This is a genomic window from Segatella paludivivens DSM 17968 = JCM 13650 (assembly GCF_000373185.1).
Classification (GTDB): Bacteria; Bacteroidota; Bacteroidia; order Bacteroidales; family Bacteroidaceae; genus Prevotella; species Prevotella paludivivens.
The window spans coordinates 115343-206762 of sequence record NZ_KB890627.1; the positions used below are offsets into that span (position 1 = coordinate 115343).

A 91420-nucleotide genomic window follows, 5' to 3' on the forward strand; every position below is an offset into this window, starting at 1 on the left:
TCTATCTGAGGACGGCGCATATCCAAATTGGAATGACACATAGGACAAGCCACTATAATAGCTTCTGCACCACGGTCGGCAGCATCCTTAACAATATTGCCTGAAAGCTTTGCCACTAGGTCAGTACGGGCAATAGACAGACTGGCTCCGCAACATTCGGTCTTGAATCCCCAATCAATAGGAGTGGCACCAATAAGTTGCATAAGTTCATCTAAAGAAGTAGGGTCTTCTACACGGTCGAAATCTATTATTTTGTTAGGGCGAACCAACAGGCAACCGTAATAGCAGGCAACCTGATGTTCAAACTTATGCGATATTTTTTCTAATATCTTATCCTTAATATATTTATCGATAAACTGTACGACATTCAGAATCTTTATATCATTATTGAATGTCATATCAATGCTCTTCTCTACTGATTTCTTAAGCATCTCATCTTTGTTAAGCTCATATTGGGCAACAGCAAGACGATTGAAACAAGCAGCGCAAGGTACGACAATTTCATCGAACCCCTGTTTCTCGGCAAGCGCAAGTGTTCTTGCGGGAAGAGCAAGTGAAAGATCTCTGTTTACGGCATGTGCGGCAGAAGCACCACAACAGTTCCAATCATCGATATCTATAAGTTCTATACCGAAAACAGGAGCCAATGCCTTAACAGATTCATTGTATTCCCTAGCCGTTCCATTGAGAGAACAACCGGGATAAAAACCTAATTTCATAGTAATTTCTATTTGTTATTAGTAGATTTGAAGATGTTCTTTAAGTTTCTCTTGCCTTTAATAGATTCAGGGATAAACTTCAATTTGCCTTTTGCCAGCATTGATGGAACGAGATTGATATCTTGCCAAAGGCGCAGTGTACGTAGTTTGAATCCAATAGTCATGAAGACTTCGCTCAGGCGTCCTGATGTTTTTACGGCACCAAGAAAAGATTGATAAAAAGAAAGAATGGGCTTTGCTTTAGGCGAAACACATTTGTTCTTCACAGAATCGGCACGTAAATAGTCCATTACTTTAGGAATATCGACCTCCTTAGGACATCTTCCGATGCAATTTTCACAATTCTGGCAAAGCCATATTGCTTCAGAAGAGATAATCTTGCGATAGTTCTCTTCATCATTGGTTTGCAGCATACGCATAATCATTGACGAAGGATAATCCATATCGCCAGCAAGAACGCAACCTGCTGTACATTTGCCGCATTGATAGCACATAGCAATATCAACACCAGTAGCTGCCTTTATACGGGTAGAAATTTGATGATTAGTAGCCATTATTTCGTATAATATATTTTCCAGTTTAAGATTTATTAATTGCCTCTTATTACAATAAGGTTTCAGCCCCTTCTAGGCTGTTTTGTCGTTGTAGTAGTTTGTACTTAATCGTGCAAAGATACATATTTATTTTTCTATTGCAAAAAAATTAACGATTATTTTATGCTATCGCAAACAGCAGCAGATACTACCCTTATTTGAATGGTATTTCTTTCAGATTCAGACTAAAAACGATGAGTCAAAACGTATCTAGTTAAAGTGAGTTCGACAAATTATAATCTTTTAATCATATACGCTGTAGAACAGCAATAGCCGAGTAAACTTATACTCGGCTATTGTTACTGTCTATTATTTATAGTGCTATTATATTTGTCTTATTTTAGGATTTCTGCTAATTTAGTCATTAACTCATCTCCACGAAGATCTTTAGCTATAATTTCACCTTTTTGGTTAATAATTACTGTTGCTGGTATTGCTTGCACATTGTATGCGGCAGCGCCTTTACTACTCCAGCCTTTTAAGTCAGACATCTGTTTCCATGGAATACCAAGTTTTTTAACTGCACTGCTCCATGCTTTTTTATCAGTGTCTAGAGAAACGCCTACTATTTCTAATCCTTTTGAGTGATATTGATTGTATGCTTTTATCACATTTGGCATTTCTGCACGACATGGTCCACACCAAGAAGCCCAAAAATCTATAATCGTAAGTTTGTTTTTCTTTACTAGATCTGAAACCTTTATAATTTTACCGTCTAAACCCGGTAAGGCAATATCGGTAAATTGTTTACCAGTAGATGTTTTTGCATCAGCTTCGTGTTGAGCAACTATTTTTTTATAGTATGGGTATTCACTATTATTAGATTTCATCAGATCTAAAATCTTCTTCTGGTTTTCAGTTCCAAGTTCCTCGTAATAGTATCCAAGGAGCATATCACTAATTGTAGATGGAACATGTTCACAGATAAATTTAGTTCTTAAGGCTTGTTGCAGATTATTTATAGAGTCTAATTCAGACTTTGCGGCTTTTTTTGCAGCTTCACTTGCTGTACTATCATTTACAATCTTCCAAGAATCTTCAGCTTTAGCAGAACTGTTATTACCAATGTTACAGAATTCTCTCCATAGTTCTGTGCTTTTGCTACCTTGTACATCTGCAAGTTTTTTTGTCGAGTCATTGAAAATTTCAACTTGCATATCATTGTTTTCAAGGATAATATCATTTATTGATACAGGCTTTTTGTCTTGAACCAAAACAATAAATTTAAGAGCAGCAGCATCTAGTTTGCCACTAAAGAAAAAATTCTTATCCTTAATAACTGTTGAGTCTGTTGGGATAAGGTCAAAATATTGCATATCTGCAATATATACCTTATCTCCGTCTTTTGCAAAATCAGCTTTTCCGGAAATTTTATAACTTGTACTTTGTGCAAAAGCATTACATAGTGAAAATGCAGCTGCAGCGATTAGAAATAATTTTTTCATTTTTTGTTATCAATTTGTGTAAAATAATCATCTATTTCTGAAACATATTGTGGAACTCTTACAATTTTTCCCTGTGGGTCTACAATAATATAAAATGGAACTCCTGTAATTAGATATTTTTCTAATAGCTGTTTGCCACCATCAATAGTGAGGCAATATTGTTTCCATTCCATTTTCTCTTTTTTTATTGCATTTATCCATTGGTTATATTTGCTATCAGCACTAACCCCAACAATGGTGATATTTGGATGTTTTTTTGCGACTGATTTTATGTCGGGTATAGAACTACGACAAATGCCACACCATGACGCCCAAAAGTCAATAAGGGTGTATCTTCCTTTTGGTATAATATTAATAAGTCTATTTGCTGTTTTTTTTGTGTCGAATAGAGGTAAATCAAGAATTGGCTCACCTACAGCAGTTCTTTTTGCAAATTCACAGTTGCGTCTGAATTCTGATAATCGATTTGGGTCATCAGGTACAGAACTGATCAAATTTGCAATATTTTGAATTTCAAGTTTTCTAAGTCCAGACCCTCCTTTTATTAAATCGTTTGCAAGTTTAACAGATAGAACAGAATGAGGGTGATTCTTTATCCAGTCTAAAGGTTTGCTTCCAGATAAGTTGTATTCGTTGAAATCAGCTTGAGGGGCTCCACCTGTAATTTTAAAGTATCTTCCTATTGGAGCATCATTTGTTATACTATCATAGGCTGTAGCTGCAAATGTCATATTTGTATTACTTACGAAAATAGTTGTATATGTCCATCGTATTTTCCCTGTATCTTGGTCATTGCCTAGTAAATTCAAATTATTAGTAGTAAGCGTACAAAGTGTTGGATGATCTAGCTTACCCCTTAATGTAAATTTCCCATTTTTTACAGTGTCAACGGCGATTTCCTTATTTTCAGAATCCTCTGCTGTCATTAGGCCTACAACAATGCCATCTTTAATACTAGGTATTTCACTTTTAATTATAAATTCCTTTTGAGCTATAGAAGTCGTAGAAATAAATGAAATTAAAATTCCTATTATATATTTTTTCATCTTTTTGTTATTTAGCGTCTCTTACAAATCTTACACTCATCATATTATTTGTTGCTGATAGATGGCGGTATACTTTTCCTGAATTATATACTATCTTTCTATAATAAGCAGTTGATGTACTTTTATCATATGTATCTGTCCAATAATATCCAAAAGCTTCAATATAATAGAACTTCAACGCAAAGGTAGTACTGTTGCCATCCATAAAACCTCCATATTTGAGATTTAATTGTGTGCCATCTTTCTCATGCATAAGTGTAGCTTGGTAGCTTCCTCTCCATCCATCTGAATTTGCATTACTTTCACTCATGTTTAGTGATATTTCAAGGCTTTTCCAGTCTTCGTCTGTTGGAAGTCTCCAACCTTCAGGGACAGCCTGTTTTGCTCCTTCATACGAATATAAATATCCATATTTTGCTACAGTTAATGAGTCATTTATAGAATTATCATCTCCTAAGATTTGTTGGGTTACATAGATACTTCTAGTGTAGTCATCTTTTGTATCATATTTTGCATTATCTGTAGTCCATTCCAGTTTTCCAATTCTTACATAGTTATATTCTTTTCCATCTCTTGAATCTGTGAATTTACCTGCATAACTTGGAAGTATGGTGGGTATGGCATTGTTGTCATCACTGCTACAGCTTGTTATGAACAACAATGTTATTATTATTAATGATGTTATTTTATCTATTTTCATATGCATATAGTTTGTTAGAATTTATAGCCAAGAGAAAGAATGATATTTTTCATTACCATGTATTTCTGAAGTATAATTTCATTATTGTATGTATCTCTTACGTACTGTTCGTCGTTTTCTACAACAAGTTTTGCAAAGGCTTTTATGTCTTCGACTTTACTTGGGTAATAGCCATAAAATACAATTCCACTTATAGTGTATGGGCATATAAAACCACTTTCTTGCATTAGTTCCATATTTGATTCATTATCAGATGGTGTTGTTTGTGACGTTGTTTCATAAAAACTGTCCGAAAATTTAGTAAATGGTGCTATTATGCTAGCTTCTAGACTTGACACTTTGTCTGCTACAATAGAAGCGCATAAATCTTTTGCAAACAGTTGTATATCAGATTCGTCCATATCGAAAATGTCTTGAATGCCAATAGCAGTGGCTCTATTTCCGACTACAGATGTCTGTTCTGAATCATAACTATACGAGTTATCATTGGCAGCATATTTTGTGATACTATTTACAAGAAGCCAAGAATAAGGTCTTAGCTTTGCACTTAAATGTGGTAGAATATTATTCTCAATAAAGTTAGCTGCAGCCTTTTGCTTTTCTATATCTTTAATGTATGTATATTTATATGCAAAATATGCCTGTGATGACATGATGTAAGGAACATCTATTGTTTCTGTCTGATACGTGATTTCACCATTGGGCTTTACTCCGATAGAATCATGTCTCAAAGTATCATTAAAAAGTAAGTAACATCCATTGTTCTTATAGAATTCTTTTCTCAACAAAGATTCATCATCTGTAGCGTTGGCATATGCTGCAAAATAGTTTTTTGCTGGTGCTTCTGGTGTGATGTAGTCTTCCTTGTCTCCACATGAAAAGAGAGATAAGGAGATAAAACAACAGTACACTAATATTTCTAATGTTTTATATTTTTTCATTTCGTCCAGTTTTTATTCTACATTAAACGTTCTCTCGCCCCTTGCATTATTCTTCATGCCTGTATTCATTATTAATGTTTCATGAGGTATAGGAAGTATATATCCCCAATCATTAGGTTCGAGAGTGAATACATGGCATGATGTCTTTTCATATGAATCGCGATTTACATAATAATAGTAATGATGTATAATGCTCTTTGATTCTGGATATTTTTCGCATACTGCATAACGGCGTAAATCAAACCATCTTTGTCCCTCAAGGCACAACTCTCTTTCGCGTTCACAACGTATAATTTTTATTAAGTCATAGCCACTGGCTGCAACTTTGTAATCTGTTCCTGTTTTGTAGCGGTATTGACGTAATGTGTTTAACATTTTATTTGCCTCTTCATCATGTCCCATATACGCTTCTGCTTCTGCTTTTATAAGGTATGCCTCAGCTGATCTAAATAAAAATTTGTCAGACACTTCGGTTCTAATTTTAGAATATGGATTAGTGTAGGCATTAAAGTAGTACTCAGGCATATTTTCTGTCTGTGTAAGTGCAGTACTTATCATGTCCATCTTTTTATATCCATGAAATGTTCCGTAAGTCCATATATATTTAGTTTTTCTAAGGTCATCGTCCGAGTAGAGATTGTATATGCTATCCGAAATCGTAAAGCTTTTGTATTCGCAGGTAGTTATATTACACAATGCATTACTTCCCATAGAGAATATATTCTCTACAGAAGTTGGCGATACAATTCCCTTATTTTGTTGAAGCGTATTCAACTGTGTTAAAGACGGATGGTTGTCAATAACCTTTTGAGCATATTCAGATGCTTTATCCCATTTTTGCATATATAGATAAACTCGGCTAAAAAGAAAATTAACAGCAGTAGAATCAGCTCTATATATTGTTTTCTGATTTCCATATTCAGTTAGTTCTTTTTCGGCGATTTGTAGATCGCTAAGTATTAAATCGTAACATTCTTGTACGGTGTTGCGATCAAATATTTTATCTTCTACAGTTTCTGATGTCTTTATTGGTACTCCTAGATCTGTCGATGCAGTGCTAGGTGTATAGGCTTTACCATATAGGTTTACTAACAAGAAATAATAATATGCTCTTAAGAATCTAGCTTCACCATCAACTTTAGATTTTCCAATTCTTTCACTTTGCGTTGTTTCTGGTAATTTTGTTGCACTATATATAATATTATTTACAACATTAATATGTTTGTACATCTCCTCCCAACATTCATTTTCTTTATGAAATCCTGTGTAAGAATCATTTTGTCCTGATCTTGCTTGCCATGTATAATATCCAAAAACCTTTTCTTTACCATCGTATTGCATAGCATTTCCATCATAACTAATGGTATTTTCATCTAATTCATCGCCTAGAAAATGCAAAAAATATTCATTATCACTGACGATTGCAAGGTTATCACTCTGAAACTGAGGTAAGTAACCATCTCCAATAAGTAACTCATTAAGATCTTCCCATGACCGTACATAATCTGTATCTTGTGAATACTCTTTAAGAAAATTAGAACAACTAGATATCATAACAGTTGTCAAAATTGTAAATAACAATATTTTAAATCTCATGATCGTCTGTTTTAGAATTGAACATTTATACTAATTGTATAGTAAGGATTGTCAGAAAGCTGGACTTCTGAGAATCCTGATTGAGTTGGAGTTTGACCTTTTAGTTTACTATTACATAATGTATATAAATTATTACCTGCAGCAGTAATCGCAAGTCTTTGTAACCCTAATTTAGGTAATAGCTTTTCTGCCAATTCATATGTAAGACTTAAACTAGCTAGGCGTATATAGTCTGCACTGACTACTCTAATGTCAGAATAGTCGTACATCGTATATGAGTCTGTTGCTATTTGTACACCTTGATATTGATTTCCAGAAGACCAATGCTGGTCATATTTATAATAGTTTATACTTGTCTTGCTCAATATTGATGGAATATTTGTCCAAGCTTCATCTCCAGGCTTTATCCATCTATTTAATAAAGCTCTATTTAGATTATATTCAGGATAGATATTTCCTGGTCCTGATTGATTGATAGTAGCGCCTTGTCCAAAAACTTTGAATAATCTTACTTTGTTACCCATGGCATAATCCATTAGTACTCCTAGTCTGAAATTTTTGTAACTCAAAGTACTGCTTATGCTACCTGTGATATCTGGATCTCTCTTTCCTGATTTTGAAAGAACTTTCATAAATGTTTGATACTTACTTAACCCTAGTAATTCGTTTGATCTATCTTGATAGTCGTCAAACAAAGGACCACCATCTTCAGGATTTAGTCCAATGAATTTATAAGAGTAAAATGTACCAAGTGATTGTCCATTGATAACAGCTGTGCCATTGAGATAATCGTTTAGTGAGTAAGAATCTTCTCCAGGTGATGTTTTCATCTTATTTATAACTTTGGATAAAGATGCAGACACAAGCCAATTCCAATCCTTATTTTGAATTGGTACAGCAGTTATTGAGAAATTATAACCCTTATTTATGATTTCACCAGAGTTAACAACATATGATGTATAGCCATTTATGTCAGAAATGGTTTTATTCATAAATGCATCTGTTGTCTTTTTATAGTAGTATTCGAGTTCTAACATTAATCTGTTGTTGAATAATGAGGTCTCAAATCCTGTACTAAAAGAATGGGTCTTTTCCCATTTTAAATCAGGATTGGCATTGCTTGCCGTTGTAGAAGTCATTTCAGTATAATGCGTGTCATAAGAACCTTTTGTCAGTGTTAGTACAGGACTTTGTCCGTCTAGCATATTTCCTTGTTCTCCATAAGATACCTTCCAGTTAATCGCGTCTAGCCATTTGAGTTTTATATGTCCTATTTCTTTTAAGTTTGCTAGTCCAGATGTAGACCATACAGGAAGTATTTTTTCATTAGACCTATCACCAAATTTATTTGAGCCATCGTATCTCGTATTTGCGTTAACCGTAAAATATTGCTTGTAACTATATGACAGCGTTCCATAAACAGATAACAGGTTCGTTTTTGAATCTGTTATGGTAGGCACATTTGTACCTAACCACGTAAGATATGTTTTATACTTATCGGGTATACTTGTTACAAACTTTTTGCCGCGATCTAAGTAATATCCTCGTTGCGTATATTGGTCACCATTATAATGCGTCGAATTTGCTTCAAATCCAACAGCTAGATTAATATTATGCTGTGAGTCTGATCCAAAATATTTATTTACATTGCCCTGAATACGAGCAGTCCAGTTATTTTGTGCTACATTATTGTTAGATAGTTCTCCGCCAAAAGGCATCTGGCTATCTTCATTAGGCTCAACTCCAAGTGACGTTTTTCTCAAATTTCCTGCATACCAGCTTTTTTCGCCATACCAACCTTCGATATTTGTATTTGTTGTATTATAAGACATTATACCATTAAAAAACAACCAGTCTGTAGGATTGTAACGTAGGTTTACTGTAGCTTTCATACCGTTTTCTGTCTGTTTCTTATAACTATTGTCCAGCTCATTAAGTATATTGTAGCTCATTATGCCTTGAAGTCCAGAAGCAATTTTATTGTAAAAGAAATAAGATCCATCGTCATTGTATGCAGGTAAAACCCTACTTGTGCGGTAAGCATAATCAATAGGAGAGATATCATCTTGATCATACTGCTTATTAGTGTGATATATATTCAACTGCATTGAAGCTTTGACCTTTTCAGTTATTGTAAAGTCTAGATTTGTTGAGGCTGTATATCTTTTATTTGTATTATTGTTTATGACATCATTATCGTCTGTATATCCCAATGATGCGTAATATCTAAATTTGTCTGATCCACCAGAGATGTTGGCAGAGTGATCAGCTGAAAAAGAATCATTTGTCAATAGTTTAAACCAATCAGTGTTTTGTGTTTCTGATTTCGCGACCGCTGTATTAAACTGATCTTGAGAATATGTTCCATTGTAGTATTTGTTGACTGCATCTTCATATCCAATATACGTCATATCATTAGGGTATGAGTAATGCATACCTACAAGATATTTGGAAATGTCAGTGCGTTCTTGAGAATTCATAAGATCTATTTTTCGGTCAGAATATCTAGGTCTTCTTCGGTAAGTTCCATTAAAGTTGTAAGATATAACCGGCTTTCCTGCACGTCCTTTTTTTGTTGTAACAACAATTACTCCATTAGCAGCTCGGGTTCCATAGAGAGCTGTAGCTGCAGCATCCTTTAATACATCAATACGGTCAATATCTTGAGGATTAATTCCTGATATGGCATTACCAATTCTATTTACATAGTCAGGATCGTTTATCACATCTGCTGATAAGTTTACAGGATCGCTTACGATTATACCGTCAACAACCCATAAAGGTTCACGATTTCCGATGAGGGTTGATGTTCCACGAATACGTATTTTAGGTACAGCATTAACCTCAGAACTAGAACTTGTTACTACAAGATCAGGTATACGGCCTTGTAACATTTTGTCAAGGCTTGAAATACCAGGTCTATCAATTTGATTCATGTTTAAAGAGGTAACTGAACTTGTAAGATTTCTCTTGTCAATTTGTTGGTATCCTGTCACTACTACTTCTGCTGTCGTATGACTATCGTCATCGTTCATTATAATTAGTGGTACTGATCCGTCTTTACCCACATTTTCTGTTACTGATTTACATCCTATGAATGAGCATATTACTTGCATGTGATTTGATCTTTTAACATGAAGTTCATAATGTCCCGTTTCATCTACAGATGTTCCTAATTTGGTGCCTGCAATTCTAATAGTAGCACCTACTAAGGGCTCTCCATTACTATAATTAACCCTGCCGCTTATTACAATATTTTCTTCTTTTGTCGTTTCTTGTGCATTAACATTGTTAGTTAGTAATGCAACAAAGAACATAATCAGTAATAACGGAAACAATCTTTTTTTTCTCATACTAAATATGTTAGTGATAAATTCATAATTATGTATAATATTTGTATGGAGTGCAAAATTAATCTTTTTTTTGTAATTATATCTTTTTCCTCGTTTTTTTGCATTAAATGTTTGAAAATATACGGTTTTTAGTGTTATTGTGTAACTTATATTATGGTTTTTAATTACATTGTGTATATTCTATATGTGAAAACTAAATATCATAGTCGTTTATTATTTGTTTCAATTTAATGATGCTAATTATTATAATTTTGCATATCATTTTGCAAATTAGTTTGTCTCAATTTTTGATAAAACTATAAATTGCTACATGATTAATTGTCTCATTATTAATGGAATATGATAAGATTTAGTGCGTGAAGTTTAATATAGTTACTGAATTTCGGTAACTATTCCATGATGTATATTCACAAGTCAAACATGGAACTATTTAGTATTAATGCACGAACTATCATTTGTATATTCCGTTGTGTAATTGTTAGTTTTTTCAGTTATGCTAATATTAGTAATTGCGTGGAAAAAAATATTTTATTCATAACCAGCCAAATATAATAAGATAAATTCTAGTGAAATATAGGAATATATAATTATAGTTTGAATTTAGGGTATTAATATACCCCGTCTGGATTGTACTGTCTCCATCCACTATGTGCTTTAGGCTTTCCCACACCAAAGCAATATATTAGGGCTGACTTACTATCACGGTTGTTTGGATTAGAAACTATAACACCATATTCACCAACAGGTAGAGAGGACATTTCAATATCGTAAGAGCTTTTACCATATTTCGACGCATGGAACGTCAAACTATTAAATTTGTTATTAGAACTTCCAAATACATCAGCTGTTGCAATCAATGCTTTACGTGAGGAATGATGGACTTCAAACTGGAATACACGTATTACCGACATTGGATCTGATAAATTATCTGATGCCTTAGCTATAATATGAAGTTCTGTACTTTCAGGGACACGTGTTTTTGCACTTTTTCTAGGAACAACAATTTCGGTATTAATGGATCCAATACCAAACAGTACAAGACTGGCGCCTGCTTTTGAAGACATTGCCATATATTCTTTATCTAGTAGTTTTATATTATCGTTATACATAATATTAACTTCACCGATAAATTCGGGCTCTTGCGCAAGCATATAATTTGGATAGAGCAATGTAAGCATTAATAATATCTTTTTCATATTTTCTTTGAACATAAGTCCTTTTAAAGTGGCCGAATTTTTCATGTGTTTATTTTAAATGTCAATATAACAAAAAAGGACTATTTGTAAAAAATAGTCCTTTGCTTTTTGTGATCCGCATGGGGCTCGAACCCATGACCCCAACATTAAAAGTGTTGTGCTCTACCAGCTGAGCTAGCGGATCAATCATCTTCCTGTTTGAAAGCGAGTGCAAAGGTAAATAAATTTATTGAAACAGAAAAAATATTGATGAATAATATTCTCTATTTAACTTATTTAAACAATTGAGCTACTCTTCTGATTCCGTATTAGGGGATATTTCTTTCGCCTTATGTTCTTTAGTTACATATCTCTGCCAGTAGGCTATTAATAATGTTGTAAGAGGTAGGGCGATGATTAGACCGATGAATCCTAACAATGCACCCCATATTGATAATGAAAGTAATAGTATCGCTGGGTTTAATCCCATAGCCTTACCCATTATCCTAGGAGTTATTATCATATCTGTTATAGCCTGAATTACTACAAACAGTCCTAAAGCCATACCAAAGATAACCCAGAAGTTCTGTCCGGTGTCAGCAGCTTTGAGCATTGCAAGGAATGCTGTAGGGATTAAGGCAAAGGTATGAAGATAAGGTACTAAATCCAAAATGCCTATAAGAATTCCTAAACCTATTGCCATAGGGAAGTCTATGATTGAGAAACCAATACAGAACATAATTCCCATGCATAAAGCTACTGTTCCCTGACCACGTATGTAATTGTTAAGTTCGCGCTTAACATCTTGCATAAGCTCTTTCCAGAATGGGCGATTCTTGTTTGGGAAGATACGTATCCAGTTGGTTGTGAGATATTCGTAGTCATGAAGTATGAAAAACATATATAATAAGGTAATCAAAGAAGCAATGATGCTTATTATGATATTTGCTGTTTGACCAACAAAGGCAAATACTTTAGGCATAGCTGTTTTCACAGCATCGCCGAAGTCCTTGCTATTGAATATCTTTTTAAGTTGTGTTTGGTTGTCTTCTATCCAACGTGAAATGAGCGCAGTGATGTTATTGGTATGTGTCGTGTCGTGTACCCAACGTGTTATGACGCCTCCAAGTTTATCAAATTGCTCAATCATTGGCGGAATTATGAGATAAATGATTCCACCGATGACGCAACATAGAATCAACATTGTGATGATGATGCTTATTGCGCGTACACGTATGTGCAGTCTTTTTTCTATAAACTGCACCGTTGGATAAATAAGGTATGCCAGAAGCCATGCCACGAAAAATGGCAGTAGAACTCCACTAAGGTAGTTTACTAGCAGTAATACTGCAATTATCAGCAGACCAGTTCCTGTCCATCGGATGAAACGGTCAAAAGTAATTTCTTTACCCATGATTTATTTTTTCTTCTTTTATAGCCTTTTGATAGCAATCTCTACATAAAGGCTCATATTCTTCCTTTTCACCTAACATGACACGATGGTCATTGTTTACCAGTCGATGGCTGACGTATGCCAATGAACCGCATTTTACACATATTGCATGTACTTTTGTAACTTCGTCGGCTATAGCGCAAAGGGCAGGGATAGGACCGAATGGAGCACCTTTGTAGTCCATGTCCAAACCAGCTATGATAACTCTAACGCCACGATTAGCAAGTTGATTGCATACATCAACAAGTCCGTCGTCAAGGAATTGCGCTTCATCTATACCAACAACGTCTATGTCTGAAGCCAATAGAAGTATTGAGCCTGATGAATCGATAGGTGTAGAATGGATGACATTTTGATCGTGACTCACTACGTCTTCTTCTGAAAAACGTGTGTCAATTGCCGGTTTGAAGATTTCAACCTTCTGTTTGGCAAATTTTGCTCGCTTCATTCTACGAATCAGTTCTTCTGTTTTCCCAGAGAACATTGAACCACACACCACCTCAATTCGTCCTGGGCGATGTGATTCTCCTGTTAAATTTTCAGTCATAATACTGCAAAGATAGTGCAAATCTTGTAGAGAACAAAATGAATTTATTCATTTTTTATCTCAAGATGCCGCCTATTTTATCAAAAGATAGTGCAAATCTTGTAGAGAACAAAATGAATTTATTCATTTTTTATCTCAAGACGCCGCCTATTTTATTTAAAGATAGTGCAAATCTAGTAGAGAACAAAATGAATTTATTCATTTTTTATCTCAAGACACCACCTATTTTATTTAAAGATAGTGCAAAAAGCCACTATAATGCAATGGATGATGCAATTACTTGTTAATTCAGAGTGCTCTATGATTGTAAATACTGTAATATAATTAATGTAGCTCAAATATATATAATTATGTAACTCAGATTTGTAGCTTTTGGCTATATTTCGTTGTGGTTTCACTTTTTTTTAGTGCAAACGTTTTAAAAATTGCAAAGAAATGACAAGTTATTTTGCATTTGGGCTTTTATTGTATATATTTGTGATTGATTATGGGAATACTATATATTGTACCTACTCCGGTGGGAAATATGGAAGACATGACCTTGAGGGCCATGCGCATATTAAAAGAGGCAGATTTAGTGCTTGCGGAGGATACGAGAACATCGGGTCTTCTTTTAAAGCATTTTGAGATAAAAAATCACCTAATGTCACACCATAAGTTTAACGAACATGGTACTGCATCGGGAATTGTTGAGCGTTTGAAAGCTGGACAAATCATTGCTTTGGTCAGTGATGCCGGCACACCAGGGATAAGCGATCCTGGTTTTTTTCTCGCGCGTGAGGCTGCAAACGCAGGTATTACCGTACAGACTTTGCCTGGTGCTACGGCATGTATTCCGGCAATAGTTTCATCGGGACTACCATGTGATAGATTCTGTTTTGAAGGGTTCCTACCACAAAAGAAAGGCCGTCAAACTCATTTGTTGTCTTTGCAGACAGAGAGCAGAACGATGATTTTCTATGAATCGCCATATCGTTTAGTAAAAACATTGACGCAGTTTGCTGAAGTTTTCGGAGAAGACAGACAGGTGAGTGTGGCAAGAGAAATATCAAAACTACATGAGGAACATGTAAGAGGAACCTTGAAAGAGGTGATTGGACATTTTACCGAAACAGAACCACGAGGTGAAATCGTGATTGTGCTTGCCGGTTTAAATGAGAAAAAAGATAAGAAACTTAAAAGGGAGATTAAATCATGAAAAAGTTATTGTTTGTAACTGTTGGTGCGTTGTTGCTGACTTTTACTAGTTGTAAACAAGATAAGACGAAGGTTAATCTTGAAAAGGTTGAGCAAAGTGACTCTCTACAGAGTATCATTTCTCAAAAGGATAGTGACATCAATGATATGATGGGCACAATGAATGAAATCCAAGAGGGTTTCAGACAGATTAACGAGGCTGAGAACCGAGTTGATATTGTGAAGGATGGTGAAGGTGCTGACAAAAAGAGCCAGTTGAGACAGAATATAAAGTTTATTTCTGCAACTATGCAGAAGAATCGCGAGCTTATTGGTAAGTTGCGTCAGCGTCTAGCTAACAGTAGTTTGAAGGGTACACAGCTCAAGGCTACTATTGATAATCTTGTCAAGCAGCTTGATGAGAAAGATCAGCAGTTGCAGCAGTTGAGAGCAGAACTTGATGCAAAGGATATTCATATTTCTGAACTTGACGAAACTATTAACAATTTGAATACCAATGTAAGCAATCTCACTACTGCTAATACTCAGAATACTCAGACTATTAACAGTCAGGATGCTCAGTTGAATACTGCTTGGTATGTATTCGGAACAAAGAATGAGTTGAAGGAGCAGAGAATCGTTGAAGGAGGTAAAGTTCTTCAGGCAAACTTCAATAAGAATTATTTTACGAAGATTGATATTCGTGTAGACAAGAGTATAAAACTGTATTCTAAGTCTGTTAAGATTATGACATTGCATCCGTCAAGCAGTTACACGCTTACACGTGACGCAAATAAGCAATATGAGTTAACAATTACTAATCCTCAGATTTTCTGGAGTACAAGTAAATATCTTGTCATTCAGGTTAAGTAAAGGTGACGATGGATAAAAAATAAAAAGCAGGAATGGAGTTGTAACTCTGTTCCTGCTTTTTTTATCTTACTTTCTTAAAAAAGTTCTGCATTATTTCTCTGCATTCATCTTCAATAACTCCAGATGTAACAGTTGCCTTTGGATGAAGTGCTTTTGGTGCAATCCTTGTATATCCGCGTTTTTCATCTGGAGCACCATATACCACTCTGCTAATCTGTGCCCAACCAATGGCACCGGCACACATTGTACATGGTTCTACCGTCACATAGAGTGTGCAGTCACAAAGGTATTTGCCTCCTAACATGTCAGCAGCTGATGTTATTGCCTGCATCTCAGCATGTGCCGTAACATCGTGAAGTGTTTCTGTTAGATTGTGAGCACGGCTTATGATACGGTCGTTGCAAACTATCACAGCTCCGATAGGAATTTCGTTGGCTGCTGCTGCAAGTTGTGCTTCAGCCAAAGCCTTGCGCATATAGAATTCGTCTTTCTTTATTTGATCTTCATTCATGCTTGCAAAGTTATTAAATTTATAATAAATAATTTGATGTGTGGAATAAAAATTGTACTTTTGTGTCTGTAAAGACTACGTTTGTCTTACATAGAAAATATAATAAATGGCAGTTCATAATGATTTAGGTAAATGGGGGGAGGACTATGCCGCCGAATACTTGCTGAAAAGAGGTTATGAAGTTATCAGCAGAGATTGGCGACTTGGTAAACGTGATATTGATATCGTGGCCCGCACGGAAGACGGAATGACTGTGGTGTTTGTAGAGGTTAAAACTCGTGCAACAGATGTCATCGTGAGTCCAGAAGATGCCGTAGACGAAAAGAAAATAAGAAGTATCGGCTGGGCTGCCAACGCTTACGTTAAGGAGTTTCAAATATATGATGATATTAGATTTGACATCATCACAATAGTTGGGACAAAGCCGCAAGATGCAAGCTTAGAACATATTATCGATGCGTTTAATCCTGTGTTAGCGATGAACGGTAATCATTAGAATTTATTCATTATTATATATGTGGTGCTTTAATAGAAATAAAAAGAAAACAGTTAAACCTAATATCATTTGGCTTGACGAAACTGATTCTACAAATAACTATCTGAAGAATTATGTTCCTGCTTCTGATGAAAAAATAAGTGTTGTTGTTGCCGATTATCAGAAATCTGGTAGGGGACAAGGTGACAATACATGGGAGAGTGAAGGTGGTAAAAACCTCTTATTCAGTATTTTGGTTCATCCAGTTATGGTTCCAGTACATTGTCAATTTCTGCTTTCAATGGCAGAAGCTCTAGCAGTGAAAGAAACTTTGGATAAATACACTGATGGAATAACTTTGAAGTGGCCTAATGACATATATTGGAATGATAAGAAGATTGGTGGCACACTTATAGAAACTACTCTAGGTGGTGGACATATAAAGAACTGTATTTTCGGTACAGGTATTGATGTTAATCAGACGGAGTTTAAAAGTAGTGCGCCTAATCCTGTTTCATTGAAAAACATTTTAGGTAATGATATAGACAGGAAAAAACTTATGGATGAAATAGTTGATTCATTCACAAAGTATTATGCAATGATAGAGAATGGACAGTATGGTGACATCTCTGCTTTATATCATTTGGCATTATATCGTAGGCATGGTTTCTTTAAGTATCGTGATAAGAGTACTGATGAAGTTTTTGATGCAGCGATAATTGAAGTGGGAGATGATGGAACTTTAGTTGTTAGAGACAGAAATGGCATGATCAGTGAATATCGTTTCAAGGAGATTGAAACGGTGTTGTAAGCAAGTATACAAAATAAACAAATAATATATTATGGCAAGATTTAAGAGAATTCTTCTTAAACTAAGTGGTGAGAGTCTTATGGGCAAACAAGGATTCGGTATTGATCCTGATCGTCTTTCAGACTATGCCAAGCAGATTAAGGAAGTGCACGAGATGGGTGTGCAGATAGGAATCGTTATCGGCGGAGGAAATATCTTCCGTGGATTGAGTGGTAGTCAGAAAGGTTTTGACCGTGTTAAGGGAGACCAAATGGGAATGTGTGCTACCGTCATAAACTCTTTGGCGTTGAGCAGTGCCTTGGGAGCGATAGATGTAAAGACTAAAGTTCTTACAGCAATTCGCATGGAACCTATTGGTGAGTTCTATAGCAAATGGAAGGCTATAGAGGCTATGGAAGCTGGATATGTTTGTATATTCTCTGCTGGTACAGGTAGTCCTTATTTCACTACAGATACAGGTAGCTCTTTGCGTGGTATTGAGATTGAGGCAGATGTAATGCTGAAAGGTACACGTGTTGATGGTGTTTATACAGCTGATCCAGAGAAAGATCCTACAGCTACTAAGTTCAGCGATATTACTTTTGATGATATCTACACTCGTGGACTTAAAGTTATGGACCTTACTGCAACAACAATGTGCAAGGAAAACAATCTTCCAATCTATGTGTTCAATATGGATGTTGTCGGTAATCTTAAAAAGGTTATGGCTGGTGAGGAGATTGGTACTTTGGTACATAATTGATGAATTTCCCAAAAAGTATATACGAAAAATGCGGAGAATATCTTATTCTCCGCATTTTCTATATTTGAAGTTTTTTTACTTATCTTCTTCAGTATAATCAACATATTCACCTTCATCCTTAGTGAATATCTTTTTATTTGCATCTTCCGGATTACGTGTGTCTATCACCTTTTCGTCATCACCGTAAGAGCTATTTCTGCCATGTCTTCCTCTTCCTTCATTGTTCCCATTTTGCTTGTTGAACTGGTTCATTCCGTTTCTGAAGTAATTCAGTATGCGGAAAGCAAAAATCAAAATAAAGAGGAAAAGTGCTATGAAAAGCAGTAATATAAACTTGAAAATAAACATAATCATACGTTATTTCTCCTTATTATTTAAATTTATTATCACTGAAATTATGAAATATAATGAGATGATTATCCACCATGCTTCTAAAATTCCAAAAACAGCTACGCAGAATACAGATAAAGCCATGAAGCAATACTTAACCTTATTGTGCTTCCAACCCCATTGCTTAAATTTAAGCGCAAACATAGGAATTTCTGATATCAACAAGTAGCAACTTATTAAAATCAATACTATGACAATTAATACAGACCAATTATTTCCTTCAAGCCATGTAGGATTTGCTACCACAAGTGAACCCCAAAACAAAGCGTTAGCTGGAGTAGGTAGTCCGATGAATGATGTTGTCTGTCGCTCATCAAGATTGAACTTTGCAAGACGTAGTGCTGAAAATGCAGCCATTACAAATGCAATATAAGGAATAAATTGGCGCAAAGGTTCCATAAAAGATGGATATTCCAAAACGCCAAGTTCTGCAAATACTATTGTAGCTGGTGCCACGCCGAATGTTACATCATCAGCAAGTGAATCAAGTTCCTTGCCAATAGGTGATGATACATGTAGTAAGCGTGCGCTCATTCCATCAAAAAAATCAAATACAGCACCTATGATAATCCATAGAAGAGCCATTTGGGGATTTCCGCTGAAAGCATAAGTTGTAGCAATACAGCCAGAAATAAGATTACAGCATGTGATACTGTTAGGAATGTGTTTCTTGAAGTTCATTTTTCTTTCAACCTTTTAACTTTGCGATAACGGTCTGGTCACCAGTAGTGGCTTGACCCATCTTTACGCAAACCTCAGTGCCGATAGGCAAGAACACGTCAACACGACTTCCAAGTTTGATGAATCCTAGATGCTCGTCAATGTAGCAGTCTTCACCTTCTTTTGCGTATGTTATAATACGGCGTGCCATAGCTCCGGCTATCTGACGGCACAGCACTTCCTGTCCGTCTGGAGTCTCGATCATTATATCTGCATGTTCATTTTCTTCACTAGCTTTAGGAAGCCACGCTTTATGGTAGTTTCCGTCCTTATGATTTACAAATTTAACTTTTCCATCAACAGGGAACCAGTTGGCATGAACATTGAAAAGACTCATGAAGATACTTATCATGAGTCGGCGATCGTGAAAATATTCGTTTTCTTCTACCTCTTCAATAACTACAATCTTACCATCAGCAGGTGCGACAACTATATCTTCAGTATCGTCATCTTCTGAAAATCTGCGTATTGGGCAGCGATAGAAGTTTAATACTATACTATATATAACTCCGAAAATTACGATGAAACTCCAAAAAAAGAGTTTGTTGTCTAAACGGTTTAGCAACAAAGCAATTGCGGCCAATATAATAAAGCCGTAGAGTAGTGTATCAGTACCCTCACGGTGAATGCGTATCTTCTTAAATTTCTTAATTCTTTTTATCATAGGTAAATTAGGATAGTACTAATCGATTGCAAAGATAATTATTTTTTATCGTTTCCGCAAATATAAGAATAAAAAACGACTTTTTATTTTGTGTTTTGCTCGATTTGCAGTAACTTAGCAACTCAAAACGAAAAATATTATATGGAAGACTTCATCCACTTACACGTTCATACCAATTATTCTATCCTTGACGGACAGTCAAAGATACCAAAACTTGTAGACAAGGCTATCAAAGACGGCATGAAGGGCATGGCGATTACTGATCACGGTGTGATGTTCGGCATAAAAGAGCTATCTGATTATTGTGCTGGAGTTAACAAGAAACGCAAGGCAGAAGGTCTTGAACCATTCAAGCCTATTCTTGGTTGTGAGATGTATGTTGCCCATCATAGATTGGAAGATAAAGTTAAGGAAAATGGTGACAATTCTGGTTATCACCTTATTGTATTAGCGAAGAACTATAATGGTTACAAAAATCTTATAAAACTAGTCAGTAGGTCTTGGGTAGACGGTTATTATTATCGTCCACGTACAGACAGATTTGAACTTGAAAAATATCATGAAGATCTTATCGTTTGTTCTGCTTGTATAGCAGGTGAGGTTCCTGCAAAGGTCCTTCACGGTGATTTGGCTGGAGCTCGTGAAGCTTGCGAGTGGTATCATCGAGTGTTTGGTGATGACTATTATTTGGAGTTGCAGCGTCATGAGGTGAAAGACCCTTCCTTACTGGCAAACAGGGAAGCATTTCCGCTTCAACAGAAAGCTAATAAAGTCTTGATTGAGTTTGCTAAAGAATATGGTATAAAGCTTATTTGTACCAATGATGTCCATTTTGAGGATAAGGAAACTGCTGAAGCTCATGACCATTTGCTTTGTCTTGCAACAGGTAGGGATCTGGATGATCCTAACCGTATGAGATATAGTAAGCAGGAATGGTTTAAGACCAAGGCAGAGATGAACGAGATATTCTCTGACGTTCCTGAAGCGATGGCTAATACGTTGGAGGTTCTTGATAAAGTTGAAATATACAGTATTGAGCATGGACCTATCATGCCATTTTTCCCGATACCAGAGGAATTTGGTACTGAAGAGGAATGGAGACATAAGATAACAGAGGAACAACTTTATAAGGAGTTTACTTCTGACGAGAACGGAGAGAATCAGTTGTCAGAAGAAGAAGGACAAAAGGTTATTAAGCGATTGGGCGGATATGATAAAATATATCGTATCAAGTTTGAAGCTGACTATCTAGATAAATTGGCTTATGATGGTGCTAAGTTACTCTATGGTGATCCTTTACCTGATAATGTCGTTGAGCATATCAATTTTGAGCTTCATGTGATGAAGACAATGGGTTTCCCAGGATACTTCCTCATTGTGCAGGACTTTATCAAAGCTGCACGTACAGAATTGGGCGTTATGGTAGGACCTGGACGTGGATCAGCAGCCGGATCTGTTGTAGCTTATTGCTTGGGAATAACCAAGATAGATCCATTGAAATATGACTTGCTGTTTGAACGTTTCTTGAATCCAGACCGTGTGAACCTTCCTGATATTGATACCGACTTTGATGATGACGGTCGTGGAAAGGTGCTTCGCTGGGTTATGGATAAGTATGGTCACGAGAATTGTGCGCATATCATTACCTATGCAAGCATGGCGACAAAGAACTCTATTAAGGATGTCGCACGTGTGGAAAAGTTACCACTGGAGAAGTCGAATATGCTTTGTAAGGCTATTCCTGACCGTTTGCCAGATGGCTTGAAAATGAATCTTACGAACGCCATTAAATGTACCCCAGAATTGAGGGAGGCTGAAGTGTCTACTGATACACGTGAGCGTAATACGATTAAATATGCCAAGATGCTTGAGGGTACGGTGCGTGGAACTGGTATTCATGCCTGTGGTTTCATTATATGCCGTGACCCTATAAGTGACTGGGTTCCTGTTTCTACAGCTGATGACCCTGATTTCCCAGGATTGAAAACGGCCGTAACACAATATGATGGACACGTAATAGAGTCAACCGGTCTTATCAAGATGGACTTCTTGGGATTGAAGACTCTTTCGGAGTTGAAGGAAGCTTGCAAGGTTATTAAAAAGACTGTTGGTGACGATATCGATCTGGACACAATTCCTATTGATGACGAACTTACCTATAAACTATATCAGGAAGGACGTACAATCGGAACATTCCAGTTTGAGTCTCCTGGTATGCAGAAGTATCTACGTGAACTTCATCCTACAGTATTCGAGGATCTTATTGCCATGAATGCTTTGTATCGTCCAGGACCAATGGATTATATACCAGACTTTATTAAGAGAAAGCATGATCCGTCTCTTGTTACTTATGATATTCCATGTATGGAGAAGTATCTTAAGGATACTTACGGTATCACGGTATATCAGGAGCAAGTGATGCTTCTTTCCCGTCAGTTGGCTAGTTTTACTCGTGGTGAAAGTGATGCATTGCGTAAGGCGATGGGTAAAAAGAAGAAGGCTATTGTTGACGCAATGAAACCTAAGTTTATTAAGCAAGGACAAGAGAATGGTCACAATCCCAAGGTTTTGGAAAAGATATGGACCGACTGGGAGAAGTTTGCTTCTTACGCTTTCAATAAGTCTCATGCAACATGTTATTCTTGGGTAGCTTATCAGACTGCATATATCAAGGCTCATTATCCAGCTGAATACATGGCTGCGCTGATGACTCGCCGATTTAGTCAGATTACCGAAATCACAAAGTTGATGGAGGAGTGTCAGAATATGAAGATAGCCACTCTTGGACCAGATGTTAACGAGAGCTACTCTAAGTTTGGTGTAAACAAGAAAGGTGAAATTCGTTTCGGTCTATCAGCCATTAAAGGAATGGGTGAGGGTGCTGCTCTAGCAATCGTGAAGGAACGAGAGGATCATGGACCTTACAAAGATATATATGATTTTGCTGAACGTGTGGATTACAGCAATGTAAACAGAAAGGCATTTGAATCTCTTGCATTAAGTGGTGGTTTTGATAGTTTTGCATTTCAACGTGAGCAGTATTTGGCAGCTAATTCAAAAGGAGAAGTATTCCTTGATGTGCTAGTTCGTTATGGTCAGTTGTATCAGACAGAACAGCGTGAAGCACAAAATTCACTCTTTGGTGGAGAGCAAGCTGTTGAGATAGCGCGCCCACAGCCTGTTGAAGCAGAAGGATGGAGTAATATTGAAAAATTGAATCGTGAGCGAGACCTTGTTGGAATATATATAAGTGCTCATCCGCTAGATGAATTCAGTATCATATTAAATACAATGTGCAACACTCATTGTTCAGAACTAGACAATAAGCAAGAGTTGGCAAAGAAAGAGGAAATAACTTTGGGCGGTATTGTTACTGGAGTTAAATCAAAGTTTACTAAGACAGGTAAACCATGTGGCTTTGTCACGATAGAAGATTTTGAAGGCAGTGGTGAGCTAGCATTCTTCGGTGAGGATTGGGGTAAATGGCGAGGATTGCTTACTGAGGGCTGCATCGTGTATATCAAAGCTAAGTGCCAGCAGAAGTATCGTGATAGTGATTACTATGATTTCCGCATTTCTGATATTCAGTATATGCAGACCGTTAAGGCAAATCGTCTTGAGAAGTTTACTATAACAATCAATAGTGATGCGATAGATGAGACTGTGGTTACAGATATTTCTACAATGGTTGAAAAGGCAGTTGGCAATACTCAGTTGTATATTCAGGTTCTTGATCAGGAGCATAATGTGAGTATGATGTTACGTTCAAATAATCATTCAATAGAGATAAAAAAGGACTTGCTGAATTATATAGATAGTAATCCAGACATGTCTTATCATGTAAACTAGTAGGGAATTCCCTTCATGATATATTAATGTACGTGCTCGCACATCTACTAAAAAGTTTTCTGAAATCTAAGTGGCTGCATGTTGGCTATCAATATGTAGCCACTTAGATACTTGTTTTCTTCGTGTTATTTAGCTACGAAGCTACGACATCTTTGAAAATGCCTATAAACATTGGGTAAATGAAACGTAGTTTGCTGGATTTAGCTACGCAAGCTATGTAAACTTATGCCATTTTTAGGGAGAAAATGTATTTTATTATTGAATTTGTCAAAGACCCGTTGGCTGTATCTGAGGAACTGGAGGAAGTGAAAATAGATTCAGTAAACGAGAACAGAATTCCCAAGCTTGTTTAAATATTCTGCCTAATTCCTCTGAATTCTCTGCAAAGATACAGCAAAATTTTTGTCCATGCAATCAGATTTAGCTTAGACCGTTAGCCAAAGTTTCAATTACTGGTGCTACACAGTATAATACACGCGCATACGCACACTTTCGACTTTTCAAAAATACTAGTGTCGAAATGTCTATCCATTGAATATCAACTTATTAGACTTCTTTTCGAGAATAATCAAGTGACGAAAATGTGTCAAGTAAAAATGTAATAGCATAATTTTCTAATGCAATTTTGCAAGCAAACTAGGTTCCATTTCGTGTTACTTTACCGAGTGATAAGGCCCTTATCACTCCCCAAAACAAAGTAAATCACAATGCATTTCTTCGTAAAACGCATGATGAAATTTGAGGTTTCTTCGTCATATCACCGTCACCATATATTATTAAAAATGACAGATAACATATTGATATTCATCATGTTGACACTTCGACACTAGTATTTTTAAAAACTCCTAAGTGCGCGCGTGTCGGCACGTACATTATATAAGTAGAAATGGATGCCGTAGCTGAAACGTAGTTCATTGAAGCTATATTGACCTTGCTACGTGTTATTTTCTCCAGTGTTTATGGGCTTTCCCAAAGATGCCGTAGCTTTGTAGCTAAAAAACACAAAAAACGCATGAAAGACAGCCTAAATGTACAAAATTGAAATCGTCATTGAGAAATTTAGGCTCTAAACATTTTAAGTAGACCGTTGTGTTAATATTATAAGACACCCATTTTTATCATGGTTCATTTTTAACGGCACACTAATGATTTAATTTTATAATTGCTATTTTGATGTTTAAAAATATGAACGTGTACTATAATATTATATGCCAAAAAACAAAATTGTGCAAAAAAGTTTTCTGTTTTAACTTATAATGTGTACTTTTGCTACGTTTTTAGTAGCTACAAAAAAATATTTAGATGAATTATGCAATTATTGCAGCAGGTGAAGGGTCACGCTTGGCACAAGAAGGCGTTAATGAACCTAAACCACTGGTAAAAGTTCAAAATGAGTATCTTATAGACCGTTTAATACGTGTTTTCATGGATAACGATGCTGAAAAGATAACAATTATATGTAATAACCTTACGACAAAGGTTAGTCAGCATCTCTTGAAACTGGAGGAAGATGGACTAAATGGTAGACCAGTTCCTTTGAACTTCATTGTGAAGACAACACCCAGTTCTATGCACAGCTTTTTTGAATTAAGTAAACTTCTTGATGAAAAACCTTTTGTGATGACTACTGTTGATACAATATTCAAGGCAGAAGAGTTTAAAGAGTATATATCTGACTTCCGTGAATGTATTAATTCAGGTTATGACGGATTGATGGGAGTTACGGATTATATAGATGATGAAAAGCCTCTTTATGTAGGCACAGATAATGAATTAAACGTAACCGGATTTTTTGATAAGAATGAAAACGGTTGCAAATATATATCAGGTGGAATATACGGATTGAATGCTAAATCACTCGATACTCTCAATGACTGCATGGAACGTGGTGAGAGTAGAATGAGAAATTTCCAACGTGGACTTATCAGAGACGGAAGAAAACTGAAAGCTTTTTCTTTTTCAAAAGTCATGGATATAGACCACGCTGAAGATATTGTGAAAGCAGAGCAGTTCTTGGGTCAATATGCACAAGTTTTGAAATAATATTCTGAACTTTACAAGTTATGAAGATAATAGCAGTTAGGCGAGATGACAGATTCTCTCCAAACTCAGTGGAGAAGGACAAGGCTATATTGCAAGCTGTATGCGACAGATTGCCGTATGACATATCAATGATAGATGAAGGTAAATTGTCTGTTTTTGATGAAGCTGACGTATATCTGTCTATGGCAAGGCTTCCTGAAACATTGACTTTGCTGAAAACCAAGGAAGATGAAGGAGCTATTGTCGTTAATTCTGCTTATGGCGTAGAAACATGCGGACGTAGAAAGCTAGATAATATAATGCGTGACAATGATATACCAGTTCCTCCATCAAAAGGAAATTCTGGGTATTGGCTCAAGCGTGGTGACGCGGCAGCTCAGTCTAAAAGTGACGTGGTTTATTGTAAGGATAGAGAAACGCTTGCCAATAAAGAGGCTGAATTTGTGATACGAGGGATAACAAACTGGATTGTTCAGGCGCATGTGCCAGGGGATTTGGTGAAATTTTATGCTGTTAAAGGTGGTTTCTTCAAATATTTCTATCCAAGTGACGATGGTGAGTCTAAGTTTGGTGATGAAAAACTTAATGGTGATGCATGTCATTATGCTTTTGATGAAAAGCTTTTGAAGACTATGGCAGATAAAGTAGCACAGATTACAGGCATAGACGTCTATGGTGGCGACGCTATAATAACCGAAGATGGAGATTTTTATATAATAGACTTTAACGACTGGCCTAGTTTTTCTCGTTGCAGAGACATTGCTGCGGATACTATTGCAAAGTTGGCGACAAAGAAAAATAGTTTAAACATAATAAAAATATAAAAGGAATAATGAGTAGTTTTAAGGAATTGTTACAGGCATCTTTTAAGTCAAATGATACAGAAGAGTGGTTGGATGTGCATTTTACACGTCCAATAGGATTGGTATTTGCATTGTTTTGGAATAAGCTCAACGTGCATCCAAATACGATCACTATATTATCTATATTCTTAGGCGTTGCTGCTGGATACATGTTCTATTATCCTGATACTCAACATAATATAATGGGAGTTGTGCTTCTTATGTTTGCCAATTTCTGTGATTCTACAGACGGACAGATGGCAAGACTTACAGGTAAGAAGACATTGATAGGAAGAATGCTGGATGGATTTTCTGGCGACGTATGGTTTGCCTGCATATATTTGGCTATAGCATTAAGATTGATGAATGATAACATTCCAAACACGGATATGAAATGGGGTTTATGGATTTGGGCAGTGATAGTTGTTGCAGGCATTCTGTGCCATTCTCCACAAAGTTCTTTATCAGATTATTACCGTCAGATACATTTGTTCTTCTTGAAAGGAAAAAGTGGAAGCGAACTGGATAGTTATGAAGGACAGAAAAAGGTGTTGGCGGAATTGCCTGCAAAAGGATCATTTTGGGCACGCATCTTTTATTCAAATTATGCAAAGTATTGTCATAGTCAGGAAAAGCGTACACCTGAATTCCAAAAGTTCTTTAAACAATGGAATGAAATGGCAGACAAAGAGGAATATAAAGAAAAGAGAGAACAAGTTAAGAATGAGTTCCTTGCTGGTTCACGTCCTCTAATGCCATACACAAATTTACTGACATTCAATCTCAGAGCTATTGTATGCTATGTTTCATGTCTTATAAATCATCCTTGGATTTATCCGATGTTTGAGATTGTTGTAATGAGTTTTATGTATATTTACATGCACAGTAAGCACGAAAAAATGTGCGCATCACTTACCGAAAAATTGAAATAAACATGATAAAAGGATACATATTTGACTACGGAGGTACTCTAGATACAGAGGGACACCATTGGGGAAAGGTGTTGTGGCACTCATACCAAAGGCAGCACGTACCTGTTACAGAGGAACAGTTTCGTGAAGCTTACGTGTATGGTGAACGCACTTTGGGTAATGTGCCTATAATAAAGCCAGACTATACTTTTTACAAGACATTGGACACAAAGCTTAGGCTGGAGATGGAATATATCTGCAGTGCTGGCTTTTGGGATGCAGACGAAGACGAGTTAAATCGTATGCACAAGGCTGTACTTGATGATGTATATTCAGATGTGAAGAAGGTTACCGATCACAGCCGTGATGTGCTTGAAAAACTTAATGCCAATTATCCAATGGTACTTGTAAGTAATTTCTACGGAAATGTTGGTGTGGTACTTAAAGAGTTTAAGTTAGATCATCTGTTTCTTGCCATCGTAGAAAGTGCTGTTGTGGGAATTCGCAAGCCAGATCCACGTATCTATAAATTGGGTGTTGAAAAACTTGGTATGCAACCTGAAGAAGTAGCTGTAGTAGGTGACAGTTTTTATAAAGATATTCAACCAGCCAACAAGATAGGATGTAAAACTATTTGGTTTAAGGGTGAAGGATGGACAGATAAAGTATATGATGAAACATTGCCAGATAGGATAATAACAGATATTGCCCAAATATTACAATAGGAAATATATTAAGTATGAAAGGACTATACAGGACATATGCAACTATTCTGCTTTTGCTTATAACATCATTTGCAAAAGCGCAGATTGTAGGCTTTGTCACCGATGCATTAACCGGTGATACTATATCGTATCCAAGTGCTTCGTATAAAGGACAACATATTGCAGTCAGCGGTGATGTATTCGGAAAGTTTGTTATCGAATACCACAATGGCTGGCCACTAACTATAAGCGCTGTGGGATATCAGTCAAAAATTTATAACCTGAAAGCTGATCAGCATGATGTGCTGCATGTAAAGTTGAAACCTGACACAAAAACATTAAAGGAAGTCGTAGTTAAAACAAAGAAAAGACGATACACCAGAAAGGATAACCCTGCTGTAGAGTTGATGAAACGTGTGATAGCTGCAAAGCATAAAAGCGACTTGAGTAATCATGATTATTATCAGTATAATAAATATCAGAAGATAACTTTGGCGGTAAACGATATCCAAAAAGCTGATATTGACAGTGGATTCTTTGCAAAGAAGCAATGGCTTGTAGACCAGATCGAGACAAGTCCGTATAATCATAAGCTGATATTGCCTTTGTCTGTTGATGAGACCGTTACACAACATATTTACAGAAAGGATCCGAAGAATGAGAAAGATATTATTATTGGTCAGCAAAGTAACGGAATAAACCAGTTGTTTGAGACAGGTGACATCCTAAATACAACATTGAAAGACGTGTTCACTGATGTCAACTTGTATGATGACCAAATACGTCTGCTTCAATATCCGTTTACAAGTCCTATTGGTAAAAATGCCATAGAATTCTATAGATATTATATTGAAGACACTGTATATGTGGATCACGACTTATGTTATCATCTGCAATTCATACCAAACAACCAGCAGGATTTCGGATTTCGTGGTGAACTGTATGTATTGGCTGATTCGTCATTACATGTGAAAAGATGCGAACTAACCATACCAAAGCGCAGCGATGTGAATTTTGTGGAAAATCTTAATGTGACACAGGAATACACAAAACTGCCAAACGGGGAATGGGCTTTGAGTGTTGATGACATGATTGTTGAAATGAAGGTCGCAAGCTTTTTGTCTAAAATGTTAGTAACACGAACGACACGACTCAGTGACTATGCATTTGATCCTTTGCCGAAACAGTTGTTTAAGGGTAAAGCTGCAATTAAGCGTGAGTCAAACGCAATGATGCGTGATGAGACTTTCTGGAATCAATATCGTACAGTTGGGCTTACGAAAGGTGAGAGTAGCATGGATGCTTTCATACACCGTATAGAGCAGCAGAAAGGATTTAAGTATATCATATTCGGTATTAAGGCATTGGCTGAGAACTTTGTAGAAACTGGTGATCTCAATCATCCTAGCAAAGTAGATATTGGTCCAGTAAACACAATGATTACATCAAATTTCATTGACGGACTGCGTACACGTTTAAGTGCACAGACAACAGCTAATCTGAATAAGAATCTATTCTTCTCTGGATATTTTGCACGTGGTTGGGACAGTAAAAAGGACTATTATGAAGGAACTGTCACATATTCTTTCAACAAGAAGGATTATTTGCCGAGAGAATTTCCAAAGAGAACTATAACTCTGTCTTCAACGTATGATATAATGGCACCGTCAGACAAGTTTGTTCAAACAGATAAGGATAATGTGTTTACTGCATTCAAATGGGCTACGGTAGATAAAATGATGTTCTACAATACTCAGCGACTTGATTTTGAATGGGAGTCTGAATGGGGCTTTAAAACAACTTTAGGCTTGAAAACAGAAGATAATGAGGCCGCTGGTCGTCTGTTCTTTATACCGTTAAGCGGTATGAATGATGCTAATCAGACTCTGGTAGAACATCTAAGAGATCTTGATGACAGTCAGGTGGGCAAGTATATCCATAACGGAAAAATACGAACGACTGAACTTAATTTGGGATTCCAACTTTCACCGGGACGTACATATATCAATACAAAACAACGTCGTATCCCTATAAATCTAGATGCACCTGTATTCTCTTTAAACCATACGATGGGAGTCAAGGGACTGCTTGGGGGCGACTATACTTACAACTTTACAGAAGCAGCTATCTATAAGCGCTTTTGGATGAACAGTTGGGGAAAGATTGATATGCATGTAAAAGCAGGAGCACAATGGAACAAAGTTCCTTATCCTTTGCTTATTATGCCGGCTGCCAACTTGAGTTATATTGTTGAAGATGAAACCTTCAATTTGATAAACAATATGGAATTCCTTAATGACCGTTATGCGAGTCTTGACGTGAGTTGGGACCTTAATGGAAAGATATTCAACAGAATTCCTCTATTTAAGAAATTGAAATGGCGCGAGTATATTGGTGTAAAGACTCTGTGGGGAAAACTTACAGATAAGAATAACCCTATGTTGCCACAGAATGCAATGGACAATACACTGATGGCTTTCCCTGAAGGATGTTATGTAATGGATCCTAATAGACCATACGTGGAACTTGTTGCCGGAATACATAATATCTTTAAGATAATGCATATAGAATATGTGCATAGATGCAATTACACCGGACTTCCTACTGCACAGAAAGATGGAATAAGGTTTATGCTAAGAATGACATTCTAACAATAGGAAAAATGACAAATATCAATTGAATATTTGTCATTTTTCGTTTATTTTACTTACATTTGCACTAAAATGTAAGCAAATATGAGAATTCTGTTAGCTGACAAGCAAGATATTACACGTGCAGGACTGATGTATATTATTGATTCCATTGATAATGTGGAATATAAATATACAGAAGATAAGGCAGAACTTTTAGTAGCGTTGAATGAAGATCAGGATTGTGTAGTGATTTTGGACTATACGATGTTTGATATCAATGATGCTGCTGAATTGGGAATTATCAATCAGCGTTTCACAAAGACACGTTGGATTATATTCAGTGAAGATCTAAGTCTTGATTTCACAAAACTTATTATTGCGACATCAACAAAATTTAGTATATTGCTTAAGGAAAGTAGTATGCAGGAAATAAATGAAGCGATAACATTTGCTATTAATGGTAATCGCTTTATCTGCCAGCGAATGACCGAGATGCTGCTTGCTCCAAATAAATTGGAAGAGGAGGTAAACCTCACGAAGACTGAAACTGAAATTCTGAAAGAGATTGCTTTGGGAATGACTACAAGAGAAATAGCCGAAAAGCGTATCTCTAGTTTTCATACAATTAATACCCATAGAAAAAATATATTCAGAAAATTAGGGGTGAATAATGTGCATGAAGCAACAAAGTATGCATTGAGAGCTGGACTAGTAGATTCTGCCGAATACTATATATAATATAATTAGAATAGTATATAAATAAAAAGGTTTAAAATTGTCTCACGACAATTATAAACCGTACATTTTCTAACTAACTTATTATCAACTATTCATTACTCATTAAAATTATGATACAAATTTAATACTTTTTTTGTCTAGTTGTTATTAATTAGCCCTAAAAAATAACGTAAACGTTTGCGCATCTGCATTAAATTTGTACTTTTGCATTTGGCAGAAATAATAAAATAGAAATAACCTTCAAATATAATAATGAAACAGCGTAGAACTTCTTTAAAGGATCTTGCGGACGAACTTGGCGTTAGTATTGCAACGGTATCTCGTGCATTGAGGAATAGCCACGAGGTAGGAGACGATATGAAACAGAAAGTAAAGGATTTAGCTAAGAAATTAAATTATCGCCCAAATCCTTTTGCGCAGAGTTTACGAAAAGAGGCTCCAAGAGTTATTGGGGTTATTGTGCCTAATCTGGTTACTCATTATTATGCAGCTGTGCTTGATGGAATTGAAGACTTTGCAACAAGAGCGGGATATTCTGTAATCAGTGCAAATAGTCATGAAAGTTGTGAAATGGAGAAGAGAGCAATTGATAATTTCATTTCAATGCATGTTGAAGGTATAATTGCATGTCTAGCACAAGACACTATAGACTATACACATTTTGAACAATTGTATGAAATGGGAATACCTGTTGTATTCTTTGCACGTACATGTCTTCCTGAAAAATTCTCTCAGGTTGTAGGCAACGGTGATGAGGCTGCTCAGATTGCAACTTGTCATCTCATAGAAACAGGCTCGAAGAGAATAGCTTTTGTTGGTGGACCTAATCATCTCGATATGGTGCGCAGACGTAAACATGGGTATCTTGAGGCGCTTCGTGAAAAAGGATTGCCGATAGAAAGAGATTTAGTGATATGTGATAAAATTGATTTTGATGTAGCTAGACAAGCTACAATAAAACTTTTGCAGAGTGAAAACCGCCCTGATGCTATACTTGCTTTTAATGACATTGTAACTTATGCTGCTTTTGATGCAATAAAGGAATGTGGACTTTCAATTCCAGACGATGTCGCAATTATAGGGTTTACGGATGGTGACTCGGCAGCTTTTGTTACTCCAAAACTCAGTGCTATTATGGATCAGGCTCATGTGCAAGGCAATAAAAGTTGCGAACTGCTAATGAGAAATATCAATGGTGATCAAACAATATATAAAGAAATTGTACCAATGATATTGAAAATACGTGAAAGTTCAGAAAAACATTGATTTTTGGTATTGTATTAGTTTAATGCCATGCTATTCTCTTATGCAGAATCGATGAAAGCAAAATAAATACTTTCGTGACTTAAAAGGTAATATTGATATGAGAAAAGCTTAGTTTGATTTGGAACTAAACAAAAAACTATATATCTTTGCAAACTAAAGTATATACACATGAAACGCTTACTAACTGTTTTAGTAATACTTATATCTAGCATCTCCTGTTTTAACCTTAAAGCACAAAATAATGTTAGTTTTCATCGTTTAGGGACTCATCAAGGCTTATCAAATAGTCAAGTCAATTGTGTTTTTAAGGATTCAAAAGGTTATATCTGGTTTGGAACCCAATCTGGATTAGATCGTTTTGATGGTTTCAGATTCAAAAATTTCTTTTATAAATATGGGGATGATCTTTCATTGCCTAACAATGCAGTAGACCGTATTCAGGAAGATATCAAAGGAAATCTTTGGATCCATACAGCTGTAGGATTTTGTGTTTATATGAGCGATACCGAAAATTTCAATCAGAGTTCCAATCAACTTATGCAAGCTTTGGGAATGAGTGGAACTGCTGACTGGGTGGAAATTGATTCACATAAAAATATGTGGGTTGCAGTCAATGGGCGAGGAGTGTATTATAATGAGGCTGGCAAAAATAAATCTTTTTTGTTCAAACAGAATGGCAATGGATCGTCTGTTTTGCCCTCTGGAATGGTGTCGTGTATAACAGCATGTAAAGGTGGTGTTATTATCACTTACAATAATGGTATATTGGCTAAATTGTCAGGTAAGACTCGTAAGGTTGAATGGGTGAATAGAAGCCTTTTAAATTTGCATAAAGGTGCTTTGATGGCACATAATACTTATGTTGATTTATATGGTAATATTTGGGTTTCATATTTAGGACACACTGTTGTATGGAGCTTTAAATACAAAAAGTGGTATGCTTCTGTTTCGCAGTTAATAAATGAATTTGGTATTCAGGGAGTTAATTGCAATAATATCTTAGTTAAAGATCTTGTAACAGATCATATTGGTAGGATATGGATAGCTACAGACCATGACGGAATATTAATGCTGGATATACGTAATCATACTTGTGAGTCATATAAATATGACAAAACTAATCCTGAGAGCATTCCTGATAATACAATACAAAATCTGTTTCTTGATAATAATGGTGCGTTATGGGTAGGCACATATAAGAATGGAGTCGCATTTTATTCAGCTGAAGATTCAAAATTTTCTACTATATATTTAGGTGATGTCTGTACTATTGTGGAAGATAATTCTGGTAATCTTTGGTGTGGAACAAATAATGAAGGACTTGTCGTATATAATCCTTTTACAGGTGCAACGCATCGTTATAGAAGTGGAGAAACAGGACTAGGCTCTAATGCAGTGATAAGCAGTACTATCGCTAAGGATGGCTCATTATGGTTTGGAACATTCAATGGAGGAATGACTCATTATAAGGATGGTCATTTCACTTCTTATCGTGCTACGGGAAATCCTAATTCTCTTGCTAATGATAATGTTTGGGCTTTGGAAACTGATACTGATGGCAATATCGTTATAGCAACCCTTGGTGGCGGTTTGCAGTTTTTGAATACTCTTTCCGGTAAGTTTACTACTTATAATAGCCATAATTCAGGTTTGCCTTCTGATTTTATATCATCTATTTCTTTTGACGGAGAGGGTAATGTCGTAATAGGAAATGCACAAAGCTTCTCGGTGTTTAATGTAAAAAGTCGAAAGATAACTAAATACAACACGACACGTTCTGGACATGTATTTTCAACTTCATCAATCAATCAGATATTAGTTGATTCGCGTGGAATAGTTTGGAATGCGTCGGCTTCAGGTTTTTCCTCTTATGAGCCAAAGAGCGATTCTCTGAATGAAATATCCTTGTTTCCTGGTTCACAGAGTTTTGTAGCTTCTTCTGTAATAGAGGATTTAGCCAATACAATATGGGTGGCTACGGATAAGGGTGTTTCTCATATTGTATTGACAAACGAAGATGATAAATGGAATTATTTTGTCACAAATTATAATGAAATAGATGGTTTGCAAAATAGACAATTTAATAGTCGTGCTATTTTTCTGTGTCATAATGGTAACGTTGTGGTTGGCGGGCAGGATGGTATAAACATAATTCCACCACAAAAAACTAAAAGAAGTTCTAGGCAGTCACATGCATTGTTTGCTGGCTTTGTACTTTATGACAAACCGGTTGATGTAGGAGTGGAAAGTAACGGAAGAGTAATTTTACATAGAGCATTGCATGACGGAGGTTCCTTGGCGCTAAATCATTCTGATGATGCCTTTACAATATTACTTGCATCAGACAATGTTTCTATACCAGAAAAGAGTAAATTCCTTTATCGATTAAAGGGATTCAGTGACAAATGGATGCTTACCGCTGACGGACAACCAGCAGTGTCGTTTACCAATCTTTCTTCGGGCGATTATAAACTTGAGGTTAAAGTTGTAAACCGTGACGGAACACAAAGTGATATAGTCAGCACACTTGATATTCATGTAAATCCTCCTTTCTATCTTTCAATCTGGGCTATCATGCTTTATGTAGCGTTAGTAGCCGTATTATTGTATTACGCTAAGATTATATTTCTTAGAAGACAAAAGGAAAAATTCATGATAGAGCAGGTAAAGAGAGATGCTAAACAAAGTAAGCACCTTGATGAGATGAAACTTAATTTCTTTACCAATGTAAGCCATGAGTTGCGTACTCCTATTACTCTCATTATTTCACCATTGAATAACATGATAAAAAATGAAACCGACGGTGATAATAAGAATATGTTGGAACTTATTCAGCGAAATGCCACAAGGCTGCTTAATATGGTAAATCAGATATTGGATTTCCGCAAGATGGATGAAAACCAGCAACAACTGAATTTACTAACAGGTGATATCGTGGAATTCGTTAAAAACATTTGTAATACTTTTAACAAACTAGTAAGTAAGGATATTACGCTTACATTCTATTCTTCTGTTGGTTATCTATTCATGTCTTTTGATGATGACAAGATAGGAAAGATTATAAATAATCTTCTGTCTAATGCTTATAAGTTCACGCCGGCTGGAGGACGTATTGATGTTTCAATGCGTGTTATGTATAATAAAGATTTTGAAGGCAGGAAAGAAAATATGCTTGAAATCAAGGTCAGTGACACGGGTGATGGTATTAACGATGAAGAGAAGAAGCATGTCTTTGACCGTTTCTATCAGGTTCATTCTGAGAAAGGACAAACCTATGGTGGTAGTGGTATTGGTTTGAGTCTTGTTAAGACATTTGTTGATATGCATGGCGGTACTGTGTCTGTTTCAGACAATCCTGGTGGGGGTGCTGTCTTTGTTATTTATCTTCCAATACATTATGATTCTACGCAGACGGCTGTTAGGACAGAAGAACTTTCTGAAAAAAGCAACGAAGAAGTTAGATTGGTTTTGAATCATGATGAAAAGAATGTCAACAAAAAGGATATTCCTGCAATACCTGTATATGCGAATCTTGCTAAATCTGATGTTCTTGTCGTCGATGATTCTGATGATTTCTTGTCATTTATGACGGAGGTTTTATCGGCTGATTATAATGTCAGAGTGGCTCATAATGGTATAGAGGCACTTAAACTCGTGGCAGAAAAGAAACCAGACATAATTTTATCGGATGTAATGATGCCAGAAATGGATGGTAATCAACTTTGCCGAGAACTGAAGTCTGACATAAATACTAGTGGAATTCCATTTGTTATCCTTACTGCTAGAATGGCGCAGGAACATAAGATAGAAGGTTTAGAAAATGGTGCTGATGATTATATCACCAAACCGTTTAATATGGACTTGTTGAATCTTAAAATACAGAATTTGATTAAATGGCATAAGGGACCAAGACAGAAACTTATCAAACCTAAAATAAAGCAGCTGGAGATTACTTCTGTCGATCAGCAAATGGTTAACGATGCTACAAAGTATGTTGAGGATAACCTTGATAATACCGATATAAGTGTAGAGACGTTAAGTGCTGACCTAAATATGTCACGCGTGCAGTTATATAAACGATTACTGTCAGTAACTGGTACAACCCCTTCAGAGTTTATTCGTACCATCAGATTACAGCATGCAGAACAGTTGTTAAGGCAAAGTCAGCAAGGTGTGAGTGAAATAGCTTATCAGGTAGGATTTAATAATCCACGCTATTTTTCAAAGTACTTCACAGAGATGTATGGAGTCACTCCTTCTCTGTATAAACATAAGTTTGAAAAGGATAGATAACATTATATATACGCTTTTGAAACATTTAAACCGGGTCGTGATAATATAGTATCGGGTTTTATTAACATTATATTATCTGTTTGATTGATTTTTACAGTATCTTTGCCGTAGAATCAATAAACCTGAAATGAAAATGAAAATCGCAAAAACTTTATTATCTGTTGCCTTGTTTCTATGTACCACTTCTGTATATTCAGCAGGATATACGCAACATGGTAACTTCATTACGATTAATGTAAAAAAACAAACTGCACATGGTGCAAAGGTTGTTCGTCTGCAAGTTGTTGACGACAAAATTATACGTGTTGAGTCTACAAACGAATCGTTATTCAAACCTAAGCAAAGTTTGATTATTGTGCCTCAGAATGCAAAAACAAATTTTAAGGTGACTGAAAATGGTGGTAATGTTATCGTTGCCACTTCTGATATCAAAGCTTTTGTTGATGAGAATACTGGCCGTGTTACTTTTAAAGATCCAAAGGGTAAAACTATTCTTGCAGAAAGTAATATTGGCGGAAAAACGTTTTCACCGTTTATTGTTCCGGAACGTGAAATTGGTGTTGACAGTCATCTCTCTGAATCTCAAAAGCATGGTGTTTCATGGCATGCTCTTTTTGACAGTCCTACCGATGAGGCTTTCTATGGATTGGGTCAACATCAGTCCGAGGAACTTAATATGAAAAGTAAGAATGAAGATTTGTTCCAATATAATACTAAAGTTAGTGTGCCGTTTGTGGTAAGTAACCATAATTATGGATTGCTTTGGGATAGTTACAGCTATTGCCGTTTTGGTAATCCTGATGGTTACAAACAACTCAACAACCTCTTTACACTTTATGACAAAGATGGAAATAAAGGCTCTTTAACTGGTACATATACCCAGAAAGATGGTTATCAAATAGTTCGTGGCGAAGATAGCATATACTATGAGTTCGCACTCCCTGATTTGGCTAAAGTTAAAGCAGGGAAAGATTTAGGTGTAGGATGTCTGCCTAAAGGATTTAAGCTTAATGGTTCTCATGTTACTTATGAGGGATACATTGAATCTCCTGTAGATAATCTATATCGTTTTATTTTGTATTATGCTGGATATATGAAGGTATATGTAGACGGGAAGGAAGTTGTACCTCAACGTTGGCGTACTGCATGGAATCCCAATTCATATAAATTCACAGTGCCTCTTCGCAAAGGTGTTAAAGCAAAGTTGCTCGTTGATTGGTATCCTGACGGAGACGTGAGTTATTGTGGACTTCGTGCCGCCTCTCCACGTAGCGAGGCTGAACAGGGAAAGCTAAGTATATGGAGCGAGATGACTCCTGATATGGATTATTATTTTATTGCAGGTAAAAATCTCGATGATGTTATTTCTGGATACCGTACTCTTACTGGTAAGGCACAGATTTATCCTAAATGGGCACTTGGATTCTGGCAAAGTCGTGAGCGTTATAAGAGTAGTGCCGATATTGAATCTACTTTGAGTGAATTCCGCAAGCGTCATATTCCTATTGATAATATCGTTCAGGACTGGAATTATTGGAAGACTGATTCTTGGGGAGATCATACATTTGAGTCTTCTCGCTATCCTAATCCACAGGCAATGCTTGATAGTGTGCATGCTCTTAACGGCCGTTTCATGATATCTGTTTGGCCTAAATTCTATAGCAGTGTTAAGAACTATAAGGAGTTGGATGCCAATGGTTGGATGTATCATCAGGCAGTGAAAGATTCTATCTATGACTGGTTAGGATATTTAGGTTCATTCTATGATGCTTATGCACCAGGTGCCCGTAAGATGTTCTGGCGTCAGATGGACGAGAATCTATATAGTAAATATAAATTTGGTATAGATGCATGGTGGATGGATGCAAGTGAACCAAATGTACGAGACTGTACTCCAATGTGGTATCGCAAGGCTCTCAGCGGTTCTACCGCTTTAGGTTCTACTACTGAGTATTTCAATGCTTATTCTCTTGTAAATGCCGACGCTATATATAATGGTCAGCGCAGTGTGAATCCAAATCAGCGTGTATTTCTTCTGACACGTAGTGGATTTGCAGGTGAACAGCGTTACAGCACAGCAACATGGAGTGGGGATATAGGTACTCGCTGGGAGGATATGCGTGCACAGATGACAGCGGGAATGAACTATAGTATCAGTGGACTGCCTTTCTGGGGTATGGATCAAGGAGGTTTCTGTGTAGAAAATCGTTATGTTGCAGCACAACAGTTGTATGATAAAACTGGTGAGGAAAATGAGGATTTGAAAGAATGGAGAGAGTTGCAGACAAGATGGAATGAATTTGGATGCTTCATACCTTTATATCGTACTCACGGACAATGGCCTTTGCGTGAAGTTTGGAATATAGCACCTGAGAGTCATCCTGCTTACAAGACCATTGTAGCTTATGACAAACTACGCTATCGTATGATGCCATATATGTATAGTCTGGCTGGTGCTGTTCATTTTAATGATTATACCATTATGCGTCCGCTTGTGATGGACTTTAATGGTGATGCCAATGTTTATGATATTAAAAATCAGTGGATGTTTGGTCCTTCTCTGATGGCTTGCCCAGTGGGTGAGTATAAAGCTCGCAGCCGTAAGATATATCTTCCAAAACAGAGAGGATGGTATGACCTATACACAAATAAATATTACGTAGGTGGGCAGACGATTGATGCGGATGCTCCTTACGACAAAATTCCGGTATTCGTGCCCGAAGGTTCAATAATTCCATTTGGTCCTGACATGGAATGGAGCGATGAAAAGCCTGCAGAATTTGTTAATCTGTATGTATATCAAGGTCATGATGGTGAGTTCACTCTCTATGAGGATGAAGGTACTAATTATAATTATGAGAAAGGTCACTATTCTACCATTAAGTTTATATATAATGACAAGACGAATACTTTAGTAATAGGTGACCTTAATGGCAGTTATAACGGTATGGTTAAGAATCGCCGTTTTAATATAGTATATCATTGTAAGGGACAGACTGTTGCTAATGCATTGGACTTTGACAATATATCTGGTACAATCGTTAAATATACAGGAAAATCTTTGTCTGTAAAATTGAAATAAATGAAAAATAAGTCTGCTTTATTATTATTGGCATTATTGTTTACTGTCACGGCTTCTGCTGTAGACAGTAAACGATTTGTTGATAACTGGTTGTTTACGTTGGGTGATTCTGCAAAGATGTCATTGCATGATTATAATGATTCTTCTTGGCGAAAACTTACTTTGCCGCACGATTGGGCTATTGAGGGTGATTTTCTTGCTACAAATCCATCTGGAGCGAGTGGCGGTGCATTACCTGGTGGCATAGGTTGGTATCGCAAGCATTTTGATATAAACGATTACTCAAAAGCCAAAAGATATTATATTGATTTTGATGGCGTGTATATGAATTCAACCGTATATGTGAATGGCATAGAATTGGGTACACGACCTTATGGATATAGTAGTTTTAGATATGATATTACGCAGTATGTAAAGAAGAATGGAAATGTTGTCGCGGTGCGTGTTGACAATTCAGATCAACCTAACAGTAGATGGTATAGCGGATGTGGCATTTATCGTAATGTATATTTAGTTGAAACTGGTAACATCCATGTTGCCCATTGGGGAACTTTCGTCACGGCTTCACAGAGTGGTGATATGAATATTGATATCAGTATTGATAACAAAACAAATTCAAAAGACAAAATAACAGTGCGCAATAGCATTGTTGATTTTCATGGGCGAATTGTAGCCGTTTCATCTTCTGCCTCATTAGCTAATGAAAATGCGATAACAGTTAATAAACAGCATATTTCTGTTCAGAATCCAATTCTTTGGTCGGTAGATAATCCTACTATATATATCTTGCGAACAGAACTTTTACGTGGAAAGAAAGTTGTTGATACTTATACCACTAAGTTTGGTTTCCGTTCTTTTAAGTTTGATGCCGTTACCGGCTTTTGGCTTAACGGAAAGAATATGAAAATAAATGGCGTATGCGATCATCATGATTTAGGATGTCTTGGTACAGCAATACATAAGGATGCTATCATTCGTAAATTGTCCCTTTTAAAGGAAATGGGTTGTAATGCCATAAGGTGTTCACATAATCCTCCTGCACCAGAGTTACTTGATGCATGTGATTCTCTTGGTTTCATGGTTTTGGATGAGAGCTTTGATATGTGGCATCAAAAAAAGACAAAGAATGATTATGCTCGTTTCTTTGATAAATGGTTTGAACGTGACTTGACTGATTTGGTTGTTCGTGATCGCAATCATCCTTCTGTAATCATGTGGAGCATCGGAAACGAAGTTCTTGAGCAATGGAATTCTGCTTCGGCAGATAAGCTTACTCCTGAGCAGGCAAACCTGATACTTAATGCAGGGCACGATGCTTCTTCTCTTGGAGGAAAGGAACTTAACGTCAATGCAAAACTTACACGTAGATTGGCTGAGATTGTGAAGATTTTGGATTCTACACGTCCTGTCACTGCTGGATGCAACGAACCTTCTCCAGAAAACAATCTGTTTAAGAGTGAAGCTTTAGATATAATAGGATATAATTATCACATTAATAATATAAAGGATGTACCACATAACTTCCATAGCAAACCTTTTATAATGACAGAGTCGGTGTCTGCATTGCAGACTCGCGGAAACTATATAATGCCAAGCGATACAATTTATATGGCACCAAAAGAGTGGTGGCTTCCATATACAGATCCGTCTTTCATGTGCAGTGCATACGATAATATGCACGCCTCATGGAGCAGCACACATGAGCAGACATGGGATGTGGTGAAAAATAATCCATTTGTGAGTGGGCAGTTCATTTGGACAGGATGGGATTATATCGGAGAGCCAACTCCTTATGGTTTCCCAGCACGAAGTAGTTATTTTGGAATCATAGATCTGGCAGGTTTCCCAAAGGATATATATTATATGTATCAGAGTGAATGGACATCCAAGCCAGTATTGCATTTGTTTCCTCATTGGAATTGGCTACCGGGACAGACGATAGATATGTGGTGCTATTATAATAATGCTGACGAAGTAGAATTGTTTGTAAACAATGTCAGTCAAGGAGTGAGACGCAAGCTACCTCATGAATATCATGTTATGTGGAGAGTGAAGTTTGAACCAGGTGAAGTGAGAGTTGTTGCAAAAAAGGATGGAAACATTGTGCGTGAACAAACAATACATACTGCAGGCATGCCAGATCATATAAGACTTACTGCAGATCGTAGTTCAAATAGGCATGGCGGATTGATTTTTGTTACAGCAGAGATTGTTGATAAAGACGATAATCTTTGCCCGTGGGCTGATAATCAGATATTCTTTAATGTAGATGGCGAGGCTTCTATTGCTGGTGTAGATAATGGATGTCAAACATCAATGGAGCGTTTTAAGGCCAACAACCGTAAAGTCTTTTTCGGACGTTGCCTTGTTGTTTTAAAGACATCTGATACTTCTGGAAAGATAGAGCTAACAGGAAGAGCAATTGATTTGAAAAATGGACATATATGGATTAACAACATTAGTTATTAATTGATTGGGTTTTTTGAATTTGGTCTTGCATACATGTGAATGTATGCAAGATTTCATTTTCAGATATTAAATATGTTGCAATCTTGCTGGCATGAATTCTGCCACAATCCAATATGTTTTTTTTAAGTGTTGATTTCGATTTGTATGTAAAGCCTATTTTTTACAAATTGGTGTTATTTGAGATAATTATATAAATTGAGTTCTATTTTGTTGGCAGCAACGTCCCCTTTGTGGCTTTTGCATCTTTTGCGATATTCTTTTGGTGATATTCCAACATATTGTTTAAAGTACTTGCCGAAAAAAGTTTGCGTTGGAAAATTAAGCTTATCAGCAATTTCTTTTATACTGATGTTGGTAAATCCCAACATTTGTTTTGAATCAAGGATAACTCTGCTTATAATCCATTTCAGAGCAGTTACACCAGTCTTTGCTTTTATTATCTCAGAGAAGTAACTATATGAGAGACATTGCTCTGCTGCATAAAAAGCAACATTTCTTTCAGTTCTATAATGTAAGTCGAGTGAAACAATAAACTTTTGCATGATTTCGTCATTCCTATCTGGTGCAGTCAATTCTATGGGTTGATTGATAAGATATTGATTTAATATCTCATAAAACAAAGTGCTGGCTTGGGATTTGATAAGTTCCGTTAGGACACTACGCCTACGTTCATCCATTTCACAAGACATCTCATAATTAATGCGTTCTTCAATAGAGGACATTAAACCTATAATATATTCATATTGTTGATCAGTCATTGTAAGTTTTGGATTATTTCTGATATACATCTGACTTCTTACATTCAGAAGATTAGAAATCAATGGTAGTATAAAATCCAATTTTGGTTTAATGATCAGTCCTTCAAAGTCTTTGCTGACATTGTGAACTGTTAAGAACCCTGCAGGAGAATAAAAAAACATTTCTTTCTCTTTAATACAGTAATAGTTTAGCCCAGATTCAATATCTATACTACCTTTCGTGCATAGACAAATTACTAATCCAATGGATGCATCTGCTGAGACAATTTCACCAGACTTTATAAGATCTTCTGCGAAATCTGGCAGATGGTGATATTCAAATGGGAGCTGAAGAGCATTTTGGTTATTACTATCAAACATAATTATTTCTTATTTAGTGAAACATTTACTCGACAAATATACTAATTTATTGGCATTGTTTTAGCGTTTTTGTGCTACTTTTATTGCCGAGTTGGCAAATAGGACAATCTACTAATGTTATCAACCTTGCTACTGAATACTATTAATACTAATTTTGTAGCGTTTTATAACAAATTTATATATAGAGAAATGAAAGTAAAAGGATTGATTGTGTTTTTGATGGTAACGATTGTTTTATCAAGTTGTTCCAACGGAAAAAAAACAAATGGCTTGAAAGCTATTAATGTAAGTGTTTTAACGGTAAGCGGTACAGATGAAGCTACTACCAAGACTTATGTCGGTACGGTAGAAGAATCGTATGGTTCGCAGTTAAGTTTTGCTACAATGGGCACCGTTTCTCAAGTTTTTGCAGACGAAGGCAAGTTTGTTAAGAAAGGTGATGTGCTGGCAGTCCTTGATAAGCAGACCTTAAATAATACATATGATATTGCGAAGTCTACATTGGCACAGACGCAAGATGCATATCGTCGTATGAACCTACTATATAAGAAAGGTAGTCTACCTGAAATCAAGTTTATCGAGATACAGACACAACTTGCTCAGGCACAAGCTGCAGCGCGTATTGCAAGAAAAAATCTTGGAGATTGTGTATTGCGTGCACCGTTTGGTGGTTACATTTCTCAGCGCAGTGTTGATATGGGTAATAATGTTATTCCAGGACAAAGTTGCTTTAAGCTTGTGAAATTAGACAATATAAAGGTGAAAGTTTCTATCCCTGAAAAAGAGATTGCAACTATCCATGTAGGACAGCCAGTTCATTTTAATGTTGCTGCTTTGAACAACCGTATGTTTACTGCCAATGTAAAGGAAAAGGGAGTACAGGCAAATCCATTGAGTCATACTTATGATATTAAATTAGAAATGACGAATAGCGATAGAGCTTTATTGCCTGGTATGGTATGTAATGTTGCTATCAATCAGTCAGGTGAAAGCAATTGTATCGTAGTGCCACAGAATGCTGTTCTTGTTGATGGTCAAGGCACATACGTTTGGGTAGCTGATGGAAATAAGAGCATGCGCCGCAATGTAACAGCTGGTGATGTTAGTAGTCAGGGTACTGTAATAACGATGGGATTGAATGTTGGTGACAGAATAATTGTGAGCGGACAGGATAATATAAGTGAGGGTTCTAAAATAAAGATTCAATGATGAAACGATCTAAATTTGATCCCGTAGAGGGAGTTATGCGCAAAAGCAGCATCATGCTGCTGATTGTGTCTGTATTCATTGTCTTTGGCATATATTCACTTATTAATATGCCTAAAAATGAATTTCCTACTTTCACTGTTCGTACAGGTGTGGTTGCCGCTGTTTATCCCGGTGCTACTTCTGCTGAAGTAGAGGAACAAGTGACAAAACCTTTAGAGAAGTTTCTTTGGGGATTTAAGGAAATAAAGAAGTCAAAGACATATTCACAAAGCAAAGACGGTGTTTGTTATGTCTTTCTGGAACTGAATGATAATATAAAGAATAAGGATGAGTTTTGGAGTAAATTTAAAATTAAACTTCAACAGTTTAAGGGTGAATTGCCTACTGGGGTATTAGCTTTAATAGCAAATGATGACTTCGGCGATACGTCTGCAATGTTGCTTACATTGGAGAGTAAAGACAAAACTTATAGGCAATTGCATGATTATATGACGAATCTGCAGGATAGTCTACGTACGATTCCTGAGGTTGCCAATATGAGACTATGTGGTGAACAGAAAGAGCAGATCGGTATTTATATTGATCGTGACCGTCTTTCTACATACGGTTTGAATACTGCAACTTTGCTGGCTAGTCTGAAATCTCAAGGTATGACTATCATTAGTGGATCGGTTGACGATAAGAATACGGTGAGACCAATACACGTGGTATCAAGTCTTAGCACGGAAAATGATGTGGCGCAGCAGATTGTTTTTTCAGATCCTGCTGGCAATGTGATACGTTTGCGTGATATTGCAACAATAAAACGTGAATATCCTGATGCCGATTCTTATGTGAAGAATAATGGCAAGAAATGTATTGTCTTATCATTAGAGATGAACGAAGGTAAAAATATTGTTCAGTTTGGTGATAAGGTAAAAGAAATCATGAACAGATATCAGGCTAGTTTGCCTTCTGATGTTCACATTTATACGATAACGGATCAGAGTCAAGTTGTAAATTCATCTGTCGTAGATTTCCTTAAAGAATTGTGTATAGCGATAGTTTCAGTAATCATAGTCATCATGCTTCTGCTGCCAATGCGAGTGGCTAGTGTGGCGGCTGGTACAATTCCGATAACGATATTTATTGCGTTGGGAATCTTCTATGCTTTTGGAATAGAATTGAATACGGTAACGCTGGCGGCATTGATTGTGACTCTTGGTATGATAGTGGATAATAGTATTGTCATTATTGACTGCTATATAGAGAAGATTGATCAGGGAATGAGTCGATGGCATGCAGCCTCCTTGTCAGCCAAAGAGTTCTTCTCTTCAATATTCAGTGCTACATTAGCTATTTCAATCACTTTCTTCCCATTGTTGATAACGATGAGGGGTATGTTGCTAGACTTCGTGAAATGGTTCCCGTTTGGTGTCTCTATTGTTTTGGGTGTGTCTTTATTGATAGCGGTATTCATGGTGCCATGGATGCAATATACATTTATAAAGAAAGGATTAAAAGAAGATAGTGGTAAAAAGAAACATAAGACTTTCTTGGAAGTTATACAGCATTATTATAATATATTGATTAATGCTTGCTTCAGACATCCTTTTATCACATTGGGTTTTGGAGTGTTTACTATCATCATAGGAGGATATCTTTTTTCAAGAGCTCCGCAGAAATTGATGCCAAGGGCTGAACGTAACCAATTTGCGGTAGAAATTTATATGCCTTCTGGCACAGCGATTGAACGCACCGCGCAAGTTGCTGATAGTTTGGAGCATTTAATGAAAAAAGATAAACGTGTACTTAATGTCACTACATTCTATGGTAGTGGTTCTCCTCGTTTCCAAACCAGCTATGCTCCACAGATTGGTGGTACTAATTTCGCACAGTTTATTGTCAATACTAAGGATGATGAGGATACCCAAGCTTTGCTTGATAAGTTCACTCCGATGTATTCTCGCTATTTTAGTGATGCTCAGGTGCGTATAAAGCAACTAGACTATTCTGAAGCTACATCACCTGTTGAGATTAGATTTAGTGGCAGTGACCTTTCTCAGTTGCATAAGACTGTAGATACAGCTATGGAAATTATGCGCCGTGACAGCAATTTGTTGTTGGTAAGAAGTAATTTTGATGGAACTACCAGTGGACTAAACGTTATAATGAATAGTGATGAGGCTAATAGGTTAGGAATAAACAAGGCGATGTTGTCTATGAATCTTGCTACAAGATTCGGTGATGGTATTCCACTTACAACAGTCTGGGAGGGTGATTATCCGGTAAACGTGATGCTTAAAGATACAAAATCAGGGAATCATACTCCTGATGATTTGAGTAATACAATGGTTAGTGGTTTGGTCCCTGGAGTGAATGTACATCTTAACCAGATAGCTAATGTTAAGCCTGATTGGCATGAAGGCATGATTGTAAGACGTAATGGAGTGAGAACGATATCAGTCTTTGCAGATGTACGTAGAGGCGTAAATCTGAATACGGCTACGGATAAAACATTAGCTTCATTAAAATCTGTTCCTGGTAAGGGCGTTTCTATGAAAGCTGGTGGTCAACGTGAGTTCGATAATGAAAACGGACCACAGATTTATGGAGGTTTGTCTATATCAATTATCATCATATTCGTGATATTGATTTTCCATTTCAAAGACATACGAATGTCTGTATTGATAATGTTTTCACTTCTATTTTCTTTGTTGGGAGCGGCTATTGGTATCTATGTCATGCATCAGGACGTGAGTTTGACTGGTGTGCTGGGTATGATATCGCTTATGGGAATCATAGTGAGGAACGGTATCATAATGATAGACTATGCTGAAGAACTGCGCAAGAAAAATAGAATCAGCGCTAAGCATGCGGCTATTCAGGCTGCTGAAAGACGTATGCGCCCTATATTCCTTACTAGTGCAGCTGCATCAATGGGTGTTGTGCCTATGGTTATACAAAACTCACCGATGTGGGGACCAATGGGAGTTGTTGTTTGTTTTGGTACTATCGTCGCAATGTTCTTTATTCTCACAATGATACCTATTGGATATTGGATAATATTCCGTATCGAAGACAAGAAGCGTCATTTGAAGAATGAGAAAGATCGTGCAAAGATGATACAGAAGATTGTAAGTGAAGAAACTGAATAGACTGAATAGACAACAAATATATATAATAATTATGATGAAAAGACTATCAATAATAATATTATCAGTTGGTATGTTTTTGCCAATAAGCGCACAAAAGATATATACATTGAAAGAGTGTCGTGAATTGGCAATGCACAACAATATAAGGATAAGAGATGCTCGACTTGGAGTGAGTCAAGCACTGGAAACTGAAAAAAATGCATTCTCTAAATATCTACCTACTGTAACGGCTAGTGCTCTCGGTTTTCAATCTAATGACTATTTGATGAAAAAAGACTTTAGTCTATCAGCAGCTGATCAAAGTAAGTTGGGTAGTGTAGTCTCGCAGCTAGGATTAAATCCTGCTGCGTTAGCTTCATTACCATCTTCATACTCTTTTAATATGTTGAAGCATGGAACGATGGCGCAACTCATGGCTATGGAACCAATATATGCAGGTGGACAGATAACGAATGGAAACAAATTGGCTAAGTTGCAGACTGAAGTAAAGAAGCTGCAGATCAGACAGTCTGAAGATGAAGTGGTTTCATCTACAGAGACATATTATAATCAATTGTTAACGCTTTTTGGAAAGCTTAGAACTATTAATATGGCTGATAATCAATTAAAACGTATTCATAATGATGCCGAAAATGCTTATAAAGCTGGTATCTCTACAAAAAAGGATATGTTGACAGTTGAACTGAAGCAGAATGAATTGGTTGGAAACAGATTGAAGGTTGAAAACGGAATCAAACTGTGCAAAATGGCTCTTGCTCAATATATAGGTAAGAATGGCGATGAAATAATGATTGATACAACGTTGACAGATGAAATTCTTGAACCTTCTGTCTATCTTGTTGACCATGTTTCTGCACTCAACAATAAAGTAGAGGCTCAACTTCTTGATAAAAATGTTGAGGCTAACAAACTTCAGACTAAACTGAAAAAAGGAGTATTGTTGCCTACTTTGTCTGTTGGCGCAGTTGGAGTGTATCAAAATATGATGGGAAGTGGCCAAGCTAATGTGATAGGACTTGCAACTCTTAGTGTTCCTATCAGTGGCTTGTGGAGTGATAATCATGTGGTGAAGCATCAGAAGATAGCTGAACAGATTGCATGTCAGGATAGAGAGGATAATCGTCAACTGCTCATCATACAGATGCAAAGTTCATATAATGATTTTGATAATTCATACAAACAGATTCTTGTGGCACGCAAGAGTATAGAACAATCAGCTGAAAATCTTCGTCTGAATGAGGATTATTATAAAGCAGGCACTGCAACAATGAGCGATCTGCTCGATGCACAGACAAGTAATCAGCAGTCATTAGACAAGTATACTGAAACAGTTTGCAACTATCTTGATTGCAAGACTGCTTACTTTATAGCAACAGGCAGGAATGTTGAATAAAAACTAACACATTAAAACTGTGCAATCGTTTGCTCAACGATTTGCGCTAATATTGACAATTATCAGAACAACGGGGGAAATTTAGTTTTATCTTTGCATTGTTGTTGGAGTTCGCATAAATCATTAGATTGTGGTTATGTACTTCCTCCAAGCGATTATAAAAAAAGTAGGTTCAATGTTTTTAGGTACACGTTAAGGAATAAAATGTTTAGAGAGTTTTGAGTATTGTGTTTTGATAGATTAGATTTCCCTCATAGCGAGGATGGGTTAAATGGTTTTTGTTGATTTAGTGAGAAAGGGACCCGCTAGCAGATTTGCTGGCGGGTCCTTTATTTATTGTCACTTGTCAAATCGTATTTTTACATATTCAAATCCCATTGAGTGCAATATATTGTTAAACTGTATAGTTGCGTTATTCTTAGCTTTGGTAATATTGTCAGCTGCCATGCAACGTGCCTTCATCGCGTTGTATGCTTTGTTGTATAGTGCTTTGCGGTCTTTGTCTGTCCATGTTCCTGTCTCAGAGAAAGGCTTTGTTCTTGCCTCATCAATGAATTCATTGTCAAGCAATTTTATGGGTGGTAATATAGCCTTTATTGTGTCGTGGTCTACTTTTATCCAGTCTTTGTTTGTCTCATGCAGATTTATTCCCAGTCGAAGTGTTCCATAATATATCCTCACAAGTTTATCGTCACCAAAGAAACTATGTCTTGTTGTATCAGTCAGTTCTTCATCATTTACCTGTAGAAATTCCCATTCACCAATGTTTTCAATTGATTTTATCATTGTAGGCGTAATGTCAATCTTCTTGTTCTCTTCAATACTTATGCTGTTATCCTTGTTTAGCCAATATAGTCCGGCTAGTATAATGATAGCGGCAATAGCTATTATCGCAACTTGCAGTAATGGATTTACAGCAACGTTGCTGATAAGAGACTTAATGCTGAGTCTTGATTTATTCTTATTTTTCATGTTCTATTGTAGTTTTGTCAATTAGGTTATTAATGTTGTTGTTTAAGCCCTTTCTGAAACTTATTGTAATATCTTTTTCGTCATACCCCATGAGCTTTATCATCGGAATGATATTATTGGCTGCATTCATCTTGGCTCTTTCAAGAATATCCGTTTGAGGAATAGATTTTATGATTTGATCTCGTCCCTGTTTTTCATAGCTTAAAAGTTCCTCATCGCTGAAGTTTGAACGAACCAAACTAACATCTTTCTTAATTCCCTCGTGGTCTATTCTTGAACTTGTCATTATGATTCGTGGGTCGGGTAGTGTTACTTCAATCTTGTTGCCAAACTTAGTTATGTTCTTTTCAGAAAAGTTTGAGAAGTCGATATATGCTTTCACAGTTGCGTCCATAGGGATAGCAATCTTTCGCTGACTCATAGGGATGTCAAAACTCATGTCTGTTTTGAACAGAGAAGCTTTGATAGTTTTTTTATCCAGATGAGTTATAATCTTGTGAAATTTATATTCAGCGGTATATAATCGTGAGCATTTTTGTATGTGCATCACTATTTCTGGTATCGTATCTATCTGTTTAGCTGTTTCATCGGTCTTGTTTCTGTTGCAAGAAGCAAGCAATGTAATAGCCATAATAACGATTAATGTAGCTTTATGTTTCATATTTTTATTTTTTCAATAATACAAATATAGATATTTTTTCTGATATTAGTTATGTATTTGTTGAAATTAATAACTTCGCCATGCAAGTTTCATTTCTGTATCACCTATCCATATTATAAAAAGTTTATTGTATTTTAGTATAAAATACTTCTTTATGAGGATTTGTATAAAGCCTTCAAACATTCTTATTTAAATCTATAGAATGCTTTGTATTGGTGATTTTTTCTTGTTTTAATCCATATTATTTTTAGTGAATAACTAAAGCTTTTATAAATGAATATTCATTCTTCAAACGAAAATTCTGTGATTATCATTCATTATAAATCATGATTCCCTTTTATATTTCAAAAATTAATACTACCTTTGCGCCGAATTTAAAATCAAAAATAAATATGAACGACGACCCTTATCCGATTACAAATAAAATAATGTTTAACTGCATTCGTTAGGAAGTCGTGTCTCATGATTTATACTTCCTGATATGCTTAATAACGGAGGTATAACTCATGATAAAAATAATGAGAAACACCATTGGAGCAGCAATGCACAATGGTAAAGGAGTGATGCTGTCAACTCCAACTGAAAATCTTTTTAAAACAGCTACTTTTCCAAAAAAAGAAATATTCGAACGCTTGCAATGCTTGCCTACTGGACTGAATGAAGATGAAGTTTCAGAAAGGCAAGAGCAATTTGGATACAATAGAGTGAAAAGGGAAGAGACACCCTCATGGTTTAGACAACTTGTCTCGGCCTTTATCAATCCATTTATCGGTATCCTTGTCCTGATAGCAATAGTATCTTCTATTATCGATGTGGTACTGGCCGCTCCAGCAGATAGAGACTACAAAACGCTTGTAGTCGTTTCTGTAATGGTAATTATCAGTGTTGTGCTTCGTTTTGTACAAGAATATCGAAGCAACCTTGCTGCAGAAAAATTAAAGGACTTAGTAACTACAACTGCGACTGTTATTCGTCAAGAAACTGGTAAAGATGAAATTGACTTTGAAGAAATTGTACCTGGTGATATAATTTTGTTATCAGCTGGTGACATGATACCCGCTGATTGTCGGGTGATTCAATCAAAAGACTTATTTGTCAACCAATCGGCTCTAACAGGAGAATCAATACCCGTTGAGAAAAATGACCAACCGATTGCTGATGCTAAAAAGCTATCACCTTTTGAGTTGCCAAATATCTGCCTTATGGGTTCTGATGTGGTCAGTGGTTCGGCAACAGTTGTTGCTATCAATACAGGTGAAAGTACTTATTTCGGAGCTATAAGTAAGTCTGTTACTGGGAAGCGAGTTGAAACCAGCTTTGATAAAGGAATAAACAAGATAAGTTGGTTGCTTATCCGGTTTATGTTTGTCATGGTTCCTCTCATTTTCCTGATAAATGGATTTATGAAAGGCAATTGGTACGATTCTTTACTATTTGCTATTGCTGTGGCCGTAGGACTCACTCCTGAAATGTTACCTATGATAGTAACGGCTAATCTTGCTAAAGGAGCTGTTAGTATGAGCAAACATAATGTGATTATTAAACGCTTGAATGCAATTCAGAATCTGGGAGCCATGGATATTCTATGTACAGACAAAACAGGAACATTAACTCTTGATAAAGTCGTACTAGAAAAGCATGTAAATATTTACGGTATTGATGATGAGGAGGTGTTGAGTTGGGCATACCTCAATAGCTTTCACCAAACAGGCGTTAAAAGTCTACTCGACAATGCAATCCTAACTCATGCAGAACTTAATGAAGAACTAAATGTAGAAAGAGACTTCGAAAAAATAGATGAAATTCCCTTTGATTTTCAGCGCCGTAGATTATCGGTTATTCTACAAAAAAAAGATGGAAAGCATTTGCTTATCTGTAAAGGTGCTGTAGAAGAATTACTTTCCATTTCTTCTTATGCTTTTGATCCAGGAGAAGACAAAAAATTGCAGATCTTTACTGATGAGGTTATTCCACTCGATGATAGTACCCGTGAATTAATTCTTCGTGAGACTAAGAAAATGAATGAAGATGGCATGCGAGTATTGCTGGTTGCAGTCAAAGAATTTGATCAACGAGAATTAAACTATTCTGTAGCTGACGAAAATAATCTAATGATTGTTGGACTCATTGGTTTCCTTGATCCAGCTAAACCTTCGGCAAAAGAAGCAATAGAGCGATTACGCAAATTAGGAGTTAATGTAAAAGTATTAACTGGCGACAATGAGATTGTAACTAAAAAGATATGTAATGACATTGGCATTGAAGTCAACAACCTTATCACAGGAAATGAACTTGATGAAATAACCGATGAAGAACTTGCTTCAAAAATCGGTGATATTAGTATTTTTTCCAAACTAAATCCGTTGCAAAAAACAAGAGTAGTGAAGGTATTACAGAGCAAAGGAAATACCGTTGGCTTTCTTGGAGATGGTATAAATGATGCAGGAGCTTTAAAACAAGCTGATGTTGGTATCTCTGTGGATACAGCTACAGATATTGCTAAAGAAAGTGCAGATATTATTTTGCTTGAGAACGATTTGAATGTTCTAAGGAAGGGAGTAGTATATGGTCGCCGTACTTTTGGAAATATCCTGAAATATATCAAAATGACCACAAGTAGTAACTTTGGAAATATGTTCAGTATGCTTGGTGCAAGTGCATTCTTACCATTTTTGCCGATGCTACCTGTTCAATTATTATTGCAAAATCTACTTTACGATATATCACAAGTATCTATTCCATGGGATAGAGTGGATGAAGAGTATATTAATAAACCGCAACAGTGGAATGCGAAGTTCTTATCTAAATTCATAGTTTTTATTGGACCAATAAGTTCCATATTTGATTATGCTACATTTGCGTTGATGTATTTCGTCTTCAAAGCTAATTCTCCTGAACACCAAAGCTTATTCCAAAGTGGATGGTTTATTGAAGGTTTATTATCGCAAACATTAATTGTGCACTTGATTAGAACCCGTAAAATACCATTTATTCAAAGCTGGGCTACAGCCCCAGTTGTTGCGTTGACTTCTTTAATCATGGCGATCGGTATTTTTATACCTTTTTCTCCAGTTGCTCATTTGCTGGGTTTGCAAGCACTTCCAATAACGTATTTCCCATTTTTGATTATAATATTGGTCGCTTATGCGATTCTTACTCAGATTGTGAAAAGTTGGTTTATTAAACGATTCCATAATTTCTGATATTTGAGAATTTTGATGAAAGAAATCAAAATGGAGTAGATAAAAACAAGCATAGAAATGAAAAAATATATATTACTTTACATAGCTGTTATGGTGGCTATGCAAATTTATGCACAGACTGACACAATCGCAAACGAGCGATTTACGATTCATGCACAAACGACAGTAATAAATCAATATAAGCCTGGGTTTAACGCTAAATATTCTGGCATAAATAGTTTGAAAACTGCGACCGAAAGCCAAACCTCTATTACTGCTACACTTTTTGCGGGTGTTAGAATGTGGAAAGGTGCAAGCTTTTATATTAATCCTGAGATCGCTGGTGGTTCTGGCATTAGCGGAGCATTAGGTATTGCGGCAGCTACAAATGGAGAAACTTTTCGTATTGGTGATCCTGCACCACACATTTATGTAGCTCGCGTATTCTTTAGACAGGTTTTGCCGTTGACTCAAGAAACCGTTTCTCAAACAAGTGATAGTAACCAATTAGCTGGAGATTTACCAACTAAGTATTTGGCATTTACTATAGGTAAAATTGGTATTGCTGATTTTTTTGATGATAATAAGTTTAGTCATGATCCCCGTACTCAATTTATGAGTTGGGCTTTAATGGATAGTGGCGCATGGGACTATCCTGCTAACACAAGAGGTTATACACCGAGTCTTGTCTTAGAATTGGTAACACCCAAGCATGAATTGAGATACGGAATGTCGTTAGTCCCCTTAACTGCAAATGGAAATAAAATGAACTGGAATATTTCAAAATCATGTTCATACACGCTTGAATATACACATCGTTATAACCTGAACGAGTTAGCTGGAGCAATACGATTACTTACATTCTTTACAACAACCAAGATGGGAAATTACAGACAAAGCATTAATCAACAACCTGTCAATCCTAATATTGAGGATACCCGAAAATATGGTAATACAAAATTTGGCTTTGCTTTAAATGCAGAACAGAATATAACAAACGATTTAGGCAGTTTTCTCAGAGCAAGTTGGAATAATGGACGTAATGAAACATGGGCTTTTACCGAAATAGACCATTCTGTTAGTGGAGGCTTTTCTCTAACAGGAAAGAAATGGAAAAGAGAAAATGACAATGTAGGATTAGCTTATGTCGTATCAGGTCTATCAAAAGATCATAGAGAATATCTAAAAGCAGGCGGTACAGGCTTTATGCTTGGCGATGGCAATCTTAATTATACCAATGAACATTTGGTAGAGCTTTATTACTCTGCAGAGTTGAGAAAAAATCTTTATTTAACTGGTGCTTATCAATTCTTAGTTAATCCCGGATACAATAAAGATCGCACAGGTCCTGTCAACATTCTCTCTGTTCGTCTCCATGCTATATTGTAATTTTTAATTATGAAGGTTGTATTTATCATAAATTCAACCTTCATAATTAACTGTTGTTATGTCTAGAGTTTGAGTCTAGATATATTGGTGATGATTTGAATTTTGTCTACTTAAGATGGCTTCCCTGCGTGTTTTCAAAGCTACGGTATATCTGACAAAGCCTTTATGGGGATAACGAAACGTAGCTTGCAAGATTCAGCTACATCTACTTGTGTCATTTTAGGGATGGAATGTATTCTATGAGTGAATTTGTCAAAGAACCGTTGGCTGTATCTGAGGAACTGAGGATGTGAAAGTAGATTCAGTAAACGAGAACAGAATTTTCAAGCTTGTTTAAATGTTCTGCCGAATTCCGCTGAATTCTCGGCAAAGATACTGTAAGATTTTTATTCATACAATGAAATCAAGTTTGAGCTGTTAGCCAAAGTTTCAATTACTGGTGCTACACATAATAATACACGCGCATACGCACACTTTCGACTTTTCAAAAATACTAGTGTCGAAATGTCTATCCGTTGAATGTCAACTTGTTAGACTTCTTTTCGAGAATAATCAAGTGACGAAAATGTGTCAAGCAAAAATCTAATTGCATAATTTTCTAATGCAATTTTGCAAGCAAACTAGGTTCCATTTCGTGTTACTTTACCGAGTGATAAGGCCCTTATCACTCCCCAAAACAACATAAATCACAATGCATTTCTTCGTAAAACGCATGATAAAATTTGAGGCTTCTTCGTCATATCACCGTCACCATATATTATTAAAAATGACAGATAACATATTGATATTCATCATGTTGACATTTCGACACTAGTATTTTTAAAAACTCCTAAGTGCGCGTGTGCATGCACGTACATTATATATATAGAAATAAATAACGTAGCTAAAACGTAGCTCACGAAGCTAAAATGACCTAGCTACGTATCTTCAATCCCTCTGTTTATAGGCTTTGAGAGTGATAATGTAGCTCCGTAGCTAAATAATACAAAAAACGCAGGGGATATACTTAATGTCACTCGCTCATCTCTTATAAACAAAGGCTTTATGACATTAGTGGCATTCAATAAACTTTTTCTTGTAGATGTATCTTTATGATTTATATAGTAGGATGGGAGAGAATATAAAAATAGGAGAATACATTTTGTATTCTCCTACTTGATTTATTGTTTAATAAGAATATCTTTATTTAATCCAACGAGGGTCACCTGTCTTTGAAGATTTCAAATCATCAGTCTTTACTGTAAAATCATGATTTGCATAGTCTGCATAGCTAGGATTGTAACTAGTACCAGTATTGTCATAGACGGTTATACCTGTGTTTGTTTTATCATCAGTCGCTTGAACAAAGTTTGGTGAGTTATAGTAGTTGTTACCACTGAAACTCGGAATGATTGTTGTTGCAAATTTACAGAACAAACCAGTTGAATTACTTACGATATTATTTGTAAAGGCTATGGAAGTTCCAGTGAATCTTACATAGAAAATACCCTTATTTACAGAGCCCAGACCATCAAGTGTGTTGTGGTCAACGCTGATGTATGGAGCAACTCCAGGGAAACTGCTAGCCTTGTTATCGTATCTAAAGAAGTCACGACAAGAGATAGCGTAAACTGTGTTGTTTGTGAATGTCAAATTGTGGATTGCACCTGCTCTGCAATCAAGGAAATCACTTGCTGTGCTAATGTTGTGGATGATATTGTTGTTAATTTTTAAATTTGTAATATCAGATGCTACATTCACATAATAAACACCACCTGTATATCCTTTGACTTCACAACCTTCGATAGTTAAATCGCCAAATTTGCCTGCTGTCTTGTAGTCTGCAACATACTTGATTGTAACATTGTTGTTTCCGTCAAGAACAAGTTGTGTTAAGCTAAGTGCTGCACCATCGCTGAGTTGGAAACCTCCTTGTATTATAGCCTTGTCGTAAGAGCGTACAGACTTGATAGCGATGCTCTTGTTAAGAGGCATGTTTCCATCTATTGTGTTTATTGGATATGTACCTGGCATCAATGCTAAAACGTCACCATCTTTTGCATTGTCAATACAGGTTTTAAGATCACTACCTGCTTTAACAAGGGTTGCGCCACCTAAATCAATTGCAGTCTTTACACTTACGGTACCTCTTGTCTTTGTGTTATTATACAGTTTGATTGTGTAGCTTGTTTCTGGAGAAAGTCCACTGATAGTAGCCTTTCCTGAAGCAATCTCATCTGCTGTTACAGTGTGTGAGATTACATTTGATGCGAAAGAACCATCAGCCGTAGCCACGATAGAAGTTGCAGTTTGTCCTGCCGGCCATTTCAAAGTTACAGTAGTTGCTGTAATGTCAGTCTCTTCATTTACGGCACTGAGAATATTTTCAGGATCAGTTTCAGCATAAGCCGTACTCCATTTAGAGTCTCTTGAAGAATCATCCTTTGTTATGGCTTTAATTCTGAACGAGTATTTAGTCTCACCTTGAAGACTGCTTACTGTGTAAGGAATGGCGCTGGCTAGAACGCCAGTAATTGTTTTCACAGGAGTTCCCGCAAAAGTAAGACTGTCATCTTGGAACACCTCTATGGTATAGCTGTCTGCATTAGACTTGTTCCAAGTAAGTTTTACGTTTGTCTTGTTGACGACCTTTGCGGTCAATTCAACTGGAGCGTAGTTTCGGTCGAGAATCAAACTTGTTATCTCGTCCATTTGATCACTGCAAGAACTCACTGCAACGATGGTCGCAAGTCCAAGCAGGTATTTTGATATATTATTTATAATCTTCATAATCTTAGGAATTTTATATATTAAAATCCGAGCCATGTATTGTTTAGCTTACCATTACTGTTATCTATGAAAGTTTGCCAGATAGGCCAGATAGCATGTGTACTTGGTTTGTTGATATATAGACCGTTTACAAGGTCGTCATCAATCTTTAAAATACCAGTTTTTGAGTCTGGTTCAAGCCATGAAGTCTTTTCGTATCCATTCAAGCTAACAAGGTTTGCACCTTCATCATCTGTATCACCATGATTAAGACCATAGATAAGAAGGGTTTCACCATCTGTGGCAGTCTTGGTATATACACTTCCTGGTAAGTCTGCGTAAGCACCAGTGCGAGTTCTTAATGCCTGCATCTTTGTCTTTGCTTCAGCAAGTTTGTCATCAATAAGGTTCCAACGTATAAGGTCAGCTTTTCTAAGTTGTTCACCAGCAAATTCAAGTCCGCGCTGTTCAACAATACCATTGAAGAATGCGTCTTTGTTTGCAGTATATTTATTCTTAAGAGTAGCAACCTTCTCTGCTGGTAATACACGTGACAACACCGGTTCCATATATCCCCATGCATCGCTAGGACCACTAAGTTGGTTAATGGCTTCTGCTGCCATCAGATAAATATCAGCCATTCGCATATACTGGAAGTTTAAACCGTCATCATTTGTTGATGTTACGATACGATTCATCCATTCATAACGAAGTTTACCGAAACACCATTTGTTTACTTTGCGCAGTTGCTGCTTTGCTTGTGATTCGTTACTCCAGTCGTAAGGTACACATGTGATATCACGACGAACATCCTCATTGTCATAATCATAATACAAATAAGGTAAAGGACCGTTTACACCGCCTTGTGCTTGCTTTGTATACTGGTCTTTGGCATTATGCTTAACACCCCAAGTATATAGTACACGTCCACGACCGTCAGAGAAAGGAATTTCCCAAAGGCTTTCATTTCCAGCATCGGTATTATCCTTGCAAAGGTTCGTGAAGTTTGTTTTGAAGTCACCTAACTTATTCTTTCCACTGTTGATGACATCTTCGCATTCATCACGTGCAATCTTATACATATTGTCTACTGAAAGGGCAGGATCGTTACTTCTTCTTACAGTTCCGTCTGCACGGTAACTATATCCCGCTGCATAAAGTGCGATGCGTGCACGGAGTCCCTTTACGAAAGACTTGCTGACACGCTCAACGTTCTTAGTCTTATCATTGTCGTTAGGCCATGGCATCATATCTTCAGCTTCCTTGAGATCAGAAAGCAGTCTTATGTAGATCGAATCACGATCAGTGCGTTCCTGATACATAGTACTTGTAGAAATAGGCTGAAAGCGTGCAGGAACATCTCCCCATCCCTTTATCAAGTCAAGATAAAGTACGGCACGAAGAGTCATACCCTCACCGAGCAATTGTGCCATTTCTGGACGACTTGCAGGGGTTCCATATTGCTTTATAGCGTCTATTACCATGTTGGCACGTTCAATACCTTCATAAAACTTTGCATACGCATTGTTTGATGTATTCATAAGAGTATTGTTTGGTGTAGCGTTGTAAGCACATAGGTCATTCTTTCCACCGTCTGGTGTTTGTGCCAAAGTTGGGACATTCATCATCTCTACATCGGTGTTCATTCCGTAATATGGAATGAAACGACCACGATAGGAGTTAGTCTCTCCAAATGACTGGTGAATACCCATTATGGCAGATTCTGCCATTTTCTCTGTATATCCAACAACACTTGGGTCAAGCGAAGATTGGTTTGGTGCATCCATGTCGCAAGAACTTAGTCCGGCTAATGATAATGCAAGTATTGATAGCTTTATATATTTTTTCATTTTTAAATCCTCCTACGTATTAGAAATTCAAGTTCAAACCAATAACAAACTGACGACTCTTTGGATATCCAGAGTAGTCAACTCCTGGTGTAAGGTTTGTTCTGCGCATTGTTGACACTTCAGGATCATAGCCTGAATAACTTGTGATGCAGAACACATTGTAAGCAGTAACATAGAAACGAAGGCTGTTTATGCCCATTCTGTTTGTAACGAGCTGTGGCAGTGTATAGCCAAGTGTCAATGTGTTAAGACGAAGGAAAGATCCGTCTTCTACTGACCAATCAGAGAATACCATTCTGTCAGTGTATGGAGAGAACTCTGTTGTAGTAGCATTAAGTTCTTTCAATCTTGCAGGATCGTTCGAAATCAAACCTGTTGCTGGATCAAGGTTTGTCCAACGGTTACCAGCAGCCATTGTGCTTAACATGTTACGGTATTGGTACTTACCTGTTGTAGAGAATTCTATCTTGTTGGCATTGTATATGTCGTTGCCAACACTGAAATTAAAGTTTGCACTCAAGTCAAATCCATAAGCATGGGCGTTGATGCCGAAACCACCTGTGAAATCAGGGTTAGCATTACCGATGATAGTTTTATCGCTTGTGTCAATTTTACCGTCACCTGCATCTGCTTTACCATCACCGTTGGTATCTACTGTTAGTTGGTCTACCAACTTCATTGAACCTGGACGAATCTGACCTACAACATTAGTGGCATCAGCTACACCACTCTTGAGTATCCATTTCTTTTTTGTAGCGTCATAACCTGTGAAGTCATCAACTTCATAGCGACCAGCTGACTTATAACCATACATCTGACCTACAGAACCACCAACAGCAATCCAATAGTCGTTTCCTATTTCAGATGAAGCCCAGTAGCTTTCTGCACCAAAGTCGTTCATCATACCAAGACTCTTGATTTTAGACTTATTGAAACCAATGTTTCCATTTAAATCAATTCCCCAGTTCTTCGCATTTATAGCGTGCCAAGTGAAAGAAGCTTCAAGGCCTTTGTTCTCTGTCTTACCCATGTTTCTGTATTGGTAGTCATAGCCAGTTCCTGATACAGGGAAGGCGATAAGTAAGTCTTTTGTCGTGTTAATGTATGCCTCAACAGAACCAGTTAGTTTACCACCCCAAAGGGTAAAGTCAAGACCAAGGTTACGTGTAATTGTTGTTTCCCATTTCAAGTCAGGATTTGACATGTATGTAGAAGGTGCCCAATAGTTGCTGATACCGTTAATCCAAGATGTAGTATTGTTTTCATACACCTGTGTCAACTGTCCTGAAGGAATATTATTGTTACCAGCAGTACCGTAACTGAAACGAAGTTTCAAGTCATCAAGCCACTTTGATGTACCCTTCATGAAAGGTTCTGAAGATATACGCCAAGCAGCAGCTGCAGATGGGAAATATCCCCAACGGTTTTCTTTAGAAAACTTAGAAGAAGCATCTGCACGGAATGTCGCGCTTAAAAGATACTTATCCTTGAAATTATAGTTAGCACGTCCAAAGAAAGACAACAACTTGTCGTCAGGATAGTAATAGTCCTTAATCATATAAGGAGTACCCTGTGTTGAGAGTCTCCATGCGTCTTCAGCCATGTAGTTTACAGGGAAGCCGTGAATAATGTTTGTGTTTACTCTTTCTTTTGTTACGATATACTCATGACCCAACATTACGTTAAGACTGTGGTCTTTGCTGTTCAATAGTTTTTTAAAGTCATAACTTATAGTGTTTGTATTGCGGAAACTATGACGATCTGTCTGCTGAAGCTGTGTAGCAGGCATATTCTGATTTTCGCTTGCAGGTACGTTCTTTACATAATATGTAGTAGTACCCCAGAATCTCTTGTCATAGTTTGATGTGAGGTCGTAGCCGAATTCTGTCTTTGCAGTAAAGTTATCGAATATTTCCCAACCGAAATCGCCGGCTAAGTTAAGATTCTTTCTGTTTTGAAGACGGTCGTTGTCATAAACAGACTGTACTGGATTATATAGGTTACCAAGGTCGTCGTCGCCAGAACCGGAATCTGAAGTTAGGTTATTTATAGGGAATGGTGTATAGATTACAGAATATTTCAAACGTTTATCTGAATCGTATGTACTTGTAGCGTCGTTGGCACCACCACCACGAACATTAGTCATAGAATATCTAGCTTGTAAATCAAAAGTAGTATTCTTTGTTGGTTTTGAATTTAACTTCAAAGAGAAGTTGTCGCGCTTGTAGTTACTTCCAAGCATGATTGCCTTATCGTTCATGTGGGCATAGCTGAAAGCATACTTTAATGCTTCTGTACCACCGTTGATATTGATGTTGTGGTTGAATGTGTGACCAGTACGACCGAATGTTATATCCTGCCAATCGTTGGTTGCGACATCATCATATAAATCAAGATCTTGATATGAACCAAAGAAATTTTCATAGTTAGATATTGATTCTCCACTCTTCAACTGTGCAAGTTCATATTGCCATGTAGCATAATCTCTAGCGTTAAGAACATCTAGCTTTTTAGCGATTTTTTTAAAACTGTAATAAGCGTTATAGCTAACTTTAACTTTACCGCTTGTACCGCTCTTTGTTGTTACGAGGATAACACCGTTGGCACCACGAGAACCATAGATGGCTGTTGAAGATGCATCTTTTAATACAGTGATGTCTTCAATGTCATTTGCTGGAATATCGCTGATGCTTTCAACAGGGAAACCGTCTACGATGAATAATGGTTCGTTGCTCTGTGTGATAGAACCACCACCACGCACGCGAATCCTCATTTCAGCATCAGGCGAACCTTCTGTTGTCATGATTTGCACACCTGCCATCTTTCCAGTTAATGCTTCTGTAGCGTTGGCTACAGGAACAGCTTGCAGAGCCTCACTGTTTACTGTGGCAACAGATCCGGTCAAGTCTTTCTTCTTGACAGAACCGTAACCGATTACGACAACATCGTTAAGGCTTGTTGCCTCATCGTCAAGAGTTACTTTGATAGAGTTTTTTCCTGCAACATTTACGACTTGTGGTTTCATACCAACATATGAAACTTTAACTTTCTTAGTGTTACCTTTTAGGTTTAGTGTAAAGTTACCGTCAACGTCAGTTACACCGCCATTACCTTGTACACCCTGTTCCATAACAGTTGCACCGATAACTGGTTCACCGGAGTTGTCCTTTACTGTACCTTTGATAGTTTGTGCTGACAAACTTCCGACGAATAACGACAGAAGGCAGACTAGCACAATTCGAAAATTTTTCAAGTTACCAGACATACGTTTTTTATTTTATTAGATTAGTAAAAATTTACATTCACAAAAGTAATAAAAATATATTAACTATCAAACTAATAAATTGACAATAATATATGAAAAATTGTCAAGTTATTGATTATCAGTGATATAGTGATAACTGTTGTTGCTGATTAATTATATTTGCAACAAAAAAAGAACTAACCTTTATGGCTAGTTCTTATATGTGTAAAATGTTTGTATTGGTAAAAACTCACTATTTTAACATTTCCTATTTTGTTATGTTTACTTTGGTGGCGTCACAATTTTCAATTCTGTGTTAATTTTCTACAGGTAGATTGCTTTGTTCCATTTCAAGACTTGCCCAAACAAAAGGTCCTACACCTTTTGCGTCATTATCACGTATAGGTTCTGAAATGTAGTATTCAAAGCTACCGTCACGTTTGTAGTTAGGTGTTTGTACATATTTGCCAGGACCAGGACCTAGGCCGCTTACGGAACAACATTTTGTCAGACTTATTGTCTTGTCGGCATTTATGCGTACAAATTGTTTTAGTATGCCGTTGTATGCCGTTATACCTGCTTTTTGAAATTCAGCAGGAAGGTAGCCTTTGCGTACTCCTTTTAGAAGAACGTATGTGAACATAGATGATGCTGTGCTCTCAAGATAATTCTTGTCGCTATTCACATCCATGACGTCATACCATACACCGGTATTCTTATCTTGATATTTCACAACTGCTTTCATAGCCTTATTTAGCAGTTCTATAACTTCACCGCGTCGTGCGTAGTTCTCTGGAAGAACATCAAGAACTTCTGTCATAGCCATAACATACCAACCAAGAGCTCTAGCCCATGTGTGTTGACTTTGTCCGTTGTCTTTGTTTGCCCAGAATTGTGAATGAGTTTCATCCCATGCGTGTTTCCACAAACCTGTAGATTCGTCATAGGTGCGCTTGTCGGTCTTTATGATCTGATCTACTGCGTCATCAAAATATTTGTTAGCTTTCTTTGTGCTCATGTTTTGTGCTGCATAAGCTGTGTAGTATGGTAATCCCATGAATATGCCGTCTAGCCAAACTTGATTTGCATAAATTGCTTTGTGCCACCAAACTCCCTCTTTTGTACGTGGTTGGTTTTCTAATTGTTTGAACAGAGTCTTTAAAGCCTTATCTACATTCTTTTCTGGTTGTAAATTGTTCATTCTAAGTATGAACTTGGCTGTACGAACGTTATCAAGATTGAAGTCTTTATATTCATATCCAGTGATATTGCCTTCTGAGTCTATCATCTTTGCAGGATACTCTTTCAGATAATTCAATATTTCTGGGTTCTTGTATTTCTCATAAGTATCAAGCATACTTTCTTGCTCTATTCCCATTACATAACTCCATTTGGGTTTGGTAGAGAAATCAAGAAGATATGGATAAGCTGCCCTTTTCATTTCTGATGCAACCAGCCATTCGCTATAGTTCTTGAAAGGTTTATCAAGCAATACCAATGAACCGTTGATAAAAGTGTTCTCAATATTTATATCATGACTTTTACCAGTACGCATGATATCTTGGTCTTGTACACCATTAAATGTGCAGTTCTTTACATTTATATTATATATATTGTCTGCGTCATCAAGTCCGTTGAGTAATATGCCATATTTGCTTTTTTGACATGTTACATTTTCCATATATACATTCCTTACTGTAGGATTGAAACCGCGCTTTGCAGCTTCTTTTGGCTCGTAATTCAGATTGATTCGCAATACGGCTTCACGGCATTGTCCAACTTCTACATTACGCATATATATGTTTTCGGTCAATCCTCCACGACATGAATTTGTCTTTATGCGCAATACGCGTTCCAAGTTTGGTGAGTCCATTTTGCAGTTTTCAACAAACACGTTGTTGCAACCGCCAGAGATTTCAGATCCTATAACAACACCTCCGTGTCCGTCTTCCATCACGCAGTTTCTTACAATAATATTCTTACTTGGAATATTCCATTTTCTTCCGTCAGCATTTCTTCCGCTCTTTATGGCAATACAGTCGTCACCAGTATGGAAATTGCAACCCTCTATTATTACGTCTTCGCAGCTTTCTGGGTCACAACCGTCACCATTAGGACCGTTGTTCCAAACTTTAACACCCTTTACCGTGATGTTTTTTGAAAGTAATGGATGCATAACCCAGAATGGAGAGTTCAGTAGTGTAACATTCTCTATAAGAATACCTTCACATTTATATAAGTTGATGAGTTGTGGGCGCATTCCCAAGCCCTTCATGTTGCGTTTCTCAATAGGAGTTCCGTTTTCTACAAACTCAAATAATTTTGGTCTACCAACATTTTGATTTTCGGTGATTTTCTCTTTTGCTTTGAACCAATCTTTTCCGCACATCTTCCACCATGTATTCACGCTTCCATTGCCATCAATGGTACCTTCACCTGTAATAGCGATGTTCTTTTCTCCATAAGCATATATGCATGGTTGATAGTTCATGCAGTCCATACCTTCCCAACGTGTTTTTACAATAGGGTAGAGGCTTGTGTCAAAAGCGAATATTATATGTGCGCCTTTCTCTACAACAAGATTCACATTGCTTTTTAGCGTAATCGCACCTGTGTTCCATGTTCCGGAAGGTATTATTACTTTACCTCCGCCAGCTTTAGAACATGCAAGAATTGCTTTGTTAATTGCAATCTGATTCTTTGCAGCAGAAAGTTTAGATTCTGCTCCATACTTTGTGATTACAAAATTCTGGTTTGGAAACTCAGGTTGTTTCACTCTTTGTTCAATCTGTTTGTATGTATTGTCATTCCATCCTTGCGCAGCAATAGCGATAGGACATAGTAGCAGTGCAAACAGAATCGTTTTAAAACATCTCATGATATAAATTTTTTATTCTATTATTTTTTTGATTTAAATTTTTAAGTAGTGAAGACATTTTTAAAAACAGATTGTATGTCTTCACAGACATAACCTGTTATAATCGAAATGCCTTTTTTACATTTTCACAATGCAAATATAAAAAAAATATATTTATTTAATGCTGAATATTCGTTTAAAATATATCATTTTTTATCAAGTCGTTGATTTATAATGGATTATGAGGGAAATAAAAAAGAAATAAATAAGTCTTGTATGATAGAAAATAGAAGTGAAAAATAATTCATTATATTCAATATTGTGTTAAATCCTGAATTTATATGTTACAAAATTTGTTTTTTCAATTTATATAATTTATATTTGCCACAAGTTTTTAAGATTTAGTTTTTTACTAAATCGCCCTCGAGGTTGGATGCATCCTGCGCCAACCTCTTTTTTTATCGTTAAAAATTTGCCCGTACCGAAAAAATATTTTATCTTTGTAGCAATTAATACTTTAAAAGCAATAAAAATCAATTCGCCTATAGAAGCAATTTTACTTGGAATTTAAAACATTTACAAGATGAAAAATCTAGCCGTTATGACTGATGAAGAGTTGGCATTGTCTTATGTCAATGGAGATAATAGGGCGTTTGACGAATTGTTATTGCGCAATCAGTCTAAAATATTTTCTTATATACTGTTCGTGGTCCGTGATCGCGATATGGCTAATGATATTTTCCAGGAGACTTTTGTTAAAGTGGTTGTTAAGCTTCAACAAGGTAAGTATGTTCCAAGTGGAAAATTCTCAGCATGGGTGTTGCGTATAGCACATAACGTGATAATGGATCTTTATCGCGGGCAGAAGTCACAAAAGATTATAGATGCTGTTGATGACAACGATCTTTCAAATATTGCTGGAAATGATATGATTATCGGCAATGTAGAAAGTCAGTTTGTGAATACTCAGGTTTTGAGTGATGTTAGGAAAATGATGAATCTGCTTCCTACCACTCAACGTGAGGTTGTCTATATGCGCTATTTTCAGCAAATGTCATTCAAAGAGATTGCTGATACCACCAACGTTAGTATAAATACAAGTTTGGGACGCATGCGTTATGCCATTATAAATTTGAGAAGAATGGCAAGAGAGCATGACGTTGTCCTTCAACTTGTTTAAATATTCTTCAGTGACTTTATCGTTGCTATCGGATCCGAACTTTTGAATACGTAACTTCCGCTTACCAACACGTCAACTCCTGCTTTTACTAGTATAGGAGCAGTTTCTGCGTTTACGCCTCCATCAACTTCGATAAGAGTATCTGTTCCTGCTTCGTCTATCATCTTGCGAAGTCTTTTGACCTTATTAATTGTATTCTCAATAAACGTCTGTCCGCCGAAACCTGGATTTACGCTCATCAGCAACACCATGTCTACGTCGCTGATAATATCTTCAAGCATACTTACTGGAGTTGCTGGATTTAAAGTTACAGCAGCCTTCATACCAGCATTGTGAATTTGTTGTATCGTACGATGTAGATGCGTGCAAGCCTCATAGTGCACATTCATCATCATTGCACCAAGTTTTGCTGTTCGCTCGATATATTTTTCCGGATGCTTAATCATGCAATGTACGTCAAGCGGTTTCTTGCATATCTTGCTTACGGCTTCGATAATAGGGAAACCGAAAGATATGTTTGGAACAAACTCGCCGTCCATAACGTCCAAATGCAACCAGTCTGCCTCACTTTTGTTAATCATTTCTATATCTTCCTTTAAGTTCAGGAAGTTTGCCGACAACAATGAGGGCGATACCAATGTATTCATCTTCAAATGGTTTTAAAATATTAGTTAAGACAGAATACCTCTTGTTTGCCATTTACCGTTATCACCCGATAGGTATAGGCTATCTGCCTTATAATATTCAAAGTCTTTTCAGATGGTTGGGCTTCTTTTTGAGTAAAATACTTCATAGGCACTCTGCTTTTGTTATTAATATATTATTGAAACGCACCGTATCTTGTATTATTGTGCTATTAATGATAAAATATCGCCTATAATGTGACATATCTATATACATTATTACATATAATAGCTTTTACGTTTCGTTTATTAGTTCCTTTACAGAAATAGCATTTCCGCATATATTATGTTATAAGTATATTTACGGCTTTGTTCATATTGCAAAATAAGCTAATAAATATTTTTATTGCATTTTTTGTTTCGATTTGTTTGCAGAATAAAAAAATATCAGTATATTTGCAAGCGAAACAATTAAATAAAAGTAAAATGAATAATATGGTATCTACATCATGGTGGTGGCGTTGCTCAAGATTAAATAAGTCGTGAGTTACGAAGCCGTGTAGATATATATATAATGATATACAAAGAGGCCTGTCGTTCTTACGACAGGTCTTTTTTGTTTTAACAACATGTAATGACAATATAAAAAATATACGATTATGGCAATGAAGGACATTTTAAACCGCATGCTCAATCATGAAGAGTTGACGCGCGAAGAGACTAAAAACATCATTCTGGGTATCACGAAGAGTGAATTTCCTGAAGAACAGATAACAGCTCTTCTTACAGGATTGCAGATGAGAGGTGTTACTGTAGACGAATTATTAGGTTTCCGTGATGGTATTCTTGAAACAGGAGTTCCTGCTATTCTTGATTGTGACCGATATATTGATGTAGTTGGTACTGGTGGTGACCGTAAGAACACATTCAATATTTCAACCACTTCATGCTTTGTTATTGCCGGAGCTGGATATAAGGTAGCTAAACATGGTAACTTTGCAGCAACTTCAGTGAGTGGTGCATCTAATGTTATTAAGAATCATGGTGTTGAGTTTACTGATGATTTGGATAAACTTAATCGATCAATGGACGAAGCTAACATCGTTTACTTGCATGCTCAACTTTTTGCAAAGGCAATGAAGTTTGTTGGTCCTATCCGCAAAGCATTACAATTTCCTACCGTGTTCAATCTTTTAGGTCCTTTGGTAAATCCTTCACAGCCACAATGCCAACTTCTTGGTGTTGCCAATCTTGACCAGATGAGGTTATATAATCAGGTCTATCAGAAGATAGGTATTGATTACGCAATCGTTAACAGTATAGATGGTTATGATGAAATTTCGCTAACAGGAGATTTTAAGGTGTCTACAAATGATTATGAAAAAATATTCTCACCTTCTGATTTAGGCTTTAGAATAGCTAAGCCTGATGAACTTAAAGGTGGTGCCACAGAGTTGGAAGCTAAGGAAATATTCGATGCAGTGATTGAAAACAGAGCACTTGATGCCCAGAAGAATATTGTACTTGCAAATGCTGCATTTGGTATTCAGGTAATGGAAAAGGGCAAGAAGAGTATTGAGGAATGTATTGATATTGCCCGTGAAAGTATAGACAGTGGTGCTGCTCTTTCTACATTTAAGAAGTTTGTTGCACTTAATTCTTAACGAAATAGTATATATAGTAATATGGATATTCTTGAAGAAATAGTAGCTCATAAGCGCATTGAGATAGATCAGCGTAAGCAGTTTATCGCTCCACGTCAATTATATGGAATGGTAGCCGCGAAGTTACAAGATGCACCAGCTACAACAGTAAAGTTTGCTACATCATTAATGGAATCAGAAACTGGTATAATTGCCGAGTTTAAGCGTATGTCTCCAAGTAAGGGATGGATAAACAAGGAAGCAAAATCTTCAATTGTTCCATTATCTTATCAGAAGAATGGCGCGACAGCACTTAGCATATTAACTGATACAGATTATTTCGGAGGTTATGACGAATTCATTCAGGATGCAAGGGCTACCGGTGTAACAATACCTATATTATATAAGAACTTTGTTATCGACGAATATCAACTTTTTCAGGCGAGTTTCTGTGGAGCTTCAGCAGTATTATTAATTGCTGCATGCCTTAGTAAAGCAGAATGTAAATCCTTCATGTCGTTGGCGCATGAACTTGGACTTGAAGTGCTTTTGGAAATGCACGATCGTCATGATCTAGAATATGCAGAATTGCAACCAGATATGTATGGCATAAACAATCGTAATCTCGGTAGTTTTGTTACAGATGTCAACAATAGCTTTAAAATGGCTGAACAGTTGCCAACTGATGTATGCAAAGTGAGCGAAAGCGGAATTGATAATCCAGAGACATTGAAGTCATTAAGAGAAGCAGGATATAATGGTTTCTTAATGGGTGAGTGCTTTATGAAAACGTCTGATCCAGGAGAAGCATTGAATAAATTTATTTGTAATCTATAATTACTAGTATATGATAATAAAGGTTTGTGGAATGCGCAATATTGGCAATATACGTCAGGTGGCTGAATTAGATATAGACATGATGGGCTTTATATTTTGGCAGAAATCAAGTCGATATGTGCGTATGATTTCTAGTCAAGTTGGTACAATGCCAGATTACAGTTCAGAGCGTTTTCATCAACTTTCAGACGGGAAAGCTATTGTAAACGCAGGGAATAATCCAAAGCGTGTAGGCGTTTTTGTTGATGATATGCCTCAGAACATCGTTACTCGCATCTATAATTACAATCTTGATTATGTGCAGTTGCATGGTAATGAGAGTGTGGATATGATAGATAATCTAGTAAAGACTGTTGATCCGGATATCCACAAGAATATAAAAATAATAAAGGCATTGAGTATAATCACTCCTGAAGATATTGATAAATATAAGGAATATGAGGGACATGTAGATATGTTTCTATTCGATACCAAATGTGATACAGTCGGTGGAAGTGGCAAACATTTTGATTGGTCGTTGCTTGAGCGTTATGATGGAGAAACTCCTTTCCTGCTTAGTGGCGGAATAGGTCCTGATGATGTAGAACGAGTAAAGAACTTTCATCATCCAAAGTGTGTAGGTATAGATATTAATAGCAGATTTGAGACTGAACCGGGAATGAAAGATGTAGATCTTTTGCGCTCATTCGTCTCACAGGTAAAAGGCGTATGAATAAAATTAATAAACTTTTCAGTGAAGTAAAAGACCGCAAGTTGCTCTCTCTTTACTTTTGTGCAGGTTGCCCAACTCTTGATGGTACCGCTGATGTGATAATAACTTTGCAGAAGCGAGGTATTGACATGATTGAAGTTGGTATTCCTTTTAGCGACCCTCTTGCTGACGGTCCGGTAATTCAGTCGGCTGCAACAAAAGCACTAAAAAATGGAATGACTCTTAGTAAGTTATTTGCTCAACTAGGAGAAATCAAGAATCAGGTGACGATTCCATTAGTTATGATGGGCTATCTTAATGTCATCATGTACTATGGTATAGAAAAATTCTTTCAGAGTTGTGCTGAGAATGGTGCAAGTGGTTGTATTATCCCTGATCTTCCATTCAAGGACTATCTTGAAGTTGTGAAGCCTATCGCTGATAAATATGACATACGTGTAATCATGATGATTACTCCTGAAACAAGTGAGGAGCGCATTCGCTTTATAGATGATAATACTGATGGATTTATTTATATGGTAAGTTCTGCAAGTATCACTGGAGCTCAGAGTAATTTCAATGATGATAAGGTAGCATATTTCGAGCGCATTAATGCCATGAATTTAAAGACTCCACGCATGATAGGATTTGGAATAAGTAATAAACAGACTTTGGAGAGTGCGCAGAATAATGCTTCGGGTGCTATTATCGGAAGTAAGTTTGTTACTTTACTTAATGAGACGGGCAGCCCAGATGTTGCAATCGATAAATTGTATGACGCTTTAAAGAAATAAGTTATGAATAAACCAGATAAACAAGGATTCTATGGACAGTTTGGTGGTGCCTATGTTCCAGAGATATTATATAAATGTGTACACGATCTTCAGGATGCGTATATTCCTATTATAGAGAGTAAGGAGTTTCAAGACGAATACAACCAGTTGCTCAAAGACTATGTTGGTCGTCCTTCTCCTTTGTATTATGCAAAGCGCATGAGCGAGAAATATGGTTGTCAGCTCTATCTTAAACGTGAGGACCTTAATCATACGGGTGCTCATAAGATAAACAATACAGTCGGTCAGATTTTGATGGCAAAGAAGATGGGTAAAAGTCGTATCATTGCCGAAACAGGAGCTGGACAACATGGTGTAGCCACTGCTACCGTGTGCGCACTGATGAATATGGAATGTGAGATATTCATGGGCAAGACAGATGTTGAACGACAACATACCAATGTAGAACGTATGCGTATGTTGGGTGCAAAAGTGCATCCTGTCACAACTGGAAACATGACTCTTAGTGATGCATGTTCTGAGGCTATACGTGACTGGTGTTGTCATCCTCAAGACACATTCTATATTGTCGGTTCTACGATGGGACCACATCCTTATCCTGATATCGTTGCAAGAATGCAGAGTGTGATATCAAAGGAAATTAAATGGCAGCTTCAAGAGAAGATAGGTCGTGATTATCCTGATTATCTTATCGCTTGTGTTGGTGGAGGTTCTAACGCTGCGGGTACAATATATCATTATATTGATGACTCACGTGTGAAGATGGTTCTTGCTGAAGCTGGTGGACATGGAATAGATACTGATTACACTGCTGCCACAATGCATTGCGGTACAGAGGGTATTATTCATGGAGCTCGCACACTTGTTATGCAGACTGATGACGGACAGATTAAAGAGGCGTTCACCATTAGTGCTGGTCTCGATTATCCTGGCATAGGACCAATGCATGCACAACTTGCTAAAAGCGGTCGTACAAAGGTGTTTGCTATTAATGATGATGAGGCTATATATGCAGGATATGAACTTACTCGCATGGAAGGTATCATACCAGCCATAGAGAGTGCACATGCTGTGGCTACATTGAAGAAACTTACATTTAACCCTGATGATATCGTTGTGTTAACTGTTAGTGGTCGTGGTGATAAGGATGTAGAGACATATCTAAGTAATAAGAAAATGGCTAAAGAATATGGAGATTTTTAATTATACCACACATACTGAGAAGATTCTTGCCGATCTTTATACACCTGTTGCTGTGTATATGAGGTTGCGCGACATCTATCCTCAAAGTGCATTGATGGAAAGTTCTGATTATCATGGAAATGATAATTCCAGAAGTTTCATCGGCATTCATCCAATGGCTAATATTCAGGTTAGTCATGGTGTCATCCGCAGCACTTACCCAGATGGAACAGTTGATGAAACTGTTATCGACACATCTGTAAAGGGTAGGGCGAAGGAAGCCGTTGCCGATGCGATAAATAATTTCATCGGTCATTTTAAAGTTGAAGGCGAAGGGAAAGACTTTTGTGGTCTATATGGCTATACCACTTTCAATGCCGTACGCTATTTTGAAGACATTGATGTAAAGGATGCGACAATGGAAAAGAACGATGCTCCCGACATCTATTATATAATGTATAGGGATGTTATCGTCTTTGACCATTTCAATAACAGTATGCAGATTATAAGTCTTTCAGATGATTCTTCTGCTATTGCTGACATCTTGCGTGCTATTAATAAGCAGAATATCAAACCTTATAGTTTCAAACCTGTTGGTGATACAACTTCAACTCTTACCGATGAAGAGCATAAGGCTAATGTGCGCCGTTGTGTGAAGCATTGCTTACGAGGAGATGTATTCCAAATTGTTATTTCTCGCCGTTTCATACAGAAATACGAGGGTGATGATTTCAAACTCTATCGTGCTCTGCGTTCTATCAACCCAAGTCCATATTTGTTTTATTTTGATTTCGGAGGCTTCCGTATTTTCGGTTCTTCACCAGAAACTCATAATCGCATAGTTGGTGACAAGGCTTATATCGACCCTATTGCTGGAACAACAAAGCGTACTGGTGATACAGAACAGGACAGAAAGAATGCTGATTTTTTGCGGAACGATCCAAAAGAGAATGCCGAACATGTAATGTTGGTTGATTTGGCACGTAACGATTTAAGCCGTAATTGCCATGACGTGAAAGTTGATTTCTATAAGGATATGCAGTTTTATAGTCATGTGATTCATCTTGTAAGCCGTGTTAGCGGAACGCTTAATGAAGGTGCAAATAGCATCAGAGAGTTTATTGATACATTCCCTGCCGGAACATTAAGCGGTGCTCCAAAGGTGCGTGCCATGCAGATTATTTCAGACTTGGAACCGCATAATAGGGGAGCTTATGGTGGCTGTATTGGTTTCATTGGACTTACTGGTGAACTTAATCAGGCAATCGTCATCCGCACTTTCATTAGCCGTAACGGTGAGTTATGGTTTCAAGCAGGAAGTGGCATCGTTGCCAAGAGTAATGATAATTATGAGTTAGAAGAGAGCAGCAATAAGTTGGGTGCATTGGTAAAGGCAATTCATATTGCCGAAAACCTTTAGTTGATACTTTATTGTTGAATCCCTATTTATATTAATTTTTATGAGTGAATATTATAATGGAATAGAAACTTCTGCTGATACTATAAAGGTTGATGGCATGAAGGTTGTTATCATTGATAACTATGATTCATTTACATATAATCTTGCGCACCTAGTAAAAGAGTTGGGCGCTGAAGTTACAGTATATCGTAATGATAGGTTTCAGTTGAATCAACTTGAGACGTTCGATAAGATTATTCTCAGTCCAGGACCTGGTATTCCTTCTGAGGCAGGTTTACTTCTTGATGTTATCAAGCATTATGCAGGACGCAAGTCTATATTAGGAGTATGTCTTGGTCATCAGGCTATTGGTGAGGCTTTTGGAGCCAAACTGGTTAATCTTGATGAAGTTTATCATGGTGTAGCAACTCCGATAACACAGTTTGGTAATGATAAAATCTTTGCAGGACTTCCAAAGCGTTTTGATGTAGGTCGCTATCATAGTTGGGCTGTAGATAAAACAGGATTCCCTGATAGTCTTGAGGTTACGGCTGTGAGTGATGATGGCTGCATCATGGGATTGAAACATAAGCACTATGACATTCATGGCATCCAGTTTCATCCAGAGAGCGTGCTTACTCCAGAAGGCAAGAAGATAGTAGGTAATTGGCTTGATATGTGATATAAAAAAAATGGCAAACCTGTTAATCGCTGATAAGCGTTAGCAAGTTTGCCATTTTTAATATGTTTACTGTTTTATTTAAACAGTTTCATCACGTTTTCCACTACAGGTGCCATGTCATAATATTTATATTCGGCAAGTCTTCCACCAAATATCACGTTGTTTTCCTTTGCAGCCAGCGTGCGATATTTCTCAGCGAGTTCATTGTTTATCTTGTCGTTTACAGGATAATATGGTTCCATTCCATCTTTCCATTCCGTAGAATATTCTTTTGATACAACCGTTTTTGGACAGTCATTTATCTTTTGTCCGAACATCTCAAAATGCTTGTGCTCAATCACGCGTGTGTAAGGCACTTCTGCTTCTGTATAGTTTATCACTGCATTTCCCTGATAGTTAGGCTTGTCAATGATTTCCTGTTCAAATCTTACAGTACGGAAGTTTAGTTTTCCGTATTTGTAATCATAGAATTCATCAATCTGTCCTGTGAAAACCACTTTGCCGAAGCAGTAAGTCTTGTTTCCAAGAGCTGTATTCTTTGATGCGTCAAGAGTGAAACTGCCGTTTTCGTTTTTATTGATATCGTTTCTAAAATCAAAGAAATCTATGTTTTTATGACATTCCACGCCATCTAGTAATCCGTCAATAAGTTTATTATATCCACCGATAGGAATACCCTGATAGGTGTCATTGAAATAATTATTGTCGAAAACCATGCGTACAGGCAGTCTTTTAATGATGAAAGCCGGCAACTCTGTGCATTTTCTTCCCCATTGCTTCTCGGTATATCCCTTGATAAGTTTCTCATATATATCTTTACCGATAAGAGTTTGAGCCTGTTCTTCAAGGTTTCTTGGTTCTGTTGCACCCTCAGCCTTCATCTTAGCCACAGCTTCCGCTTTCTGCTCATCAATTTTTGCCTGAGCTTCATCTGGGGTTGTTACTCCCCACATCTGGTAAAATGTGTTCATGTTGAAAGGCAAGTTATAAAGTTTACCCTTATAATTTGCTACCGGAGAATTTGTGTATCTGTTGAACTCCACAATAGAGTTCACAAAATCCCATATATCTTTGTTGCTTGTATGGAATATATGTGCACCATATTTGTGTACATTAATACCTTCAATCTTCTCGCAATATATATTTCCTCCAAGTTGAGTACGCTTGTCAATCACTAGACATTTCTTGCCTTGTTTTTTTGCCATGTAGGCGAATGTGGCTCCAAAGAGTCCGGAACCAACTATAAGGTAATCATATTTTTCCATTACAGATTATTGTTTATCTTGCAAAGGTAGTGCAAGTCGAAGACAATACAAAATAAAAAGCATTTTTATTTTTATTGTTTCGGCGTAGCCTACCTTATTTAAAGGTAGTGCAAACGAGCGGAAATTCAAAATAAAAAGCATTTTTATTTTTATTGTTTCGGCGTAGTCTACCTTTAGCTAAGTACTACCCTTATTTGATTATATCTTGTCTGATTGTGTCGGAAACACATAGAAATGGCGATCCTTGATGAAATCTATCATCCATTGATCCACTTCCACGTGATTGTCAAGAGCCTTGATAGAAAGAGAGTGATGTCCTTTCGAAATATTTATAGGGAATAGTAATACAGCCTGTCCTCTAAGCACATTCTGTTTCCATTGTTCCGAACGATCTTCCTCTTTATATGATTTCACGGCATAATCCTTTCCGTCAATGCTTATAGCAATACGAATATCTCCGTCGTCATTAGGATGTGTCGGTATAACAGCCACACGTAGCATTGCGTCAGCATCTCTGTCAGAGTCGAATTCATATTCCAAACAGCCTTCTTTAGGCAAAGCCACAGCGTTCATGCTATGTCCCAATGCCTGAATAGTATATGCGCTAGTCGTAGCCGATGAGTATTGGCATGCATCCATCACTATGGCATCGTTTATCTTTATAGTGTGTGTGTTCGCAACCTCCGATTCCCTTATCGTCTCTCTTGCTATACTGTCAGAGAGCATTATCGGTAGCATAGGAGGGTAGAATGCGAATAAATCTCTTGGCATATATGTCATTGAGTATTTCCACTTACCACCAGCCATTTTGTTATTGTAGTAATCAGTGATGTCCTGAATGTCATGATATGCCTCTATGCTTTTGGCACTGGCCAATGTCATAACGGAGTCGCGTGACCAAAGTGTTGCGTTTACCTGTCCTGTTGCAAATGAGCGTGCACGCTGTGCCTCAAGCATCTTTGTCGCCATATCAGCAGAAGCACATACTTCATATTCTATATGTGAAAAATAAGCATCTCTCTTTTCTTTTGCAATAGTTCCCTTTATGTCTGCAACAGCTTTCTTTATGTCAGCATAATGTTCAAGATAACGGTCCATTTCACCACCAAACTCATTGCTGAATTCCGTGTCCTTCATCCACGACATTCCCCTCATGTTGGTTGCTTTGTCAAGTTCTACTTGAGTCCATCCCATGTGCTCAGGTTTACGTATTCCGCAAAGTCTATAATATTCCAACATAACAGGCAGCAATTTCTTTCCTGCATTCTCACCAAACTCTCTTGTCAGCCAGTTACCTAGATGACTGTTTATTGTTGATGGCGAAACGCTGTTTATGTTCCAAGCCATATCCATGAATAGTTCCAGCTGATAAGCTGCTGGCTTTGGATTATGAATGTTTACGATCCATTCCTTTCTGGCGTTATTGTCGTAAGCCTGTTTCATCTCGCTATACACCAGTCCTGGTTGGGTTGTGCATAACCATAAGTAGTCATGCGGTCTGCCCCAGTAGCTTAGGTGATAATACACACCTGCGCCACCGCTGCGTTGCTTTGCGTTTTTCTCTTTCAGACGTGACATGTAACCGTAGTTGTCGTCACACCATAACAGTGTTACGTCTTCAGGCACCTTTAAACCGTTTTCCATTATTTGCAACACCTCTTTGTAAGGAACGAATACCTGTGGAATACTTGTCACGTCTTTATTTACGTATTTTTTCAGCAGTTCTCTTTGGTCGTCAATAGCATTTTGCAACCATGTCGTTTTTTCCTGCATTGTTTTTACGCCTTCCATACTTCCGTCATGTATTCCTCTCATGCCGATAGTGTATAGATTGTCGTATCGTGCCACCTCTTTTAGTCGTTCAGCCCAGTAGTCACGTACATTCTTTCCGTTTGTTACATAGTTAAAGTTGCCTCGTTTTGTCACATCCCATTCGCCAACATTGTTTCTCATCAAAGGTTCGCAGTGAGATGTTCCAATGATGATGCCGCAGCTATCAGCCGTCTCTTTATTGCCATTTACAAAGTAAAACGGAACAGTTCCCCTGTGCATAGCTGGCCACATTGTGTTTGCACGCAGTCTCAGCAGCAGCTTGAATATCTGCTTGTATGTCTTTGCGCCGATACATCCTGTTTTATTTTCCTTTTCGTAAGTCTTCCAACTCCATGGTTGTAGACTCCAGTCTTCATCGTTCATGAATATGCCTCTGTATTTTACAGAAGGACTTTGTGTCGTGTTGAAATTATCGTTAATAGTGAGAATATCTTTATGCTGTGGCTTAGAGTCCGCCCACCATGTCCATGGTGATACTCCCGCCATTCTTGATAGTTCAAGTATTCCATAAGCAGTGCCTCTTCCGTCAGAACCAGTAATAAGAATCGTTCCGCTTTTATTCGTTCTTATGTCGAAGCATTCAGTTTTACTCGCAATCTCATCAATAGGAACGTTCATGCTTTTCAGACTTTTCTTAGTGCTTTTAGAAGCAATATCTAGTTGTGTAATCTGTATCTTTGCTGTTGTTGGTGATGATTGCATAGCCTTCATCCCAGTAACATCTTTCATGTCATCCGAAAACATGTCGAGTGCAGTCCTCACCACAAGTTTGCATTTCTTGTGTACAGTATATGTAACCGGATGATGTCCGTCATACCATACGATGTCCCCAGCCATAATGGTCAACGACAATATAATAAAAGCTGTTGCTAGCAAAAGTCTTTTCATTTTAGATTTATCTTTAAGTAATTAGTAGTTTATTTTGCGAAGGTACATCAAATGAGTGAAAAATCAAAGAAAAATCTAATCCTTTTTTTAACACAACTGACAGCATTGTCAGAAAATGACATGTAAATAGTTAATTTAGTTTACATTTAATGACGATTTGTCAGCACCTTTCTAGTGGCATATTTGTTGCATTTCTGTTATCAGATACAGAAGCCGAAAGGCAGAGAATCCAAACGAATATATGTTTAACAAAATAATAATTAGGAGGTTTTATTATGTGGTTACCAGTATTACGTACAAACAACAATTGGTTAGACAATGCATTCAATGATTTCTTTGATGACAGTGCAATGAGACGAATGAATTCTACAGCACCTGCAGTTAACGTTAGGGAGGATGAAACAGCTTATATAATGGAGGTTGCAGTGCCTGGAATCAAAAAGGAATTCTGTCGTGTAGACATCAACAACGATGGTGATCTTAATATTGCCATTGAGAACAAAATGGAGCACAAGGAAGATAACAAGAAAGAGCGTTATCTGCGTCGAGAATTTTCATATACGAACTATCAGCAGACATACTCTCTTCCTGACAATGTCAACAAGGAAGGCATCAGTGCAAAGGTCACAGATGGAGTCTTGACAATTCAGTTGCCAAAGATTGAAAAAGTAGAACAAAAAGTTCAGCGCAAGATTGAAGTTGTTTAATTCATATTCATGATTGTAATATTAATGGGCCGAAGCAAATATGCTTCGGCTTTTTTTTATGTATATGTCAAAGAAAGCTATAACATCTGTTTCTTTCATATTTGAATTACGTTATTATAGAATTTCTATGTTCGCTGCCCTTTATATTCTTTTAGCAATCTCTTCCATGTGTCTGCCGTCTGTACCACAGCACCCACCAAAAATTCTAAGTGGGTTTATACCCTGAAGTCTTGAAATAGCCTCTGCTAATTCTGTTGGCTCTGATGTTTTTAGATCTTCAGAATGATCAAGTTCACTAAAAGACAGTGTTGAGGTATTCGCTTGAATACCTAAGAATCTTGTTTTGACAATTTCATTGCGATTAAATGGCTGCATCAAAGCTGCGTATACGATATTCGGGTGCACACAATTAGCCATATAGCATGTTGGGCGAAATGTGGTTATACCATCAATATAGCCAATAGCGTCAGAGATTGGTGTCCCATCAACAAGGCATCCATCCTTCTTAATCGTAAAACTGATGATATAAGGCACTTTGTATTTTTCCATTGCTAATGCGATACCTGCCGCTTCCCCCAAAGTTGGCATTAAGGCTGCATACATGAAATCGACTTCTGCATCTGCAAATAGTTTTGCTTCCCATGTGTGGAACATCTGAGCTTCCTTCATGTCCAACGAGCCTTCACCCGTATAAGCATCTCCTTTGCATCCAAGCAGTCCGCCAACATACATTTTCCCCATCTGTTGTGTTTGTACAAGACGAAGAAAATTCATATTGGCTTGAACGATAGAAGAATCATAAATTGATTTTTCAATTCTTTCCTTATTCACTCTTCTTGTTGGAGTTGTTGCTAGAAACGGTAAATTGTATTTTAATGCAATCCCTGCATATTCACTCCATAACTTGTCCAATGCATTTCTTCCATCCTCAGAATAGACCAGACTAGCTAAACACACATTTTCATCAGGTACCAAGTTGAACTCTCTTTTCAAGCGTTCTCCCAAAGCTCCTTCCATTAGGATGCTTTTCTGCTGTTTCATACATTCTCTGAAATCCATGAGTTTGTTATGTTTTATAGTTCTCTCCATTTTTAGACAGAGTTTAACTTTGATTTATTAAAAGTAAAGGAGTAGGGCAGTAGCCCTGTCCTAGCGTTACTCAAACCTTTTACTTAAAAGGTTTTTTTCGTTCATTGCAAAGATAAACAATATAATCAAACTATCAAAAATTCTAATATATAGATTATCTAAACTTCAAAATCTGTTATTTTAGTTTAAGCTTCTAGCGTATGTTTTCTTGCTGCATTCCTCTGCGTCATCTGCATTATCAGCGAGAAAATATTAACGTAAGAGGACTCTATCAATCAGCAAAGAAGAAACCACAATGTCTCCCGCAGATCTCGCAGATTTACGTAGACGAACCCCCAAGAAACATATCTTCAGCAGATTTGCACAGACACCAATCAACAAGCCCCAACGCATTCAAGCTATCTTTAACACCCATCCTCGCGCGCGCGCATAGGGTTTTTCAAAAATACCAGTGTCGAAGTGTCTATACTCTGACTATCAGCATGTTGCATCTCCAATCTGAATTAATCAAGTGTCACCACAGTGTCATTTGTATCTATGTTATGAAGGCGAAGAAACATCTCGAAGAATATGTCGAAAAGACTCATCATTTTATTATTTGACTTTTTTTGCCTTATACAAGACATAATTTTTGATAGTTCAATTCTATTTTATATCGAAAATACGTTTTCACGACGTAACGTTTGCGTTATTACGTGGAAACGTTTCTGTTGCTACGACACAAAGTTTGCGTTTCTACGATGTAAAGTTTGCATTTCTATATAGAAACGGAAATGCAAATTGACGTTTTCGCGACACTTTGTTTTTGAAAAAAGTGCATCTAACGTACTGATAGACAGCGGATAGACGTTTCGACGCTAGTTTATTTGCAAAACCTATGTACGAATTTCCAAATCCCAGAGTATTCGTCTTATCCTAGCAGGTTTGATGTAGTACTCGTATTTGCATTGATTGCACACTTGTCGATATGTGCCAGAGCGCATGCGTTCTAATTTCTGTTTAGGCAGCGTGCGTCCGCACTTCTGACATTTGATTGTTTGCGGGAGAGTCTCCCGATTGATAAATTTGATATCATCGTTTTGTTTTAATTGTTAATACTTATATTTGATATTGCTCACTCGTTTTATTTGCTCGTTTTCTTGTTTTTATTATTATTTTATTCCTTGCTTGCTCGTTCCTTGTTTCTTTCCTTGTTCTTTCCTTGCTCTTTCCTTATGTGATTTAACGGCCTATTCTCTCGCAGATCACGCAGATAATCGCAGACGAAAGACAGTTAGAACAAATGTATCTGCTAAAGCAGATGACGCTGAGAACGCTGAGAAAGACAGTTGCGGAACAGTGGAACAATGTGGTTTCATGCTGTTGTATTTTGTCTGCGTGATCTGCGCTATCTGCGGGAGAACAGTCCGTTTACGTTGATACAATAAATCTGCTTTAGCAGATACTACGAAAAAAATATCTGCGGGAGATTAAACTAAAGAACCTCCACACTCACGTGTGAAGGCTCTCAAATACATCCCCACTGGGATGTACTCTTCTTAGACGAAGTTGCCTTAGAAGAAAATGAATAGAACTAACTATTCATTAAATTATAGTGATAATTATTAGACGCCTTCGGTTCTCACGAATCTTTTTCTTCATGATGCAGCGATTGCTGCATCATTGACAGGCATCCGAATTGAGTTATATCTTTTTTATCTAATGCGATTACGCATCATTGTTATATTTAATTAGAAGTTCAATCATCATACTTATTCCTTAATAACTATAGATACATTATCAAACAAATATTTAAAAAGCGAGAACGGCTCTAACATAACAACCCATATCGTTCTTATGGTTGGTTTCGAAGTAGACGTTCGATAGATTGAAAATAACTATCGGAGCGTTGTAGATACTATACTCTGACGCAGACCAATAGTAATAGCTTGGAGTTAGTGCTGTGCCACCAGCATCTGTTATGGCTTTATTGACATTAGTTGTTGCTGTAGAACCGCTATAAACATAGCCAGTTGCTGAACTAGAACTCTGCTGACTAGACAGATCAACCTTACCAAGATTGGCACAAATATCCCACCATTGACCTACGCTTGGAAGATACCAACCACTTGTACCTGCTGGAAGAGCAACATTATTATTACTTTTATCCTTTGCAATATAACTATTGGCTATCTGCCATGCAGGATAACTACCATTGCTTTTATTGTAGCCTCTCGTAAAAGTTCCATAATAGCCAGATATAATATCATTATAATAACCCACAAAGGTGTTAGCTTTTGTAAGACCAGCATCACTTGCATAAGGCCCCCAAGTCGGTCCATTAACACTGGCATCTGTCAGCGCAAGTGCATAACCATGTTTATAACCTGCATTATATTCGGCAGAACTCAGTTGGTTAGAGAATACTATGCCTACTATTGTTTTACCAGATGTGGTAGTTCCTGTTGTACCATCACTGTATAAATAGTTTCCTACTGTTGCATCACCAAAATAAACATTTGTTCTTGTACTGGTTGTTGGAGAATATGTCACTCTCACATCATTAGCCCCACTACCAGAGATTGCAATATTGCATTGATAATTAAAATCTCTATTTATATTGAAGTTCGTATAATCTACAACAGGACTTGCGGCATTAGTAACTCCTCCTAAATATACTCTATATGTCGATGTCCATCCAGCATAGTATCCCGTTCCCTTTGCTGTTATCAACAAATATGACGAACCAGCTGGAGCATTAGTAGTAGTTCTTAATTCAGGTGCATTGGATGCAGATGATGTGCCAGCTAGATTCTCATAAATATAATATGGTCCAGCATTGACTACTGTACCCGCATAAACTGGAGTTGTCACGGCACCAAAACTTAGTCCAGCAAAGCCTGTTGAAGGATTTGATGTATTACCTGATGCTATATAACATTCATTTGGTACATTGCAAAGCTGATAACCTGTTATAGCAATGTCACTGGAAGGAGTTATTGTAAACGTATACTTACTATATAAACGCTTTAAAGTTATATTTTGAGCAACAGTACTTCCTGTTATATCCACACTGGGCTTTTCACCATACATAATATCAGCCATAGCAGTAGGGTCATTAACTGCTGTGGAAGTCCTTGCTTTCAATTCAGTAAGTGTACTGATACCGTCAAAATAGGAACTGCTGCCTGTATTGGCAATAGCACAGACAGTACAGCCATTGCTTGTTCTGACAGGAACAGAAACTGATGTAGGTGCACTATCATTATAGGCACTGCCTATCAAATTACCCTGTGCATTAAATACCAAGATGTTAACATTACGGATTGTTTCAGTAACACTGCGTGTGACTACCGTCTTCGGATCCTGCTGCGCTATCTTTACTGTCAGCGTAGCAGCATTATCTGCAGGTGTATCATCAATCGTACTGCATGAAGATACAAAAGCAAGTGCTGATACTATATATAGTAGATATGATATTCTTTTCATCATAATTATTTATGCATAATCTATCAATTACGGTATTACTACATGCTGGGTATAAACAGCCCACGGCATGACTGTCATTGCTAGTTTTCTACTGCTACAGTCAACTATTACAACTTTGTCATCACCTGAATTCAGAGTTACCAGATTACCATTACTGTCACGGTTGGTGTCCCAGATAAATGTTTTAGCCAATGCACGTGACTTTCCACCATTTGCTGGATCATCACCATAGACAGATACGGTCACATATTCTCCTTTCTGAGTAGGAAACGTATTTATCGGTTTGGTAACTAATTGATCTGAGCCGTTAAAGGAGGATGATGGAACATAAACGATGGAATCGCCTGTTATCTTACCGGAATATGTCATCGTACTACGAAAACCTGAGAGTTCAACACGATAATTTCTATCACCGAAATACTGTTTCAGTTGCCGTATCACCACATGAAGTCTGGCTGGCTTGTTCTTCATCACGATATTTCCATACACAGCTCCACTACCTGCCGACTGCGAACTAATGTCATAAGTTCCGTAATACAGCGATGACGGAAGCAGGTATTCACCTGTAACAGAATCACGCTTTACGCTTACCGACATGGAATTCATATCGGTACCAATAGCTGGAGTGAATACCTGTGTACTGTCCTTATTAGAACTGCCTACCGCTACAAGAGAGGCATTACCAAGTTTGCCATCATAACTGATTTTATAACTACCATCAGGATCTGATGTGACGATACGGTCAAACTTACCGTCTATGAACAGATATGCCATCATATTACCCTTCACTTCCGCTGTCAAGACGTTACCAACACTATCCGTCTGCGACACGATCAACGAGCATTGCACGCAGCTGGAATAGTCATCATTGATGCACGAGGCAAACAGCGACAACAGCGGAAGTAACAGAAGATAATGGTAATATCTTAAATTCATAATACGATTTTATTTTTTATTGTCTTTTACTGTATTACTACGGTCTGTGGATTAGCAGTCCAGCCTGTAACTGCAAAATTAACTGTGGCTGTGGCTGGCGTTATGTTCTGTGAAGGGTCTGTTACCCCACGACCTTTAAGTGTAACACTCACCTGATAGATGTTATTTGCAGTTAGAACATCACTATTAGTAATGGAGTTTGTAGACATAGCAGCATCATTAATGATTATTGGATAATACAGTTCTGTACCTGCATCGCCACTGCTTGTCTTAAACAGTCCCTTGATAACCAATTTTGTTGGATTTGTTGATGAATGAGGGAATACATAAAAGTAATAAGGAGTTGTGGAGGTTAAATATACAACTGGATCAGCATCTGTACCAGTTCCAGTACCTGCATTTGTCAATGCACCGCTACTTAAATAAGCATAATTAGTAAGAGAGGCATTTATTATGCCATGTGCATCAGTCTGCTCACACTTACCGGTTGTGCCAGATTCTGTCAGAGCAGCATTCTGACTCGCTGTTCCGCCATAGGTGCAGACGTCATTGACATTATACATGAATATTTCATGTACTGTAAAAGATGCATTAGGATATGTTGTTGTACTTGCAAATGCAGACTTCAGAGAGTTCAGATCTATACGCGCAACAAGGCGGCTAAGATTAACAGTAACACTTGAAGTATTTGATGTAGCAAAAGAAGCAAAGCAATTTTCATCCTTACCAAACATTGGCAAACCTGTCATTTGCTGAGAGTTAACTGTATTCCTTGCACTATTGTCCTTTCCTTTATCACTTGTTGTGTAACTCAAATCGGCCTTCAACCCCAAGAAGTCTGTAGTAGAGGTACATGCTGCAAATAAAGCTTTATCAGCATCAGAATTTACAGTGTTTGCAGCAACATAGATTTTGCGTGCCTGAGTTGTTGTTGTTATTGATGTTGCAGAGGCTGTGTTTATTGTCACTGTACTACTGTTAGCATCAAACAGACCTGACATAAATGCATTGACAGTCCCCTCACCTGTTAGAGTATTAGAACTTGTTGGAAGAGCGGATGCAGAAGATGCACGAGTGCCCTTTATACCCAAGTTTAGATTAACGACTGCCGGATTGCCGACGGTCGGATTGCCTTCCGTGTCGGAAGAAGAGCAGGATGTCATCATTCCTATTGACATCAGTACTGCAATAAGTAAATAATTCTTATTCATAGTCTCACGTTTTTATTATTAATTCTTATTATTAATATCTTTATTACATTATTATTGAGGCATAGGTCAGAATGCTAAAACCGGCCGCACTCTATAAGAATCCGTTTTAAGGGCAGCGTACACTCCCACACCAAAGGTTACGAAGTCTGCGTCGTATGCATAATTTGTGGAATACTCTGTAGAACTCCAATACACTTCACCACTGTTTGTGAATAAATCTACACTGTAGCCATTTGTTTTCAAGGGATTCAAATAGACATTGATAGCTGAAACACATAAATTCGTGTAGTTCTTACCAGAGTTGTCATCTCCGCTGTACCATCTAATAAAAGCTGTACTACTGCCTGTATAAGGTACTCCACTGGCTACAACCATTCCTCCTAGATTTGAGTAGATATCATACCACTGACCTGCACTGGGAAGATACCAACCACTTGTTCCGTTTAAAGATACACTATTTCCGCTTTTATCTTTTGCAGTATAGCCCTTTGCAGCTATTCCTGCTGCATAACCAGTTGTCTGTATAGTTCCTGTATGAGAGAGACCGTCCTTATCCGCCATGATTTGGACTGGTGTTGAAATCAAAGAACCAGTAGGATTGCCACTATTTGAAGTGTACCATTGATATGTTGTTGTACTAGTCCCGGCATTCTTTAATGCCATGGCATATCCATGCACAAATCCTTTTGCCTTGTCAGCTGCACTCGTTGTTGTACTGAATACGATTGCGACAGGAGTCTTGCCTGATACAAGCGAACTACTATATGAACCATCCGAATAGAAGATATCACCAATCTTTGGACCGAAATACTCTGCTATTGTGGCATTTGTATAACTGTCTACACTGGTGGTGACTGTCACACTGGCGGAAGTTAGTCCATCGGATACATTTGCCACACCGGTACCATTAACAGTGACAGAAAGCCCATAGGTAGTATTTGCACTTATCTTTGAGTCGCCCGTACCAGATACTGTAGAAATAATGTTACCTGTTGCCGAACTACTGTTTACAATTATCGGATAATATGTGGTATATGTCGTGCCACTCTTTGTCTTGAAGGTTCCCTTAATCACCAACTTGGTCGGTGCCGTTGTGTTGCTGTTAGGAAAAACATAGAAATAATAGGGACCACTGTATGTACTGATTGTTCCGCTACCTAGATAAACCGTATTGGCATTGCCTGCGATATTCTCTCCACTTACACTGCCACTGACTGTCTTTGTATTCCAGTTGGTAAGCTGATTGCTTGCATTATACATAAACACTTCCGTCGGAGTGAAAGTGCAGCCGCTATATGAACCACTGAAACTATAACTTATATTAGTCAGTGCAACACGCGCTACCAGACGATTCAGCGTTACAGTCGGTTTCAGGGTTGTACCTGATGCCCAGTTTAATGTCTGCACATCCGACATCATCGGAAGGGACGTCATACTCTGTGAGTTTGCCGTGGTAACTCCAGTCTTTGTCTTACCGTCAGCTGAAGTTGTATACCCCAAGTCCTGAGCCACTGTATAAAAGTCACTCAACACGTACTTCCCTGCAAATGCACCCACAGGTACATTGGCAAAAACAAGCATCTTTACCGCATCAGTACGGGTGGGAATGCTTTCATCTCCGCTGTAATTATACTCATGCAGGGTCACCAGCTTGTTATTGGCGTCAAAGAGTCCCACACATATATGGTTAAGTGCTCCCTCATTGTTTCCCACAGCTGCACCGTTATCCATAGGCAATGGACCGTTGGCACGCGTCACTGCACCCGTGGAGAGTGATATATTCACAACGGCAGACTTAGAGGAGCCATTCTCCGGTATGGCGCTATTATCCGCCGCACAGGAGAAAAGAAGCATACATGCCGCCAGTAGTGAGGATATGTATAATGTATGTTTCATAAGGCTATATTTACTATGTCTATTATCAATCGTTATATTTGCTTTGTTCTATTTCATCTTCATCAGTTCGACTAGGGCGTTGTCTGCCTGTTTCACTCCTGCTGCCTTTGCCATCTTCAGATACACCTCTGCCTTATCGCGATTGCCCTCGCTAAGATAAAGCAGGCCCATATTGCAATAGGCTCTTGGATCTGTCTCCCAACGCTTAAGATACTTATGCGCAAGGGTTACGTCGTTGCGTGTCAGCGCTACGCCCGCTGCATTGATGTTTGCCTCGGGATTATCAGGGAAGAGGCGGGCGGTGAGGTCAACTATATCGTTGTATTCGCGAGAACCCTTCTTGTAGAATCCAGCTGTGGCATAGAGTTCACCCAGCGTCATCGTGGCAGGGTTTGAACCCAGATGCTGCATAGCTGAGTTGCTGTCGAAGCCATCGTGACGGAACGTCAGCGTATATTTGATGCGGTAGACTTTCGGGAAGATGAAGCGGTTCATATACTCATAGGGCATGCCGTGGCCGATGTTCTGGATTTCACGCTCACGACCGTTGACTACGTCAATGCTCTTGATGATGTCTACAACGGCTTCGCGAAGGTTCATGCCGCTGCCCGCTACAAGCGAAGAGATGCTGTCCCAGTCTTCTGCAAGCCAGCCTACGGTGAGGTCATTGCGGTTGGTGAGCTTCTGCTTCATCAGGTACTTCTTCAAATCAAGCGAACGCTCCATTGCCTCACTTTCGTTACGGCGGTAGTTGCCGATGGGAGCACCGTAGCCGTTGATGCGGAGACCAACAAGGCTTGTTCCGTAACGCTGCAATTCGCTTTTTACGTCAGAGGCAATGGTGTTGAACACGGTGCGGTTGAATCTGCTGCCACTGAGCTTGGCAAGAGACTTGTTGCCGAAGATTGATATCTCTCCGCTGCGGTGGAACTTATCAATATCAGAGCCCTGAGGCTGAAGGAACTGTACATAGTCCATCAGGTTATAATAATGCACATTCGGGTCGGGATTATCGTTGCTCATGTCGTGAAGATAGATATTCTTCAGCACAAGGTCCTCATAGACGTGTCCGCGATGACCGGTGCAGTTAAGCTCCTCGCTCTCTACATACATGCGGCACTCCTGCATCCAGTCCTTATAAGGAACAGTGGTGTCGTAGATGAAGTAGCGCTTTGCGGCATGGCTGTCCTTGACAACGATGGGTATGTTGCGGCGATTGTCGGAAAGGACTTCTGTGCGGTGGGCATCGCGCTCACGCTCACGCCCATTGATGACCACTGAGGAAAGCACTGAGACGGCACTGTCTGTCTTAAGCACAGGAGTGAAGGTCAGCGACTCACAGCTGCCCACGACGCTGCTGTCATAGCTTACCTTCATGCGCACACGGAGAAGGTCGCCCTGACGGGTAAAGTTCTCGGAGTTCACGTAGATCTGTCCGCCGTAAACAGTCTGGGCGGATGCTGTGGATGCTACTCCACAGAAGGCAAGAAGAAAGAATGCAGATTGTAATAGTTTCATTTCTCTATAAATATTATTTTCATTGTTATTATCTTATTATATAGACCAGCGACACGGAAAGTCCCACCGGACCTACATAGTCCCTACCCTTTGTATATTCAAGGTAGCCATAAGTTCCCTCACGGTAGTGGCGGTAGCGCAGATGCAGGTAGCCAGCGGAAAGGGAGGTATCTATGCCCCAATGGGGAGAGAGAATCTTATGGAAGCCGAAAGTGAGTCCGGCACCGTTGAAGTTACCTTCGGCACGATGACGGGTAAGACGAAAAACGGGAATGCGGTTTAAATTGAAACCTCCATGAATGCCGAAGACTCCAATGTAGGGACCATTGAAGACCTTACGGAACCAATGGCGGGCTTCGTACTGAACAGACCAGTTCTTCCACTTCCGGTTGCCATCGTAAGAGATGGGACAGTAGGTGGAACTGACACTCAGGGTAAGGGTGCTGTCGAGGCGGACCTCGGAACCCAGGGATGGAATGCATAATGCATCATAGAGCAGATTGGACTTCAGAGCGACGTATTGCGCGTGAAGGCGCAATGACGAAAGGGATACCAATAAAACCAAAAATGACTTTAATATAATATCACTAATTCTAAAATTCGTACTATGAAATTTTAATTTNCTCATCCAATTTATCTATTCTATAAATACAGTTTCCGTTACTTTGTAAGTAACAGAAAGGATTCAGGAATAGGATAATAAAAACTGGACAAAGCAAGGACTAGCCGAGGGATGAAGGCATCCAGAAGGTCTCGGTATGTATATTAAATTATAGATAAAATGTGTTTAGATCAAAACGCGTTATAACTCAATTCGTCCTATATGCTGTATTTCCTCTTGGTATTTAGTTAATTATTGTAAATTATCATTTGAATTCATAAATTAATNACTACATTTGCGCAGTGATAGATTGTAGCNGTTACTTACAAAGTAATGGCTATTGTTTTTCATTCGATATTTGTTGTCACTTTACTCAAATATCACATCTACTAACTATTTTACATTCAGACATTTGCAAACTTTTCTATTTGCATTTCCGATTTCATCAGCGTTGAAA

63 protein-coding genes and 1 tRNA gene (1 of these 64 only partly in view) are annotated in these 91420 nt (G+C 37.4%); 30 read left to right on the forward strand and 34 right to left on the reverse strand.

The features are described from left to right. The 12 genes from B045_RS0101535 to B045_RS0101590 all read right to left on the reverse strand — a co-directional run. Positions 1-719 carry the 5' portion of a CoB--CoM heterodisulfide reductase iron-sulfur subunit B family protein gene (locus B045_RS0101535; RefSeq protein WP_018462504.1) on the reverse strand. The gene continues 127 nt to the left of window position 1, outside the view, so the window shows 719 of its 846 coding nt (coding positions 1-719); it begins with the start codon at positions 717-719; its stop codon lies beyond the left edge, outside the window. Positions 720-727: 8 nt separating this feature from the next. Continuing rightward, the gene (locus B045_RS0101540) at positions 728-1273 is read right to left on the reverse strand and encodes a 4Fe-4S dicluster domain-containing protein (RefSeq protein ID WP_018462505.1); all 546 of its coding nucleotides are present in this window, start codon (positions 1271-1273) and stop codon (positions 728-730) included. Positions 1274-1647: 374 nt separating this feature from the next. Further along, positions 1648-2757, reverse strand: coding sequence for a TlpA disulfide reductase family protein (locus B045_RS0101545; RefSeq protein ID WP_018462506.1), 1110 nt, complete (start codon positions 2755-2757; stop codon positions 1648-1650). Continuing rightward, positions 2754-3803, reverse strand: a complete 1050-nt coding sequence (locus tag B045_RS0101550) for a TlpA family protein disulfide reductase (RefSeq protein ID WP_018462507.1) — start codon at positions 3801-3803, stop codon at positions 2754-2756. The genes B045_RS0101545 and B045_RS0101550 overlap by 4 nt, the downstream gene beginning before the upstream one ends. 7 nt (positions 3804-3810) lie before the next feature. Then, complete coding sequence (locus B045_RS0101555) at positions 3811-4503, reverse strand: FISUMP domain-containing protein (RefSeq protein ID WP_018462508.1); 693 nt, start codon at positions 4501-4503, stop codon at positions 3811-3813. 14 nt (positions 4504-4517) lie between these two features. Further along, entirely contained in the window at positions 4518-5444 is a 927-nt protein-coding gene (locus B045_RS0101560) for a hypothetical protein (protein WP_018462509.1), read from the reverse strand. A gap of 12 nt (positions 5445-5456) precedes the next feature. Further along, on the reverse strand, positions 5457-7040 hold the full coding sequence (locus B045_RS0101565) for a RagB/SusD family nutrient uptake outer membrane protein (RefSeq protein ID WP_025883067.1): 1584 nt from the start codon (positions 7038-7040) through the stop codon (positions 5457-5459). An 11-nt stretch (positions 7041-7051) separates the two neighbouring features. Then, positions 7052-10393, reverse strand: coding sequence for a SusC/RagA family TonB-linked outer membrane protein (locus tag B045_RS14135; RefSeq protein ID WP_240470531.1), 3342 nt, complete (start codon positions 10391-10393; stop codon positions 7052-7054). Between the two features lie 608 nt (positions 10394-11001). After that, a complete protein-coding gene (locus B045_RS14140) occupies positions 11002-11589 on the reverse strand; it encodes a hypothetical protein (protein ID WP_044067544.1) in 588 nt (195 codons plus the stop codon). Positions 11590-11700: 111 nt separating this feature from the next. After that, positions 11701-11773: transfer RNA gene (locus B045_RS0101580), tRNA-Lys, on the reverse strand. 105 nt (positions 11774-11878) lie between these two features. Next, positions 11879-12982: an AI-2E family transporter gene (locus B045_RS0101585; protein ID WP_018462513.1), complete on the reverse strand. Its 1104-nt coding sequence runs from the start codon at positions 12980-12982 to the stop codon at positions 11879-11881. Then, a complete protein-coding gene (locus tag B045_RS0101590) occupies positions 12975-13568 on the reverse strand; it encodes a thymidine kinase (RefSeq protein ID WP_018462514.1) in 594 nt (197 codons plus the stop codon). Before B045_RS0101590 ends, B045_RS0101585 begins: the two co-directional genes overlap by 8 nt. Positions 13569-14055: 487 nt before the next feature. Between B045_RS0101590 and rsmI the strand changes: the two genes are divergently transcribed. Together rsmI and B045_RS0101605 are read left to right on the forward strand one after the other, a co-directional pair. Beyond that, a complete protein-coding gene (gene rsmI, locus B045_RS0101600; RefSeq protein ID WP_018462516.1) occupies positions 14056-14766 on the forward strand; it encodes a 16S rRNA (cytidine(1402)-2'-O)-methyltransferase in 711 nt (236 codons plus the stop codon). Continuing rightward, positions 14763-15617 (forward strand): Cbp1 family collagen-binding glycoprotein adhesin, encoded by an 855-nt coding sequence (locus B045_RS0101605; RefSeq protein ID WP_018462517.1) that lies wholly within the window; start codon positions 14763-14765, stop codon positions 15615-15617. Before rsmI ends, B045_RS0101605 begins: the two co-directional genes overlap by 4 nt. 61 nt (positions 15618-15678) lie before the next feature. Here B045_RS0101605 and B045_RS0101610 read toward each other — a convergent pair whose 3' ends face one another. Next, a complete protein-coding gene (locus tag B045_RS0101610) occupies positions 15679-16128 on the reverse strand; it encodes a nucleoside deaminase (RefSeq protein ID WP_018462518.1) in 450 nt (149 codons plus the stop codon). 106 nt (positions 16129-16234) lie between these two features. Between B045_RS0101610 and B045_RS0101615 the strand changes: the two genes are divergently transcribed. The 3 genes from B045_RS0101615 to pyrH are packed head-to-tail and all read left to right on the forward strand — an operon-like array spanning position 16235 to position 18156. After that, positions 16235-16624, forward strand: coding sequence for a YraN family protein (locus tag B045_RS0101615; RefSeq protein ID WP_018462519.1), 390 nt, complete (start codon positions 16235-16237; stop codon positions 16622-16624). Between the two features lie 19 nt (positions 16625-16643). Further along, positions 16644-17414: a biotin--[acetyl-CoA-carboxylase] ligase gene (locus B045_RS0101620; protein WP_018462520.1), complete on the forward strand. Its 771-nt coding sequence runs from the start codon at positions 16644-16646 to the stop codon at positions 17412-17414. A gap of 31 nt (positions 17415-17445) precedes the next feature. Beyond that, complete coding sequence (gene pyrH / locus B045_RS0101625; RefSeq protein ID WP_018462521.1) at positions 17446-18156, forward strand: UMP kinase; 711 nt, start codon at positions 17446-17448, stop codon at positions 18154-18156. 75 nt (positions 18157-18231) lie between these two features. Here pyrH and B045_RS0101630 read toward each other — a convergent pair whose 3' ends face one another. Genes B045_RS0101630 through B045_RS0101640 form a run of 3 tightly spaced genes read right to left on the reverse strand, consistent with a single transcriptional unit; the run spans position 18232 to position 19930 of the window. Then, positions 18232-18504 carry a DUF4834 family protein gene (locus B045_RS0101630; protein WP_025883072.1) on the reverse strand — a complete coding sequence of 91 codons (273 nt, stop codon included), beginning with the start codon at positions 18502-18504 and terminating at the stop codon, positions 18232-18234. Positions 18505-18513: 9 nt separating this feature from the next. Next, positions 18514-19227 carry a CDP-diacylglycerol--serine O-phosphatidyltransferase gene (gene pssA / locus B045_RS0101635; RefSeq protein ID WP_018462523.1) on the reverse strand — a complete coding sequence of 238 codons (714 nt, stop codon included), beginning with the start codon at positions 19225-19227 and terminating at the stop codon, positions 18514-18516. Positions 19228-19234: 7 nt separating this feature from the next. Continuing rightward, positions 19235-19930 (reverse strand): phosphatidylserine decarboxylase family protein, encoded by a 696-nt coding sequence (locus B045_RS0101640; RefSeq protein ID WP_018462524.1) that lies wholly within the window; start codon positions 19928-19930, stop codon positions 19235-19237. A 141-nt stretch (positions 19931-20071) separates the two neighbouring features. Between B045_RS0101640 and dnaE the strand changes: the two genes are divergently transcribed. From dnaE to B045_RS0101695, 11 genes are all read left to right on the forward strand, one after another. Further along, on the forward strand, positions 20072-23779 hold the full coding sequence (dnaE, locus tag B045_RS0101645) for a DNA polymerase III subunit alpha (RefSeq protein WP_018462525.1): 3708 nt from the start codon (positions 20072-20074) through the stop codon (positions 23777-23779). Between the two features lie 1302 nt (positions 23780-25081). After that, on the forward strand, positions 25082-25822 hold the full coding sequence (locus tag B045_RS0101650) for a sugar phosphate nucleotidyltransferase (protein ID WP_018462526.1): 741 nt from the start codon (positions 25082-25084) through the stop codon (positions 25820-25822). 20 nt (positions 25823-25842) lie between these two features. Further along, positions 25843-26646, forward strand: a complete 804-nt coding sequence (locus tag B045_RS0101655; RefSeq protein ID WP_018462527.1) for an ATP-grasp domain-containing protein — start codon at positions 25843-25845, stop codon at positions 26644-26646. Positions 26647-26654: 8 nt separating this feature from the next. Continuing rightward, on the forward strand, positions 26655-27596 hold the full coding sequence (locus B045_RS0101660; RefSeq protein WP_018462528.1) for a CDP-alcohol phosphatidyltransferase family protein: 942 nt from the start codon (positions 26655-26657) through the stop codon (positions 27594-27596). 2 nt (positions 27597-27598) lie between these two features. Then, positions 27599-28300 carry an HAD family hydrolase gene (locus B045_RS0101665; RefSeq protein ID WP_018462529.1) on the forward strand — a complete coding sequence of 234 codons (702 nt, stop codon included), beginning with the start codon at positions 27599-27601 and terminating at the stop codon, positions 28298-28300. Between the two features lie 14 nt (positions 28301-28314). Beyond that, positions 28315-30930: a DUF5686 family protein gene (locus B045_RS0101670; RefSeq protein ID WP_018462530.1), complete on the forward strand. Its 2616-nt coding sequence runs from the start codon at positions 28315-28317 to the stop codon at positions 30928-30930. A gap of 84 nt (positions 30931-31014) precedes the next feature. Further along, positions 31015-31650, forward strand: coding sequence for a response regulator transcription factor (locus B045_RS0101675; protein WP_018462531.1), 636 nt, complete (start codon positions 31015-31017; stop codon positions 31648-31650). 252 nt (positions 31651-31902) lie between these two features. Continuing rightward, complete coding sequence (locus tag B045_RS0101680) at positions 31903-32916, forward strand: LacI family DNA-binding transcriptional regulator (protein WP_018462532.1); 1014 nt, start codon at positions 31903-31905, stop codon at positions 32914-32916. Between the two features lie 168 nt (positions 32917-33084). After that, the gene (locus B045_RS0101685) at positions 33085-37209 is read left to right on the forward strand and encodes a hybrid sensor histidine kinase/response regulator transcription factor (RefSeq protein WP_018462533.1); all 4125 of its coding nucleotides are present in this window, start codon (positions 33085-33087) and stop codon (positions 37207-37209) included. Positions 37210-37342: 133 nt separating this feature from the next. Continuing rightward, the gene (locus B045_RS0101690) at positions 37343-40291 is read left to right on the forward strand and encodes a TIM-barrel domain-containing protein (RefSeq protein ID WP_018462534.1); all 2949 of its coding nucleotides are present in this window, start codon (positions 37343-37345) and stop codon (positions 40289-40291) included. After that, positions 40292-42760: a glycoside hydrolase family 2 TIM barrel-domain containing protein gene (locus tag B045_RS0101695; RefSeq protein ID WP_018462535.1), complete on the forward strand. Its 2469-nt coding sequence runs from the start codon at positions 40292-40294 to the stop codon at positions 42758-42760. A gap of 173 nt (positions 42761-42933) precedes the next feature. Here the strand turns inward: B045_RS0101695 and B045_RS14145 are convergent, their stop codons facing one another. Further along, positions 42934-43878, reverse strand: a complete 945-nt coding sequence (locus B045_RS14145; RefSeq protein WP_018462536.1) for a helix-turn-helix domain-containing protein — start codon at positions 43876-43878, stop codon at positions 42934-42936. A 189-nt stretch (positions 43879-44067) separates the two neighbouring features. Here B045_RS14145 and B045_RS0101705 point away from each other — a divergent pair, with 189 nt between their 5' ends. Genes B045_RS0101705 through B045_RS0101715 form a run of 3 tightly spaced genes read left to right on the forward strand, consistent with a single transcriptional unit; the run spans position 44068 to position 49617 of the window. Next, positions 44068-45087 (forward strand): efflux RND transporter periplasmic adaptor subunit, encoded by a 1020-nt coding sequence (locus tag B045_RS0101705; protein WP_018462537.1) that lies wholly within the window; start codon positions 44068-44070, stop codon positions 45085-45087. Further along, on the forward strand, positions 45084-48224 hold the full coding sequence (locus tag B045_RS0101710) for an efflux RND transporter permease subunit (protein WP_018462538.1): 3141 nt from the start codon (positions 45084-45086) through the stop codon (positions 48222-48224). Before B045_RS0101705 ends, B045_RS0101710 begins: the two co-directional genes overlap by 4 nt. A 31-nt stretch (positions 48225-48255) precedes the next feature. Then, positions 48256-49617 (forward strand): TolC family protein, encoded by a 1362-nt coding sequence (locus tag B045_RS0101715; RefSeq protein ID WP_044124640.1) that lies wholly within the window; start codon positions 48256-48258, stop codon positions 49615-49617. A 339-nt stretch (positions 49618-49956) separates the two neighbouring features. On the opposite strand, the gene B045_RS0101720 is transcribed toward B045_RS0101715, so the two are convergent. Then, a complete protein-coding gene (locus B045_RS0101720; RefSeq protein ID WP_018462540.1) occupies positions 49957-50589 on the reverse strand; it encodes a DUF4230 domain-containing protein in 633 nt (210 codons plus the stop codon). Further along, the gene (locus B045_RS0101725) at positions 50579-51250 is read right to left on the reverse strand and encodes a DUF4230 domain-containing protein (RefSeq protein WP_018462541.1); all 672 of its coding nucleotides are present in this window, start codon (positions 51248-51250) and stop codon (positions 50579-50581) included. Before B045_RS0101725 ends, B045_RS0101720 begins: the two co-directional genes overlap by 11 nt. 542 nt (positions 51251-51792) lie before the next feature. Here B045_RS0101725 and mgtA point away from each other — a divergent pair. Both mgtA and B045_RS0101735 read left to right on the forward strand, forming a co-directional pair. After that, positions 51793-54453, forward strand: coding sequence for a magnesium-translocating P-type ATPase (mgtA, locus tag B045_RS0101730; protein ID WP_025883084.1), 2661 nt, complete (start codon positions 51793-51795; stop codon positions 54451-54453). Between the two features lie 57 nt (positions 54454-54510). After that, complete coding sequence (locus B045_RS0101735) at positions 54511-55821, forward strand: carbohydrate porin (protein ID WP_025883086.1); 1311 nt, start codon at positions 54511-54513, stop codon at positions 55819-55821. A gap of 1182 nt (positions 55822-57003) precedes the next feature. Here the strand turns inward: B045_RS0101735 and B045_RS0101740 are convergent. The 4 genes from B045_RS0101740 to B045_RS0101755 form a co-directional block, all read right to left on the reverse strand. Continuing rightward, a complete protein-coding gene (locus B045_RS0101740; protein WP_018462544.1) occupies positions 57004-58590 on the reverse strand; it encodes a DUF4957 domain-containing protein in 1587 nt (528 codons plus the stop codon). Between the two features lie 20 nt (positions 58591-58610). Next, positions 58611-60419, reverse strand: coding sequence for a RagB/SusD family nutrient uptake outer membrane protein (locus B045_RS0101745; RefSeq protein WP_018462545.1), 1809 nt, complete (start codon positions 60417-60419; stop codon positions 58611-58613). Positions 60420-60438: 19 nt separating this feature from the next. Next, the gene (locus B045_RS0101750; protein ID WP_026234297.1) at positions 60439-63684 is read right to left on the reverse strand and encodes a SusC/RagA family TonB-linked outer membrane protein; all 3246 of its coding nucleotides are present in this window, start codon (positions 63682-63684) and stop codon (positions 60439-60441) included. 295 nt (positions 63685-63979) lie between these two features. Further along, entirely contained in the window at positions 63980-66541 is a 2562-nt protein-coding gene (locus B045_RS0101755) for a glycoside hydrolase family 88 protein (RefSeq protein WP_018462547.1), read from the reverse strand. A 562-nt stretch (positions 66542-67103) separates the two neighbouring features. On the opposite strand from B045_RS0101755, the gene B045_RS0101760 reads away from it, so the two are divergent. Continuing rightward, complete coding sequence (locus B045_RS0101760; RefSeq protein ID WP_018462548.1) at positions 67104-67700, forward strand: sigma-70 family RNA polymerase sigma factor; 597 nt, start codon at positions 67104-67106, stop codon at positions 67698-67700. Here the strand turns inward: B045_RS0101760 and rpe are convergent. Then, positions 67697-68347: a ribulose-phosphate 3-epimerase gene (gene rpe, locus B045_RS0101765; RefSeq protein ID WP_018462549.1), complete on the reverse strand. Its 651-nt coding sequence runs from the start codon at positions 68345-68347 to the stop codon at positions 67697-67699. The genes B045_RS0101760 and rpe overlap by 4 nt on opposite strands. A 20-nt stretch (positions 68348-68367) precedes the next feature. Beyond that, positions 68368-68493, reverse strand: coding sequence for a hypothetical protein (locus B045_RS15745; protein ID WP_262502963.1), 126 nt, complete (start codon positions 68491-68493; stop codon positions 68368-68370). A gap of 489 nt (positions 68494-68982) precedes the next feature. Between B045_RS15745 and trpD the strand changes: the two genes are divergently transcribed. The 7 genes from trpD to B045_RS0101800 all read left to right on the forward strand — a co-directional run bounded on the left by trpD (position 68983) and on the right by B045_RS0101800 (position 75551). Continuing rightward, on the forward strand, positions 68983-69987 hold the full coding sequence (trpD, locus tag B045_RS0101770) for an anthranilate phosphoribosyltransferase (RefSeq protein ID WP_018462550.1): 1005 nt from the start codon (positions 68983-68985) through the stop codon (positions 69985-69987). Positions 69988-70008: 21 nt separating this feature from the next. Then, positions 70009-70803 (forward strand): indole-3-glycerol phosphate synthase TrpC, encoded by a 795-nt coding sequence (gene trpC, locus B045_RS0101775; RefSeq protein ID WP_018462551.1) that lies wholly within the window; start codon positions 70009-70011, stop codon positions 70801-70803. A gap of 10 nt (positions 70804-70813) precedes the next feature. After that, on the forward strand, positions 70814-71515 hold the full coding sequence (locus B045_RS0101780) for a phosphoribosylanthranilate isomerase (RefSeq protein WP_018462552.1): 702 nt from the start codon (positions 70814-70816) through the stop codon (positions 71513-71515). Then, complete coding sequence (gene trpA, locus B045_RS0101785) at positions 71512-72288, forward strand: tryptophan synthase subunit alpha (RefSeq protein ID WP_018462553.1); 777 nt, start codon at positions 71512-71514, stop codon at positions 72286-72288. The genes B045_RS0101780 and trpA overlap by 4 nt, the downstream gene beginning before the upstream one ends. Before the next feature lie 3 nt (positions 72289-72291). Then, positions 72292-73491, forward strand: a complete 1200-nt coding sequence (gene trpB, locus B045_RS0101790; protein ID WP_018462554.1) for a tryptophan synthase subunit beta — start codon at positions 72292-72294, stop codon at positions 73489-73491. Next, entirely contained in the window at positions 73478-74890 is a 1413-nt protein-coding gene (locus tag B045_RS0101795) for an anthranilate synthase component I family protein (protein ID WP_018462555.1), read from the forward strand. The genes trpB and B045_RS0101795 overlap by 14 nt, the downstream gene beginning before the upstream one ends. 97 nt (positions 74891-74987) lie before the next feature. Next, on the forward strand, positions 74988-75551 hold the full coding sequence (locus tag B045_RS0101800) for an anthranilate synthase component II (RefSeq protein WP_025883092.1): 564 nt from the start codon (positions 74988-74990) through the stop codon (positions 75549-75551). Positions 75552-75625: 74 nt separating this feature from the next. On the opposite strand, the gene glf is transcribed toward B045_RS0101800, so the two are convergent. Further along, positions 75626-76816 carry a UDP-galactopyranose mutase gene (gene glf, locus B045_RS0101805; RefSeq protein ID WP_018462557.1) on the reverse strand — a complete coding sequence of 397 codons (1191 nt, stop codon included), beginning with the start codon at positions 76814-76816 and terminating at the stop codon, positions 75626-75628. Positions 76817-77014: 198 nt separating this feature from the next. Next, positions 77015-79537, reverse strand: coding sequence for a glycosyl hydrolase 115 family protein (locus tag B045_RS0101810; protein WP_025883094.1), 2523 nt, complete (start codon positions 79535-79537; stop codon positions 77015-77017). Between the two features lie 275 nt (positions 79538-79812). Here B045_RS0101810 and B045_RS0101815 point away from each other — a divergent pair, with 275 nt between their 5' ends. Then, on the forward strand, positions 79813-80244 hold the full coding sequence (locus tag B045_RS0101815) for an Hsp20/alpha crystallin family protein (protein ID WP_018462559.1): 432 nt from the start codon (positions 79813-79815) through the stop codon (positions 80242-80244). A 141-nt stretch (positions 80245-80385) separates the two neighbouring features. Here B045_RS0101815 and B045_RS0101820 read toward each other — a convergent pair whose 3' ends face one another. The 7 genes from B045_RS0101820 to B045_RS15830 all read right to left on the reverse strand — a co-directional run bounded on the left by B045_RS0101820 (position 80386) and on the right by B045_RS15830 (position 90990). Beyond that, positions 80386-81333: a homocysteine S-methyltransferase family protein gene (locus B045_RS0101820; RefSeq protein ID WP_018462560.1), complete on the reverse strand. Its 948-nt coding sequence runs from the start codon at positions 81331-81333 to the stop codon at positions 80386-80388. Between the two features lie 1791 nt (positions 81334-83124). Further along, positions 83125-84804, reverse strand: coding sequence for a DUF4906 domain-containing protein (locus B045_RS0101825; RefSeq protein WP_018462561.1), 1680 nt, complete (start codon positions 84802-84804; stop codon positions 83125-83127). A 24-nt stretch (positions 84805-84828) separates the two neighbouring features. Beyond that, a complete protein-coding gene (locus B045_RS0101830; RefSeq protein ID WP_238312005.1) occupies positions 84829-85737 on the reverse strand; it encodes a FimB/Mfa2 family fimbrial subunit in 909 nt (302 codons plus the stop codon). Between the two features lie 26 nt (positions 85738-85763). Beyond that, positions 85764-86948 (reverse strand): hypothetical protein, encoded by a 1185-nt coding sequence (locus B045_RS0101835; RefSeq protein WP_238312007.1) that lies wholly within the window; start codon positions 86946-86948, stop codon positions 85764-85766. Between the two features lie 66 nt (positions 86949-87014). Continuing rightward, a complete protein-coding gene (locus B045_RS0101840; RefSeq protein ID WP_169400977.1) occupies positions 87015-88844 on the reverse strand; it encodes a hypothetical protein in 1830 nt (609 codons plus the stop codon). A 48-nt stretch (positions 88845-88892) separates the two neighbouring features. After that, the gene (locus tag B045_RS14800; protein WP_018462565.1) at positions 88893-90362 is read right to left on the reverse strand and encodes a DUF3868 domain-containing protein; all 1470 of its coding nucleotides are present in this window, start codon (positions 90360-90362) and stop codon (positions 88893-88895) included. Positions 90363-90390: 28 nt separating this feature from the next. Beyond that, positions 90391-90990 (reverse strand): DUF3575 domain-containing protein, encoded by a 600-nt coding sequence (locus B045_RS15830; protein WP_081618582.1) that lies wholly within the window; start codon positions 90988-90990, stop codon positions 90391-90393. Positions 90991-91420: the final 430 nt, after the last annotated feature.

Excerpts from the sequence above, each read along its gene's own strand:
- B045_RS0101540 (WP_018462505.1), bottom strand. The coding sequence starts at position 1,273 with ATGGCTACTAATCATCAAATTTCTACCCGTATAAAGGCAGCTACTGGT.
- B045_RS0101545 (WP_018462506.1), bottom strand. The coding sequence starts at position 2,757 with ATGAAAAAATTATTTCTAATCGCTGCAGCTGCATTTTCACTATGTAAT.
- B045_RS0101550 (WP_018462507.1), bottom strand. The coding sequence starts at position 3,803 with ATGAAAAAATATATAATAGGAATTTTAATTTCATTTATTTCTACGACT.
- B045_RS0101555 (WP_018462508.1), bottom strand. The coding sequence starts at position 4,503 with ATGAAAATAGATAAAATAACATCATTAATAATAATAACATTGTTGTTC.
- B045_RS0101560 (WP_018462509.1), bottom strand. The coding sequence starts at position 5,444 with ATGAAAAAATATAAAACATTAGAAATATTAGTGTACTGTTGTTTTATC.
- B045_RS0101565 (WP_025883067.1), bottom strand. The coding sequence starts at position 7,040 with ATGAGATTTAAAATATTGTTATTTACAATTTTGACAACTGTTATGATA.
- B045_RS14135 (WP_240470531.1), bottom strand. The coding sequence starts at position 10,393 with ATGAGAAAAAAAAGATTGTTTCCGTTATTACTGATTATGTTCTTTGTT.
- B045_RS14140 (WP_044067544.1), bottom strand. The coding sequence starts at position 11,589 with ATGAAAAAGATATTATTAATGCTTACATTGCTCTATCCAAATTATATG.
- B045_RS0101585 (WP_018462513.1), bottom strand. The coding sequence starts at position 12,982 with ATGGGTAAAGAAATTACTTTTGACCGTTTCATCCGATGGACAGGAACT.
- B045_RS0101590 (WP_018462514.1), bottom strand. The coding sequence starts at position 13,568 with ATGACTGAAAATTTAACAGGAGAATCACATCGCCCAGGACGAATTGAG.
- rsmI (WP_018462516.1), top strand. The coding sequence starts at position 14,056 with ATGGGAATACTATATATTGTACCTACTCCGGTGGGAAATATGGAAGAC.
- B045_RS0101605 (WP_018462517.1), top strand. The coding sequence starts at position 14,763 with ATGAAAAAGTTATTGTTTGTAACTGTTGGTGCGTTGTTGCTGACTTTT.
- B045_RS0101610 (WP_018462518.1), bottom strand. The coding sequence starts at position 16,128 with ATGAATGAAGATCAAATAAAGAAAGACGAATTCTATATGCGCAAGGCT.
- B045_RS0101615 (WP_018462519.1), top strand. The coding sequence starts at position 16,235 with ATGGCAGTTCATAATGATTTAGGTAAATGGGGGGAGGACTATGCCGCC.
- B045_RS0101620 (WP_018462520.1), top strand. The coding sequence starts at position 16,644 with ATGTGGTGCTTTAATAGAAATAAAAAGAAAACAGTTAAACCTAATATC.
- pyrH (WP_018462521.1), top strand. The coding sequence starts at position 17,446 with ATGGCAAGATTTAAGAGAATTCTTCTTAAACTAAGTGGTGAGAGTCTT.
- B045_RS0101630 (WP_025883072.1), bottom strand. The coding sequence starts at position 18,504 with ATGTTTATTTTCAAGTTTATATTACTGCTTTTCATAGCACTTTTCCTC.
- pssA (WP_018462523.1), bottom strand. The coding sequence starts at position 19,227 with ATGAACTTCAAGAAACACATTCCTAACAGTATCACATGCTGTAATCTT.
- B045_RS0101640 (WP_018462524.1), bottom strand. The coding sequence starts at position 19,930 with ATGATAAAAAGAATTAAGAAATTTAAGAAGATACGCATTCACCGTGAG.
- dnaE (WP_018462525.1), top strand. The coding sequence starts at position 20,072 with ATGGAAGACTTCATCCACTTACACGTTCATACCAATTATTCTATCCTT.
- B045_RS0101650 (WP_018462526.1), top strand. The coding sequence starts at position 25,082 with ATGAATTATGCAATTATTGCAGCAGGTGAAGGGTCACGCTTGGCACAA.
- B045_RS0101655 (WP_018462527.1), top strand. The coding sequence starts at position 25,843 with ATGAAGATAATAGCAGTTAGGCGAGATGACAGATTCTCTCCAAACTCA.
- B045_RS0101660 (WP_018462528.1), top strand. The coding sequence starts at position 26,655 with ATGAGTAGTTTTAAGGAATTGTTACAGGCATCTTTTAAGTCAAATGAT.
- B045_RS0101665 (WP_018462529.1), top strand. The coding sequence starts at position 27,599 with ATGATAAAAGGATACATATTTGACTACGGAGGTACTCTAGATACAGAG.
- B045_RS0101670 (WP_018462530.1), top strand. The coding sequence starts at position 28,315 with ATGAAAGGACTATACAGGACATATGCAACTATTCTGCTTTTGCTTATA.
- B045_RS0101675 (WP_018462531.1), top strand. The coding sequence starts at position 31,015 with ATGAGAATTCTGTTAGCTGACAAGCAAGATATTACACGTGCAGGACTG.
- B045_RS0101680 (WP_018462532.1), top strand. The coding sequence starts at position 31,903 with ATGAAACAGCGTAGAACTTCTTTAAAGGATCTTGCGGACGAACTTGGC.
- B045_RS0101685 (WP_018462533.1), top strand. The coding sequence starts at position 33,085 with ATGAAACGCTTACTAACTGTTTTAGTAATACTTATATCTAGCATCTCC.
- B045_RS0101690 (WP_018462534.1), top strand. The coding sequence starts at position 37,343 with ATGAAAATCGCAAAAACTTTATTATCTGTTGCCTTGTTTCTATGTACC.
- B045_RS0101695 (WP_018462535.1), top strand. The coding sequence starts at position 40,292 with ATGAAAAATAAGTCTGCTTTATTATTATTGGCATTATTGTTTACTGTC.
- B045_RS14145 (WP_018462536.1), bottom strand. The coding sequence starts at position 43,878 with ATGTTTGATAGTAATAACCAAAATGCTCTTCAGCTCCCATTTGAATAT.
- B045_RS0101705 (WP_018462537.1), top strand. The coding sequence starts at position 44,068 with ATGAAAGTAAAAGGATTGATTGTGTTTTTGATGGTAACGATTGTTTTA.
- B045_RS0101710 (WP_018462538.1), top strand. The coding sequence starts at position 45,084 with ATGATGAAACGATCTAAATTTGATCCCGTAGAGGGAGTTATGCGCAAA.
- B045_RS0101715 (WP_044124640.1), top strand. The coding sequence starts at position 48,256 with ATGATGAAAAGACTATCAATAATAATATTATCAGTTGGTATGTTTTTG.
- B045_RS0101720 (WP_018462540.1), bottom strand. The coding sequence starts at position 50,589 with ATGAAAAATAAGAATAAATCAAGACTCAGCATTAAGTCTCTTATCAGC.
- B045_RS0101725 (WP_018462541.1), bottom strand. The coding sequence starts at position 51,250 with ATGAAACATAAAGCTACATTAATCGTTATTATGGCTATTACATTGCTT.
- mgtA (WP_025883084.1), top strand. The coding sequence starts at position 51,793 with ATGCACAATGGTAAAGGAGTGATGCTGTCAACTCCAACTGAAAATCTT.
- B045_RS0101735 (WP_025883086.1), top strand. The coding sequence starts at position 54,511 with ATGAAAAAATATATATTACTTTACATAGCTGTTATGGTGGCTATGCAA.
- B045_RS0101740 (WP_018462544.1), bottom strand. The coding sequence starts at position 58,590 with ATGAAGATTATAAATAATATATCAAAATACCTGCTTGGACTTGCGACC.
- B045_RS0101745 (WP_018462545.1), bottom strand. The coding sequence starts at position 60,419 with ATGAAAAAATATATAAAGCTATCAATACTTGCATTATCATTAGCCGGA.
- B045_RS0101750 (WP_026234297.1), bottom strand. The coding sequence starts at position 63,684 with ATGTCTGGTAACTTGAAAAATTTTCGAATTGTGCTAGTCTGCCTTCTG.
- B045_RS0101755 (WP_018462547.1), bottom strand. The coding sequence starts at position 66,541 with ATGAGATGTTTTAAAACGATTCTGTTTGCACTGCTACTATGTCCTATC.
- B045_RS0101760 (WP_018462548.1), top strand. The coding sequence starts at position 67,104 with ATGAAAAATCTAGCCGTTATGACTGATGAAGAGTTGGCATTGTCTTAT.
- rpe (WP_018462549.1), bottom strand. The coding sequence starts at position 68,347 with ATGAATACATTGGTATCGCCCTCATTGTTGTCGGCAAACTTCCTGAAC.
- B045_RS15745 (WP_262502963.1), bottom strand. The coding sequence starts at position 68,493 with ATGAAGTATTTTACTCAAAAAGAAGCCCAACCATCTGAAAAGACTTTG.
- trpD (WP_018462550.1), top strand. The coding sequence starts at position 68,983 with ATGGCAATGAAGGACATTTTAAACCGCATGCTCAATCATGAAGAGTTG.
- trpC (WP_018462551.1), top strand. The coding sequence starts at position 70,009 with ATGGATATTCTTGAAGAAATAGTAGCTCATAAGCGCATTGAGATAGAT.
- B045_RS0101780 (WP_018462552.1), top strand. The coding sequence starts at position 70,814 with ATGATAATAAAGGTTTGTGGAATGCGCAATATTGGCAATATACGTCAG.
- trpA (WP_018462553.1), top strand. The coding sequence starts at position 71,512 with ATGAATAAAATTAATAAACTTTTCAGTGAAGTAAAAGACCGCAAGTTG.
- trpB (WP_018462554.1), top strand. The coding sequence starts at position 72,292 with ATGAATAAACCAGATAAACAAGGATTCTATGGACAGTTTGGTGGTGCC.
- B045_RS0101795 (WP_018462555.1), top strand. The coding sequence starts at position 73,478 with ATGGAGATTTTTAATTATACCACACATACTGAGAAGATTCTTGCCGAT.
- B045_RS0101800 (WP_025883092.1), top strand. The coding sequence starts at position 74,988 with ATGAAGGTTGTTATCATTGATAACTATGATTCATTTACATATAATCTT.
- glf (WP_018462557.1), bottom strand. The coding sequence starts at position 76,816 with ATGGAAAAATATGATTACCTTATAGTTGGTTCCGGACTCTTTGGAGCC.
- B045_RS0101810 (WP_025883094.1), bottom strand. The coding sequence starts at position 79,537 with ATGAAAAGACTTTTGCTAGCAACAGCTTTTATTATATTGTCGTTGACC.
- B045_RS0101815 (WP_018462559.1), top strand. The coding sequence starts at position 79,813 with ATGTGGTTACCAGTATTACGTACAAACAACAATTGGTTAGACAATGCA.
- B045_RS0101820 (WP_018462560.1), bottom strand. The coding sequence starts at position 81,333 with ATGGAGAGAACTATAAAACATAACAAACTCATGGATTTCAGAGAATGT.
- B045_RS0101825 (WP_018462561.1), bottom strand. The coding sequence starts at position 84,804 with ATGATGAAAAGAATATCATATCTACTATATATAGTATCAGCACTTGCT.
- B045_RS0101830 (WP_238312005.1), bottom strand. The coding sequence starts at position 85,737 with ATGAATTTAAGATATTACCATTATCTTCTGTTACTTCCGCTGTTGTCG.
- B045_RS0101835 (WP_238312007.1), bottom strand. The coding sequence starts at position 86,948 with ATGAATAAGAATTATTTACTTATTGCAGTACTGATGTCAATAGGAATG.
- B045_RS0101840 (WP_169400977.1), bottom strand. The coding sequence starts at position 88,844 with ATGAAACATACATTATACATATCCTCACTACTGGCGGCATGTATGCTT.
- B045_RS14800 (WP_018462565.1), bottom strand. The coding sequence starts at position 90,362 with ATGAAACTATTACAATCTGCATTCTTTCTTCTTGCCTTCTGTGGAGTA.